The following is a 98,147-nucleotide window of genomic DNA, read 5'->3' on the forward strand; positions in this document are numbered from 1 at the left end:
CAATGTCATTAAGTTAGTAATCTAACTATTTGAATAGGAGATAGGATTGAGATCATCAAAGTGATTCTCTATCCTATCTTCTATTTTTTTTGCATAACAAATAAAGGTTTTTTCACCCTATTTTTTGAGATTTATGTTACTCTATAGATGAAATCAATTACCGATTGGGCCTTTATTTTTCTTGGATATTTTCGATTCGGTCGAATAATAGATAACTGTTTCTTGAGGTAGTTTTTCAACTGGAGAGAAGAAAGGGAACCGTTAAAAAACAAACGGCAGGCATAAGTCGCATCTGAGAAACACACTTTATATCTTTGTTTTTTGTGACTACTGTCGATGGCAACTTGCGAGGTTACCCAACGACAAAAGTTAAAATTTGTAAATCGGGCAAAGATTTCTTGGAGAATCCCTTCCTTCTTTTTGGCATGAAAATTGACCAAGCCAATACTGTATTTCAGGTCACGAAAACTAGTCTCTATGCCCCATCTGCTGGCGTAGAGATTTTTTAATTGTTGGACTGAATAGTCTGTATTTGTCACCAAAGTTTCGTATTTTCCTTCTTCCGCTTCTAAACGCACCAAACGAAAAGGAAGTTGGTATAGTTCAACAGGGTCATGTTTTTGACTTGTTTCTGGAAGAAAATCAAAAGTAGAATTGTGTGGAATAAAATGATAGTCATTGGGGAAATCACGATAAAGTTTTTTGAGCTGATTGGTTTGCTTTCGTGATAATTTTAGAGAAAAGTTTTGATCAAAACACTCTGTATTTGGCAAGTTGAAGGAGGAACGCATGGATTGTTTTCCATCTCGAATTCGGATGATATAAAGCCATCCTTTTTCTTGAAAATGAGCCATGAGATTGTAACTTTCATAGCCTCTATCCATGATAACAAGAGCTTTCTCGAAAGGGAGAAGCCTTCATCATCTGAATCAGAGCTAAGCGCTCATGTTGCGTATGTTTGTCTTGAATAGAAACATCTCTATACACTCCAGTCGTCAAGTCGTATAGGGCATTTATGTGTATGAGATTATAGGATTTAACATCCGTTTGGGTTTGGATAGAGGTTTCTGTATCCATGGGATTTCGAGGAATACAGATATCACTCCCATCTGCAGCGAATATCGGAAGATTGGTGTTAAGTGGAATAGGTGCTGTAAATTCTTTAAATAAGGTATAGAAAGCCTCAGGTTTTATCTGATAGCGTCTTTGAACAAAGGCTGAATTTGAAACTGTCAGTCTAGCATCTAGTAATTCTTTTGACAGTGATTTTCCTCCCATTCCCAGAATGGTACGAATCATGGTTTCTAGTGATAACCTTCTTTTACGAGTAAAGGCCTGTTCATCTTGTTTGACGAGCTCAACTTTTTGACCAAGGATACTCTGAATACTCTTATTCAAGTGGGCTTTTATCTGTTTTATCATAGGAAGTACCTCCTTAACTATCAGTTTAGCACATAAAAAAAGAAACCCAAATACAGAATTGTATTTGAATTTCTTAACTTAATGACATTGGGTAAAGTCCAACTTCTTTTTTCTTTATTCAACAACTGCTTCAGCAATTTCTTCAGCAGTAATTCCTGCGAAGTAACGGCCTAAGTTAATCGTTTGAAGAGCTTTTAGAACATCTTCACGTTCGTATTTAACGCCACGAAGAACATCTTCCACGGCTGCAACATCTTCGATACCAAAGAAGTCACCGTAAATCTTAACGTCTTGAATTTTTGATTCAATAACATTAGCAAAGATTTCAACCTTACCACTTGGGAATTTAGTTCCACGACGGACATTGTATTCTGGTGATTTACCATAGTTCCAGTCCCAAGTTCCAAACTTGGTATCTTTAATACGATTGATTTCAGCCAATTCATCATCTGAAAATACATATTCAGTCATTTCAGGATATTCTTTTTTCATGTATTCCAAAAGTAAGTCACGGAATTCTTCGACAGTGATTTTTTCAGGCAGTTCGTCTACGATATTGGTTACTCGTGCTCGAACTGATTTAACACCTTTTGATTCGAACTTATCTTTAGAAACCTTAAGTGCGTTAGCTAGGACTGACAAATCCACGTCAAATAGAAGACAACCATGGTGCATGATGCGTCCGTTGATATAAGCTTGTGCATTCCCACAGAATTTCTTACCGTCAATCTCAAGGTCATTGCGGCCTGTAAATTCAGCTTTAACACCAAGTTCCGCCAAAGTGTTGATAACTGGAGTAGAGAAGCTCTTGAAGTCAAAGGCCTTGTTTTCATCTTCTTTTGAAATGATTGTATAGTTGAGGTTGTTCAAATCATGATAAACTGCTCCACCACCACTGATACGACGTACTACTTCAATTCCGTGTTCACGAACGTAATCACGGTTGATTTCTTCGATCGTATTTTGGTGACGACCTACAATGATAGATGGTTTGTTAATCCAAAGCAGGAAAATTTGATCCTCGTCCAAAAGGTGTTTAAAAGCATATTCCTCTAAAGCAATATTAAAGGCAGTGTCGTTTGAATGATTGATAATATATTTCATAAGATACCTTCTAATATGATAGAGACTGGAAAAAAATTCCAGTCCAATCTATCTATCTTTATTTTTTCTTAGGTGAATGGATAGCCATTCCAAGAACATCCGCAAATGCTTCGTACATTACTTCAGAGTAAGTTGGGTGTCCGTGGATTGTCTTCAGCATTTCTTCAACAGTGATTTCCATTTCGATGATACTTGACGCTTCATTGATCAACTCTGCAGCAGCAGGACCAATGATATGAACACCAAGGATTTCACCATATTTCTTGTCTGCAATGACTTTAACAAATCCTTGAGCAGCATCAGAAGCAATTGCACGACCGTTTGCTGCAAAGTTGAATTTACCGATCTGGACATCGTATTTCTCACGAGCTTGTTCTTCAGTCAAACCAACTGCTGCTACTTCTGGAAGTGTGTAGATAGCTGCAGGAGTTAAGTTTAATTTGGCAACAGCGTGGTTGCCTTTAAGAGCATTTTCAGCTGCTACTTCACCCATACGGAAGGCAGCGTGAGCCAACATCTTAGTACCGTTGATATCACCTGGTGCATAAATACCAGGAACAGAAGTTTCCATGTACTCGTTAACCTTGATACGACCACGGTCTAACTCAAACTCAACTTCTCCGATACCTTCAAGATCTGGAACACGACCGATTGAAAGAAGGGCTTTATTTGCGATGATATCATCTTTTCCTTCAACCTTGATACGGAGTTTGCCATTTTCTTCAATGATTTCTTGAAGTTTAGTACCTGTCAAGATAGTCATACCTTTACGTTCAAGAATCAAACGAAGGTTTTTAGATACTTCAGCATCCATAGCTGGAACAATGCGATCCATCATTTCGATAACAGTAACTTTTGAACCGAATGTCATGAAGGCTTGACCAAGTTCGATACCAACAACCCCACCACCGATGATAACTAGGCTTTCTGGTACTTCGTTCATTTCAAGGATGTCATCACTAGTCATCACAAGAGATGATTCCATACCAGGAACGTTGATTTTGCTTACTTTTGAACCACCAGCAAGGATGATCTTCTTAGTTTCAAGCAATTCAGAACCATTTACCAAGACATTCTTATCTTTAGTAATAGTACCGATACCTTTATGAACATCAACTCCATAGCTACGAAGTAATCCTGCAACACCACCAACAAGAGTATTAACAACCTTAGATTTAGTTTCTAATAGTTTTTCCATATCAACAGTGAAGTTAGGATTTTCAATCACGATACCACGATTTGCTGCATGACCGATATTCTCGATAATTTCAGCGTTATGGAGGTAAGTCTTAGTTGGAATACATCCGCGGTTCAAGCAAGTACCACCAAGTTCAGATTTCTCAACAAGAGCAACCTTACCACCTAATTGTGCAGCTTTAATTGCAGATACATAACCAGCAGGTCCACCACCGATAACAACGATATCGTAAGCATCATCGCTCTTACCATCATCGTTTGAAGCACTTGCAGCAGGTGCTGGACTAGCTTCAGGTGCTGCTGCGCCAGCTGTTGGGATATTCTCCCCTTCTTCCCCAAGATAACCGATAACTTCAGTAACAGGGACAGTTTCTCCATCACCTTTAAGGATAGCGATCAAGTAACCATCTTCTTCGGCTTCCAATTCCATGCTGACTTTGTCAGTCATGATTTCCAAAAGGATTTCTCCTTCTTTTACAAATTCTCCGACTTTTTTATTCCATTGGACGATTTGTCCTTCTGTCATATCCACGCCGGCTTTTGGCATAATTACTTCTAAGGCCATATCTTACTTCCTTTATCTATATTTCTAATAATAAATACTTTAAACCAACATTGAGATTGGGTTTTCAATCAAAGCTTTCAAGTCTTTCATAAACTTAGCACCAGCCATACCATCTACGACACGGTGGTCAATTGTCAATCCAAGACTCATAATTGGACGAATCACGATTTCACCATTTACTACAACCGGTTTTTCAACTGTTGAGCTAACACCGAGGATGGCTGAGTTCGGTTGGTTGATGATAGGACCAAATGATTGAACACCAAACATTCCCAAGTTACTGATGGTGAAAGTTGAATTTTGCAATTCGCTAGGAGCTAGTTTACCATCCAAAGTACGTCCGATCACATCTTTAAATGCAACTACCAACTCAGACAAGCTCATTTTTTCTGCATTATAGACAACTGGTGTCATCAATCCATTATCCATACCAACTGCCATCGCAAGGTTGACATAATTGTGAGTAATAATTGTCTTACCATCTTCAGTTAATGAAGCGTTGATGTAAGGGTGTTTCATAAGAGTCTTAACAACCGCAAGTGAAAGCAAGTCTGTAACAGTAATTTTCTTACCAGTTGCTTCCATGATTGGATCAAGGACTTTCTTACGAAGGGCCAACATTTGAGACATATCAACATCGTAGTTAAGCGTGAAGGTTGGTGCAGTCAAGTAAGATTCAACCATACGTTGAGCAATAACCTTACGCATCGGTGTCATTGGAATACGCTCGATTTCACCATAAGGAGTTACGTTATCTGGGACTTCTTCCACTTTCTCGATTTGAGAAGGAGACTTAATCGTATCGTTTTCGATATTTTCAGGAAGGAAAGCTAAAACATCCTTCTTCATAATCTTACCACGATGACCAGTTCCTTGGATTTCTTGCCATGCAATGTTATGTTCAAGGGCAATTCGTTTTGCAAGTGGCGAAATGCGAACCACATTAGTGTCTTTAAATGTTTCCACGTCTTCTTTGTGGACACGACCGTTTGCGCCTGAGCCAGAAACATCGTAGAGATTAATTCCTAAATCATCTGCTAATTTTCTAGCCGCAGGAGTCGCTCTTAGCTTATCATCAGCCATGACCTCTCCTATTCTATACTAAGATATCAAGGACGTAGAGGACAAAGAAAAAATAGGAGATTGACGCTGTGTTCGATGAACACGAGGAAATCTATCTTTTTTTCACAGTCCTCCGTCCGGATTCAGTTACAATGATACTAAGGGCGTCAAAAGTCACAGTGAAAATAGGAAACTTGACGAAGAAACTTTAGTTTCTAGGAAAGTTTATCTTTTTCACACAGACTTAGCCCGAATTCAACTCTACAAGCAACTTGGACACGGAACGTGTCTCAAGTTGCTACGGTTGCCGCTATCGAGCGGCCAACCTAGTAGACTTACTAAGTTTTTTGCCAAATATTATCGATTCGTCAAAAAACTGTCGCAACTATACAATCAACTTGGATACAAAATATATCTCAAGTTACAACTGTTGTAGCTATCAAGCGATCAACCTAGTAGTCTTACTAAGTCACTCATCGAATGATAACGATTCGATTCGTTCCTTGTCGCTTTTTATCAATTTAAAACGAAAGATAAAATACTAATGCATATTACATAATTTATGTTATGTATTATTGTTTGTTGTGAGTTTTACGAATGGCATCTTTGATGCTTTCAACTGTCGGAATCATTGCATTTTCAAGATTTTGTGCGTAAGGCATTGGCACATCTTCTCCTGCGCAACGACGAATAGGTGCATCTAAATAATCAAATGCTTCTGATTCCGAAATGATAGCTGAGATTTCACCAATATAGCCGCTTGTTTTGTGGGCATCATTGACAAGAACTACTTTTCCTGTTTTCTTAATTGAGTTAATGATGATTTCTTTATCAAGTGGAACCAAAGTACGTGGGTCTACTACTTCTACAGAGATTCCTTCTTCAGCCAATTCTTCAGCTGCTTGCATGACACGACGAAGCATTTTACCGTAGGTTACTACTGTTACATCAGTACCTTCGCGTTTGATTTCTCCGACACCAAGTGGGATAGTATAGTCTGGATCAACAGGAACTTCACCTTTTTGGTTAAATTCAGATTTGTATTCAAGAATGATAACAGGGTTGTTATCGCGAATAGAAGACTTGAGAAGTCCCTTCATATCAGCTGGTGTACCTGGAGCTACTACTTTCAATCCTGGGATATGCGTAAACCATGTTTCTAATGATTGTGAGTGTTGTGCTGCAGAACCTACACCATTACCAGCTGCACAGCGGATTGTCATTGGTACTTGACCTTTTCCACCAAACATATAACGAGTTTTTGCTGCTTGGTTAACGATAGCATCCATGGCAATTACAGAAAAGTCCATGAAGGTCATATCAACGATTGGACGAAGACCAGTCATAGCTGCACCAGCAGCTGCACCAGAAATAGCAGCTTCTGAAATAGGACAGTCACGTACACGTTCTGGTCCAAATTCTTCAAGCATACCTACAGATGTACCAAAGTCTCCACCAAAGACACCTACATCTTCACCCATCAAGAGTACATTTTTATCGCGACGCATTTCCTCAGACATTGCAAGGATAATGGTATCGCGGAAAGACATTAATTTAGTTTCCATATTTTCTCTACTTCTCCTTAGTCTGCGTAAATATCTTCAAATGCTGATTCTAGTGGAGGGAATGGACTTTCTTCTGCAAATTTAACAGATGCCTCCACTGCTTCCTTAACTTGTGCTTGAATTTCTTCAAGTTCCTCTGCACTAGCAATCTTGTTCTCAACAAGGTACTTGCGAAGATTTTCGATTGGGTCTTTTTGTTTCCACTCTTCTACTTCTTCACGTGTACGATATTTACCTGGGTCTGAAGATGAGTGACCAAGCCAACGGTAGGTTACACTCTCAATCAAGACAGGACCTTTACCAGAGCGAACATGATCGACTGCCTTTTTAAATCCTTCGTAGACATCGATTACATTGTTACCATCTTCGATAAACATACCAGGAATACCGTAAGCTGCGCTACGTTCATGGATATGTTGAACATTGGTCATTTTCTTAATATCTGCTGAAATTCCGTAACCATTATTGATACAGTAGAAAATTACTGGGAGATTCCAGATTGACGCCATATTCACCGCTTCGTGGAATACACCTTCGTTTGTTGCACCGTCACCAAAGAAGCAGACAACGATTTTACCAGTGTTTTTCATTTGTTGAGTAAGGGCAGCACCTACTGCGATTCCCATACCACCACCTACAATACCGTTGGCACCAAGGTTACCTGCATCAAGATCGGCGATGTGCATTGATCCACCTTTACCTTTACAAGTTCCGGTATACTTACCTAGGATTTCAGCCATCATGCCATTAAGGTCAATACCTTTAGCGATGGCTTGACCGTGACCACGGTGATTTGAAGTGATCAGATCATTTGCGTTTAGAGCTAACATAGCTCCGACGTTAGCAGCTTCCTCACCAACAGAAAAGTGCGTCATACCGGGCACTTTTCCTTTTTTTACTAATTGAGCAATTTTTAAGTCCATACGACGAATTTCTTCCATCTTACGGAACATCTCAAGCAAAAGATTTTTATCTAAAGTTGACATAATCTTGCCTTTCTAAGTTTAAATTCTTATAGTTCTATTTTACTTTATAGGTTAATTAGTGTCAAAAAATATGCTTGCAATTTTTCACAATATAAAAAAAGAAAAGTCAGTAAAATCAAGACTTTTCTTTATATAAAATACAAATTTCACAAGCTGTTTTTTCATCATTTTTCAACAAATTATTTGAATCTTTGCATAATAACTTGTAAACGCCACTGATAAAGAATTCCACTTACCATTAAACTAATGATAAGAGCAATCCAATAGGAATACGCACCTAAACTAGTCGAATAATCAAGATATAACCCAAGCGGAATCCCAACACCCCAGTATCCGAGAAGACCAAGACAAAAAGGAACAATCGTATCCTTGTAACCTCTTAAAATACCTTGTAAAGGTGCCGCAAAGGTATCAGCTAACTGGAAGAACAAGCTATAGGTCATAAAAGATGCTGTCAGTTGGATAAATTCTGAATCTTGACCATATAGTCTGGCTACATTTTCACGATAGATGTAGAGAAAACTAAGTGTTAAAACTGCAAACACCATAGCTGTTAAACGACCAATATGGATATACTGTTTTGCATCGTCTAACCGTTTAGCTCCTACCTCATAAGAAATCACAATGGCCATGGCAGTTGAAATACTCATAGGAAAAGCATACATCAGATTTGAAAAGTTCATAGCTGACTGATGACTGGCAATAATAAGTGATGAGAATTTCGCCATAATCAAACCAACAACTGAAAAAATAGCAACTTCTGCAAATACAGTTCCACCAATTGGTAGACCAAGATAAATAGCTTCCTTGATTTTTTTAATTTGTATGGGCATAGGTCTTTGGAGTTGATATTCCTTGAGCTTTTTATGCTTTAACAAGACCAAAACCGAAATCAGCAACAAAGCCCAGTAGGCAAGGGAAGTCCCTAGACCTGCTCCTGCACCTCCTAACTCAGGAAAACCAAAAGCTCCATATATTAGTAAATAGTTAAATCCACTATTTAAAGGAAGTAAAAGAAGCATGAGATACATAGACAATTTTGTCAGTCCTAGCGTATCAAGTAGCGAACGAATAACACTAAAAAGTAAGAGAGGAATAATACCGATGGCTAAGAGCCACAGATAACGTATGGCAACGCTGGATACAGCCACTTCCAGTCCCATGAATTGTAACACAATTGGTGCTAAAAAGAAAACCAAGCCAAAAAGTACGATAGATAAGGCTAAAGCCAAATAAAGAAATTGATAAAAATCCGAAGAAACTTCTTTCTTTTTTCCTTGTCCCAAATGGTGACCAATAATAGGGACCAAGGCTGAGACAATTCCAGTCAAAAAGGTAAAGAAAGGATTCCATAAACTAGTTGCAATTGAAACACCCGCTAGATCGAGAGTATTATATTGGCCCGTCATCGTGGTATCGACAAAAGATGCGGAATAATTAGCGAATTGATAAATTAAAATAGGAAAGAAAATTTTTAAAAATAAGATGATTTTGTCTTTAATAGTTTCTGTTGAATGCATACCTACTCTTTCTACTCCTTTGCATCCAAGCCAAAAAGCTTTAAGCCGTATTTTCTCAAGCTCAAAGGTGGATTACTAGTTTTTGATGTCGTGTGCCAGCAATTACATGAGGCGCAATAATAGCTTCTAACCAAGCCACCATTATCATACTCTACAGCATGATCAGCTTTTTCCTTGGTTTCATACTGAATTTTAGCACGGTTAGCGGCTTGACAATATACTCCATGGCAAGCATTTCGTTTACGATTTCTAAGTTTACGAAAATAATTCATCCTCAAGCTCCTAATCTGCTTGATAAACGATTTGTCCCATACAGATAGTATATTTAACCTGCCCTTTTAATTGTTCACCAATAAATGGAGAATTAGCTGCTTTAGAAGCAAAATGCGTATCAACAATTCGGTCAGCTTTATCATCGAAAATTGTAATATCAGCTGGGCCGTTTTCAGCCAAATATCCTGCTTCAAAATTATACAATTTGGCAGGGTTTACTGTCATTTTTTCTAATAATTCCATCAGGGTTAGCTCACCAGCTTCTACTAAGTAAGTTAAACCGAGTGACAAAGAAGTTTCTAAACCTGTCATACCTGATGGAGCTTTGGTAATATCCTCAACATTTTTTTCGTCAGCATGGTGAGGCGCGTGGTCAGTAGCAATGACAGAAATGACTCCAGATTTAAGCCCTTCAATAACTGCACGACGGTCAGACTCCAGACGAAGAGGTGGATTCATCTTAGCGTTACTTCCTTTAGTCAAAAGAAGAGCTTCAGTCTTAGAAAAATGCTGGGGAGCTACTTCTGCAGTTACGTTTGCTCCCATATTTTGAGCAAATTCCACAACTTTGACACTTTCTTCTTTTGACAAATGCTGGATATGAACATGAGCCTTGGTTGCATAGGCAATCATGACATCACGAGCTATCATAGCGTATTCTGCAACCCCGGTAGCACCGCAGATATGGAAATGTTCTTTAGCGATGTTTTCATTAAAACCTAGCGTACCATTCAGTCCAGGATCTTCTTCGTGCAGACTGATAAAGGTGTTTAACTTTTTAGCCTCTTCCATGGCTTCCTTGACCACTTTACTGCTTTCAAGTGGAATCCCATCATCAGAAAATCCAACAGCTCCAGCTTCTAAAAGCGCCTTAAAGTCTGTCAAATCTTGGCCATTAAAGTTCTTGGTAATTGTTGCTACAGATTTAACGTTGATCTTTTCCTTTGCCGCAGATTGAAGAACTTCTTGCAAAGTCTCAACATCTGAGATGGTTGGATTGGTATTAGCCATCATAACGACAGTTGTAAATCCACCTGCAGCTGCTGCAAGTGCTCCTGTATGAATGTCTTCTTTATGAGTTTGACCAGGTTCACGGAAATGAACATGGATATCCACCAATCCAGGCGCAACTACAAGACCAGTAGCATCTATGATTTCTGCTCCTTCTTCCGTGATCTCAAACGCAATTTTGACAATTTTCCCATCTTGGACCAAGACATCACACACTTGATCCAAACCAGACTTAGGATCCATTACACGGCCGTTTTTGATTACTAACATCGCTTTACTCCTTTATTCGTAGAAATCCACTTGGGTATCCAATAATTTATCACCATCATAGACAAATTTAGCTGAAAAGAATGGTTTATCTTCTAAAAGCCACTCTACAAAGGTATGGTCCCCTTCCCAGGTCGGCTTACTTAAAACCTCATCGTAAGGAACCCATTCTAAGGTCCCTTCATTACAGTCAATCAACTCACCTTCAAACTCAGTTACTTTAAATACATAGGTGTACCAGTCAAGGTCTGGTGTAAACTCTGGAAAGGTGATAACTCCTTTTAATACTGGTTTTGCTTTTAGACCAGTTTCTTCAAGAATTTCACGAGCAGCACATTCTTGTGGAGTTTCCCCCCGTTCTAACTTTCCACCTACACCAATCCATTTTCCTTGATGGACATCATTAGGCTTTTTATTGCGATGAAGCATGAGCAGCTCTTTCCCGTTATCAATGTAGCAAATTGTCGCTAACTGAGGCATATTCTCTCCTTATCTAAGCCAATCTATTGGCTCTTGTCCACTTTCTTTTAAGAATGCATTGGCCTTGGTAAAAGGCTTGGAACCCCAAAATCCTCTGTAAACTGAAAGAGGACTTGGGTGGGCTGATTCGATAATCAAGTGCTGAGGATTTGTAACCAAGGATTTCTTCTTACGTGCATATGCACCCCAAAGTACAAAAACTACGGGTCTATCAATATTATTGACAACCTTGATTACAGCATCTGTAAAAGGTTCCCATATCTGCCCAGCATGACCATTTGCTTGACCAGCAGGAACCGTCAAGCAAGCATTGAGAAGCAAGACTCCCTGCTCGGCCCAAGTAGTTAAATCATGTGAATTCTTAACTCCAATATCATCTGAAAGCTCTTTGAGAATGTTTTGCAAGGAAGGTGGCGCTGGAATAGCATTGGGTACAGAAAAACTCAAGCCCTGAGCTTGACCAGGCCCATGATAGGGATCTTGGCCTAGAATCACTACCTTAACCTCTTCCAGAGGAGTTGTTATAAGAGCCTGAAAAACCTTTTCTTTAGGAGGATATACAGTTCCTTGAGTATAAACCCGCTCCATAAAGTGATTGATTTTCCCAAAATAACCCTCAGGTAATTGCTCTTTAATCAAAGCATGCCAAGATGAGTGTTCCATAGTCAACTCCTTCGTTAATACTGTCTCTATTATAGCAAAAAGTGGCTATCTAAACCACTTTTAAAAGTATCTATTGAGATTTGAGAAGTTTTTTAGAGAATTTATACTAAAGAGCCATTATTCAAGACCTTTTCTCGTATTAGAAAGGATAAATTCTTTGTCGATTTCATCAATAATCAATTTTGTTCGAGTATTAAGTTTTTCATCAAATCTTTTATTCAATTCCTTTACAACGCTTATCTTAAACTCATCACTTGATTTTTGTTTATAGTAATCAAATCCTCCAGAAGCCGCGCTACAGCAACTCCCCCAATCTGAAAGATAGCCTATAATTTCAAAAACACTATCATTGTATTTTTCAAATTTTTTAGTTGCTGTACTTTTTAGATATCCTGAAATACAATTTACAAAAGAGTAGTAATACTTAGAGTCACGAAATGAATTGTATTCTGCACTATGAAAACTTGGATCGAGAATTCGTGCTGATCGCACATCTTCCATAGTGGGTTTTCTGGTCATTTTAACATCAGTCTGCAGATAAGCATAATAGGTTTCCTTATCAAAGAAAGCTCCATCTACTGCTATCAAAGCACCATACATGCCATCTTCATACTGAAACACCATCACAGCACCGTTCCTATATTTGCTTTCTACAGGAACAGGCGGAGCAATTCTCTTTTTGGGATTTTCTTTTTTTACACTAATTTTTTCTAAAAACTTTTCTAGATTTTCACTTCTTTGTTCTAAAAATTCACTATCTGCACCCAATTCTTGGGCAAGTTCTAAATCCTCTTTGTTGAGAATGATTTCTTTAATTTCAAGCAAGAATTCGTCATCTAATTGCCCAACTTCCCATAAACAGTGTGCCAAGGCGAACAAGACATCATACATATCGTCACCGTATAAATCCGACGTCAAGTCATTTTTAATTGTATTTGCATCTTCTCCTTGATTTTATCTCTCGAAGAATTCTTCTTTAATATCTAAGGAGGTGTCATTTCCAAAAATCGTTGCATCCCATGTGCCCATAATTTCAAGACTCCTATCTACTTTTAAAAAGTTCTAAATATTTTACAAGGTTTTGCAAAGAATCTATTGTTCAGAATACTCAGAAAGATAACTGATCATTATAAAAAAAAACTATCATGATATCTTTCAAATCTTTTCCTTGCAGGACTTTTCAAATACCTTCTAAATCTATGCTGACAACAAACTAGATTAAATCTCCCCTTAGCCAGAGATAAGGAGAGATTACTAAAACTATACTTAAGCACATCTTAAAGATTAAATTTCTATTATTTGACTTTCACCCAATAAATAAACTATTTAACAATCAAATAATGTGCATCTTTTATCTTATAATTTTCTAGATTGATAACTGTTTGTTTCTTATCAACAATATCATATTTAACCAGAGAATCATTAAATAAAAAATAATAGATGTTGTCTTTAAATGTAAAATACGGTGCAATATATTGCTCTGTACTAAAGCCTTCCAGATGAATAATATCTTCTTCTAAATTGTCTAGATTGACTGTAGTAAAGGAAAATTCGCCATTATATAATCCCTCATTCTCTATAATCAATTGATTATTTTTAGCATCATAGTGAATATTTGTTGGATACTTATCAGGAATATCGATATAATTCTTGCTCTGACTCTTTAAATCAAAAACCATTATTTTATTTCCCGACTTATATTCTCCATCAGAATTGCGCCCACTAAGTGCTTCCACAATATACAAGACATCATCTACATTAACCATTCTCATATATGCTGATGTTTCGTCAAGATTATATTTTTCCACGATGTTGAACTCTTTATCCATTTTCCAAATTTCCGTATTAGGAACTTGGGTTGATAAATCCAATGTGGTTACAAGTAAGTATAAATAATTATCTACAATAACAAACTGTTGACTGGCATTTAACTGACCATCATTTTTCACGGTAACATTAGTAATAACCTCTAAATTATTATCATATTTATAAAATTCAATTCTATCTGTAAAGACAGCAGTTGCATATAAATAATCCCCATCTGTTATAGATGCGTATGCATCATTTCCTTCTGCTAATTTAAACGTTTCACTTAAATTTTCCTTATTAATTCTAGAGACATATCTTTTTAGACCTGAGGTATCTTTTGTTTTTGCAGTTGAATAGGATCCTGCTTCCGAAAAACTTTCTGCCCAATAGATAAATTTCTCTTTTCTAGATATATTAACCTTGAACTCATTTAAATCATAATCATCAAAGACAGCTATTTTATCGCTATCCCAGATAGCCATTTTATAATCATCTACCGAATTTACCTTATTTGACTGACAGGCACTTAGACAAATAAGGCAGCAACAAGCACTTATTAACATCAACATGAAGTTTATGTTTCTTTTATTACTTTTTAATATCATACTGATTTGCTCCTATATAGCTTTTTTATACCAATTTAAGACGTTCAAACAGATGAATAGATAATTTATTGACTAGTTTAGATGCTTCTTTTTCAATACCTACTTGATTAACTGTACTACCAATTTGATATCCATATACAACTTAACGGTAGATGACAATCACAATATTCTTGTCATTATATCCTAGTATGATTTATTATATCAAAAAAATAAAACGTTTTCAAAAAATACCAAAATTTCTTGCACTCCATGCTCCAGGTTTTCTAGAATCTTTTATATTTTGTGATTTTTAAAGGAGCCCCAAGCAATCAAGCAGAGCCTGATAAGAGTCGACTTCATAAGTTGGCTGAGCTTGTGTCTTATTTTCCAGATGATGAGGATTGTACCAGATGGTATCGATGCCAGCATTATTTCCACCTTGAATATCAGCTGACAAAGAATCACCAATCATAAGGGTCTGATTTTTATCAAAGTTAGGGATTCGAGCTCCAATTTTTTCATAAAATTCAGCATCTGGTTTTTGGGTATGGAGTTTCTCTGAAATGAATATTTCCTTGAAAAATGGTGTAATTCCAGATTGTTCCAAACGACCTGTCTGAATATAGGTGATTCCATTTGTCGCAGCATAGAGTTCATAGCCCTTACTTATCAATTTTTTTAATAAATTTTCGACACCTGGGAAAGTCTGTCCCTGTTTTGATAGGAAAAACTGGTAGCGCTCTGCTAAGTAAGCCCCATCTTTTTCAATGCCAAAGTGAGCAAACAATTTTGCAAAACGTGTGTTAATTAACTCAGCCTTTGTAATTTTTTTCTGTTCCAAATCCTTCCAAAGAGCCTTGTTCATTGGTACATAGTAATCTTTATAGGCTTGTATATCCTCTACTCCTTCTTCTTCTAAGAGTTGCGTCAGAGCTATATCCTCAGCAGCATCAAAATCGAGTAAGGTGTGATCGAGATCGAATAATAGAAATTTGTATTTCAATTTTAAAAACTTCCTTTCTTGGGGGGACAAAGAGTGGGACTAAATGATTCAAAAAAATTTAAAAAATTTTACCTCTACTTATTGAATAACTTAGTCCAATTCTGCTTGGAATTTAAAATTCTGGAGACATAAACCTCATATTTGTCGATATAATAAAAAGCTAAGTAATTTTCAATTGGCATATATCGATAACGTTTTCCGTCATCTGTTAATTCACCATAACCTCGACTTGAAACCAAAGGACATGCTTCTGGAAAGGTTTCTAAAGTTTCTAGTGCCGTTAGAATAAGGTCTAGTTTACTATCGGCAGATTGCTGGCTGTAAAAATTCAGTACAATATAATCATGTATTTCTCTCAAGTCTTTCTTAGCTTGATCCGTAAGAGAAACATGGTAACGCTTATGATTAGTCAAGTCCAAATTCCTTTCTTACATCTGCCAAAGACGTTAGTTTACCTTGCTCAATTTCTTGATGTCCCATCAAGATTTCCTTTTTCAAGTCTTCAAAAGCAACCTGATATTGAGTCTCTTGTAAATCACTAAATACGAACTCTTTGGGATCAACCGCACCTGTCGCAATTTTACGAAGTGCAGCATTAAAAATATCTGATAGGGTTAACTTTTCATCAGCTATGATTTCTTTCGTTTGTTGGTAAAAAGTCGAATCTGCTCTAAAATTAACTGGTTGAGTACTTGCCATGATTAATACCTCTTTGTAAAGATGCTTTGTAAATACATTTTATCATCTTTAGATTTGAAATTCAACGAAAAGCTCCTTTAACAGAAAAGGAGCTATCTTGTATTTTATTGGTGTACAGCTTGTGCTGCTGTGATTAGTGTAAGTTTGAAGACGTCATCTGAGTTACATCCACGAGAAAGGTCATTAACTGGTTTGTTCAAACCTTGCAATACTGGACCAACTGCTGCAAAGCCACCGAGACGTTCTGCCATCTTGTAGCCAATATTTCCTGCTTCGATACCTGGGAAGATAAAGACGTTTGCTTGTCCAGCAACCTTGCTTCCTGGTGCCTTGAGAGCAGCTGTTTCTGGAACGAAGGCAGCATCAAATTGCAATTCCCCATCGATTTCAAGGTCAGGACGAAGATCATGAGCAATCTTAGTTGCTTCAACGACCTTATCAACGCTTTCACCAAAACCAGAACCTTTAGTTGAATAGCTTAGCATAGCAATTTTTGGTTCAATACCGAACATCTTAGCTGTAATTGCAGAGTTAATCGCAATTTCTGCCAAAGCTTCAGCGTCAGGATTGATATTGATGGCACAGTCACCAAAGAGGTAACGTTCAGTACCACGAACCATGAGGAAGGCACCTGAAGTACGGCTAACATTCGGACGAGTTTTAATGATTTGAAGGGCTGGGCGAACAGTTGCCGCAGTAGAGTGAATAGCTCCTGAAACCATTCCATCTACCAAGCCCATGTAAACCAACATAACACCAAAATAGTTCACGTCTTTAACCAAGATTTCACGAGCTTCTTCTTCAGTCATTTTTCCTTTACGACGTTCTACAAGAGATGTTACCATTTCTTCAAATTGAGGATAGTGGGCTGGGTCGATGACTTCATAACCATCCATGATTCCTTCGATTTCAAGATAAATTTTAATTTTGTCAGGATTTCCTAGTAAGACGGGAATAACTTCTGTTTCTTTTACGATGCGTTTTGTAGCTTGAAGAATACGTGGTTCTTCACCTTCTGGCAAGACAATACGTGCATTTTTACCAACTAGGTTGGCTTTTAAACTTTCAAAAACTTCCATGAGTTTTGACTCCTTTTAAGATAAATTATTATTTGATAACTGAGTTATAAGAGTGTTGAAATCATCCGGCAGCGGACTTTCCATCTCCAACTGCTCTTCAAGAAAAGGATGATAAAACGATAAGTAATGGCAATGCAGAGCTTGACGCTCTATGCCATGTTCAAGACTACCACCATAGAGGTCATCGCCAAGCAAAGGGAAACCGATATGGGAGAAATGAACACGAATCTGGTGTGTCCTTCCCGTATGTAGTCGAATATCAACTAGATGAATATTGCCATAAGACTGCACTATGCGATAGGAAGTATGGGCATATTTACCACCTTTTGCCACTCGCCTAGTGATAATGGAATCTTCGTCACGGGCAATCGGGGCAATGATTTCACCTTGAGGTTTCAGAAAACCATCTCCTTTAACGAGTGCAAAATAGCGCTTTTCAATGGCTTTCTTTTGCAACTGCTTGTCTAGTCTAGCATGAGCATAACCATGTTTAGCAAAAAGCATGAGACCCGAAGTATCGCGATCTAGTCTGGTTACAATGTGAACCTGCTGATTTTCATAGTTCTGTTTCACATAGTAGCCCTTGATAAAATTAGCGATGGTATTGGAATGATTGACACTAGGAATCGAGGCCACACCAAAGGGTTTGTTTAGAATTAAGAAATGATCATCTTCAAACAGAATATCCAGTGGATAATCAATTGCTTCCAGTGTCTCAAAACCTTCCTCAGGAGGAATGTCGATGACAACCACATCCCCAATATCTAAGAGATAGGTTGCATTTTGTGGATGACCGTTTACGCGAATATCTCCACCTCGAAACTTGATTTTGGCCAGCAATCCTTTAGAGACTTCATGCTTTTTCAGAAAAGTCTTTACCTTGACGTGTTCGTCAGCAATAAATTCAAACCTCATTCATCCACCTCACCAATAAAGGCATCTTTGACACGATTCCAAAAACTAGTATGGCTTGGTGTTGCTACAAAATGAATCTTATGATGGTCTATCTGGTATTCTATTCTTTCAATATTACGATAAGAATAAATGCTATTGTCAACAGAAAGCGTATGATAGTCATTACGAGTTGGTATCAATTCTATCTTATCCTTCTTAGGCACAATGATAGAAGAACCTAAGGTTCTGTAGACACGATTGTTAAGACTCGCAATTTCTGTCAATTGTAGGGCCTCAATAGTAGGATGTAAAACAGCTCCACCAAGAGATTTGTTATAGGCTGTGCTCCCAGTTGGCGTCGATACCGTTAGGCCATCTCCTCTAAAACGTTCAAATGGCACGTGGTTAATGATAATATCGGCAACCATGGTCCTATCAGATCTCCGAATGCTAGCCTCATTCAAAGCACGGAAAATTTTCACTTCTCCATTTTCCAAAAAAATCTTTACATTTAAAAGCGGGTAAGACACACGAGCCCCAGTATCCAACTGTAAATTAGTAAGCAATTGATCTAGTTCAAAATCACGGTAGTCCGTATAGAAACCCAAATGACCCGTGTGAACACCAACGAAGCGAACCTTATCCAGCTGGTCTTCATACTTGTGAAAAGCAGACAAAAGCATCCCATCCCCACCTATGGAAATCACGATATCGGGATGTTTATCATTTAATATAAAGTTATTCTTTTTTAATCGATCTCTTAATTCATATAAGACTCGTTGACTTTGAGGTTTGCGATTAGCGATTAGATCAATTCGTTTACCTGTATTCTTCATCGGTATCGTCACTATTACCTACCCCGTCATTTAACTTTCTATGCAATGGATCAAAGAGTGCCTGTGCTTCCTGGATATCATCACGAATTTTACTCATTTCTTCATCCAATTGGTGAGATATCCTTGCTGTGATTTCCAGACGTTTCTTAATTTCTTCTGGAAAATCCCCTTGATATTTATAATTGAGAGAATGCTCGATGGTAGCCCAGAAATTCATAGCCAAGGTACGAATCTGAATCTCCACCAGAATCGTTCTTGCCCCATTGATCGTATCAACTGTATACTCAATAATCAAATGGTAAGAACGATAGCCTGAAGCCTTTCGATGAGTAATGTAGTCACGTTCTTGTACCACTCTCATGTCTTGCCTCTTACGAAGGATGGCAACAACCTCGCTCACGTCATCTACAAATTGAACCATGACGCGTAAACCTGCAATATCTTGCAAGTCCTGTTCCAACGTATCGTATCCAATCCCTCGACGAGCCATTTTTTCTTTTATACTTTCGATCGGTTTGACTCGACCAGTTACAAACTCAATTGGAGAATGTTTATTTTGTTTGCGGTATTGTTTTCGAATACCTCGGAGTTTTATCTTCAGCTCTCCGACAGCCTGAATGTAAGGATCTAAAAATTCTTCCCATTCTGTAATCATATATCTTTTTCATCCAATTCTCTATACACTCGATTTATCTAGTTTTTGATTTTCTAGAAAAAATCTTATACAATAAATACAATGCTTATTATACCATACAATCGCTTTCAAAGATAAGGAAAAAGTAAAAAAAATGAAACATTTAGAAATTGAAATGAAAACACTTCTAAACAAGGATGAATATCAAAGATTGCAGGAGCACTTTTCAGGAGTCACACCTATTACACAAAAAAATTACTACCTAGACACGCCTGATTTTTACCTTCGCAAACATAAAATCGCTATGCGCATTCGTACTTTTGAAAATAGTGCTGAATTGACCATAAAAATCCCACAAAAAGTCGGAAATATGGAGTATAATCAAGGTCTCAGCCTTGAGGAAGCAAACCATTGTCTTAAAGAATGTAAACTTCCACAAGGAATGATTCTTGACGAATTGACTAGCCGTGGACTTTCAACCAGTGGCTGGGTAGTTTTAGGTTGCCTAACTACTGTTCGCTACGAAAAGCAAACTCCGATCGGACTCATGGCACTTGATCAAAGCGAATACTTTGATATTGTTGACTATGAGCTTGAATTAGAAGTGGAAGATGGCAACCAAGGTAGTCTTGATTTCCAAGAATTTTTACAAGCCAATGAAATCCATTACAAAAAAGCTCCTTCAAAATTGGTTCGTTTTATAGAAAATATGAAAAAATACTGAAATAATCTTCTTTTTTTGATAAAATAAAAGGGATGAAAAATAATAGAATCTGTTGTAGAGAGCATTTATCACTAAAAGTGTTTCACTACAGCGATTCACTTAGTTTAAAGAGGACGGTTTATCGATGTCAGATACAAAAAACATGAAACTTTTCGCACTATCTTCCAACCAGGAAATTGCTCAAAGAATCGCAGATGCTGCAGGTGTTCCACTTGGAAAAGTATCTTCACGCCAATTTTCAGATGGTGAAATCCAAGTTAACATCGAAGAAAGTGTTCGCGGATATGATGTTTATATCATCCAATCAACTAGTTATCCAGTAAATAACCACTTGATGGAACTCTTGATTATGGTTGATGCTTGTGTTCGCGCTAGTGCTAATACTATTAACGTAGTACTTCCATACTTCGGCTACGCTCGCCAAGATCGTATCGCTTCTTCTCGCGAACCACTTACTGCAAAACTAGTTGCAAATATGTTGGTGAAAGCTGGAGTTAGTCGTGTATTGACTCTTGACCTCCATGCCGTTCAGGTTCAAGGATTCTTTGACATTCCTGTAGATAACCTTTACACAATTCCACTTTTTGCAAAACATTACTGCGATAAAGGTTTAACTGGTTCAGATGTGGTTGTTGTTAGTCCTAAAAACTCTGGTGTAAAACGTGCGCGTAGTCTTGCAGAATACCTTGATGCTCCGATTGCTATCATTGATTATGCACAAGATGATTCTGAACGTAGCCAAGGTTACATTATCGGGGAGGTTGAAGGTAAGAAAGCAATCTTAATCGATGACATTCTGAACACTGGCCGTACCTTCTCTGAAGCTGCTAAAATTTTGGAACGCGATGGTGCTACTGAAATCTACGCTGTATCCAGTCATGGATTGTTCGTTAACGGTGCTGCAGAGTTATTAGATGCAACAAATATTAAGGAAATCTTGGTTACAGATTCTGTTTTGACAGAAAGTAGAAAACCTAAAAACGTACAATATATCACTGCTAGCGAATTGATTGGTGATGCTATGGTTCGAATTCATGAAAGAAAACCAGTTAGTCCACTATTTAAATAGAAATTAGGTGAGTTTTTGATTTATTTGGATAATGCTGCAACGACTCCGATGTCTTCAGTAGCTATCTCAGCAATGACTCAAGTCATGCAAGAAACTTATGGCAACCCTTCTAGTATTCATGGACATGGGCGCCAAGCAGGTAAACTATTACGAGAAGCTCGTCAAGAACTAGCAAGTTTACTAGGAACAAAGCCACAACATATATTCTTTACCACTGGTGGTACTGAAAGCAATAATACTGCTATCATCGGCTACTGCCTTCGCCATCAAAATCGTGGAAAGCACATTATCACTACTGCGATTGAGCACCATGCTGTTCTAGAACCCATCAAATACTTGGTTGAAAATTTCGGTTTTGAAGTGACTATTTTACAGCCTGAAAACCAAGAAATTACTGCAGACCAGGTCAAAAATGCACTGCGTGAAGATACCATTCTTGTTTCTACTATGTTTGCAAACAATGAAACTGGTACACTTTTACCTATTGCTAAAATTGGTGAAGTTCTAAAAAATCATCCAGCCGTCTATCATGTCGATGCGGTTCAGGCAGTTGGTAAATTTGAGATTCTTCCCGAAAAATTGGGAATTGATTTTCTTAGCGCTTCTGCACACAAATTTTATGGTCCAAAAGGAGTTGGTTTTCTCTATGCTGCATCTACAGATTTTGACTCCTACCTTCATGGTGGCGATCAAGAGCAGAAAAAAAGAGCAGGAACAGAAAATCTTCCTGCCATTGTGGGAATGGTAGCAGCTCTAAAGGATGATCTTGAAAACCAAGAACAAAACTTTAAAAAGGTTCAAAAACTAAAAGAAACATTCTTAAAGGAAATGGCTGACACAGACTATTATCTCAATCAAGGGAAAGACCAGCTACCTTATGTCCTTAATATTGGATTCCCAGGTCAACGTAATGATCTACTACTCCTTCGTCTAGATCTTGAAGGTATTTCTATTTCAACTGGCTCTGCTTGTACTGCAGGTGTCGTTCAGGTTAGTCATGTTCTTCAGGCTTTCTACGGTGAAGACTCTCCTCGCTTACACGAATCCGTTCGCGTCAGCATTTCACCTCAAAATACAGAGCAAGAAATAATCACTCTCGCACAAACTCTAAAAGAAATCATTGGAGGTTAACTCAATGGCATTCGAAAAAACCATTAGTCTTAAAAATTGCCGTTATGATTACACACTTAGCCCAACCGTCAAAAAGTTCACTCTAAAAGATAACACTTTTTTTGAAACTAAGGTTGGTAATTATGAACTAACACGTCTTCTTGAAAAAGTTCCAAATAGTGGGGAAGGTTTCCAACTTAAGATTATCATCAACAAAGACTTAACTGGTGCAAAAATCAACATCACTGATAAATTTGGTCTACGTTTGGTTGATATCTTTAAGTCAGAAGAAACTCATATCCACCAAGAGAAATTCTACTTCTTGATGGACAGTCTTGTTGAGCGTGGTGTCTTCACTAAAAGTGAAAGATAGGGGGACCCTATGTTTCGATTAAACTATAAGGATGCCTATCAAGTCGATCGCCTTTTAGAATACGAAGATTACGAAGCACTCATGCTGTCACTTTCAGGATGTGTGACTCTTCCAGATACGACTGTCATTACTTCTCTTACCTATAAGGGAGAAGAAATCTATCAAGGTCTTCTGGGAGATCTCTATCGTTTTCTATTTCACTATGATTTTACAAAGATAAACTAAGATTTTCTTAGTTTTTTCTTGTTTTTGTTGATTTTTTCACAATCTTTCTATAAAATAGTATTTAGAAAGGTTGTGATTTTGTGAAAGAAAAACAGTCTGCTATTCCAAAAGCAACAGCAAAGAGACTTTCTCTTTATTATCGTATCTTTAAAAGATTTCATGCAGAAAAGATTGAAAGAGCCAACTCAAAACAAATTGCCGAGGCCATTGGTATTGATTCTGCTACCGTTAGACGAGATTTTTCCTACTTTGGTGAACTTGGTCGCCGTGGATTTGGCTACGATGTCAAAAAACTAATGACGTTTTTTGCTGATCTTCTAAATGATAATTCTATTACGAATGTTATGTTAGTGGGGATTGGTAATATGGGGCACGCTCTCCTTCACTACCGTTTCCATGAACGAAACAAAATGAAAATTATTATGGCTTTTGATTTGGATGACCATCCTGAAGTTGGGACGAAAACGCCCGATGGAATTCCAATTTATGGTATTTCCCAAATCAAGGATAAAATAAAAAATGCAGATGTAAAAACTGCAATCTTAACTGTTCCGAGTGTCAAATCACAAGAAGTAGCTAATCTCCTTGTCGAAGCAGGTATTAAAGGAATTTTAAGCTTTTCACCCGTTCATCTCCAACTACCAAAAGATGTGGTAGCTCAGTATGTAGATTTAACTAGTGAATTGCAAACTCTCCTCTATTTCATGAGAAAAAAGGATTAGAAAGCGAAAGCATTTATGAAAAAACCAGTTATTGGGATTACAGGAAATGAAAAAACTCATCCTGATGATGAGCTTATGATGAGCTATGCTGCAAAGGGCTTTGTTGAAGGAGTCAAGGAAGCTGGGGGAATTCCCATTATCCTACCAATTGGTGATCAAGAAATGGCCAGTTACTACATTGGCTTGATTGATAAACTTATTCTAACTGGTGGACAAAATGTCGATCCAAAGTTCTACGGTGAACCTAAAATGATCGATAGCGATGACTACCACCTTCAGAGAGATATTTTTGAGCTAGCTCTTATAAAAGAAGCTATCAAACTGAATAAACCCATTTTTTCTGTTTGTCGAGGCACCCAGCTCTTTAATGTGGCTATGGGAGGAACTCTTTATCAAGATATTGAAGATCATTGGCAGGATACTTCAGCCGAGTATACAACTCAACGTTTAGTCACCGAGCCTGATACTATTCTTCGAGAAATCTATGGAGAAATCTCTCATATCAACTCTTTCCACCATCAAAGCATTAAGGAACTAGCTCCGAATCTAAAGGTTGTAGCACATGACCCTAAAGATGGTATTATCGAAGCTGTTACAACTACGGATGGTTTTCCTTATCTCGGTGTTCAATGGCATCCTGAATTTCTCTTTGAAAATCGCCCCAAAGATAAAACACTTTTCGACTATGTTGTCAATGAATTGTAAACCTGTATATGATACAGGTTTTTTTATATCATATCTGTCTTCTCGCGGTAACTAAAATAATCGGAATGTGAAACAATGAGATGGTCCAATAAGACCAAACCCATTAATTCGCAGGCTTCTTTAACAAGTTTTGTAACATGGTCATCATTTCTACTTGGCATAACAGCACCAGATGGATGATTATGAACAAGAATCACGGATGTTGCCATATGCTTTAAGGCATAGTGAAGAATTTCTCTTGGTTCCGCAATACTTCTAGTAGCAGATCCAATAAAAATGGTTTGCTGATGAATAATTTGATTTTGTGTATTCAGATAGAGCGCCACCAGGTGCTCTTGTTTTTTATCTCCCAGTTCTTGTTGCATCTTTTTAGCCAATCTTTGACTACTCAGAATGCTCTCTGCCTCAATGGTTTCATGTTTGTGAATACGACTTCCAAGCTCAATCATTGCTTGCAATTCAATAGCTTTTACTCTCCCAATTCCCGATAAACTCTGCAGTTCTTGCAAGGTCATTTTTTTTAACTCAGTTAAACTGTTCAATTGAGACAATACTTTCTGTGCAATTTCAAAAACAGTAGATTGACGAGTTCCTGTTCGTAATAAAATGGCTAGTAATTCCTGATTGCTCAAACTCTCTACTCCTTCTGTCACCAAGCGTTCCCTTGGCAAGAGCGAATCTTCTTGAAATGAAATACTGTACATAAAAATCCTCCTCACTTTATTATTCGTGAGAAGGATGCTTAATTCGATAAAAACTAGTTATTTTTAGATTTTTTCAAGAGCTAGTCGCAAATCTTCAATCAAATCATCGACATTTTCAAGACCGATTGAGAGACGGATTTGATTTTTAGTTACTCCTGCTGCTTCTAGATCAGAGTCTGACAACTGAGCATGTGTTGTAGTTGCGGGATGAACCACCAATGATTTAGCATCTGCTACATTGGCTAAGTTCGAAAAGATTTCCAAGTTGTCAATCACCTTACGAGCTTCTGCTTCTCCACCTTTAACATGGAAGGTAAAGATTGATCCAACACCTTTTGGTAAGTATTTTTCAGCCAAGACATGGTAAGGACTATCTGGAAGTTTTGGATAGTTGACCTTTTCAACCTTTGGATGGTTTACAAGGAAATCTACGATTTTCTCAGCATTTTGAACATGGCGTTCAACACGAAGAGAAAGAGTTTCAAGACCTTGTAAGAGCAAGAATGAGTTAAATGGTGATAGCGCAGCTCCCATATCGCGAAGCAATTGCACGCGAGCAGCCACGATAAAAGCTGCAGCACCAACATCACGGGTATAACTGATATTATGGTAACTTGGGTCCTCATCGACCAATTGAGGGAATTTCCCTGAAGCAGACCAGTCAAACTTACCACTATCAACGATGACACCACCAATTGTTGTACCGTGACCGCCGATAAACTTAGTTGCTGAGTGAACTGCGATGTCTACACCATGTGAAAAGACATTGATAAGATAAGGTGTAGCAAAAGTATTGTCTGCGACCAAAGGAATCTGATGTTTGTGAGCAATTTCAGCGATTTTTTCGATATCTGGAATGTTGATAACTGGATTACCCAAGGTTTCAATCAAAACAAGTTTGGTATTATCTCCAATAGCTGCTTCTACTTCTTCAAGATTATCAATATCAACAAAAGTTGTGGTGATTCCATAGCGAGGAAGGGTTTCTTTCAAGAGATTAAAAGTACCACCATAAATGGTTGAAGCTGCAACCACGTGGTCTCCTGCGTGAGCCAGTCCTAAAATTGTGTAGGTAAGAGCTGCCATCCCAGAAGCAGTTGCAAGTGCACCAACACCGCCTTCCAGTGCTGCGATACGCTCTTCAAAAGCTGATGTTGTTGGATTGGTAATACGAGTATAGATATTTCCAGCTTTTTGAAGGGCAAAAAGTTCTGCACCTTCTTGTGTATCATCAAATACAAAAGACGTTGTTTGGTAAATTGGAACAGCACGAGACTTAGTAGTAGCATCTACCACTTGACCTGCATGCAATTGCAGAGTTTCAAATTTAAATTCACGAGTCATATTTAGACCTCCAAAGATTTCATTAGGTTCATTGTATCACCTATTGGAATAGGTTACAAATACAACTTTGTTATATCTTGGCATAAGAAATAGCTATGGCTACTTCTATTTACTTTGTCTTAAATTAGAATTGTAGAACTTTTTTCAGATAGTTTAAAAAGTTTGTATTCACTTCTCCTATACTTTATAATGTTTAGAAAGGAGAAAACTATGTCAGAAATTACACATGAAATTGATGCAAACTTTGCTGGCCGTTTAAATATCTTGCGTGCTGGTGTGCTGGGAGCTAATGATGGAATCATCTCTATCGCTGGAGTTGTTATTGGGGTTGCCAGTGCGACTAACAATATCTGGATTATCTTCCTCTCAGGATTGGCTGCTATTCTTGCTGGTGCCTTTTCTATGGCTGGTGGCGAGTATGTATCCGTATCTACTCAAAAAGACACGGAGGAAGCCGCTGTAGCCCGCGAACAACTACTTTTGGATAAAGATATGGAAGCTGCTAAAAAATCACTCTACGCAGCCTATCTTCAAAATGGTGAGTGTGAAACATCAGCCCAACTCTTAACCAACAAGGCATTTCTTAAAAACCCTCTCAAAGCCTTAGTTGAGGAAAAGTACGGAATCGAGTATGAGGAATTCACTAATCCCTGGCATGCTGCTGCATCTAGCTTCATTGCCTTTGTCCTCGGAAGTCTCCCGCCAATGCTTTCAATAACCATCTTCCCAAGTGACTATCGAATCCCTGCTACTGTCTTTATCGTAGCGATTTCTCTATTAGTTACCGGCTACACCAGTGCAAAACTTGGAAAAGCTCCAACAAAAACAGCTATGATTCGTAACCTCTGTATCGGTTTGTTGACCATGGGAGTTACCTATCTATTGGGACAGTTGTTTAGTATTTAATACTCAATGAAAATCAAATTCAAACCACGTCAGCTTCGCCTTGCCTTACTCAAGTACAGCCTGCGGCTCGCTTCCTAGTTTGCTCTTTGATTTTCATTGAGTATAAGTTAAAAATTGATGCTGAGCAACAACTAGCTTTAAAATAAAACCACACAGTGATTTCAAGCTTGAATAGCATCAAGCCGAAAGAAATACTGTGTGGTTTTTGAATAGTAGATCTTTTAGAGTCTAAACTATTGGCCAATTTTGCTAGATTTATAGTCATGAAGGTGAATCCTAACTCTGTTTAAATGGCTTGTTTGCCTCAAATATGAACTCTTCGCAGGAAAAAAACAATCTTTACTCTACATTATCACAGTTAATTTGAACGAATTTACTTACAGAGAACACTTGAAGAACATAAGTCAACAGTGCATCTTCATAAACATAGTTGGATGAAATCTAGGGCAACTAGTATGAGAATTTTTCTATAGAAACATTTGACTTGGGATACTGTCAACAAATAAACAAATCATTTAATATTCATGAGTTGTTAGAATATAACAGAACAGAATTACTTCCAAACTCAACTGATTTATGTTATAACCTGTAAACATTATCAGGATTTTCTAAGTATTTTTGTTACTGTAATTATAAACCATGACATGAGAAAGTGATTCTTTCATAAAATACTGGTACTGAACCTCTGAAATATCAAATGAGGCAACAACTGCTCAATTATTGATAAACATAAATTGATGATGCGATGGACCTAACTTTGTATGCACATGATACATATAAGTAAACTGAATGTCATTGTTTTCTTCAGGACTATTTGTAAGTTTTATCAACTAAAAAGCGCGATTATCAAGATAAGATATTAGAATTAAAAATTGACTTTTTTCTATCAAAACAGGCAAATAAATCGCAATCACTTACTTTTTTCTTTAAAAGATTCATATAATTTTTTATATAACTCCTTTATATCTTTTTTCTGAGAATTCAACTCTTCTTTACCATAGTCAAAATTTGCTACTACAAATCCCTCGTCATCATTAGAAAAAGTAAAAAATTCTATTTCAATGAGTTTATTATGCTTAGAGTCCTCTATAGTGTCTCCTAAATTATTATTAAATTGCTTCACTTCTTCTTCACGAACTCCGAACCCCATAGCAGCTCCATTTGCAATGATGTTTGAAAACACTTCTTCTGAAGACGCTACTTCTTTCACAGTTATGAAGTATGTGGCCTCTTCTGTTTCTACTTGTCTCACTTTATTCCATTTTTCTGTATCACTAGAAGAAACCGTATAAACTGTTAACTCCAGTGTTGGTTTATTGGTATTTTCTTTTATGATCATTTGTTTTCCAAAGAAGAAAATAGCAAGTAGTCCAGCTACAAAGATCAAAGCGATATAAATTATCTTTTTCATACATTATCCCCTATATCTTTCATATCAATGATCACATCAACTTTGTTATAGACAGCTGGATCGTGAGTCGCTATAATAACATATTTTTCTTCATCTCTTTCATTTAATAATAAACGAATGATTTCTTTTCCAATCTCACCATCTAAAGCTCCTGTGGGTTCATCTGCTAAGATAATTTTACGTGGTTTCATTAACATTCTGGCAATAGCTACACGTTGAGCCTGCCCTCCAGACAATTCATATATTTTTTGATGTAAATAGTCGCTTGACAGTCCTACTTTTTCAAGTACATCAGTTATTATTTTTTTGTCTTTAGTGATAAGTTTCAGATTATCATATACTGTTTTGTTTTCGATTAAAGAATAATTCTGAAATACATATCCAACAGTATTTTTAAAGAAGGTTCTTTCTTTTATCTTCCAAATATCCTGTTTATCAACTAAAACGTTCCCACTATCAATTTTTTCTAATCTTCCTATAATATTAAGAAGAGTACTCTTACCAGAGCCAGAACCTCCAATCAATGCATAGCTTTTTCCAGATTCAAATTTTAAATTTAAGTCTGTAAAAATCTTTTTTGATCCAAAACTTTTTGAAACGTTCAAAAGGTCAATTGTCATGTTTCATCTCCTTTTAAAATTTTAGTGTAGCTTTCAGATAATTTTCTAAAACTCATTATGATTGACAACATCAAAACTAGTATAGAAGCAAGACCAATATACAGCAACTCTATTTGACCTGTCATAAGAAATGTAAATAGGATAACCATTGTAATAATAATCATAAAATACTTGAGACTTGAAATTGCTATATATGTTTTTGACAGACCCAAAATGATTTTTTTCACATATTCATTCTGTTTTAGGGCAATATAAAGTTGGACATATTGATAAATGAGTATAAAGACAATACTGTAAATTATCTTCTGCAAGATTTGTGAAAGTAGAATTTGGTGCTCTAAGGACAGGATCTTTAATTTCACAATTTGATAAACATCTACTGGATTCATTGAAACATTCAACTGGGTAGCCATCTCATTTATTTTCTTTACCGCCTCAGGACTAAAAAGAGACTTATTAGTTATATTACTAGCCAAAGTAAACTTGTTGTTTTCGATCATTTTGTCTGTATCTAACACAACAACAATGTTATCTTTACTATCTGCTAGACTTGCCATTGGTAAAATATCTTTATTTTTATGATCGATATCAGCATCCTCATTGAAATAAAAAATTTTATTACCATCAGGAATTATTTGTACTGCAAGCTCTTCTTTTGTATAGTTTGTTCCAATAAATTGTTCTGCTACAACTGTATTCTCAATGGATTTCTGGTTTTCTTTCCATTTTTCAGGAATATAGATGGTTGCTATCTTATTATCTAAAAGATGATAGTTTGTTCCATTCACTTTATTTTGTAGGTTAGCACCTGCTTGATTGATATAAATCAACTCTTTATTTATTTCTGGATTCGTTATTCCGTCATTTTCTAATTGTTTAGAAAAGTCTTCTAAAGCATGAGATGTTTTCATAAAATCTGGAACATAGGCCGAGGATCGTTCTATATATAAATAATCTAAGTTTTTTAAGGAAGCAGCTATCTGTAGATACTGACCATCCGAATCACTTACTTCTCCATTTTTAGCAGAGTTATTTTCAATTCCAAGGAACTCAATCCTTCTCCAGTCTTTTACTGTGTCCCATGGTACTAAATTCTGTATCTGGATGTTGATACTGGATTGACTACTCTTTGTTTCTTGTAAAAAAATTCCTGATACAACGATAATAATCGAAATAATGGCAAGCCATACGACAAAAATAAGCTTGTTTTTCGCCTTGTTTTTGATAATTTCAATGGGCTTTTCAATCTGAATCGTCAACCAAAATAAAACAAAGGTAATGAGATCAATGATTTGAAATAATATAAAATTCGTTAAAAGCAGAGAGAAAAATAACTTAGAACTATAGGTTAAGAAACCATTTCCCAAAAAAGAACTGTAAAAAACCATCAATAAAGCCATCATAATCAGTTCAAAAATAAGAGAAATGCCATACTCTCTTCTTAGATCGTATACAGGCAATCCCAAAGAACGTCGTATCACTCCCTCTTTAATCTGCCTCGTTCTAACTACAAATAACACAACTAATAAAGTTAAGTAAATTGAACTCATTAACAGTATTCTTAAAGTTCCAGTGAATTGTAACATTCCTCCTATATACCAAGGATAAGACATATATACTGTTTGCAGCCCTGTCATCGTAAGTGGTTTCAAAGTGTCTACATCCATTTTCCCAAGGGTGTAATACATCCCTATTATCGGTACTGACTTTAACTGTTCACTGTTTTCATCATCGAAATTTACATACTTAAACTGACCCGAACTCTGAACGATTGGCTTGTAAATGATAACTTTTTCCGTTTTTGATAAGTCACGAAGCATTTCGTATATTTCGTTATTAGAAAGATTGCTTTTCCCTTGAATAGAAAAAGCACCATCAATTGGTAAAGGTATGGGGGTTTCAGTATCACTGATAGTGACCAAACCAATTGCAGCAATCAAACAAAAGAAGAATCCAATGATACATAATTTTAATTTCATAAGCACTTACCATATTACAAAAGACCCCATCTTATAATCGGGTCTCTTGTTTTCATAAATTATTTTTAAAATCTATAATAATCCCAATATGCATTTAATCGAATATCGCTCCAAGATTTTTTTGCACTTGAATATGCCCATCCATAATCTTTTTTATCGTAAGCTTTAACGGTTCCCCAATAATTCGTTACTGAAGATTTTGAACCAATATTATCTGGAGAACTAACAAAGTAATTTGAATAACCATAGCTATTATCTACACCATACTGCCATACATCAATAATCGGATATGGAGCAGGGTGTGCTGTAGTTGCACTAACAACACTAGCTGCAGAAGCAAAGCTAAAACTTAAAACACTTGCAGCTAGAAAAACAAAGATTTTCTTATTAATTCTTTTTTTCATTTTACTTCTCCTTGAATTAAAATATTTTATAAAACTCTGTACTAATCCTCTTTTAGTAACTCCGTATTACTTTAATATGAATTGATAATATTTAGGTTTTTAATCACCGTTATGGTATCTAGAATCGTTATAATATTTCATAACTATCCCTCCTTTTTGAAATTGAACACATTTCGGTGTAAGTGTTTACATTTTTTATTTTAGTACTTTTTTTGAGGTTTGTCAAGTGTTTTTAAATATATTTTTTTGGAAAATAGGGATATCTATAAAGTAAGAATTTGTAAAACAAACTCATAACCCCCATGTTCTTCAGTAAATGAATATGGTTATGGTACAATTAAAAATGAGAATTCAATCGTAATTATTTCTATATTAAGATCCTTAAAATACATCTTATACCTCTTTCTTATTGGAATAAGAGATTGTCTCTAACAGAAAATGTAACTAACAAATGGTATTTTTGAAATACAAAACCTAAGATTCCACAAGGAAAACTTGTTACCTCTTATTTTTTATGGTAGTTGTGTTTATTCCATTTAGAAATAGCTGACATCGAGTTGATTTGTCAAGAATGACAAGAATATTGAGTACTGTTGATTTAGCATAACCAAACTTACCCATGATGGCAAGGTAGTAACCTTTTTCTACAGTCAATAGATGTTTTTCAGAGATTCTACTGGATTGTTTTGAAAACGAGTTTTAGAAATCCTTTGAACGTATTTTAAATTCAAAAGGTCATGATAGACACCTTCTTTATATCCTGTTAATTGATATCGATCCTGCATAATGGTACTATCAAGCTTAAAATGTTCGGTCTCTTTTGAAGTTGGTTTACTGATTTTCTTTATTTACAATTTTTTTAATATTTTTCTCCCTTATCTTACTGTTATAAGTGTACTCTAAAAAATGAGACCATTCCATAACATAACTTTACAAAAGAGACTTTTAATCTTACATTTTTGTAAGATTGACATATTTTTTTAAAATTTTACTACTATTAGTTTGTCATAATTTTTTAAGAAAAACAAAACCCCTTGATACTACAAGGGATTAATTCTCTAATGATCAATAAAATGATTTACCAAAACCAACCTTCGTCATCATTGATAGGCTGGGCTTCTTTGATCTTGCGTGGGCCTGTTCCATACATTTCAGCTTCGATGTCTTCTTTTGTTGGTAGGATCGAAGCTAGGATAATGTAGATAATAATTCCGAGTCCAAAGTTTGCGATTGTAAAGATTGCAAAAAGGAAACGAACTAGTGTTACATCAAGATTCCACTTATCAGATAGACCTGCAAGTACACCTGATACCATACGATTTCTTCTCATTTTATAAAATTTTGTATTCATAATTTATTCCTCTTTCGGATTTCTTAATCTTAGTATAGCACTAAGCTAAATTTACTACATCAGTCCTTAGGCCGATTTAACAAGAGGAGCTTTCCACGACAAAGACCACAACGATAACGCTTGGTATCGATTTTTCGCTTTCTTTGATAGATTTGCTGACAAGTCTGACAAGTATAGACTAAGTTTTGCTTTTGATTGGCACTTGATAAGGGAGGAACAAAGCGAAGTCCGTCTACCTCTTTTAAAAGTTGCTTAAAGGCTAAATCCTTATGCTGATAGCCCTTGCCTTCAAAGTAAAGATGGTAATGGCAGAGCTCATGACGAACAATTTTACGAAAAACCTCTAAACCAAGTTCTTGATATACTTTGGGATTGAAATCCAAATGACCATCTTTTGGGAAAAATCGCCCACCTGTCGACCGTAGACGAGTATTCCACTGAGCTTGATGTTTGAAAGGTTTTCCAAAATCTTCTAAAGAGACCTGTTTAACGTAATCAGTTAGATTCATTTGGAGCTAGGAGCGACAGATTCACTTTTTCGCGGTCAGCATCGATTTTCTTCACCCAAACGGTTACCAAATCACCGACCGATACTACTTGACTTGGATGTTTAATAAATTTCTTGCTCATGTGAGAGATATGAATGAGACCGTCCTCATGGATACCGATATCAACAAAGGCACCGAAGTCAACGACGTTGCGCACAACTCCTTCAAGCTTCTGTCCGACTTTCAAGTCTTTGATATCCAAGACATCCTGACGAAGGACTGGAGCATCAAAAGAATCCCGGAAATCACGACCTGGTCTGAGAAGGTCTGCGATAATATCTTTAAGTGTTTCTTGACCGAGTTCTAGCTCTTGAGCCATTTCTTTGATAGAGACAGATTTGAGTTTTGCTTTCGCTTCTTCATTTAGGTCTTTAATATCCAAGCGTTTTAAGAGTTCCTTGACCGCAGTATAGTTTTCAGGGTGAACTCCTGTATTGTCAAGGATATTAGAACTTTCAGGGATACGGAGGAAGCCAGCAGCTTGCTCAAAGGCCTTAGCACCTAGGCGAGGAACTTTCTTGATTTGGGCGCGTGAAGTGATTTTACCTTCTTCTTCACGATACTTAACGATATTTTCAGAGATGGTTTTGTTTAGTCCTGCGACATGTGAAAGAAGAGCTGGACTCGCTGTGTTGACATTGACACCGACTTGGTTTACTACAATATCTACAACAAAATCCAGACTTTCAGACAGTTTCTTCTGACTAACGTCATGCTGATATTGACCGACACCGATGGATTTAGGATCGATTTTAACCAATTCAGCAAGAGGATCTTGCAAGCGACGAGCGATTGAGATTGCCGAACGTTTTTCAACGGTTAGTTCTGGAAACTCCTGACGGGCAAGTTCACTAGCAGAGTATACAGATGCACCGCTCTCATTAACAATGACATAGCTGACTTCTGGAAAATCCTTGAGCACTTCGGCGACAAAAGCTTCACTTTCACGACTAGCAGTTCCATTTCCGATAGCAATGATTTCAACGCCGTATTGGCCAATTAAATCTGCTAAATCACGTTTAGCTTCTTCAATCTGACGAGCTGAAGCTGGTTTGACTGGATAAATGACTTGCGTTGTCAGCATCTTACTAGTCACATCAACGACCGCAAGCTTAGCCCCTGTACGAAAGGCTGGGTCAAAACCTAGAACCACGCGCCCTTTTAGCGGTGCTACCAGAAGGAGATTACGAAGGTTTTCTGAGAAGAGTTGAATAGCTCCTTCTTCTGCCTTCTCTGTTAACTCTGTACGGATACGGCGCTCAATAGCTGGCAGTACCTTCTTCTTAACAGATTGCTGAATAACTTCTTCAATATAGGCATTTTTAACCTTAAAACGAGCAGCAAAGAAGGATTGAATACGTTCAACTGCATGCTCAAAACCAATCTTCAAGATGCCTAACTTCTCACCACGATTAAGGGCAAGAGTACGATATCCCTGCATGTTAGCAACCGTCTCTGAGAAATCGTAATAAATCTGAAAGACTTGCTTCTCATCCAAACTTTCGTCCTTGACTTGTGAAGTAATCTTAGAATGTCTAAGAACTTCTTGATAAGTCATCGAACGCAAATTGACATCCTCAGAGAGAGCTTCAACCAAAATATCAACTGCCCCAGATAAGGCCTCTTGGGGCGTAGCAAATCCTTCACAGACAAATGCTTCTGCTTCTTTTTCTAGGTCAGAAACATTCTGTAGGATTAGACGAGCAAGTGGGAAGAGTCCCGCCTCACGCGCAATTGTCGCCTTGGTGCGACGTTTTTCTTTATAAGGAAGATAGAGTTCTTCAACATCCGCAAGTTTTTCAGCAGCTAAGATGGCTTCTTCTAACTCTTTGGTCAACTTACCTTGCTCTTTGATTTTTGCTAAAACTGCTTCCTTACGGTCATTGAGGTTGGTAAGACTTTTATCAAGGTCGATAATAGCTTTAATAGCCACCTCATCCAAACTACCAGTCATGTCTTTCCGATAACGAGCGATAAAGGGAATGGTTGCTCCTTCTGCTGTCAAAGACAAGACCGTATCAATTTGCTTTAAGGTTACACCCAAATCTTGGGAAATTTTTTCATATTTTTTATCCATGAAACTATTATACCATAAGGAAGAAAGCTTGTTTTCATTAATGTCACAGTTAGCTTGGTATTTGTTAAAGATTAAAATTCATTGGTCTTGTCAATTTAAAATTAAACCTTTTGGCTGAAATAATAGTATAATAGAGGAAACAATAAGAATCGAGGTATGCCTTATGGCTGTTAAATTTACAAAAACTGATGACTTAGATAAGATGTTCGAAGAGTTCGCTAAACTTCCTGATTTAAAGCAAGTGACATTTCCAGATGACAAAGAAAAGAAAGATAAAGCAGAAAAGAAAAAATAGATGACACTCTTTCAAAGTCTACCTTCTAGTGTGTTACAAGCTGGCGCTATCTTTTTATCAATCATCATTGAAGCCCTACCATTTGTCTTAATTGGTAGTATTATCTCAGGTGCTATTGAAGTCTATGTGACTCCTGAAAAAGTATATAGATTTCTCCCTAAAAATCGTTTGGGGAGGATCTTTTTTGGTACCTTCATAGGGTTTCTCTTTCCCTCTTGTGAGTGTGGAATTGTTCCTATCATTAATCGTTTCTTAGAGAAGAAGGTTCCAAGCTATACAGCTGTTCCCTTTCTAGTAACCGCTCCTATCATCAATCCTATCGTACTCTTTGCGACCTATTCAGCCTTTGGTAATTCATTTAAAATGGTCTTACTCCGCGCTTTAGGTTCGATTCTTGTTGCTACTATATTGGGTATCTTACTTGGATTTTTCTGGGAAGGATCGATTCAAAAGGAAAATAGGCTGGCTTGTCATGAACATGATTTTTCTCACTTGACCAAAGGTCAGAAACTTCTTCAGGTCTTTATCCAAGCTATTGATGAATTCTTTGATATGGGACGTTACTTGGTTTTTGGCTGTATTTTTGCTAGCATAGTCCAAGTCTATGTACCAACTCGGATCCTGACTTCTATCAGCGCAACACCTCTACTTGCAATCGTTCTCTTGATGGTCTTATCCTTCCTTCTATCACTTTGTAGTGAAGCGGATGCCTTTATTGGCTCTTCGTTGCTCTCTAGTTTCGGATTTGCGCCAGTCCTTGCCTTTCTGGTTATTGGACCAATGCTTGATGTCAAAAACCTACTCATGATGAAGAATTATCTTAAAACTCGCTTTATTTGGCAGTTCATGACCATTGTGAATCTTGTTGTTCTTGTCTATTCTTATCTAGTCGGGGTGATGCTATGATACGATTTCTTATTTTGATTAGTTATTTTTTCTTAACCCTTTATCTACACCTATCTGGTAAGCTCAATCAATATCTAAACCTCCACTACTCTTATTTGGCTTATATCACCATGGTTCTATCTTTGTTACTAGCCATTGTACAAGCCTATATTTGCTTCAAGCGTTTGAAAGAACACAGTCACTTACATAAGTTTTCTGCCAAGCTTGCTAGTTTTGTCCTCCTAAGTTTACCTTTGTTAGTTGGATTTACATTTCCAACTGTCGAGCTAGATTCGCAAACAGTATCGGCAAAAGGATATTATTTTCCTCTGTCAGAAGGAACTGACAAGGCAATCCAAGCAAGTGAAGGAACGAGCAGTCAGTATCTTAAACCAGATACGAGTAGGTTTTATTCACACACAGCTTATGTAGACACTGTCCGTAAGAGTGCTGATAAGTACTTAGCTCAATCTAGTATTGTCATCACCGATGAGAATTACTTGGAAGTCATGGAAGCACTTTATGATTATCCAAATGAATTTGAAGGCAAGGAAATCGAGTTCACAGGCTTTGTCTACAATGATCCGAATCACGCTAATAGTCAATTTGTTTTTCGTTTCGGTATTATGCACTGCATCGCTGATTCGGGAGTTTTCGGCCTCTTGACCACAGGAAATACCAATCGTTATGAGAATAACACATGGGTGAGAGTCAAAGGAAAGATTAGCAATCGCTATCACAAGGAACTTAACCAAGTCCTCCCAACCCTCGAGGTACAGTCTTTCATCAAAGTGGACAAACCAGAGAATCCTTATGTTTACAAAGAATTTTAAAAAGTAGCCTAATTGGGCTACTTTTTCTTGTTTAGTAAAGTTGAATGTTTGACGTATTCAAAAGAATTGTTTTCTTCATTACAGAATTCTAATACTGTGTGTCTATTTATTTATTTTTTTAACTTTTAGGATTTAAACATCCAAGCTAAATTTTTGCCATTAGCAATAAATGAATGTTCTGAGATCCATTTGATGTAGCTAGCTAATCTTTCATCTGTTAAGGATTCTACTGCAATAGTTACACACATATCGACCGCTTCTTCAACTATTACAGAAAAACGATAACCATTCAACTGTAGAAATTTCACCAAAACGAAGAAAGCAGTTCGTTTTTTAGCATTGGCAAAAACATGCTTCTTGATCAATTGGACAGATAGTATCGTTGCCTTATCAAAAATTGTTGGATAAATAGGGTTTGCCAAAAACAAATTGTTCTGGTAAATTGACAATCATATTTAAGGCAGAAGGACTAACCGTCTGAATTTTTTCATTAGGTGAATAACGTTGAATTGCTAAAGCATTGATTTTCTCGATTTGCCTTTCTCTAAGATAGACTGTCATTTTTCCACCAAAGCTTTGAAAACATCATCGTATTCATCAAAGATTTTGTCCAAATCTAAGTCAAAAGCATCATCAGATACATAAGAAATCTGATGTCCAGACTCTTCGGGAGTAAAGATAATTTCACCACTTGGTAACAATTTTGCTTCGTATTTAACACCACTTGGAATATTGAATTCGCTTGGGATGGTAATGGTGTTTGAATTTCCTTGTTTTCTTATTTTTACTACCATCTGATTTCCTCCTTTGAAGTATTATAACAAATAATTACCGTAATTACATTGACAGAATATCAGTTAAAATAATTCAGCTTGAGAAATTTCTGCTAAGAACTCATCCGAATAAACCGAATAAGCATTTGGATCAGGCGCTTGGTGGTCGTTCATTGCTTGACCACATCTACATGTCCATTTTCCCATATCTAACCTCAGCCACGACTTAATTCTTCAAGAAAAATTGATTGAGATTTTTCCAGTCTCTTTTATCCTTGTTAACACAAAGTCCATTTTATCATTTACTTTATCAAAAATTACTATAGTATCTACAGAAAAAAGCTAGAGTTCCACAATTGGGAACCTCTAGCTTTTTTGTATCTGAGAACTATTTTGTCTCAGACTTTTTATTAACTATTAAAGCTCTGACTTCATCCGCTCCGATCTCATCTCCCGCCTTGTCGAAGAGTTTAATAGCGTGACTAAAATAATCATAGGATTTACTCGAATCAAGTTTTCGATAAATCTCTCCCAATCCTCTATAAGCGCAGGCCTGAGCGATAAGATCATCTGTCTTTAAGGCTGAGTCTAGCGACTGCTGCATATAAAACTCCGCTTCAACTAGTTGACCTAACTTTAATCGTAAATAACCTTGCTCATAGTCATTAACAGAATTTTTGAGAGAATCCCCTGAAAAATCTTGTTCAATAACTTCTCGCTCTTTTTCGATATGGCTAAGAGCTGTCTGAAAATCATTCATTTCACGATAGACCATGGCCAATTGATGATACGCGATGTGTTCATTTTCACGATCCTTTTCTGTAATAGCCAAGTGGAGATAACGTTGGTAAACCTCTAAACAGTGTTCATACTTTTTTTCGTACAAATAGATATAACCCATCAAGTTTAAAAGACTGTAATCTTTACAAGTTGCTAGGCAAAACTCTGCTTGAACTAATTGCTTAGCTTCATTAATTTTTCCCTCAAATAATAATTCCCAAGCTTGATTCATTAAAAGACTCCTATCTATTCTAGAACGATAATTACCTAAACTAAAAATACAAACAATTATCTCACAATATCTTTATACATGTCTGGTCTTCTGTCTCTAAACAAACCCCAGTTTAGGCGCTCATTTGCTCCTTTGTCGAGATCATAGGTAGTCAACAAAATTGCTTCGCCTTGTCTATCTGCTTGAGTCAAGATAGCTCCTGTTTCATCGGTCATAAAGGATGAACCGTAGAAGTTAAGACTTGAACTTTGCCCTCCATTTTCCTCGCAAGGCTGGACTTCTTCCAAGCCATAACGATTGGCTGCAATAACTGGAACAATATTTGCTGCTGAGTGTCCTTGCATGGTACGTTGCCAATGACCACAACTATCTGTATCCAAAATAGGCTCTGATCCAATAGCTGTTGGATAAAAGAGCAATTCTGCACCATTTAAGGCAAGACAACGGGCGGTTTCAGGAAACCACTGATCCCAACAGATGCCAATACCAATCTTGGCATAGCGAGTATCCCAAACCTTGAAGCCTGTGTTTCCAGGAGTAAAGAAGAATTTTTCTTGATAATAATGGTCATCAGGAATGTGAGTCTTCCGATAAACGCCAAGCACTTCTCCATCTGCATCAATGACAGCAATAGAATTGTACAAGACATTGCCATCCTTTTCGTAGAAACTGATTGGTAAAACGACCTTTAGTTCCTTAGCAATTGATTTAAAATGCTGAATAGCAGTATTTTCTGTCACCGACTGGGCATACTGGTAATAGTCATACTGACGTTCCTGACAGAAATAGGGACGTTCAAATAATTCTGGTAAAAGAATGATCTGGGCTCCTTGCTCCGCAGCTTGACGGACTAAACGTTCAGCTGTTTGGATATTCGTCTCCACATCCTTAGCGCATTGCATTTGAATAGCTGCAACCGTTACATTTCTCATCTTTTTCTCCTATTCTGGAATTTGTTGGGTAATACAGTGGATATTCCCACCCCCTAAAAGAATATCTCTAGCTGGGATTCCTACGACTTCACGGTCTGGGAAACATTGACTAAGGATATCCAAGGCAACTTGATCGTTGACATCCTGAAATTGCGGCACCAAGACAGACTTATTAGCAATATAGAAGTTCACGTAGGATGCCGCTAAACGCTCACCAGCATAGCGTTCTTCTTCACCTTCTTCATAACTATAACCCGGCAAATCTTCTTCCGTCACTACTTGATGAAGAGCTGGGATAGGCAATTTATGAATGGTAAACTTCCGTCCATTTGCATCTGTCTCCTTCTCTAAAAGAGCTAAATCAGCTGCAGACATGGCATACTGGGGATCGTCCTGATCGTCCGTCCAAGCTAAAACAACTTCTGCAGGACCTACAAAAGCTGCAACATTGTCGACGTGTTCATTGGTTTCGTCCTGATAAATACCGTAAGGAAGCCAGATAACTTTTTCAGCACCAAGACTCTCTAATAAGGTCTTTTCTATCTCTTCTTTAGTCATATGAGGATTGCGACCCGGACTGAGAAGGCAACTTTCTGTCACAAGAATAGTTCCTTGGCCATCACTGTGAATAGCTCCACCTTCTAGTACAAAAGGTTTGGCATCGTAAACAGGTATCTCTAAAACTTCTGCAAAACGACTGGCAACTTGGTCATCTGCTTCATAGTCTTGATAGAGTCCATCCACTGCACCACCCCAAGCATTGAAAGACCAATCTACCGCCAACTTTTCCCTTTTATCATTAAGGAGAATGGTCGGACCTGTATCACGAGCCCAGGCATCATTTGTTGGAATATCTAGATAAACAACCTGGTCTTCAAGATAAGATTTGGCTTCAGATAGATAATCCACCTCCACCAAAAGGTAGACTGTTTCCCCCTGAGCAATAGTTTTGATAATCTGGCTAAATGCTTTTTTTGCAGCCTTACCCTGAAATGGCCAAGACCCTGGTCGAGAAGGCCATATCATGAGAGTCCCATGGTGGGGTTCATACTCTGCTGGCATACGATAGTCTAATTTCTTTGGACTGTCCATCATGATAATCTCTCCTTAAAGTCTTGATAGCCAAATGCTTTGACTAGACTGCACTCACCCTCTTTATCCATGAGATACAAACTTGGAAGCCCTATGCCATTAAAGGTATTATTTTTGACAAATGAGTAAATAGCCATGTCTTCAAAATAGAGGCGATCGCCGATTTCAATCGATTTTTCAAAGCTGTAATCCCCAATGATATCCCCTGTCAGGCAAGTATTTGAAGAGAGTCTATAAGTATAAGGTTTTTCTTGGGCTTCAAACCCATCTCTCAATGGGGGACGATAAGGCATCTCAAGAACATCTGGCATATGGCAGCTTGCCGAGGCGTCTAGCACCAAAGTCTCAATCCCGTTTTCAACAATATCCAAGACTTCTGTCGCTAGATAGCCCGCATTAAGTGCAATGGCTTCACCTGGTTCGATATAGACGTCAAGATTATAGGTTTCTCGAATTCGCTTAATCTCAGAAATCAGCAAGTCCACATCATAGTCGGCTCGGGTAATGTGATGTCCACCACCCATATTAAGCCATTTTACCTGATGCAAGTACTGTCCAAACTGCTCTTCTACAGCTTTCAAAGTTGTTTCTAAATCATCTGCCCCTTGCTCACAAAGAGTATGAAAATGAAGCCCGTCCACCAAGTCTAGCAAATCACTCGGTATCTTATCTGAAGTTACTCCAAAACGGGATCCAGGAGCACAAGGGTCATAGAGCGCGTGATCTCCTTGTGTTGAACATTGAGGATTAAGGCGCAAACCTACACTAATCCCAGCTTCACGACAAGGTTGACTATATTTTCGTAATTGTCTCTCTGAGTTAAAGACAATATGATCAGATATTTGAAGCAACTCTTTCATGTCAGCTTCCTTAAAAGCAGGCGCAAATACATGGACTTCCCCTGTGAACTCTTCTCTAGCTAACTTAGCTTCATAGAGACCACTAGCTGTCGTACCTGACAGATACTGGCTAATCAAGGGATAGGTTGTATAGAGGGAATAAGCCTTCTGAGCCAGTAAAACCTTACAGCCTGCCTTTTCTTGAACCTCTTGTAGAATGCGACAATTCTCTTCTAACTTTCCTAAGTCAATGATATAAGAAGGTGTTGGTACTTGTTCTAACTTCATTAGTCCACCATTTGTGGATTTTCAACCACGACCCATGGCAAACCGTATTTATTCAAAGCTTCCATGAATGGATCTGGATCCAACTCTTCAAGATTATACACTCCTGGTTGTTTCCAAGTACCATCCATCACTAATTTTGTCCCAATCATGGCTGGAACTCCTGTTGTGTAAGAAATTGCCTGTGAACCAACTTCTGCGTAGCACTCCTGATGGTCACAAACATTGTAGATGTAGATAGTCTTTTCAACACCATCTTTGACACCTGTAAAGATACATCCGATATTGGTTTTTCCAACGGTACGTGGGCCAAGGCTTGCAGGATCTGGAAGCAAGGCTTTCAAGAATTGGATTGGTACGATTTCTTGACCGTTAAAGTTAATAGCATCTGTACGAAGGAGCCCAACGTTTTCTAAGCATTTCATGTGCGTTAGATAAGATTGACCGAAAGTCATGAAGAAACGAATACGTTTAACTCCTGGGATATTTTTAGCCAGTGATTCAATTTCTTCATGGTGAAGAAGATACATGTCTTTTTGCCCAACCTGAGGGAAATCATACTCACGCTTGATTGACATCGCTTCAACTTCTACCCATTTCCCATCTTCCCAGTAAGAACCTGGTGCAGACACCTCGCGTAGGTTGATTTCTGGATTAAAGTTGGTCGCAAATGGATAACCGTGGTCACCACCATTACAGTCTAAAATGTCGATATAGTGGATTTCATCAAAATAGTGTTTAAGGGCGTATGCTGAAAAGACGCTAGTTACACCTGGGTCAAAACCAGAACCAAGAAGAGCTGTCAATCCTGCTTCTTTGAATTTTTCTTGGTAAGCCCATTGCCATGAGTAATCAAAGTAAGCCGTAAATCCAAGCTCTTTGCAGCGTTTCTCATAAATCGCACGCCATTCAGGGTCTTCTGTATCCTCAGCCTCATAGTTGGCAGTATCGATATAGTGGACACCTGTCGCCAAACATGCATCCATAATAGTCAAGTCTTGATAAGGAAGTGCTACATTCAAAACGGCTTCTGGCTTATAGCTTTCAATCAAGGCAATAACTTCTTCTACCTTGTCAGCATCAAGAGCAGCTGTTTCAATTTTAGTACTTGTTTTGCCCTCTAATTTAGCTTTCAAGTCATCACATTTTGACTTGGTACGGCTGGCAATCATAATCTCTGTAAAAGTTTCGCTATCTTGGCAAATCTTTGAAATAGCAACTTGGGCAACGCCCCCACATCCAATAACTAATAAACGACTCATTTTTTTCCTTCCTCTTCTTCTAAAATGTCTTCTACATACTTAGGCAACATAAAGGCACCCACATGTAAGTTTGCAGTGTAGTATTCTGTGAAAAGCTGACGTTTTTTCCAACCTTCCTTGTCAAAATCTTTGACAGGGTGATATTTTTTCGATGCAAATCCAAATAACCAATAGCCAGCAGGACTGGTTGGGATATGGGCCTGATAGACCCGACTAATTGGAAAGGCTTGATTGACCTTGCGGTGCATGCTTCGGCAAGCTGACTCATCTTCGTCAAAGAAAGGACTACCATGCTGGTAAATCATAATACCGTCTTCTTTCAAGGCTCTATAGCTATTGCCGTAAAATTCCTTGGTAAAGAGACCTTCTGTATGTCCAAATGGATCAGTCGCATCATTGATGATAATGTCGTAATCATCTTCGCAGTTTCGTAAAAAGCGAAGCCCATTTTGGTAGTAAATGGTAACACGAGGGTCATCAAGTCCTGCTGCAAAGTCTGGGAAATACTCACGACAGACCTCTACCAACATCTCATCCGGTTCCACGATATCAATTTGTTCCAATTCTGGATAGAGGGTTAATACCTGGGCAACACCTCCGTCACCACCTCCGATAACCAAGACTTTCTTTGGATTTGGATGGACAGCCATGGGTACGTGAACCGTCATTTCATTGTAGACAAAGTCATCCGCATCTGAGAACAAGACATGCCCATTTAAAATCAAAATCTTACCAAAAGCTGGCGTATCTAATACTTCAATATCCTGCCATTCACTTTTACCAGCGTAAAGTTGTTTGGCTGTTCTCAAGGATAATTTCACATCTGGAGTATGAACTTCAGAAAACCATAAATCCATCTAGTTCTCCTTTCTCTCAATGACATTGATGTGATTGACCTCTGGATCTTCCGTTCCTTGGAGGGAACAACCACGTTCTTTGGCAAATTGAATATAATCGACAATTTCTCGTGTAATGCGTTCACCTGGCGCTAGAATTGGAATACCTGGAGGATAGCACATGACAAATTCCCCGCATACTTGACCAACGGACTCGTCCAAGGTTAAGCTTCTTCTTTCTGAATAAAAGGCTTCCTGAGGAGATAGAACCAACTCGGGCTGGATATATTCTCCAGCTATCAAGTCCTTCCCATCTCTCGAGTAAAGTCTCTTGATATCAGCCAAAGCACCAACCAAACGCTCAATATCTTGGATACGGTCACCAATCGAAATGTAGGCCAAGATATTCCCGATATCACCAAACTCAATCTGAATGTCATATTCATCTCGTAAGAGATCATAAACTTCAATCCCTGTTAGACCAATCCCCTGAGTGTAAACTGACAGCTTGGTTACATCAAAATCACAAACTGATACACCATCTACTAGTTCTTTTGAGTAGGCATAGTAGCCACCGATGGCATTGATTTCACGACGTGCGTACTCAGATAGCTCAATGACTTTCTCAAAGGACTCTTTGCCACGAAGGGCTAGGTTTCTACGAGAAACATCTAGACTAGACATTAGCAAGTAGGATGCTGATGTCGACTGTGTCAGATTAATAATCTGACGTACGTACTCAGGATTCATCTGATTGCCAACTAAAAGAAGCGAACTTTGAGTCAAGCTGCCACCGGACTTATGCATGGATACAGCTGACATATCTGCTCCTGCGTCCATAGCAGAAAGAGGAAGTTTATCTGTAAAGTGCAGATGGGCCCCGTGCGCCTCATCTACTAAGACTTTCATTCCTGCAGCGTGAGCCATCTCTGTTAGCCCCTTAAGGTCTGAACAAATTCCATAGTAGGTAGGATTGTTAATTAGGATAGCCTTGGCATCTGGATGTTCCTGAATAGCTTGTGCTACACGCTCATTTTCAAGCCCCAAAGCAATACCGATTTTGGGATTCACACTCATCTCAATATAGATGGGAATAGCACCACATAAAACGAGTGCATTGATGGCTGATTTATGGACATTTCGAGGAAGGATAATTTTATCTCCCGCTTTACAGGTGGAGAGAATCATAGTTTGAACAGATGAGGTTGTGCCGCCAATCATTAAAAAGGCATGAGCAGCACCAAAAGCCTCAGCCGCTAGTTGCTCTGCTTCTCTGATAATCGAAATGGGATGCCCCAGATTATCCAAGGGCTTCATAGAATTGACATCAATCCCTACACATTTTTCCCCTAAAAGTTCAACTAACTCTGGATTTCCACGGCCACGCTTGTGACCAGGTACGTCAAATGGTACAATTCTTTTCTTTCGTAACTTGACCAACCCCTCATAGATGGGAGCTTGGTTTTGATTTAACATTATAAAGACATACTCCTTTATCATATTTTTTACACCTTAACCATGTAAGGCTCTAAAGGATACTTATGAAAAAAGAGCAGGTCGACACCTGCTCTACAATCTACTGACGTGTTTATGTTTGTTTCTTTTGAGTATGTCTGTTCCTGATGTTTCCTAACTCTCTAGTAGCAAATATTACGTACTTTATTGATCGTTTCACAAGATGACGTGTGCTTTCACCACACTAACAAATCTATACGAATTAGAACTAATGTTCTAACATCAACTTATAAAAGTAGGCTTTTAACCCTATCAATAATGTGGCTTTTCAACCACGCTTCGGCATTCAACCCTGCCTGTCCGTAGGCATTTTTTACTCGGGTTTATATTTGCTAGAAAACATCATCTCATTTTCTAAGCTTCATTACTATATCATGTTTTCGTATTCTTGTAAAGTATTTTTAGAAACTTTTTTTAATAAATTAATTTTTTCGTTCGTGAAATTTATTTAACTTAAAAATGGAAATCGTTTTAAATTTAAATCAAAAAACAAAAAAAGAAACTAAATAGATTAGTTTCTTTAATGAATCGTAAGCATAATCAACTATTCAAAATCCTATCTAGTCATCTCGTGCTACTTGAACAGCTAGCTCAAAATCAGTCATCAAGTAATTTTCATCCAGACGGATGAGACTATAATACTCATTCCAAAATAGAGAGTCACTGTTGCTGGACCACTTTAATCCATACCACAATTGAGTGACATCACTTGTATGTGATGGGGGAATTGACCATAGATGCTTTTTAAAAGTTTCTTGAACAAGAGAAACATCCAGTCGAGTAGTCAAGTCAAGTTCATCTAATTTGAGAGTGATAGAATGTTTTTTAGCTGCCTCAATACTTTCCTTGTTAAATCGAACCTGAATAATCTTAGAATCTTCTAAAGCCACATTCTGGTCCTCAGCACCGTAAAAGGAAATACTCCCCAGTACTATGCCATCTTTTGCTAGGAGATAGGGAGCGTAAGGTACAGCATTGCTATCCAGTCTGAATCCTTTTTCGATAGTGACTGTATTATTGCCTGAATACCTTTGGAAACTGCCATCTGTCAGGAGCTCTTCGTAGTCGCTACCACCATCACACTGTCTTACATAGATGTCAAATCCAGCATCCATCAGCTCACTGGCTTTAGTTTCTGCTAAAATGATTTTACTTTCATTAATTTGCAAAATTGGTGCTTGAGGTGGCACACCAATCGTGAGATTAAACATGACTCCTACCAGAAAGACCATAAAGGTTATAAGGAGGGCAAGTAAAGACTTTCCAGTCCTTTTTCTTGCATTGAAAAGAGCCATTATGGCTGGGAGGAGAATCATTTTGGCTAAAATAGAATTCCCAACACCACCTCTATTTAAGGTCTGAAAAGCAAACATCCCCGCGATTGCAATCAGGGACAGGTAGACCAAAATCTCGCCTAGACCCAGTTTTTCTGTTCGAGTTTGTTGATTTACAGGGCTTTCGTACAATGACTGCCCATTCTCTCTCCTCTTTTTTAGAAAGAGATAAAAGCCCAGACCGAGTAGCAGATTAAAAATTGCAAAAGCAATTAAAGTACCTATAATCACCGTTCTAGCCATGGCTCTCTACTCCTTTATGTTCTCTCTCAAATCTTATCTTTCTCTTTAATGTCCAATTCCCAACTAATAAAACCAGCAAGAAGAAGGGGCCACCTTCTATCAGTACAATCGGTAAAGCCAGTATAGCAATCATCAAAAAACTAGCTTTCTTTTGACGCCAACTACCGCCCCATTCTCCGTTTATCAGTCCACCCAAATAGTCGATGTAGTCAGTATACATCATAAACAAAGGATTTTGGAAATCACTGGTCTTAAGGTAAATGAACAAAGCAGAATTTAGCAAAACATAAAGAATTCCTAAGACTAGAATAATCTTTTGACTAGTTCGAGTAGCCTCTAGAACGATTTTCTCTCTCTTTTCTGGTTTTATTTCCTTGAGACTTGGATTCTTACAAGAGAGTTTTTCAAATCTATAGGCCAGAAATCGGTAGAGATAATACTTTTTTATATCACGCTTCATAAAATCCCCAATCTAAGAAGGACATTCAATTATAAATCATGGTTTAAACATCTAATTTCAAGGAATTGCCTTCCAAGTAGACTGCTTTTGACTCAGTGATTTTTATTTTTTGATCTTCTGAAAAGCCAATGGTTTCACCGTCCTTTAAGGTGACATCACTGCCTAAAACATACTGAAGAATAGACAAGAGGAAATAATATAAGTCATCGCTATTCATAGGAGACTCGATAATTTCAATCTCAGTTTTTCCAAACTCTTTCAAACCATTAGTGTAAATACTAGTTTTATCTCCCTGGTTGATAATTCCCATATAAATCCAGAGTTGAAGGGGAAGCATTTCTTCTTTCAAAAGGTCAGCCAGGTCTAGATAAAGATCTTTGGGTAAGAGCAAGGTGGTAGAACCCTGATAAATACCAATAGATGATTGACTAGTTTTTAGGATAGAGGCATTGACTTTAGTCAATAGGGAATAGGTTTCTACTGGCGAAAGATTGTCAGACAAAATAGAAACAATGGCGTGTTGTGTGTGCTCCTGTGTTTCCTTCTCAACATCCTGCCAGAGATAAGAATAGGCATACAATTCTTCAAATTCTTGACTTGGGATGGGAAGATCCATCAAAGCCAGCGCAACGAGAGCACCATCAATCACAAAGGTTGCACTAGAATCATCCCCAGAAACTTCAGAAATTTCAAGTCCCCAGTGAGATTTCAATTCCTGAACGACCTGGTCTAAAGAATAGGCCTGCTTGCCTTTGAAGAGGGGCATAGACAAGATCAGTTGTTTTTTCTTCTCTGATTTTTCTTTCTTACTAGTAAATAGATTTTTTAAAAAATTCATAGGACTTCTCCTTTATTTCATATCAGTTGGGAAGCAAAGCTATCTTGGTCAAAGTGAGTCGAGATACCAAGTTTCCTCATCCTCAAAACCGTAAAATTTCTCATCAAGTAGCCAATTTCCATCCACCAATCTAAGTACAAACTGATGCTTCATTTCTAAAGCTTCTTGATAATGGGTGATGACTCTTGCTTCTTCAGCTTTTGTCATGATGAAATCTACAGAAAAATCATTCCTTTGAACATAGTTATACTCACTTGGGGAGCCATAAGAATTTCGAACTCCTCCTTCCAAGCATTTTTGAGTCACTCGTCCAGTTAGAAGTTGCATTTGCCTCTGAAAATAGTCATCCATAAGTTCATTCCACAAAGGGTGAAGCTGATTAGATGGGATGCCAAGGGCTTCTTTTTCCTTATCCAGTGCTCTGTTACGCTCAAAAATTTCCTCTTCTAACAAGGTTAAACTTTTGAGTAAATCAAGCAAAGGTGGGATAATTATTTCCACCATAGCTCGATAGTTTTCAGGGGTATTTTTATAGTTCACTCTCATGATTAACTCTCTTAACTCTCCTGGATTAATTGCTTTACTTCTATGTCTGAAAGTTGTCCATCCATGTAGAGTTTTCTAAGTAAATCTTTATCTACGGTAATTTCATAATAGTCAGTCACAAACTCATGAAATCTCTCAAAGCTATCAAAGAGGTAAGATAGCAACCATTCTCCGCCATCCTGATCTTGGTAAGTCTGTTGATGCGCGTGACCATCATACCAGATAAAGAAGGTTGTTTCATCTTTTTGGTCTTCTGAATAAAGTGAGACATACTTTTCATCCAGTCCTTTATAAAAACCATCAATGACGTCTTGATTCCACTCGTCAGCAGCAAACTGGCTTAAACTACTTTCATGATCAAAGCCTTTTATAAGGATCATTTTATCAGTCAAAATCACATCTAAAGAATCACCAGAACCATTGTCAATAAGGTAGCGGAGTCCATAGTCTTCCTCAGTCTTAATCACGAGTCTGAGCCAATCCTCACTCGGATCTGTTAGATACTCATCAATGACCAGCAAGGCATCTAAGCGAGTCTTTATCTTGTCCCAATCAATCTTTCTCATCTCTAAAAACCTCCATCTTATTCTTGCGATTTATCAAGATCACAAGCCCTATAACGAGCTGTTAGATAGCCTGCAAAGCTAATCTGAGGGATATTCCACTCATTAGGCAAATAAATTGAACAATCTACCTGATCACCTAGAGGGGAACTTGCTGAGAAGACATATCTTCCCAAATCTTCATTATTAGAATTTCTTTCAACTTGATTCAACCTGCTAGCATTGAACCAGTCTTTAAACAGTAACCAGATTTGCTCGGCATCTTCGTTTAATAGGGAGACTTTCAAGTTATAGCTGATTCCGACCCTACATCTTTTTTTGAATCCTGACTCATCAGCCATACAAACTTTTATCGATCCCTTATCATACTGCCAGTTATCACTATCTAATAGGGGAAATTGAACAGATAGATTGTCTTTAAATCCCTGCATATTATCTAATAAATCTTTGGAGGCAGCTTCGAATAATCCTAGTTCTTCCATAGTCTTCTCTTTAATTTTCATAGCTAATCACAATCCGATTTAATCTGCATCAACCCAGATCTGGTATTTTTGACAATGGAGACATCTAAACAAATAACCACAGATAGGCCCGTCTTTGAACAAGTAGTCTTCTACCTCTTGATATTCTTCACGCGCTTCATAGTCTGCCAAGACTTGCTCAGCGATTCCCATATCCTTCAATTCTCGAGTTCCAACTGTACCCAAGTAGGCACAATAATCTTGGCAACAAGAAAGCCAATATTCTCCCTGCCAACTAGAGTAGCCTGGGGTCTGACAAAAAAGCAGCTGATTCTTTTCTGGATCCAATTCACCCTGCCACTCGGCATCTTGGATAAATTCTGCATCGAATTTTTTAGCTGCTTGACCGTTTGCAATGCACATTGGACAAAGGTATTCTATATCCTCGATACAATAAGGGATCAAGTCATAATAAATATTGCTTTCTTTCCCACAAGATGGACAAAGCTTGGCTTCTCCTTCAACAAATGAACCTGTAGCCAAGGGATCTGGATGATAGATAAAATGTGGCAAAGACTGTAATAGCTTCTGTCTTTGCTTCTTCTCTTCTTTTCTTAGAGGACGAGGAAGGGCAAAACGATCGCCATGACTCTGACTCATTTCTTGTAAACGGCTCAGTTTCTTTATCTGTTTTCGATCAGGTTTGTCTAAGATTTCGGTAAATAAGCTATAGGCACTAGTGCAGAGACCTAATTGTTCATAGAGGTCAACTAAGACTTTCTTAGCTTCTAAATCATTAGACTTAGCTAATTCATCAGCCAAATCATAGAGTTCCGCAACACTGGAAGAATTTCCATCTTGTTCCAGGTATTGCTTTTTTAAAGTAATATACTTTTCTAGAAATGGATTCATGGGACTACCTTTCTAATGGAATATAAAAACCTTAACAAATAGTCACTAAGACATTCCCCTTGTGATTTAAGATTTCCTTGTAAAAGTCTTTCATTTTGACAAAGCAGGTTAAAATATCATCCTTAATTTCTTCCTCTTCCTCAAGATAATCCCAAATATCAGGATACAAGTCGGCTTTCTTGCATGCTTCCATACTAAAGTCAGCCATAGCTCTGTCCATGTCAAAACTTTCTAGAGCTTCTACGATCTCGGCTATCTTGTTTTTTTCAGTATAGGCTATGTACTCAGACACTTCTTCTAAAGGAGTCACTCCTAAAACCGCTTCTCTCAAGGGATTGTCATCCAAAAATTCTGAACTACTAAATCCTGTCATGACAAAAACCAAGGCATCCCACATTTTGTCGATATCTAGTAAGATATCATGACTATCAGCGGAGTCCTCAGCAAAGTCTAACAAGTCATCTTCTTGGTTAGAAAGAGCTTTTATTTGTTCTAATTCATCGTCTGGTAAATATTGATAATTAGCAATCATTCCCATGATTTTTCTCCTTTGAATCTTGTAGGATAATACTGATGTTTTTAGATCTATTTCTATAGAAAATGCTATAATGGAGCTAAGAAATTGTTTTCTTGAATGTTAAAATAGGGGGAAATAGTCATGTTCACTAGTATTGTTTTAGGATTTTATGCTCTTTTCTTTCTATCCTTATCCTTTACTATCTATCTCTATATTAGACTTGTAGTTGCAGTCAGACAAGGGAAAGATGTCCCAAAATGGATCTATAAACTCGGCCATGCTCTTCAAGGAAGAATTCACGTTGACTATGAAGAAATCACTGATGCCAATGCCCTTAAAGAGATTCATTGGTTCTTGCTGATCTATTTAATCGTAAATCTACTCGTATTGGCTGGCTTCAACTATCATGGCAATAGCTTCCCGCAAGCAGTTTATGAATGTTTGAAAAAACAATTTTTTATCGTACTTGTTAGTATGGTTTTAAAAAGTATTGGTAAATTTGTTGTACTGGCTATAAGAAAAAACTTTCATAACAGTCATGCCTATGCATCAACCAACGCTGTTATCGGGACAGCTTTTTTAACGAGTTATATATTTATGTTTTGCATGATGATGAGTGGTCTTCCAGCTCAACCTGTTCCAGTAACCATTCAAGATACCACTGTCATTATCGGTGAGACCAAGGCTTCCGAGCTTTTGGACAAAGGCTTTAGCTTCGAAGATAAAAGTCCAGAGACTTCCATCACCAATCCCAAAAACGACCACTTCTACTACGGTCAGCTTCTCGAAGTCAAGCGTGATGATCAGTCCTATGGCTTTATGAGCCTTACTCCTACGGGAAGAGATACTGATCAACTCAAAAACTGTGTCGTCACCTACTACAAAACACCTATGGATAACAAACAACTAGAAGAAATTTCCATCAATCATGTCAAGCTAGCCAATCTAAAACTCCAAGACTTTCAAACACGAAAATTAATCGATATCTTTGCAGTCAATCCTGCTGATTATAATGTCTCTGATACCGATGCCAACTTCATTCTGACTATTCAAACAGCAGATTACGACCTCTGGAAAAGATACCGGATTGAAGCCAAGTTTAATAGAGATGGTTCCCTAGATAGCTATGGTGTTAGAGCCCAGCACAGCATGTGGGAATAATTGACCATTTTCCCCTTTATCACATAAGCATTAAACTGGAAAAATATCGTCGACAAGTTTGTAGGTTTCGATGAATCGAAGGCCAGAGGAACCTTTATCTCTAGTGATTTCTTGATAAATATCTTCTAAATTTTGGGCAGGTGCTAGCATCCAAAGACTAAAAGGTCTAAGTTTCACCTGTCCAATTTTTTCAATATTTTCTAATAATTGCCCTAAATCTTTGTGATTGAACCAGCAATCTGTAACCAGAGCAAACTTTGTATTGTCCATCTTACAGGAGATATGACTGGTCAAAAAATCATCGATGGTGGGCTTTTTTGTCTGTAAGAGGCGCGTGCAAGCCAAATGGTACTCAAGCTTTCTAGGACTATGCTCAACCAGAGATACAAAGACAAGACCATACTCATCTTGGATCTTAACAGCAAGGATATCCCCTTCTTCAAAATAAGGTTTGTGTTTAGTTTTGGCTTTAGGTACCTTTAGAGGCCTAGGATTTTCAGTTTGCAACTGAAGTGCAAGTTTTTCCAAGACCTTTTGCCTTTGCTTCAAAACCTTTGGATCTATTTCCAACCAAAATGGATCAGCCCCTTTTTTGATAAGCTCCAAGGTTTTATCTCTGATATCGTCTGTCAGGTGACCAATCTTCCACAACGAGTAGGCAAGAGCAGTCCAATAAATTTCTGTAAAAAAGTCTGTTTGACAGTAATCTTTTTCCGCATCGAGAATATCCTTGATGATATTCGCTACATGTTCACCGTCTCTATAGCGACCAACTACCTCATTGTAAATGTCATAACCTTGATCACTGTCAATGATTTTAACGCCATCAATAGCCATTCTCAACTCCTAATGCTCAATCGACATCTTATTGCTAAATCTCAAAACTTATTTAATCTTATGCTTGTTCATTTTCTCTTGGAAAATATCTGTAAGAATTTTTCGCAATTCTTGAGCTTCCTTTTCAGGAAGTTGGCCTTCTTGTTCAGCTACAGCATACAGTTCTGGATACTCAAGCGAGATTCTCTTAACGGTACGTGTAATGGCATGTTTTCTAACAAAAAATGGAATCCGTTTAATCAAATCTTGAGGAATTAATGCGATAATCTTATCGGCTGTTTCCTTGTCGTTCAGTTTAGAGAAAGTTAGGCCCTTTTTAATCATCTCTTGTTCTTTTTCTGTAAAATCTTTAATATCCATTGTGTCTCCTTATGACTATTTTATTTACTACTATTATACTATTTTTTTAATTGGTCGAATGAAAAATCTCTATAAATCCTCTCTTGCCCAAGAACGGAATCTGTTGTAACAGGTAGTTTTTTCAGCAACTCTTGAATATCAATATCTTTGGGAAGAGGATTAAATTCTCCCAGACTATTTTCCTGAAGGTGTGCTGCAAAGATAAACTCTCCCTTTTCCCAATCCATAGCACAATCATTGATAACATCTACTGGCGACAGATCCAGTAGTTCTTGTTCTTGCGCTATAAAAGTTTCGTAGAGCAGCTCAAAAATGGCTTCTGTATCAATTTTTACAACTCTTAATGTATGTTCATCCATGCTTGCTATCCTCTAATCATATCAATTTAACTATCATTCTGTTAGTAACTTCTTATCCCACTCTTTAGGCAAATCATCCTATTTTTAGAATTGAACCCACTTATCATTATCCATGATAAATGGCTTCGCTAGACCTTCACCTGTATAGTTTTCGTATTTTGTATCTAGATATTTGTAGCAATCTTCCTTGGTCGCAAATTTTATGGCTTGATAAGGCTCCTCAAAGGTTAACTTTTCGACAAAGAGATAACCATCCTCGCTTGGTACAAGTATCCCGACATGGCCGATAAAGAGGGAATGACCATCCAAGTCATCATGAACTACAACAGACAGCATTCGAGCATTTTCATTAAACTTGAATTGAGAAAGGAACTGTTCCATCTTAGCAGCATGCACCTTAACATCTGTCGTTGCTTCGGTCTTGACTCTTGAGAATACAATATCAAAAGCATCCTTGTCTTCCGTACCAAAGACTTTTCCCTTATCAATGGCATCATTATCGACAAACAAGAGGGAATCATCTTTCTCTAACTTAGGGATTTCGATAGAATTTTTCAATAAACAATAACTGTTAATACGACAGTTGGTACCAACAAAATCACCTTTCTTCGGTGCCCAAAGATTGCTTATCTTTTCAACATCATAGTCTGTTTTGGTAAAGGTAGAAAAATCTCCAGTTAATCCAACTGAACCGACAGTATTGTTATAATCGTTGACAAGATTGAAAAATGCATCCACACTGTCTTTATCCAAATGTGCAGCCAAGGCTTTCCGAACTTCTTCTGCACTTGGTTGACTGTTCATATTGGTATAGCTAGCCTTCCAAGAAACTTGAGCAGACTTTGTTTGAGTTACTGAAGTTTCAGTAGTTCCATCACTCGACTTTTGAGCTTGATTACAAGCAACTAAGGTCAAAAGAAACGTTGAGCAAAGACCAATTTTTATCAGTCGATTGTTTTTTTTCATCAATTTATCTTTCTAAATATGTTTGAAGTTGCAAGCACTTTTGGCGAGCAACTATTTTAGCAGATTTTAGATAAAGTTAAGGTCATACAGGCTCTTGCATCAATCTATTTTCACTCATTTCTATGGTCTTCCATATAGTTCTTTTTTGTGGGTTCTAGGTTCTAATACTGTAGCATTAGTTAACATTTCATCTCGCAGGATCTTGGAGTAAACTACCGGATTTTCAGTGATCTTGCGACAGTGGTCATATCCTTGCCAATTGTGAAATGTGGCATGAGGATACTTTTTTGGAAGAACTTTTTTAGCAGCTATCAAGTCGAATTCTTTTGAACCATAAAAGAAAACACAGCTTTTTTGTTCCTCTGGCGTGAGGTTAGGCAAGGCCACAAATGCACAATCATGAGAAATATGTTTGATGCTTTCTTCATCCATAGCAATGAAAGAATCCGCCATCATCTCTCCTTTTTCTCCATAAAGTGAAACCATCTTATGAACAGCTATATCTCTATTTCGCAAAGCTTTTCTATGCTTTATTAACAATAAATACCTAGTAAATATATCTAGCAAAGGCGCATTTGTCCATAAACTAACCCCTTCAAAAACAAGTTTCCCAAACCTGATATCCTTATGATTCAATAATTGCAGTAACACAACTCCACCCAAGGATGCACCAAAGGCTAAACTCAAGTCTTTTATCTGATGGACCTTTAGATAATCATAGATCATCTGACTTTCCTTAAGAGCTGACTCGTAAGTATCCGAAGCTGATTGCCCATGCGCAGACAAATCCGGAATGATATATCTAAACTCTTGCCCCATCTGATCTGCAATGAGAGACTTCATTCCTTGAGCAGATGATAACATCGGGTGGATTAACAATATCGTCTCTTTCTGATTAGAATTAAGATCAAGAATGTTCATTTTCCAACACCAGATTTCTTTCCTTTACTCACCTTCTTAAGTTTCTTCAAGATACATTTTGACTGCTAGGTATTCCTGCTCTTTAGCATAGGCAAATACTTCTGAATTTCTAATGTAGTCAAAAATATTTTCCTCTAAATCCTCATCCCAAGTTGATTCACTAAAGATTTGATTCTCACGACTAGCTTCATAGAAAATATCAAGGTGAACTTGATAAAACTCTTCATCTTCATTTGGAGCTTGTCTTACTAATGAAAGTTGAAACAAGGGTTTATCAGATATACTGGTAAATGTCCCTACTTCAAACAAAATCATTTCATCACCAATAGGCTCACGACACAAGTCTTCAAAGATAGTTACCATATCCTCCAAGGACATCTTATCGGTGATTTTTTCTTTTAAATATTCAAGTGATTGCTTCATGTTTCTCCTCTTTCTAATTGGAGCTTCGTTCTTAGAATAATCCTATTAAAAAATTGAATCCCTACACCTTTTATTATACTACATAAACAGAAAAAAAGACTGAAGCAGTGGGCCTTTACCTTGGTTTCAGTCTAATTTTTTTAATAATCGGAAATGCCTCTGTAAGAACGTCTATTCCAAAATTAATTCCCTGTACTTGGTAGTGATAGATGGGGGCTAAGCAAAATCTAAAACTCACAGATACAACTTTCATCTCACATTTTTAAAAATTTTCATGAGAGACTTCTTCAAAATAGTCATCCATATAATGGTAAATTTGTATATCTTCTTCTGAACTATCTTGTAAAACTGCAAATACCTTCACTTTCTCATCATTGACAAAGACGAAATTATGTTCACCAAAATAAGCCTGATAACCCTTGTCAACTAAGGTCCAAAGTTCATATTTTTTTAAACCAAAAATATCTTTTTTTACAAGATAGGTTTTCCCGATTTCCATTTTCATGATAGACCTTCTTTAAAATACTATAACTACCTTTTCTCTGACAGCAAGGATACTACTACCACATGATAGTATCAATTATTTATTACTTCCCATCCCAGGAAGGATCATCTGATATTTTAATATCACCTATAAACCATCGCTTCATCTTCTTTTTATCTTTAAAGGGATTGGGGTGGACAACGGTAAAAGCATGAATACTTGCATCTGGAAAATACAGTTCGACATTTAAGGACTGCTTGGGATTATCATTGACATAGGCTGAAAAGTAAATATGATAATGACCACCCATATCACCACTATCATCATAGCCTCCTCGAGCAGTATTCGGTAAAATCTTCACAGACTTTACGGATTTTCCGTTATCATTCAAATGTGTCATAATTTCACTCTTGATTGAGTCTTCATGATCAAGAATTAACTTAGAATTGTTGCTATATAGAAGATTACCATTACTTAAATTCCCATTGATAAAAAAGGGCAAACTCACAAGCAGAAAGGGGGACAAAATAGCGATGTATAGCCATTTATTGGATTTTAGCATGGATTTCCCTCTCTAATCATTTAATATTCGTTGAATGAAACTTTAATCAATAAATCATATTCATCATACTTTGATTTTATAGATCCCAATTTGCATGATAAAAACTAGTCAATTTTCTCTATGATGTTTCCAAGTTTATCCAAGATAAGATATGTGTTTATAGCGATTTAGATTCGAAATAAGATTATCAAGTAATCGTAATCTGATTTTTCCAAAATTGATATTCCAACGTTTATATTATTCAGTCTTCTTCTTGTTCAAGTACCAACTAGGAATGATTCGCTTCATATCATCATACCATTCTAAAATTTCCTTAGCTTGATTTTGCATTACTGATATTTCTTCAGGTCCGTAAGGTACAGCCCAAGGAAGTGATCCAACTAAGTTATTTAGAATATAGATAGCGAGAAGTTTCCAAAATAAAACCGGAACCTTATGATCAAAATATCCATCTATCATACCAGACGCAAAAGAGGGAGAGACTTGAGCAGACCATACAATACGATTGAATTCCTCCCAAGGATCTCCAATATCAAATCGATCAAAGTCAATGATATAAATTTTACGATCTTCACCAATCATGAAATTCCCTATATGATAATCTCCATGTTGGAAAACCTGAGGTCTATCTTTCAACAATTCTCGATTTGCATTTAAAAAATCAATAAAGATCTGACCATTTTCATATTGAACGGGACATTCTTTGTATTTGGAGATTTTGTCATCAATTTTTCGATTATAAAAGACCTCCCAATCTTCACGAACTTCTGTTATAGGGAGTGAATGAATTTTTTGAAGGATTCTTCCTGCTTCTAGTCCATAAGTGTATTGTTGTTCTTTCGAATAAGTTAAAATGGTTTCTCTTGCATCTTTCCCGTCTATCCATTCGTGTAAAGAATGTACTTCGTCATCGCGGAGTTCAATGCTAATTGGTTTACACATCGGAACTGCAAGAGAAGCTACTTTCTCAATCATATCAAATTCAAATTTTTTAGAATCTAACTTCTCCTTATCAGAAACACGCAAGAAATATTTTTGCTGATATTGATCTGTCACACAATATTTTTTATCATCTGACCAGCCTTTATATATGGCTATCTTACTACTAAAATCCATTAAACACTCTCCGATTCATTTCACAACTCTTTTTGCAGTTTTCACTAGTAATCTATCCAGTTCGGCTACACTTTAATTTCCTAGAGCAAGATTTAGATAATGAAAACTAGTCAATTTTCTCCATGATATTTCCAAGTTTATCCAATACAAGACAGGAATGATCATTTAGTGGAATTATGGGAATATTAACGAGTTCTTCAGCTCTATCCTTATTAGCTTTATCATTCCAGGAATCATAATGGACACTAATTAAAAACCGACCAAAGAGTCCTAATCCATTTTTTATTTTTATCTGATGATCTGAATTATCATTAGGTGAGACATAGACTTTTTCTCCTAATAATAGGGCTCCTGCAGAAAACCCTATAACTTTTGCCCCTTTATTAAGCATATGAACGATATAATTTTTGAACTCCTGATTTACATAAGTAGCTATATATTTTTCCGTATTCCCACCACCGATAATAATTAGATCAGCATCTAGATAGCTATCAAAATCAATCTGCTCAGTGTCCAAGAGCAAGTAAGCAGTGTTTAGGTTAGGAAAATGACTTTGAAAAACTTCCGTGTACTTTTTCATGTACGGTTCCCAATTTTCTCGAAAAACTGTAAAAATGACAATTCTTCCAATCTTGCTTGATGACACAATTTTATTAACAATCGTATGGTTTTTTATCGGCGGATTTCCACCCATCAAAAAAATTTGTTCATCCAATCTTTCACACCTTCTAAAGATACATAAAGTTAACACAAGTTTATTCACGTTTCTAAATTATAATTTTTTCTTAAAACATATTATTTTATTATTGACTGACTAAGATCGCACAAGTAATATTACACACTAACAAGAAACTTTGATTAACTATTGAATATCATCCACCGCTTCTTTCACATATCCTTCTACATCTTCAATCTCTACAAACGAAGGATCAAGGTGACACAAGAAGTACCAATCTTCGGCACCGCGTTTTCTGTAGAGAATTGCTTCGCCGTCTTCACTTCCGAAAAAGCTTCTGTCGACTTCATACCCATTGCATTTTAAGAAGTCCTTCGCCTTGCGATAGTTTGCTTCTCTGGTTTTGACATAGGCTTTCACTTCATCGTTATTAACGACATAGACATCGATTTTTGAATAGCCTTCGATTACTTGATCGTTTTTAACGGATATATTCGAAATCTCTTTCCAAATAATGTCCACATTTTCCTCAGAATCAAACGAAAATCTAGACAAGGGTACAATATTTCCGTTAAAAAAAATTTCCATATAATCTGGCAAGTGTTTAGGATTTACATACTCCACTTCAAACCCATCTTCTTTTTCGAGAGTGTATCCAGGAATTTGAGCTACAAAAGCTTTACCCTCCTCTAAAGAATCAAAAGCAACCAAATCTTTTGAATAATGATTTTGATACAATTCCAATATAAGCATCTATCATCCTCTAATCTTAACTGTTTCTATTAATTCTCATCATTTTTACGTTATTACTATCTCAGCCTGTGATACTTCTGTTGAAAATTAAAAGTAAGACATTAAATTTTTTTAATCTCCTGCTTAAACTTTAATTCAGTATTTTATAATAACCTTCATAAAACCTTTCCCTCGTTACCACTTCACCAGTATATTTTTCTTCTAGAAGTTCATAAATTTCAATTGGTCTAATCCCTTCTTCCGCCAAATCTTGAAGGAATGGACTGCATAGCCTCATTTCACCTTTACTCGATCGTTTTAATAAAACTCCATATATAGGAATCTTAGTTAATATATTATGGGTACTCTTTTTCATAACATTTATCTCCCCCACAAATTCGGATTAATTAGCAAGCCTACTTGACAAAATGATGCTGCTCATAGCTTGACTTAATTTTAGAAAAGAGGCCAGTAACAAACTTAAGCCCAGCCTCTTAGATAATCATTTTTCTTTGCAGCAAATAATGTATGCTTTGATGAAATCACTACCCACGACAATGGTTAACGGAACACTCAAAACAACTTCATCAGTTTTGTCATTCTCATACTCTTGTCTTTCTTCAGGAGAGTATAGGTGCATAGCTATTGAATAGGTGTTCCCAGCCTCCAAGTCAAGATCCATACTGATATTTTCTGATTTGATATTGATCGTTTTGTTCAATCGAGTCTCAGTCGTTTTATAAACGCCCTCGATTGTATATCTCCCTGGAACTAAAGCAACTACCTTTTCTAGGTTTTCTCCAGTTATTGGATTAAAGTCAGCAAGATTCCGTCCATTAATTTTAGTTTTTGAACAGTATAAATGAACAATAGCTTTATCACTATTATCACTAACAAAGCTAACAGCTTTTTTCTTTCTATTGCTATATACAATCATAAATCCAACAAAAAGCAAGAGCCAAAGGACAAGAAAAAATACAATAATATAAGTTGAGTTCATCATATATCTCCTATATTTTCTTTACTTTTTAACTACATTATAGCACCAATCATTGAACAAAGCAAAAAGATATACTAAATGCAAGTAATTGTTTTGCTTCTTCTCTTTCAACTCCTCTTTGTCACCTTTAAATAGCTGTTTTCACAAGCATTTTTATTTATATTAAGTAAACGAGATCACTAGAATAAATCTTTTATCAATAATCTTTATAAAGCGCTTGCTCATGACCTTACGTCATGATGTATAATATATATTAGGAGGTGAGAATGATGGCAAAATTCAGAGCAATTCCAGAAGGTTTTATGACAGTTGGGGAAGTCGCAAAGAAAATGGGAGTTACAGTCCGTACTCTACAATACTACGATAAAGAAGAATTGCTTTCCCCATCAGCAGAAAGTGAGGGAGGACGTAGACTTTATACTGATAAAGATCTAATCATGCTTCATCAGATTATATCCTTGAAATCACTTGGTTTTTCTCTCAAGGACATAAAGGGGCGTTTGAACTCTTTGAAAACTCCAGCTGAAGTTGCAAATGCTCTTACAGAGCAAGCAGATGATATTCGCCAAAAAATAGCACAACTTCAGACTTCATTATCAGAAATAGAGCAGTTAAAAGTTGAAGTTTTACAAATACAGACGGTTGACTTTAAAAAGTATGCAGATATTATTGTCAATCTACAGATGAAGAATGACTCCTACTCTCTCATTAAAAGCTTTGATGATGATACGCTCGACCAGATACGCAGTCGATTTGACAAGAAAAGTGGACAAGATTTTATGGATAGGTTGAACCGTGTAAGTGATCAAATCGTGGAGCTTCAGAAAGAAAATGTACCAGCTGAAAGCGAACAATGCCAACAGGTTGTACAAGAATACTGGACCTTGATCACGGAGTTTACAAATGGAGATATGACTATGCTTCCGAAGTTGATGGAAGTCGGTAATATTGACACCGCTACTAACGCTTGGGAGGAAAAGCAAAAAATCGTTAACTCATATTTAGAGCCCGCTTTGCAAGTTTATTTTTCAAGACTTGGAACCAATCCCTTTGAGGAGGTGTAGGCATGAAATACGCAATAGAGGTTCGTGGATTAGAGAAAAAATACGGAAGTAAGATGGTCCTAAAAGGTCTTGATCTTCAAATCGAAAAAGGAGAAATATCTGCTCTGCTCGGTGTGAACGGAGCTGGTAAAACAACAACGCTTGAATGTATTGAAGGTCTGAGAAAATATGATGGAGGCACTGTTATTGTAAACGGCAAAATGGGAATTCAACTGCAGTCATCTTCTTTGCCAGCTCATATCAAACCTATGGAGGCGATAAAGCTCTTTGCAAAATGGAATCAGACAAGCATTGATAATGCCATGCTGAAGGCTCTTGGAATAAAAGAAATTGAGAAATCACAATATCTGCAATTATCCACAGGACAAAAAAGAAGACTACATCTCGCCCTTGCTCTTATCGGAAATCCCGATATTATTTTCCTCGATGAACCGACAGCGGGACTTGATGTTGAAGCAAGACTAGCCCTCCACGAACAAATACGGAATCTCAAATCACAAGGGAAAACAATCGTTTTGGCAAGTCATGATATGGCTGAAGTTGAGGCCTTATGTGACCGCATTGCTATCTTGAACAGTGGAAAGATTGTCTTTTATGGCACTCCTTCAGAACTGACAGACAAGGTTGGAAGAAGATATTATATCCATTTGAAGACTCAAGAATCAGAGAAGTATTTTGAAACGACCAATATTGAGGATACCTTAATTTCATTATTGAATGAATGTAAGCAGAAAAAAATTCAGATATTGGATATTAAGGTTGATCGTGGCAGCTTGGAACAGCATTTCATAAAAATGGCAAGGAGGTAATCAGAATGAACTCTTATTTATATAGTCTAGTATTACAGTGGAAATTAGATATACGAAGCAAATCTCTCTTGGTTACTTTCTATATTGTACCGCTTATTTTCTTTCTCATCATGGGTGGTATTTTTACTTCTGTTATGCCTGAAATGGGAAGTACGCTCATACAATCTATGATAGTCATGAGTGTCTCAATGGGAGCCTTTCTTGGCTTGCCATCTTCATTGGTCGAAATTTATGGAAGCGACATTAAAAAGATTTATAATGCTAATGGTGTCCCTATTTATTTAGGATTGGTGAGCATACTTCTCTCTGCCTTTGTTCATCTGATGATGACCTGCATTATAATCCTGCTACTGGCCCCTATTTTATTTGAAGCAAGTCTGCCGACACAACTTCCCTTATTCTTTCTTGCACTGTCCATCTACATGATTGTGTCATTATGTATTGGTAGTTTACTAGGGCTTACTTTAAAAAACCAAGCAAAGCTGACCATGATAGCGCAACTTGTATTTTTACCTTCAATTATGCTTTCGGGGATTATGTTTCCTATTAGCTTACTACCCGATTTTCTCCAAATATTAGGGCGAGTTTTCCCAGCTTATTGGGGATACAGATTGATGCTAGAGAATGATTTTAGTCTTGAAAACCTGTGGTATCTAATTCTTGTATCTTGTATTGCAGTAATGACTTGTATCCTCCTCTTGAATAATAAATACCTGAATAGTTCAACATGAATCCATGGCAACATTAACTTTAAATAAAGAAAAAGCGACGAGATTGTTTCTTATCTCGTCGCTTTGCTATTTTTCAGTGGTCAAGCTCATGTCTTTGTTAAGTTTGTTTCCAACTTTTCTTCTCGTAAGACGATAACTCTTTACCCGAGGATTTGCTCAACTTCCTTAACCTTATCTTTCATAGTTTGATATTGACTGGCTAGTCTCCATTATGATATTGAAACTTCTTTCTCCCACCGTCTAAGCACATCTTTTAAAGGCTCATCTAGATATGTATAGACCTTTTCCTTAATCCAATCAGGAATTCCATAAGCTGCCTCTGCTATACTTCCTGTGATGGCAGCAAGAGTATCGCTATCCCCACCAAGGGAAATCGCATTTCGAATAGCATCTTCAAAATTCGTACTTTCAAGAAAGGCAATGATGGCTTGAGGCACTGTATCCTGACAGGTTTCATTGAACCGATAATTAGGACGGATTTCATCTAGTGATTGAGAAAGGTTATACCCATACTCTTGTTCTATGTGTTCCTTGATGCGTCTCTTGCACTCTATAGGGGTATCATTGATTGGTTGTTCATAATCCCCACAGTAACCTCCAAAGTAATAACGACACATAAATATAGTATCAGACGTCGCCATAGCTCCTTTGATCCCCTCTGGATGGTTATGAGTCACCTCTGCAGAAAGTCGTGCAAGAGCTCTTCTGGACGGCCAGGCTCCTGTTCTGGCACAGAAACTACAATCCATGACCCAAGCACAAGGAGAAACACGCATGGCAGAACCATTTCCAAAGCTATTATATGGTTCTCGATCGTTGCCCTCAACCCAATTACTAAATCTTGCACCGTAACCTGCATCAGGATACATCCTCCCATATTTCTTCATGGCGTCAATAAAGTTATCCTTCTGACCGCCATTCATAATGGCTTCTGCAACAGCACAGGTCATAACTGTATCATCAGTAAAAAAACAATCCTCACGAAATAAAGGAAAATTCTTGGTTTTAATATTGTCCCATTCATAAACAGAACCAACAATGTCTCCAATTATTGCCCCGAGCATAAGATTCCTCCTTTTAAGTTTTTATAATCCACTCTCAACTTCTCTAATATTCTTTTTTCTCCATAATTAAAATAGATATTTTTATAGCCATTCCTATGATAACAATACTGACAAAGACTATTCCAAGAAAGATCATTACCCTCGAATTGTTTAAGAAGAACTCCACAACATTAGTCAGTAAATCTGATTTTGCTTTTAAAAGACTAGATAGAGAAAATACTATAAAGTAGGTTAAAACCATAATCAGCCTACCTTTTTCAGCACCATATTTAAGGATAAACGGTAGTTGAATAGCTGATATCAGAATACTAGCAACTAATGTAATTAGTGAGATAAATATGATATTATCTATCGCCATCTCACTTTTAATCACTAATTGAAGAAATAAACATACTGAACCAAATAATCCAAACACAAATGCAAAAAACAATTTACTCAATACAAAGCTACTCTTTTTAATAGGCATTGAGAAGGCAAATTGTTCAAACTTCGATTTCGTATCATAGCCAAAAGCGATAGCAGTTAAAATTAACGGTATCGTTGTACAAATAAGCGGTATCATAAAAATTTCATTTTCATATACCCCATACACAACGAGTGCGATACAGAGAGTGATCGATAATAGTAGTGTTTTCTTTAAAGTAGCTATATCTTTTAATATCAATGCAGTCATTACCTTTTATCTCCTTTCACAAAATAAATCATAATATCTTCGATAGATGGTTTTTGTAATCTTATTTCATCCGGAACAAGATTTCTTTTAACAAGTAACTCTTGTCCAAATGAGTGTATCCTTCTCCCAATTATGGCTTCCTCATTAAGATCTTTAACCTCTTCATTAGATAAAGTACAGATACCATAGTTTTCCTTGAGTTCATCCTTTGGTTCAACAAAAAGAACTTTACCATCATTGATAAAAGCAATATAATCTGCTACCTTCTCTAAATCTGATAGGATATGTGACGATATTAAAATTGTATGATTTTCATCTTGCATAAAGTCAAGAAGAAAATCTAAAATTTCTTCCCTAACTATCGGATCCAAACCACTCGTAGCTTCATCCAATATAAGAATTTCTGCATTATGAGATAAAGCTACTGCAATCGATAATTTCATTCTCATTCCACGAGAATAACTTTTAATAGCCTGTTTTTCAGATAAATTAAATTTCTTTTTTAGTTGATAAAAAAAATCTCTATCCCACTTTGAATAAACCCTGGAACAAAATTTTTCCAAATCAACAAGTGTCATCTCTTCTGGCACTAATAAATCATCAAACACTACTCCGATTTTATCTTTCAATTCAATATTGTTAGGATTATCATAACCTAAAATTTTAATTTCTCCTGAATCTTTCTTAAGTAATCCTAACAATAATTTTATAGTTGTACTTTTACCAGCTCCATTTTGACCAATGTATCCGACGATAGTCCCTTTAGGAATAGACAAATCTATCGGTCCTAATGTAAAGCTGTCAAACTTTTTAACCAAATTTTTGATTTCAATAGCATAATCACTCATATTTCCCCTCCATGTAACTACTAAACATCTCTACCAACTCATTATCGGATATACCTGCAATTGCTGAAAGCTCAACAATATCTTGCAACTTTGATTCAATTTGTTTCAAATATTCTTCACGAATAAGCTCTTTATTTTGAACTGCAACAAAATTACCTTTACCTTGGACTGAATTAATGAAACCATCAAGTTCCAGTTCATCAAAAGCTCTTTTAGCAGTTATCATACTCACTCGAAGTTCTTTTGCCAAAAATCTGATTGATGGCAATTGCTCGCCAACCTTTAATTCTCCAGAAATAATCTGAGCCTTTATTTGATTTTTTATCTGCAAATAAATCGGATCATCATTTGAGTTATTAATTTGTATATTCACACTCCATATCCTCCTAACTATCCAACTGTTATCTCTGTTTTATCTGTTTATATTATACCATAACAGTTATTCGAGTTCAAGATTTAATAATCTGTATGAACCATATTATCGTTTAAATTAATTACTTTTCGATTGTAATTTTTGGTATAACAAAAAGCCTTGAGAACAAGGCTTTTCTAAATCACTTTCGTTCACAGGTTTATACGTTTTTACCAGCAACAACACAGGTCATAACCGTATCGTCTGTGAAAAAGCAGTTTCCCCTGAATAATGGAAAGATCTTGGTTTTAATGATGTCCCATTCATAAACAGAATCTACAATGTCTCGAACTATTGCTCCTGGCATCCGTTTCCTCCTTATGACATAGCAGATTCATTAAACATTTCCGATGAATCACTCTTTAAAAATGGCACCACCAGGTCAATCCACTCTTGAGGCAGGTATGCTGATAAATAGCCGTGGTTATAACCCTTAGCTTCATACAAAATTGTATTTGGATGTAGCTGCTGAAATAATTTCGCCGAAGCTTTCACACAGTTCAATTCTTTTTCACCATAGATATACAGAACCTGAGCCTTACTAGCAGAAATCGTCTCCTTCAGCTTGTAACGTCCCATATAGGTTTTGTAAATGGTCACCAATGTTTTGGTAGGTATCCTTGGCAAATCCTCCAAATAATAAGCTTTTATTTCCTCTGGATAAGCCAGTTTATGATAGAGTTTGGTCATCATGCTTAATTGAAGTTTACAAGAGAATTTACTGAACATCAGTTTACCAAATAGAGCTACTAGAAAGATGCTGATTTTAGCCAACCTTGGTTGAGGAATACAGAGGCTTCCATCTATGATAGCCTTCTCAGCTATCTCGCTGTCTAATGACAAAAGCTCCATGGCAATTTGACCACCAAGTGAAACGCCACCGATCGCAAACAATTTCCCACCACAATTTACTTTGATATAGTCTAGGATTTCCAAAGCAGAATCTTCAGTGGAAACATAATCAAGTTGATATTCTTCTCCGTGGCCATTCAAAGTGGGTAGAATAACACGGTAGTCTTTTGATAATATCCGTGCTTGACGAAGATAATTCCACCAAGAACTGCCACCGCCATGTATCAGTAAGATAGGAGGCAAATTCTTATCACCAAATTCATGGAATTTCATATATAAACTCCTTACTGTATGACTTTCACTAGATACATCCTTGTTTAATCTATTTAAAGAAGCTGTGATCTAAATACATCAATCGTTACTTTCGATAATAGTTAAACAGATCAAAAATTTAAAAGATTTTTTCCTTACTAATTCTATTACTCGCCAAGATAGTATAGATTAAATAAACAATAAAAATGATAATAAAAATAAGATTAATCTTCAACACAAAATAAAGATTTAACAAATTTGCGAACGCATGAAATAATATACAGTAACCGACAGATTTCGTTTGACGATAAAGAAGCCCTAAAACAAAACTTAAAAATAATGTATATATAAAAAATAAAATAAAAGGAAATCCTTGATGACTTTCTCCTACTATAAACCATAAAGGCAGATGCCAAATCCCCCAAATTGATCCTACAATCAAATTAGATTGCCAATATGTATATTTTTTATCAAGTAAGGGTTGTAATATACCTCTCCATCCTAATTCTTCATGTCCACCACCAAAAAAAATTAATTGAATAAAGAATAGTGGCATTAAATAAATTGATACTCCGTTTAATTCTAAGGAAGATACAGAGAATAGTATCAAAATTGCTAACAAATGAATAATGAAATAAATACTACTATTTTCTTTCTTACTAAATACAAAATGTTGAAATTTTATATTATTCCTTTTCAAATAAAAGCCACTTGCAATAGCTGGTCCAAGTGCACCAACTATATGTAACATTCTACCTATAATCGTTTCTAATCCAAAAATATCAGATTGTGTAAATAAGGCAAGGAGACCCCAAACTATATAAGTAATTCCAAATGTAATATAAAGATAATTTCTTAAATTCCTTTTATCAATTTCTGTCATCTTATCTTCCTTATTTTGATCATTCTATATATAATATTTTTTCTGCTTCTTAGTTGCTCTCGATTATAACTACCTATATTCTATCACAAAAACGCAAAAAGGCCTTACAATCAAGGCTTTTCACTATTCATTTCGTCAATACTTTAGTTTCGTAGATTCAGATTCGCATGATTAAAACTAGTCAATTTTCTCAATAATGTTTCCAAGTCTATCCAATACAAGACAGGAATGATCATTTAGTGGAATTATGGGAACACTGACGAGTTCTTCTGCTCTATCCTTATTAGCTTTATCATTCCAGGAATCATAATGGACACTAATTAAAAACTGACTAAAGAGTCCTAATCCATTTTTTTTCTTTATCTGATGATCTGAATTATCATTAGGTGAGACATAGACTTTTTCTCCTAATAATAGGGCTCCTGCAGAAAACCCTATAACTTTTGCCCCTTTATTAAGCATATGATCGATATAATTTTTGAACTCCTGATTGACATAAGTAGCTAGATACTTTTCCGTATTTCCACCACCAATGATAATTAGATCAGCATCTAGATAGCTATCAAAATCAATCTGCTCAGTGTCCAAGAGTAAATAATCAGTGTTTAGATTAGGAAATTGACTTTGGAAAATTTCCGTGTACTTTTTCATATAGGGTTGCCAATTATCTCGAAAAACTGTAAAAATAACAATTCTTTCAATCTTGCTTGATAATACAATTTTATCAACAATGCTATATTTCGTTATTGGGGGATTCCCACCCATCAAAAAAATTTGTTCTTTCAAGTTAACACACTTTCTAAAGATACATAAAGTTTAACAAGTTTATTCATGTTTCTAAATTATAATTTCTTCTTAAAATGAATAATTCTATTTGCCTCCTGAAATCCAATATTGAGATGAAATCTTATAGAATCCGTATTCGTTAAAGTACAGTCACTTGCAAATTCCTTACATCCTTTATTTTTCGCCCATTCCTCACATTTTGTACAAAGATTTTTAGCAATATCTCTTAAACGATATTCCTCGTCGACAATAATCCCTTCTAAAAATCCAACAGGACTATATTTACAGCCTTCAACATAATCAAATCTGAGTGAACATAGTGCTAGACCTACAATTGTGTCACCTTCAACTTCAGTAAAGATTGCAGTATTTTTGCCATTCGTATATCTTTTTACTTCATCAATAGCTTCTTTATCGGTCAATTGGGGCCATAATTGTTTCATTAGTTTAGCCGTTTTTATAGAATCTTTTGTTATTCCATCCATATTGATGTTCCTCCGCAAATTACAAGCAAATGTTTCGAATCATGCTGTTACTTTGTTACTCATTGATTGATATCAATACCATCCCCTTCTACTTTTCGCTGTCTCAGATCGGAAGAGCAGAGACACGCACTCAGCGGTTCGCTGTTACCGTATCGTTTCGTCGTATACTCCTTACTCTACGACAGCTATCCCATGGGCACCTTCTCGACCTTCAGTCTCACCTTGTCGCATGGGCCGTATCACTGCTTCTACTTCACTGATGACTCAGCACGTACAAGCAGTGATACGGCCTCAACATGTGGTAATATTCTGCTTTTATACTAATAAACAAAAGGCAATGAAAATTATTTTAAAATGATACTGTGGAACGGAAAGATTATCACCACTTCCAAAAGAAACGACATCCATAACTCCACTTAAAATTACAATTGATAATTCTCTAACAGTAATCATCTAATTATAAAATCGTTACTTCCAATAATGGATAAACTGATCTAAAATTTAAAATTCTTTTCTTTACTAATTCTAGTACTCGCAAATATAGTATAAATTAAATGACCAATAAAAATGATGATAAAAATAACATAGTAGCCAGTCTTACAACTTACTACTTTTCATATGATAATTTACAAATGTCTTTCCAGCCACTCGATCTTTTTAAAATCCTTATTGTTATTGTGATCATTTCGATAGGAGTCTTGAGAAGAAGCTTTGTAAATACTTAGATACTGCTCCAGACTTGGAAGACGAAAAGTGATGCCTTCAATGTGAATAAGCTCTATATCCGATTCCGAAACTCCTGCAAAATCAAGTAAGGAATCGATACTTCCAAATTCAACACTCACTCTATCCTTTTGGAATTCATGCTCATGAATATCTATTAAGACGTAACCTAAGTCTTTCATCTCTTTCATTATCTTGTCCCAGTCATAAATTCTGAGATGATCAGGTGCTTCCCAACCTCTAGGGTCACCAGGCACATGAATGTCAATGTCAGACGGCCCCCAATTTTCTTTCGTTCTAAACTCCAATCCCAAAGAACCCATCAGTGTCGGTGTAATTCCGACTCGATTTAAATGGAAACAAATGGTTTTAAATTCTTCAAATAAGAGACTCATGTTTACTCTAAACCTTTCATCTAAATGTTGGTTATTTCTACTTTATTACCTTGAACAAAATCATTTTCATTTTCTAGGGTATATCCAGTTATTTTAGATACAAATTCTTTTCCTTCTTTTAAGGACCCAAATGCGACTAGATCTTTATAAGAAGGATTTTGATACAATTCCAATATATACATCTCTAGTCCTTCTGATTTTTGAACGATTATCCACATTTCACAAACAAGCTTACACATTCAGTGGTTCGCTATTACCGTATCGTTTCGTCGTAATCTCCTGACTCTACGACAGCTATACCTCAGGGCACCTTCTCAACCTTCGGTCTCACCTTGTCGCATGAGCCGAACATCTGCTTCTACTTCACTGATAACTCAGCTCGTACAAGCAGTGATACTGCCTCAACATGTCGTGATAGCAAACTTCTATATTATAGAACGAAAGTGACTGAGTTGTTGCTTAAAATTATACTATAGAATGAAAATATTTTATAGTTACCATTTTTTCAACTTTATAGTTATCATTTAATAAATTTACTTGCTAACTTATAAACTTGTTGAATCTCTTTACTCTTAACATCCCAACTATCAAGTTCTTCTTTAATTAACTCTGGAAATTTTTTGCTAATATCCCTCAAAGAATTGCCAACTGATTTTCTAACGTATTCACTGGAATCTTCTTTTAATGCTGCAATACGTCTAACGGCTTCACTCGGATTATCCTTGAAATATGGTCTATTCGTCCATATTCTCAAGCCTTCTGTAACAGCTCTTCTGACATTTGGATTATTATTTTGTAGCCAGTCGTCAATAATCGGAAGGGATTTTTCATAACCTGTTTGCTTACAAAATTCATCAAAAGCCTTCGCCAATACTTCCTGAACTCTCCAATTATCATCTTTGGAAACTTCATCTCGCATAAATGCTAAAATATCATCTTGTTCTGATAAGTATCCAAAAAGAAATACACCGTACATTCTAACTTGATATACATTGGATTTATAAGCTAAAAATGCTAATTCTTTGATATACGCATTATCGTTTGATTGATAGTCAGCAAGAGCTCTTTTTTCTTCTTCTTTAAATCCATTTTCTATTAAAGAGAATTCTTTTTCCAAACTTAAAACATATTCTTTCATGTAACTTCGGTTCCTCATAGAATTTTAATTAGTTTTCGATTTTTGGTTCAAGTTTATTTAAATAATCTTGGATCTCATGAACTAATCTTTTCTTTGAAAATAAATCCATTCTACCACCTGAAACCATTCCACCAAAGAATACAGGAATTTTCCTATCCCCGAAAACTGTAAATGTCTTTATATCACTATCACACAACCATTGAGAAACTTGTGAATTATTTATGTATACAAATTTTATACTTTTACCAGCTTCTATAAGAGATTCAATGTGAAGTTCCAACATTTCTTTGCAGTATTGAGGGTAAGATACTGATTTTTTAAGTGGAAGTTTTTTAGAACTTGTTTGATGATAGTAGAACATATCTCCAATATAGATTGATACTTTCCTATTTTGGTGGTTTAAATACTCTTCATGTATCACATCTAAAATTTTTTTGTTCTTAAAATATTCAATAGAATGTTCTATTTCTTTTCTTAAAATATCCCATGATTTATTACACCAATGCCATTTAGCTTTATTATCAAAAATATCATTCATTAAATCATAAATAGGTTTATAGTATTTATTATAAACATATTTACTTTTAATAGACTTTTTTAAACTATATAGATATGTCCTGTCATCTTCCTCAATTGTAGCATCTTCTTCATCTCCTGCAGGGTTTAGACCAATCACCAAAACACAATCTTTTTCAGATGTTGAGTTATCAAATTCAAAGCCTCTAATTCCAAGACTTTGATCTTTCTCATTTATATCTAAAGCCTCTATTGTTTTTTCTATAAACTTATTATTTTCTGGATTAGTTGTCATAATTAAAACTCCATAACCTACAACTTTCTTTAATAAATATATGAAAAATAAAGTTACCAGTAGTACCTTTTCTCACTTAGATATTGTTCTTTTTGTTCTCTAGAATTTTCATGATTTCTAATTCCTAGTAATTCGTCTGTTGAAGAAACTATTGGGTCTATCCAGTCAGCTTTGGATCTAATCCAATCAATTTCCTCTTTACTATGTTTCCCTGCTATCTCCAATTTATCAGCCATCAGTCTTAAATCATTTGCTGTTTGAAAGTCTTCCAGCATATTAAGAAGAGACATTGTTCGCTTCTTCTCTTCTTCGATTCTATTTTGTAATTTTCTTTTTCGCTCTTGTTCTTCTTCGTATAGTCTTTCTCTCTCTTCACGTTCAAGTCGTAAGTTCTTAACTTTATAATACTCTTGGTAAATTAAAACAATTATTTCTGGTATTGATTGTTCAAGTGTGAATTCTTTAGTATCTTTAATGTATTTACCATCTATTATCTTAAATCGAAATTTTCCATTTGGAATATAGTCATACTTCTTTATTCTTGGTTTAAAAGCATATCTATTAAACTTAACGCTATCATTGTACTCTGCAAGTTCTTTAGCTTCTTCTTTTGTTAATTCATGAATTACTTTGTCTGTTGATTCTATAACTTCAAAACGAACAATATCCTTTTCAATTTGAATATCCCAATTTGAAGTTACATTATCGCCGATTTTTTCAATTACAGTAACTAGTGTATCTAAAAAGCGATATAAACGCGGAAGAGAATTTAGTGAAATATTTTTTACAAATTTAGGTTCTTTTAAATCATTATATCTGTGCCTAGAATCAAAGTAAGGATAAGAAGCTGCTTTTTCCCTCTTATTCCACTCTGCAATTTTATCTCTTAGATTAGCTACAGATTTATGTAATCTCTTATTTGGAGACTGGTTTAGGTTTGAAACTGCTTCAATAATACGCTCTATTTTATCGTCCTCTATAAATGATAATGAACTTCTTATACTAGTTGTATCAAGTTTAACTGTATCATCGTTTTTATCCTCCGTACTATCTTCTTTATGTTTAGCAACTTTAATTCTACTGTTCTTTAAACTTTTTCTATCAATATGAACCTCATTTACATCATTTTGTGGTAATGGAACGATAAGTTCACTTAAGTCTTGTCCAGTATTCTTACGATACCAATAACTACCCTTTGGAATTGGGATTTCAAATTCTTTACATTTCTTGAGTAAGTCAGAATAACTTAAATCATATTTCAATGAAACTTGTTTCGCACTTATCTCCCAGATTTCTTCATAGAGTTCTTCTCTAGAAAAGGTCTTTATCATCTTCATTTGAAACACCTTTACCCTTATACTTTACATCACTGTTTTTATATTTACCAAGCGAAAACGCAAATTCAAAAACTTCTAATTCTTCACTTCTGCATTTTCGCTTAATATAAAAAGTAAATCTTGTTTTAAACCGTTAAATTCCTCTATAATTTTATCTAAACTGGCTTCAATATTTTCAACACGGATCTCTGATAGCTTACCGTGATTGTATGAAATCATTCTTTCGGCGATAATATGATATGACCAACTCTCTGTGAAACGTCTGTCTCTTTCTTCATTATGAATAGCAAAACCAATTGGAAGAAGATTATTTCTAAGACCTATAGCAACTGCCTGTGAACTTATACCTAAATAATCACCAGCAATTTTTAATGTGATTTTATTTAATTTTCTAATATCTTCGTCGGTATATTTCGGCATGTTTGTACTCCTTTGTTATAATCCAAAATACAATATTATCTAATTTAAAATATCTTGATAGTATGCTATCTAGTTGCTTTCTCTAATAAAATGAATTTGTGGTACATCATACTCTGAAAGTTAATAATCTAAAAGCTATTCAATGAAAAATTATTATTAAGATTTAGAGTTACTATCTTTTCAAAGTAAATCCATTTATAAATTCCAGATACAGAAGTAAATAGTTATTTATTATCTAAGTCAAAACCAATCTGCCAAAATCCCATATCAAGTATTTTCATTTGAGGATACAGCATATCAGCAACAATAAAGTTTTTTTGAACTGAATTTAATTGTTCTAAGTTTCTCTCGTAAAAATCTACTAGTTGTAAAATAGATTTAATGTTATAGGTTCCACTTGCAATCTTTTGCGATCTTATTCCAGCAACAAAATATCTGTCATATGCCGGAACACAACCGAGTGTGCCCATCAGTATCTTTGTGATTAGTGTATCTGATAAGTTGTTTTTTGGCGCTGAACCCCTCACTGCACGCCTGATTTCATCATAATAATTAGCAATAAACTCATTAATTTCTTTTAGCAATTTTTGATTACTTTCATTTCTAAAATTTTTACATTCTATTCCTGCTAGAGAATCATATTTGTTGCTTAAAATCTCACTCACAACAGGGATGTGTACTCTATAATCCTTTTGTAATAGAAATGAAGAACCTCGATACATCCCCCAACTTGCCAAATAAAATGCAAGTTGTAAACTCAGGTAATCAAGATTCACATCATTCTCTTTTCGAGCTATCATAAAATGTGAATAGCAATGTTCCCATGAACGATATCTGTCATGTTCATCAGCTTTTAAATCGTTATAAAATTCAGTTGATGATTTAATTATCATATCGATTGTTTCCATACTTCCTGCTTTCCTAATCAATTTTCAAATATATAGCGTTTTCATTATTTTCTTAACCTATTATATCATTATTCAAAACAAAAAACTGCAACTTACTAGTTGCAGTTAAACACAGATTTACTTCTGTTCCTTTTAGAAACTTATATTTTCATTTTGAGGCATAGTAAAAACATCGTTTTTTTCAAAATAAGGTTTTACCATTTCTTTCCATCTAGCCTTGTTAAATTTGATTGATTTTAAAGGAGATAGGCCATAATTTCTCAATGCATAACCAGCTGTCACTTTCTTAACTTCCGAGACCTGCTTATCAGAGTCAGTCTGTACTTTTGAAAGAGCGACGCTTGTTTCCACAGCTGTTTTTATTGTAGCTAGATTGACTTCCTTATCTGTGATAACTTGAACAGCTTCATGCTTAGCTACTTGGGCTACTTTATCTAATTCCTCGTTCGAAACGGTAAAGGTTAATTCTCCACTTGCCTGACCACTTAATTTGGCTTGGATTATATGTTCAGTACTATCAGCTGGCTTTGCTTGGATAAGATTGGAAGCAGGATTTTCAGTTCTCACAACCTCATCTGCATGAACAAGTTGCCCACCTAGACCAACAACTGCGGTCATCAAATTTTCAATCGCAACCGAACAAAGGAGCGTATTTTTTGCTTTTACGAAAAACATGTTTCTCGCCTTTTTCTTGAATCAACATGTAACTACCTCCTACTATTTAGTTTTCTCTCTAATACTACCAAAACGCCTTGAAATAGTTATCGCATGAAAAAGAACAGCAAAAAACTACCTGAACTAAGTCAAGTGACTTGAACATAAAAAACGGGAGAGCTGACGCATCAGTCCTCCCAGACAAAAACAAGTATGTCACATTCCAATATACCTATGTTACTACAATTATTTTAACTATCTAAAAAATCTTTCAAAATTTCAAAAACTTCATTTCGATTCAATAAAATATCATCATTTTGAGGAATAGTTGATATCACAGACTCAAGTTCTATCACAAAACGGTGCATATCTGCTTTTACCGTGTCACTAGAGGTTATATTTGATAGCTTTTCACTCCCTACTAATAGAGCTGTTAATCGAGTAATATCGTTCAAATGTTTTTTTATGGCTTTACTTAAACCTTGAATACCTGTGGCAGAGCGTTCTCTCATATCCAACCAAGCTTTAGCCTTGAAAATAATTAAACCACGATTACTCAACACCGAGTATCCCTGAATGGATTCTTTTTCATGCACTAATATATTATAATAATCCTTATCCAATAATAAGGCCGACAAACTAGCATCTTCATCAAAATGTAAGGGTGTTTCTCTCCCCTCCTTCTTTAATGGGTATTCTGGTAAAATGCTAAATAGTTCAATCATAGAAGGAAACTCAGGCTTATTGGTTGTAAATCGAAATAGCTGTGCTTTTTCATCCTTCTGACTTCCTTGATATTCTCCCAATTCTAAAAAGTGATTCAAGGTATCATAAAATTCCTTATTTTTTAATTCATCAATGATTACCATATCATAATCTTTTGTTGTCCGACTTTTAAATCCTTGCGAATCCAGTATAATAGAGGTTGCAGTCCCTCCAATCAAAACATAATAGTCTTGAAAATTCGCAAACATTTCTTGAAAAATAGCTTTCGTATTAGCTGACATCATCTTCTCCTAGATACTGTAATATATTATTTTTTAGTGCTTCAATCTCTTCCTCCACACGTGGATCATCATCATCTTTTAAGGTCAAATAAAGAGAAATAGGATCTACAAACTGTCTATCTTGATTTTCTTTAAAATCGTTCCAAAATTCAGATACAAAAGGACTATATCGCCATATCTCTAATACCTTGCCTACTAAAACATGCTGAGGAAGTTGTAAGGATAATTTATTGAATTGTCTCTGTGATATGACATAGCTACTATTTTCATCAGATTCAGCTAAAAAAGTCAAATAGGATAAAGCATAAGTACCACCGTATAGAAGCCTAGAAGCAGATTTTATATTCTCTAGATCTACATTGGGCAATAAGAGACGTTTTTTGATTGGATTAAATAAATAGGACTCTGATTTTAAGAATAATTCTTTCTTTGATGCAGTATAGGTGTAAAGTTTATTTGGCTTATTTAACCAATCTAAAGTTTTAAAAGTCCTCAAACATCTATAAATCGTTGAGTTTGGAAGTCCAGTTACCTGTGAAAGCATATCAACATCTACTACTTTTTGACCTTTTGTCAATAAAAAGGCAATCCAAGTTAATTGTTCGCTAGGTGTTAATTCTTTAGATGTTGCAACATCATCATTAGCATTCAATACTAATCCCAATGGAGGAAAAAAGAGATTTCCCTTGAAATCTGCAAAAGGAACTCTAGCTTGAAGGAGTTGTTTTTTTTCAATGTCAGATAGCTTTGAAAATACCAAAACAACGTCCATGCTAGCTTTTTCACCCATAATACGAGCTTGAGTAACAAATGAGTCTAAACTTCCTCTTCTCTTTTCTTTAATCAATAAAAATGACTCCTTATGAAACTTCATTTGGACATATTGAAATCTTTTTTCAAAACTAATTGGTAAAGTTAAAGCTATTTTTTCAACACTTACATTAATATAAAACGATTGAAAAATAGAAATTATCTTTTGAACATTCATTGTTTTTCCTTTTTATCATTTTGTACGTATTTTATCATTTTAAATGATAAAATGCAAGTTTTTTGATAATAAAAAGTGACTTACAAAAGATAAAAAAAGCGAGAACACTTATCAAAATGTTCTCGCTGGATTCATTTATTACTGACGTATCTATTTTTTGTCTACGCAGTCGACATTCAAACAGACGTTCACATCAATGTATTTTTTTGCACCTTTTTTATGTCAAAATCACTCTTTTCAATAAAGACAAAATGCTTGAAAAAGTGCTTAAAATCAAGAATTTTCACCCTTTTAGTCGTTGTAGCAACACTACACACTCCACATGCTGTATCTGTGGAACCCAAAAGGTTTGGGTGAACCTTTTGAGGATTAACTTCGTTTTACCAACAAGCTCACACACTCGACGTGATGCGTCTGCGGAAATAAATCCACCGGCTGGACTTTCTTCAATTCATAGCCTAGCTCTTGATAGAGTTTGATATCTCGAGCCATGGTTGCTACATTACAAGAGATATAAGCGATGCGATCAGCTCCTGTTTGGGCGCTGGCTTTGATAAAGCTCTCGGACAAGCCCTTGCGTGGTGGATCGACTAGGATAGCAGTTGGTTGGATGCCTACCTTGAGCCAGTTTTTCATGGCATTTTCAGCTGTATCGCAGACATAGTGAGCATTGCTGATACCATTTAAGCTAGCATTTTTCTGGCTGTTTTCTACAGCTTCTGGGATGACCTCTACACCATAAACTTCCTTGACGTGCTTAGCAACAGATAGTCCAATAGTCCCAATTCCTGAGTAGGCGTCGATGACGACATCATCTTGTTTTAACTCCGCAAAGTCAATAGCTGTCTGATAGAGTTTCTCTGCCATTTCTGTATTGACCTGGTAAAAAGCTGGTCCAGAGATTTGGAAATCATTACCCAACATCTGATCTGTAATGTAATCTTGACCATAAAGTGTACGCCATTCTTTACCGAAAATCGCATTGGTGTTTTGATCATTGATATTCTGCATGACAGACACAATTTCTGGAAATTGCTTGACGATTTGTTCAATCACCTGTTCAACTCTGAAAACTTTAGGACGTGTGGTCACCAAAATAATCATGATTTGACCTGAGTGATGTCCACGACGCACAACAAGGTTACGAATCAAGCCTGACTGTTCCTTCTCATCATAAGGCTTCAAGTCATATCGACGGAGCAAATCACGTAAAGCTACAATAACTTGGTCAATGACTGGATCCTGAATGTAAAAATCCTCCAATGGCATAAGGTCGTGAGAATTCTTACGGAAGAAACCAGTCTCCAGAACACCATTAACGCGACGAACAGGAACCTGAGCCTTGTTACGATACTTGATAGGATTTTCCATACCAAGAGTATCAGCAACCTCTACATCCCTGATTCCAGCAATCTTATAGAGACTGTCTTTTACTTGCTTGGTTTTAAACTTGAGTTGCTCTGGATAAGCTAGATGACCTAGGTCGGCGATCCCTGAACGCAAGTAAGCCAAATCTAAGTCTTGGTTGCGATGTGGTGATTGCGTAAGGTATTCCTCGACTTTACCAAAGCCAATCTTCTTGTTGACTTTAAGGACACGCATGAGGATTTTCTCAGTCGGAAGAGCATTCTCAACAAAAAATACCAAGCCATCTACCTTAGCAACACCTGCTCCTTCATGGGTCAAATCGACAATCTCTACTTCTACAATATCATTTTTCTTTAACATAATTTTCACTTTCTATCAGCCGACAAAAAAAGACGGCAACTATTCTGTTACCATCTATTATACCATGAATTAACCTAAGCACCAAAACTCTTGAAAAAGTTTACAATTGCTTGCCAAATAGCACTGATGATATTGCCACCGTCTTGAATAGCTTTATTAGCATCAAAGTTAAGGTCGATATTGCTAAAACTATCTCCTGCTTGCGCAACGATACTTTGTTTCAGATCCTTTAGAGTCTTTGTAAAGTCTTCGTTATTCAAAATATCGCTCTTAGAAAGATTAAAGGCAAAGTTGATGATGACATTGATCTGGTTTCCTGTTATAACCTGATCCAGCTTATAATTTTTCAACGTATCTTCAACGATCTTACGAACATCATCCTCAGTAAGCTCACCCTTGGACTCTTTAGCTTTAGCGATAGCAGATTTGATATCGGCAAGGGCTACATTGAGTTTATTGGCATCATAGCCTGATTTGTCCTTGTTTTCATCGTTGATGTCTGACAAAGCTTTTAGTTCTTCCTGAGCTAGGTCTTTATTTTCTTGAGGAAGTTGAACACCATTAGCTTCTAATGAATAGTAGATACCAGCTAGGGCACTTTCACCTGTTACAGGGATTGGTGCAGCTACGGTTATACGAGCATGTTCAACACCCAAGGTAACTGCCGCATTACGGTACATGTCTTGTGTCACTTTGGTGATGTTTTCAGGTGTTTCAATCTTGACTTCAAGTGGAGATTTTTCACCTAGTTTTTGAATTTTTGCAGACGAATAGAGCTGGAGACTAGAGTCGTTTGCGACATTCATAATTTTTGAGTAGACATCGGGCGTCATGGTCTTCAAGTCTTTAGTATCTTTAGAGGCATCATAGCCTAGTTTTTTTAGTGTTTGATTTTTTTGATCTTCTGTTAGTGAAGAACCCAAGACATACTCAGGTTGAACATAGGTTTCATCAATGACTTTTTGAACATCAGTAGCTGCCTGGGCGCTTTGCAGTGTTGCAACTGCTAAAAGTACTGCAGCACTAGTCAGAAAGAATTTCTTTCTCATTGGACGCTCCTCCTTTTCCATTCTAGCATACCTTACAAAACTTAAAAAAGTCTTATACAGTTACTAAATCATATTGAGTAAAATTATCTCACTGTTCAGAATACAAGAAAAGAGAAGAACAAAATAGTCTTCTCTAATCTTTTATACAAGTGATTTGCTCATGAAAATTTTTTATTTAACTAGATTTTTAATTTAGTCTTCTTTTTTCTTTTGAGCTAACCCTAATAGTGTTGTCGCTATTCCAATGATTCCAAGTCCAGTCACTACTGAGTTTGAATCCGCACCTGTATTTGGCAATTCGTAAACTACTTTTTCAGGATCTAAAAGTTTTGGTTCCGGAGTAACAGGAATTTGAGGTTTTGGTTCTGGAATTGGAACTGTCGGATTCTCCGGTTTTGGTCCAGGAGTTGGAACTGTCGGATTCTCCGGTTTTGGTCCAGGAGTTGGAACTATCGGATTCTCTGGTTTTGGTCCAGGGGTTGGAACTGTCGGATTCTCTGGTTTTGGTCCAGGGGTTGGAACTGTCGGATTCTCTGGTTTAATTGGAACGTAGATGATTGGAGTATCATCACCTGGGTTGGTTGGAAGGTTTGGTAGCTCCTTACCTGGTTCTACTGGTTTATCTGTATCTGGTTTCGTTGGATCGTTTGGATCTGGCAAGTATGGTTTGTAGCCTGGGACATTTGGCACAATTGGTTTACTTGGTTTGGTTGGATCTGTCGGATCATTTGGATACTTCACTTTTGGAGTTGATGGGAATTTTGGATCGTCAGATTTTGGCACCAAGCTTCCAAGTGGTTTGTAGATAACATGGTCTGTTACTTCTGGTTGATCTGGAGTTACAACTTTAGATCCAGCTTCTGCCTTATCTGAATAGAATCCTTCTACAACTGGAACAATAACCTTACCGTATGTATGGCTTGGTTGATCCCATGCGATCGTACCATCTGCCTGTTTTTGCTTACCAGTAAATGTGAAGTCAGTTTGAACATTAGGAGTTGGAGTATCTACACCCGCACCTTCAAAGGTTACCGTTTGTTTGGTTGGTTTTGTCACATCATTTACGATTGGAACGTAGATGATTGGAGTGTCATCACCTGGGTTGGTTGGAAGGTTTGGTAGCTCCTTACCTGGTTCTACTGGTTTATCTGTATCTGGTTTCGTTGGATCGTTTGGATCTGGCAAGTATGGTTTGTAGCCTGGGACATTTGGCACAATTGGTTTACTTGGTTTGGTTGGATCTGTCGGATCATTTGGATACTTCACTTTTGGAGTTGATGGGAATTTTGGATCGTCAGATTTTGGCACCAAGCTTCCAAGTGGTTTGTAGATAACATGGTCTGTTACTTCTGGTTGATCTGGAGTTACAACTTTAGATCCAGCTTCTGCCTTATCTGAATAGAATCCTTCTACAACTGGAACAATAACCTTACCGTATGTATGGCTTGGTTGATCCCATGCGATCGTACCATCTGCCTGTTTTTGCTTACCAGTAAATGTGAAGTCAGTTTGAACATTAGGAGTTGGAGTATCTACACCCGCACCTTCAAAGGTTACCGTTTGTTTGGTTGGTTTTGTCACATCATTTACGATTGGAACGTAGATGATTGGAGTATCTCGTGAAATACGATCTGGATCACTTTCATCATTTGGTTCAATCGTTTTATCAACTATATTGTAACCCCAAGCTTGAGGTTGTTCTTCCTTAATTTTGTATCCAGCTGGAGCATCAGGAATTTTAGTTTCTGCTGCTTGGGTCGGATCAACTGGATTATTTTCATAAGTCTTAGATACTGAACCTGGAATAACATTTCCGGCTTCGTCTACTTGGATAATTTTACCTAACTTTTTATAAGTTACAGTATCAGTTGCATGCGGTTGATCTGGTGTAACAGTCTTTTTACCTGCACTAGTTTTATCTGCGTAGTAACCTGTAACGACTGGAGTTAAAACTTCTCCATAAGTATGAGATGTTTGTTTCCATGTTTTGTCATGTGTTTGACTATTTTCTTCGCCTGTAAAAGTAAAGTCATTTTGAAGATTTTGTGGTGGGTTACTCTCTGCTCCAGTATAGGTTACAGTTTGGCTAGTTGTTTGTTGAATAGCGGTAGAATCTTTTTCAAGAACAAGACGATAGCGTGTTCCTGGTGCAAATTGATTTCCTCCATTACCTGCAATAGTAGGATCAATAGCATAGCTTCCATCAGGTTGACGAATGAGAGTAACTGTTTCTTTTTGGTTCAAAGACCACGTTTCACTACTAATCTTTGGAGCAGGATACTTCTTCAAAGCTTCATCCAATTCATCTGGAGTTAGAGAATCTGGATCAATAACCTCATTGGTGTGAATTTCACTATAATCATAGATAGTGTCACTTGTCTGACGGTCAATATAGGCTTCTACTTTTGTAGGATCACCATCAACAGTTTTAAGACGATAACCTGCTGGAAGTTTTGGAAGTTCAGTAATAGCAGCATCCGATGGATCTGGGACAGGAGTACCATCATCAGAAGTAAGAGTATTATTTGTATTTTTAAAGACTTTACTAGTCGTTACTCCAGAGATTGAATTGCCGTCAGAATCTACAAAACTAATCGTTCCTAGATTCTTGTAATAAATATTTATGATGCGATGTCTCGCTTCTCCACCATTACTACTCTTCGAAACGATGACATAATTGTAGGTCCAAGGAATATCAAACATGTCTGTTTCAATTTTAATTCCATTAATATCATCTCTCGTGACATATTGACCTGAGATTACTGGAATATTCACAGCTTTAAAACTTAAATCTTTTGGATCTATTTCATGTGAAGACCATCCATTTTCCGAGATAGCTCTTCGGCTACGATTTAGACGAGAATCTGATACTTTATTTTCTGTGTAGTCACCTTTAAGCTCAGAGGAGTTATCAGATTTTTTATCGGAGTTTTTAGATTCCTCATTTTGAACACTAGTAGCTGAATCTAAAGTTTCCGTCTTCTGTACATCTACTTTATTTTCAGGAGTAGTTTCTTCATCTACTTTTGAAATTTGATCATTTAATTTGCTATTTTCTGAATTGTTGGTGGTTTTCTGAGATTCTTGAATACCTGCACTTGCTTCAGAAAAAGTGGTCTCTACTGCCTCTTCATCAACCGCTTTTTTAGTGGGAATAGATTGCTTATCACTAGCAACCGTTTGTTGGTCACTGGCTTCAGCAACAGCTACTCTTTCTAAAATAGGTGTTTCATCAGCACTTGCAACCTGCCCACTCAAAAAGAAGGCCGTACCCAATAATACAGAAGCCAAACCAAAACTATACTTCCGTAAGGAAAAACGTTGCCGTTCATTAAAATGAAATTTCATTATTAATCCCCAATCTAATTATTCGTTACATTCATTATATCACTATTACTTTGAATTTCAAGTATTTCTCTCTATTCCAAGATATATTATTCGCTTTTTTTGTATTAAATCAGTGATAACAATCTAAAACCAAATGAAATTCTAATATTTCAAATAAAAATATAATCATTTTGTGAATTAACGTTCGAATAATAGGAATTTTGTAATAAACTGTCAGATTAGTTATTTTTGGATATTTAAACTCATTTCATAATAAAAAGATCTAGTACTTTTTGAGACTAGATCTTGTCGCTTTTCCTATAATTTAATAGTTGGTTTGAGTGCTTAAAATAGATTAAAAAATTTAATAATGTAGAGATTTAGTTGAACCTGTCTAGAGTAATAATAGTTTCCACCATCCACATAGAGTTCTCCTCCTTGAAAGATGGAAATTGGATTGACGTAGCGATAGGTTTTTCCAGTTGTATTTCCTAAAGTTGGCGCAACGGTATCTCTTGAATATTGCTTGGCTAGTGCAAGGGTATTTTCTTTCCCATTTTGGGCGATAAAATCGATATAAGCAGGCCCAAAGTTATAGGCCTGTACAGCAGTCCAAACATCTACACCCTTTTCTTGTGCTAAATAAAGATTTTCAGTCAAGGTTTGAATTCCCTGACGAATACTACTCCTATTGTCAGAAATTGTATTTGTAGTTCCGCTAGCAGACTCACTTGACTGCATCACGTCACTTTCTTTACCTTTGGTTTCGGTATAAATCATAGCCAGGACTAGTTCTTCATTTGCTGGCGTATCTTGCTCACTTAAAACCTCTCGTACCAAGGATTGATAGGTCATGACCTGCTTCACATCCCGATACATATGGAAAAGTTTATAACCAGTAAATAAGATAAGAACAAGTACCAAGACCCTTCTTATAAATTTAAACATTATTTGCTTTGTATATCCTCGATGTTTTTGATTAAGATAGAGTAGGTACCATTGTCATTTTGGATAAATTCGACCGACTCAGCATCTTGGTAAATATTATTGGGTACGATTAACTCAATCCCATTTGACAGAGAAAGCTTTTGGTTTTCAAATTTCTTTAATTGACGACTAGCATCGATTTCATCAAACTGAACTGGCTCTGGCACTGCTTCCTTGACTTGGTCAATAAAGCTAAGACGTGCAGTGAGATTGTTGTCAAAAAGGTCATTTGCCAATTTTTCTGGAGACAATTCATTTCTTTCTTCAAGGTTGTTAAAAATAGCAGACTTGACCTTAGATTGAAATTGAAAATCATCTGTATTAAATGTTTCAGCAATTCTCTGAGCCGTTTTTTCCAGTTCCTTGATTGACTTCTTAGGTGAAATCTTTGGGTGAGCCTGAATCAGATTCTCAGAAAAATAGTTCAAAAAAGTTCCGTTATACTTGATTCGTTTCTCAATCAGGTGATATTTTCGGCTTTGAAGATTGACCACTAAGGCCTCGTCAGCCCCTGTACCAAATCCAGGCAGGTTATTCTGAGTCAGCTTGATTGGATTATCAACCTCTCCACCGAGGTGGGTCAAGGTCTCACGCAGGGCAATACGTAGAAAAGCAAAATGCTCTACTCCTTCTTTAGAAAACTGCACAAAAATCAAGTCGTTGGTCTTGAGATTTTCAGAAATGCTGAATTCCTCTTTCCATAGGTTTGCTAGCGTCACCGATGTCTCCAATAAATCGTCTGTGATGTGATTGAAGAAGGGATTTTCTTCTTCGAAAATCCCAGTCTTGGCTTCATCTGAATACACACGTTCGATTTTCTTACGTAGGTATTCTTCGATTTTTGGAGTGATATTGAGAAATTTATCCGCTAGAAACAACTCTGTGTCATCAGGGCTGAACTGATGGATAATGGCTTTCTTAATATAAATGTCCATAATAGTATTAGTCCTCATACAATGGGAAGGCATCTGTCAAGGCTTTGACCTCGCTTCTCACTTCTTCTAAGACAGCTTCATTTTCTGCATTTTTAAGGGCTTTAATGATAAGCTCAGCCACTTTACGACTTTCTTCTTCACCAAAACCACGTGCAGTTGTTGCTGCTGTTCCGATACGAATACCACTTGTCTTAAATGGTGACAAAGTTTCGTAAGGGATTGAGTTTTTATTTAGGGTAATATTGACTTCATCTAGCAAGTTTTGAGCAACTTTCCCATTTTCTACAACCTTAGTTACATCAACTAGAAAGAGGTGATTTTCAGTACCACCAGAGATAATACGGAAATCAGGGTCTTGCAAGAAGACTTCTGCCATAGCCTTGCTGTTCTTAATAACATTTGCTGCATATTCCTTGAAGGCTGGGTCCAATACCTCTTTGAAGGCAACAGCCTTAGCAGCAACAACGTGCTCTAATGGCCCACCTTGGATACCTGGGAAAATAGCAGAATTAATCTTCTTAGCAAGGTCTTCGTCATTAGTCAAAATCAAACCACCACGTGGTCCACGAAGGGTTTTGTGGGTCGTTGTTGTTGTAATATGTGCATAAGGGACTGGACTTGGATGAAGACCTGCAGCAACCAAACCAGCAATGTGCGCCATATCGACCATGAGTTTAGCACCAACAGCATCAGCAATTTCACGGAATTTTGAAAAATCAATAATTTGAGAATAAGCTGAAGCCCCTGCTACGATTAGTTTGGGTTTCACTTCTTGTGCTTGTTTTAAGATAGCATCAAAGTCCAAGAGTTCAGTCTCAGGATCAACACTATAAGAAACAAAGTTGTAGGTTTGACCAGAGAAGCTTACAGGAGCTCCGTGGGTCAAGTGACCACCTGCTGCCAAATCCATTCCCATTACCGTATCACCTGGCTCAACCAAAGCCATGTACGCTGCACAGTTGGCTTGACTTCCTGAGTGAGGTTGGACATTGGCGAATTTAGCACCGAAAATTTCTTTTGCACGTTCAATAGCCAGACTTTCAACGATATCAACTACATCCGTACCACCGTAATAACGACGTCCTGGGTAACCTTCGGCGTATTTATTGGTCAAGATAGACCCTTGAGCCGCCATAACTGCTTTAGAAACGACATTTTCAGACGCGATTAGCTCAATATTGTTTTGTTGGCGTTCCTCTTCTTTGGCAATAGCATTCCAGAGATCAGCATCGTATGCTTTAAAATCGTCTTTGTCAAAAATCATAGGTCTTCTCCTTTATAGTGTGACTGGTCCTTTAGTTTAAGAAAATATACTAAAAGATGCGAATAAACCGTTTCTGCACTTTATCACAAGTATAACCAACTTTTTCGTAAAATGCATGGGCACCCAGACGATGGTCTGCAGAATTTAAGCGAATGAAGTTATAGCCTCGTTTTTTTGCTTCTTGTTCCAATCCTTGGAGCAAAGTTTTTCCGATACCCTGACCTTGTGTTTGAGGCAAAACAGCTAAAGCTAGAATATTAAAACCTGGTTTTGAATAAAGGGATTCATAAACCTCGGCATGGACATAACCAAGTAAGTCATGGCTGGTCGAATCCTCGAAACCCAGTAGGTAGTGATGTGAGTCTTGAGATAACTTAGCTAGTTGACTAGCCGTTTCCTCTAAACTAAACGAATAGCCTAAAGCTTCTTTATTAATCTCACAAATAGATGCAACATCTGTTGTTTTCAAATCACGTAGCATTTCATACCTCCTCAAAAGGAATTGTTGGTATCTTGGCAAGGATATCTTCTCGTGTAATCGCTCCTTGACGTAGAATCTTCACCTTATCGCCAGATAGGTCTAAAATAGTCGAATCCTGACCTGTTAAAAAAGCATCGTCTTCGAGTCCCAAGACCTCTTGGTCAAAATCATGAAGAATCTTGTGAAAATTTACTCCACTTGATTGACCTGAGATATTGGCAGAAGGTCCGATTAAGGGACCAAACTCACGAATCAAGTCCAGAGTTACAGGATGACTCGGCATGCGAAATCCAACAGTTGTCAAATCTGAATTGACCCAGTAAGGAACCTTGTCATTAGCTTCTAAGATAATGGTCAAAGGTCCTGGCAAAAAACTTTCAACCAGTTTTTGGAGATAAGGTGGCTGATTCTTAGAAAAGTTCAAGATATCGTCTAGACTAGCAACATTGAGATTGAGTGCCTTGTCTCTTGGACGACATTTAAGCTGATAAACATGGTCAACAGCCTTTTTATCCAAAGCTTTTGCAAAGAGACCATAAACAGTCTCTGTTGGCAAAACTACAGCTCCACCTTTTTCAAGCTCTTTCTTAATTTTCTCCATCATCAATGACAACCATCCTATCTTGGCCAAATTGGTCTTTCAGAGTTCGAACTCGCTTCTCGGGAAAATTTTCCTTGAAAAGAGCTGGAACACTTTGACCTTGTTTGTAGCCAATTTCAAGATAAATCTTACCACCATCATTTAGATAGTCCTTTGATTCTTCCGCAATTCTGCGATAGATTGCTAGACCATCCTCATCTGCAAAGAGGGCTAAATGTGGCTCTGAATGGAGAACATTCAAACCTACTTCTGACTCATCTACTCGAGATATGTATGGTGGATTGGATACAATTATATCATATTTTGAAGAAATTTCGGAAAAACAATCAGATTTAATAAATGATAATGATAGACCTTGATTATTAGCGTTTTCCATCGCCAAATCCAAAGCATCCTGAGAAATATCGGCAGCTGTGATTGTCCAATCTAGTCTATTTTTAGCTAAGGCAAGAGCAATGGCTCCGCTTCCTGTTCCGATATCCAGAACTTTGAGGTTTTCCTTTGAATTCTCAGCCAAAACGAGTTCCACCAACTCTTCTGTCTCTGGTCGAGGAATCAAGACCCGCTCATCTACTTTTAACTGCATCTCAAAGAATTCAGCATGACCGATAATGTACTGGGCAGGTATATGATTTGCTAGTTTCGTGTAAATCTCCTCTACAAACTTGCTTTCCTCCTCTGAAGCTTCATGCTGAAGAGCAAAGACGAAGTCTGTAAAAGATAGATTTTTCTGGCTACGATAGACAAAGGAGAGGCTTTCTGCTTCCTCTCCCTGTGCTATCAACTTTTCCTCAAAATCTTTAAAAATTTGAGCTAGTTTCATTATTTGTTTAATTCTTCCAATTTTTGCGTTTGATCGTAAAGAACCAAGGCATCCACAACTTCATCTAGTTTACCAGACAAAATAGTATCTAGTTTTTGAAGGGTTAAGCCGATACGGTGGTCTGTCACACGGTTTTGTGGGAAGTTATAAGTACGGATACGTTCTGAACGGTCACCAGTACCGATAGTAGACTTACGCTCTGCGTCCTGCTCGTCTTGGGCAATCTGTGCAAAGTGGTCAGCAACACGCGCACGAATAATCTTCATAGCCTTCTCACGGTTTTTCTGCTGGGTACGTTCTTCCTGCATCTCAACCTTGATATTGGTTGGCAAGTGAACAATACGAACAGCAGTCGCAACCTTGTTGACGTTCTGTCCACCAGCACCAGATGCGTGGTAGATATCCACACGAAGATCTTTTGGATCAATATCGTATTCTACTTCTTCGACTTCAGGCATGACAAGGACAGTTGCTGTTGAGGTATGAACACGTCCTTGGCTTTCTGTCACAGGGACACGCTGTACACGGTGGGCACCTGATTCGTACTTAAGTTTAGAGTAAACAGACTGGCCTGATACCATGGCAACCACTTCCTTGAAACCACCGACACCATTCATAGATGCTTCCATGACTTCAAAGCGCCAGCCCTGGGCTTCAGCATATTTTTGGTACATAGTTAACAAGTCGCCAGCAAAGAGGGCTGCTTCATCACCACCTGCAGCTCCACGTATTTCAAGGATGATATTTTTGTCATCGTTTGGATCTTTAGGAAGAAGCAAAATCTTCAGTTTTTCTTCGTACTCTTCTTTTTCAGCCTTAGCATCTTTCAATTCTTGCTTGGCCATTTCTTCCAAGTCAGCATCTCCGCCTGATTCTTTAATCATCTCTTCGGCATCAATGATATTTTGAAGGACTTGTTTGTATTCGCGGTAGGCAGTTACAGTATCACGAGTAGAAGCTTCCTCTTTTGAAAGCTCCATGAAACGCTTGGTATCAGAGACCACATCAGGGTCGCTCAGCAATTCTCCCAACTCTTCATAACGGTCTTCTACAGCTTGTAGTTGATCATAGATGTTCATTTTTTCTTATTCTCCTTATTGATTTCAGGGGCAAAATAATGTTTACGGCAAACCGAGATATAGGTTTCATTGCCACCTATCTGGATCTGCTCACCATCATAGACTGGCAATCCGTCCTGCGTACGCAAGACCATGGTCGCTTTTTTCTTGCAATACTGGCAAATGGTCTTGATTTCGTCAATCTTATCTGCTAAGAGCAAAAGATATTTTGAACCTTCGAATAGTTCATTACGAAAGTCATTTTTTAAACCAAATGCCATGACAGGTATATCTAACTCATCGACAACACGAGCTAGGTCGTAAACATGGTGACGCTTTAAAAACTGGGCTTCATCGACAAGTACACAGTAAGGCTTTTCAGGTAAATCTCGGATAAATCCAAAGATATCCGTTGTTTCCTCAATAGCAACTGCTGGTCTTTTCATTCCAATGCGACTTGAAACATAGCCAACACCGTCACGCGTATCCAGAGCCGAAGTCATAATCACAACTCCCTTTCCTTGCTCCTCATAGTTATAGGCTACTTTGAGAATCTCAATCGTTTTTCCTGAGTTCATGGTCCCATAACGATAATACAACTGTGCCATGCTTCTATTTCACGTCCATTTCTAAATTTTTGCTACATTCTAGTATACCATATTTTCTCAAAGCTTTAAACGACAAATTGTGGTAAAATAGAAGAAATCAAATAACTAGTGGAGGACGCAATTATGCCATTTGTACGCATCGATTTATTTGAAGGACGCACGCTAGAGCAAAAGAAAGCCCTAGCCAAGGAAGTTACGGAAGCTGTTGTTCGCAACACTGGTGCACCTCAATCTGCTGTTCATGTCATTATCAACGATATGCCTGAAGGAACCTATTTCCCACAAGGCGAAATGCGCACTAAGTAAAGCTTAAGCAATCTGCTTAGGCTTTTCTTTATAAGTAACATTCATTGAAGAAAATACTAAAATTTGTTACAATTTGAAGAGATATTAGTCTATACAAACAAATAAACTATAAAGGAATTGAAATGATTACACGGGAATTTGATACCATTGCAGCAATCTCCACTCCACTAGGTGAAGGTGCTATTGGGATAGTCCGCCTAAGCGGAACGGATAGTTTTGCCATTGCGCAGAAAATCTTTAAAGGCAAGGACTTGAGCAAGGTTGCTAGCCACACTCTTAACTACGGCCACATTGTTGATCCTCAAACTGGTAAGGTCATGGACGAGGTTATGATTGGGGCTATGAAATCTCCAAAGACATTCACTCGTGAAGATATTATCGAGATTAACACTCACGGTGGAATCGCCGTAACCAATGAAATTCTCCAACTGGCTATCCGTGAAGGAGCTCGCATGGCAGAGCCTGGTGAATTTACCAAACGTGCCTTCCTAAATGGACGTGTGGACTTGACTCAGGCTGAAGCTGTTATGGATATCATCCGCGCCAAGACTGACAAGGCTATGAATATAGCGGTCAAACAATTAGATGGTTCCCTTTCTGACCTTATCAACAATACTCGTCAGGAAATCCTCAATACACTAGCACAAGTAGAGGTTAATATCGACTATCCTGAATACGACGATGTTGAAGAAGCCACTACTGCTGTTGTTCGTGAGAAAACTTTGGAGTTTGAACAACTCTTAACCAATCTCCTTAAAACAGCCCGTCGTGGGAAAATCCTTCGTGAAGGGATTTCAACGGCTATCATTGGTCGTCCAAACGTTGGGAAGTCTAGCCTTCTTAATAACCTCCTGCGCGAAGATAAGGCCATTGTAACTGATATTGCAGGGACTACTCGAGACGTCATCGAAGAATACGTCAATATCAACGGTGTTCCACTGAAGTTGATTGATACTGCAGGTATTCGTGAAACGGATGATGTCGTGGAACAAATTGGTGTTGAACGCTCCAAAAAAGCTCTCAAGGAAGCTGACTTGGTACTACTTGTCTTAAACGCTAGCGAACCTCTAACTGCCCAAGACCGACAACTTCTTGAAATCAGCCAAGATACCAACCGTATCATCCTACTGAACAAAACTGACCTACCTGAGGCTATTGAAACTCAGGAACTTCCTGAAGATGTCATCCGTATTTCAGTTCTCAAAAACCAAAACATTGATAAGATTGAAGAACGGATTAACAACCTCTTCTTTGAAAATGCTGGCTTGGTCGAACAAGATGCTACTTACCTGTCTAATGCCCGTCACATTTCCTTAATTGAAAAGGCAGTAGAAAGCTTACAAGCTGTTAACGAAGGTCTTGAGCTGGGGATGCCAGTTGATTTACTTCAAGTTGATTTAACCCGTACTTGGGAAATCCTTGGGGAAATCACTGGTGATGCTGCTCCAGATGAACTCATTACACAATTGTTCAGCCAATTTTGTTTGGGTAAATAAGAAAAAACTAGGCCCCAAAAATGCTAGTCACCTAAAAAGAGGTTGGGACAAAAAGATCCCGACCTCACTTTTTATTATCAATCATAATTTGACGCGGTAGCTGATTGAACTTTTTGTTCGTCTTTTAGACTCCAAAAAGCTCCTAATCATCCTCGCGGGGCTGGGACTACGAAATCAAGACTTTGTCTATTGATTTCTGTCCCACCGCCTTTTCTTTCACCTTCTAAGTTATATCCTGCCTTAGCGGATATTTGAAACAAAACTTACCAGTTCTTTTCTATTTTCACTTAGTCTTTGGGCAATTTGCCAGCTTTTTCAAGCATTTTTTTGATTAAATAAGGCATCTTGACATTTTCACGACCTTTTTTCTCAATTAATTTTTTAACAAATTCTGGCATTTGTAAGTCTTGTGATTCATCTAAAATATTCTTAGTTTCATCTGAAGGGACTAATTCATCAAAGGTCTCTTCTTCTGGGAGGAATTCTCTAAATTCTTTATGTTCGTTAGCTCGGACAATATTGACCAAGGCAGCAATCAAACGAGAATCTGTATTTGGCATTGGTGGACGATGGTAGTTCACACCCAATTCTTGACACAAGTCATGACATTCCACATCGTTGTCAAACAAAACTTCAATGTGTTCACTAATAAAACTAATAGGTACAAAAATATAATGCTCCGGATGTTCTTTCTGCTCTCTAAGATATTCCAGGACATCTGGCTTAATCCAAGGAATACCAATATCACTTTCGCTCTGCCAAGTGTTGGTATATTGGTCTGGATTTAAGTCTAATTTCTCAGCAATTAGTTTGCTATTTTCGAAAATCTGGTCGATATAAGGATCACCAAAATCCAAGGCAAAAATGGGCACACTGTGGGCAGAAAAGATGACTTTAAAGCTATCCTGTTTCACCTTTTCTTTTAAAATCTTAGCAATTTCATCTGCCCAATAGTTTAAGAGTGCTTCTTCTTGATACCAGTCCTTAATAACTAAAAACTGAATTTGTTTACTTTCCAAAAACTTTTCATAACCCATGACAGAGTAAAAGGAATAGTGTGGCTCCAAAATCAAGCAAATACACTTTTCAATTCCATCTGCTTCCATTTGCCGAATCACATCTGGAATAAAGGGAGTTGAAAATTTATTGGCAAAATAGACACTATATTCATTTCCCAATCTAGCTTCTACTAAGGCAACTTCTTCACGGGTGATTTTTTGAAGTGGGGTTCCTCCAATTCGAACATAATTATCATAAAGTGTTTGAATCTCGTGATCTTGAGGTCGAACTCCACGACGAATGTTGGTAAAAAAGTCGGCTACTCCTTCAAAGGTAATCTCTTCTGGTGAACCAAATGTCATCATTAAAATCGCTTTTTTCATATTTGCATCCTTGTGATATTTTTATCTTTTTTATTGTATCACTAAAACAGCCATAAGTAAACGCTAACATAAGAATGTTACCTCCCTTCTGACTTTTGTTTTTCTCTTCTTTCTATGATACAATGGTTTTAAAAGAAGGAAAAAAGGAGTTATGATGAAATATCCAACATTGTTGGAGCGTTTTTTGACTTATGTCAAAGTCAATACACGTTCTGACGAACATTCAACCACTACACCAAGTACCCAAAGTCAAGTAGACTTCGCAACCAATGTCCTCATCCCTGAGATGAAACGTGTTGGTTTGCAAAATGTTTACTACCTACCAAACGGTTTTGCTATCGGAACCTTACCAGCCAACGACCCAAGTTTGACTCGTAAGATCGGTTTTATCTCCCACATGGATACAGCTGATTTTAATGCTGAAGGTGTCAATCCACAAGTTATTGAAAACTACGACGGTGGAGTTATCGAACTTGGGAATTCAGGTTTCAAACTTGATCCAGCTGATTTTAAGAGTTTAGAGAAATATCCTGGCCAAACTTTGATTACTACAGATGGGACTACATTGCTCGGTGCCGATGACAAATCTGGTATCGCTGAAATCATGACCGCTATCGAACACTTAAACGCTCATCCTGAAATTAAGCACTGTGAAATTCGAGTTGGATTCGGACCAGATGAAGAAATCGGCGTTGGTGCCAATAAATTTGATGCAGAGGACTTCAATGTTGACTTCGCTTATACAGTTGACGGCGGACCTATAGGAGAATTGCAATACGAAACCTTCTCAGCGGCCGGTGCTGAACTTCATTTCCAAGGTCGTAATGTGCACCCAGGTACTGCTAAGGGACAAATGGTTAACGCTCTTCAGTTGGCAATTGACTTCCACAATCAACTTCCAGCTGGTGACCGACCTGAGTTGACTGAGGGTTACCAAGGTTTCTTCCATCTCATGGATATAACTGGTACTGTTGAGGAAGCGCGTGCTAGCTACATCATTCGCGACTTTGAAAAAGAAAGCTTCGAAGCGCGTAAAGCTGCAATGCATGCTATTGCTGACAAGATGAACCAAGAACTTGGCAGCGATCGTGTAGCCTTGACTTTGACAGACCAATACTACAACATGAAAGAAGTTATCGAAAAGGATATGACTCCAATCACTATTGCTAAAGCAGTGATGGAAAGTCTTGATATTACACCAATTATCGAGCCTATCCGTGGTGGAACAGACGGTTCTAAGATTTCCTTCATGGGAATTCCTACTCCAAATATCTTCGCTGGTGGCGAAAATATGCACGGTCGTTTCGAATATGTCAGTCTCCAAACTATGGAGCGTGCAGTTGATACAATCATTGGAATTGTATCTTATAAAGATTAAAAAAGAAGTAGCAAAGCCAATGTCATTAAGTTAAGAAATTCAAATACAATTCTGTATTTGGGTTTCTTTTTTTATGTGCTAAACTGATAGTTAAGGAGGTACTTCCTATGATAAAACAGATAAAAGCCCACTTGAATAAGAGTATTCAGAGTATCCTTGGTCAAAAAGTTGAGCTCGTCAAACAAGATGAACAGGCCTTTACTCGTAAAAGAAGGTTATCACTAGAAACCATGATTCGTACCATTCTGGGAATGGGAGGAAAATCACTGTCAAAAGAATTACTAGATGCTAGACTGACAGTTTCAAATTCAGCCTTTGTTCAAAGACGCTATCAGATAAAACCTGAGGCTTTCTATACCTTATTTAAAGAATTTACAGCACCTATTCCACTTAACACCAATCTTCCGATATTCGCTGCAGATGGGAGTGATATCTGTATTCCTCGAAATCCCATGGATACAGAAACCTCTATCCAAACCCAAACGGATGTTAAATCCTATAATCTCATACACATAAATGCCCTATACGACTTGACGACTGGAGTGTATAGAGATGTTTCTATTCAAGACAAACATACGCAACATGAGCGCTTAGCTCTGATTCAGATGATGAAGGCTTCTCCCTTTCGAGAAAGCTCTTGTTATCATGGATAGAGGCTATGAAAGTTACAATCTCATGGCTCATTTTCAAGAAAAAGGATGGCTTTATATCATCCGAATTCGAGATGGAAAACAATCCATGCGTTCCTCCTTCAACTTGCCAAATACAGAGTGTTTTGATCAAAACTTTTCTCTAAAATTATCACGAAAGCAAACCAATCAGCTCAAAAAACTTTATCGTGATTTCCCCAATGACTATCATTTTATTCCACACAATTCTACTTTTGATTTTCTTCCAGAAACAAGTCAAAAACATGACCCTGTTGAACTATACCAACTTCCTTTTCGTTTGGTGCGTTTAGAAGCGGAAGAAGGAAAATACGAAACTTTGGTGACAAATACAGACTATTCAGTCCAACAATTAAAAAATCTCTACGCCAGCAGATGGGGCATAGAGACTAGTTTTCGTGACCTGAAATACAGTATTGGCTTGGTCAATTTTCATGCCAAAAAGAAGGAAGGGATTCTCCAAGAAATCTTTGCCCGATTTACAAATTTTAACTTTTGTCGTTGGGTAACCTCGCAAGTTGCCATCGACAGTAGTCACAAAAAACAAAGATATAAAGTGTGTTTCTCAGATGCGACTTATGCCTGCCGTTTGTTTTTTAACGGTTCCCTTTCTTCTCTCCAGTTGAAAAACTACCTCAAGAAACAGTTATCTATTATTCGACCGAATCGAAAATATCCAAGAAAAATAAAGGCCCAATCGGTAATTGATTTCATCTATAGAGTAACATAAATCTCAAAAAATAGGGTGAAAAAACCTTTATTTGTTATGCAAAAAAAATAGAAGATAGGATAGAGAATCACTTTGATGATCTCAATCCTATCTCCTATTCAAATAGTTAGATTACTAACTTAATGACATTG

The 98,147-nt window shown here is 36.9% G+C and carries 107 protein-coding genes and 7 pseudogenes; 20 read left to right on the top strand and 94 right to left on the bottom strand.

Features of this window, described 5'->3' with window-relative positions; translation table 11 throughout:
* Positions 1 to 131: 131 nt before the first annotated feature.
* The 13 genes and pseudogenes from TZ96_RS10425 to TZ96_RS03700 form a co-directional block, all read right to left on the bottom strand.
* A pseudogene (locus TZ96_RS10425) lies at positions 132 to 1,422 on the bottom strand (IS4 family transposase).
* A gap of 114 nt (positions 1,423 to 1,536) precedes the next feature.
* Complete coding sequence (locus TZ96_RS03645; protein ID WP_045762930.1) at positions 1,537 to 2,526, bottom strand: lipoate--protein ligase; 990 nt, start codon at positions 2,524 to 2,526, stop codon at positions 1,537 to 1,539.
* Positions 2,527 to 2,584: 58 nt separating this feature from the next.
* Positions 2,585 to 4,288 carry a dihydrolipoyl dehydrogenase gene (lpdA, locus tag TZ96_RS03650; RefSeq protein ID WP_045762931.1) on the bottom strand — a complete coding sequence of 568 codons (1,704 nt, stop codon included), beginning with the start codon at positions 4,286 to 4,288 and terminating at the stop codon, positions 2,585 to 2,587.
* Between the two features lie 39 nt (positions 4,289 to 4,327).
* Positions 4,328 to 5,371 (bottom strand): dihydrolipoamide acetyltransferase, encoded by a 1,044-nt coding sequence (locus TZ96_RS03655; RefSeq protein ID WP_045762932.1) that lies wholly within the window; start codon positions 5,369 to 5,371, stop codon positions 4,328 to 4,330.
* A 551-nt stretch (positions 5,372 to 5,922) separates the two neighbouring features.
* Positions 5,923 to 6,915 carry an alpha-ketoacid dehydrogenase subunit beta gene (locus TZ96_RS03660; RefSeq protein WP_045762933.1) on the bottom strand — a complete coding sequence of 331 codons (993 nt, stop codon included), beginning with the start codon at positions 6,913 to 6,915 and terminating at the stop codon, positions 5,923 to 5,925.
* Positions 6,916 to 6,932: 17 nt separating this feature from the next.
* Entirely contained in the window at positions 6,933 to 7,901 is a 969-nt protein-coding gene (locus tag TZ96_RS03665) for a thiamine pyrophosphate-dependent dehydrogenase E1 component subunit alpha (protein WP_045762934.1), read from the bottom strand.
* 179 nt (positions 7,902 to 8,080) lie between these two features.
* Positions 8,081 to 9,421 (bottom strand): MATE family efflux transporter, encoded by a 1,341-nt coding sequence (locus TZ96_RS03670; protein WP_045762935.1) that lies wholly within the window; start codon positions 9,419 to 9,421, stop codon positions 8,081 to 8,083.
* A gap of 11 nt (positions 9,422 to 9,432) precedes the next feature.
* Positions 9,433 to 9,693 carry a hypothetical protein gene (locus TZ96_RS03675; RefSeq protein WP_045762936.1) on the bottom strand — a complete coding sequence of 87 codons (261 nt, stop codon included), beginning with the start codon at positions 9,691 to 9,693 and terminating at the stop codon, positions 9,433 to 9,435.
* A gap of 10 nt (positions 9,694 to 9,703) precedes the next feature.
* Complete coding sequence (locus TZ96_RS03680; protein WP_045762937.1) at positions 9,704 to 10,975, bottom strand: dihydroorotase; 1,272 nt, start codon at positions 10,973 to 10,975, stop codon at positions 9,704 to 9,706.
* A 12-nt stretch (positions 10,976 to 10,987) separates the two neighbouring features.
* Positions 10,988 to 11,452: an NUDIX hydrolase gene (locus tag TZ96_RS03685; protein ID WP_045762938.1), complete on the bottom strand. Its 465-nt coding sequence runs from the start codon at positions 11,450 to 11,452 to the stop codon at positions 10,988 to 10,990.
* Positions 11,453 to 11,461: 9 nt separating this feature from the next.
* Positions 11,462 to 12,115, bottom strand: a complete 654-nt coding sequence (locus TZ96_RS03690; protein ID WP_045762939.1) for a uracil-DNA glycosylase — start codon at positions 12,113 to 12,115, stop codon at positions 11,462 to 11,464.
* Positions 12,116 to 12,232: 117 nt separating this feature from the next.
* On the bottom strand, positions 12,233 to 13,006 hold the full coding sequence (locus TZ96_RS10935) for a hypothetical protein (protein ID WP_241768482.1): 774 nt from the start codon (positions 13,004 to 13,006) through the stop codon (positions 12,233 to 12,235).
* A gap of 431 nt (positions 13,007 to 13,437) precedes the next feature.
* Positions 13,438 to 14,406 carry a hypothetical protein gene (locus tag TZ96_RS03700; protein WP_049509215.1) on the bottom strand — a complete coding sequence of 323 codons (969 nt, stop codon included), beginning with the start codon at positions 14,404 to 14,406 and terminating at the stop codon, positions 13,438 to 13,440.
* A gap of 247 nt (positions 14,407 to 14,653) precedes the next feature.
* Between TZ96_RS03700 and TZ96_RS11110 the strand changes: the two genes are divergently transcribed.
* Positions 14,654 to 14,716 carry a hypothetical protein gene (locus TZ96_RS11110; RefSeq protein ID WP_398578145.1) on the top strand — a complete coding sequence of 21 codons (63 nt, stop codon included), beginning with the start codon at positions 14,654 to 14,656 and terminating at the stop codon, positions 14,714 to 14,716.
* A 102-nt stretch (positions 14,717 to 14,818) separates the two neighbouring features.
* Here the strand turns inward: TZ96_RS11110 and TZ96_RS03705 are convergent, their stop codons facing one another.
* The 7 genes from TZ96_RS03705 to TZ96_RS03735 all read right to left on the bottom strand — a co-directional run bounded on the left by TZ96_RS03705 (position 14,819) and on the right by TZ96_RS03735 (position 19,674).
* Entirely contained in the window at positions 14,819 to 15,511 is a 693-nt protein-coding gene (locus TZ96_RS03705; RefSeq protein ID WP_045762940.1) for a YjjG family noncanonical pyrimidine nucleotidase, read from the bottom strand.
* 74 nt (positions 15,512 to 15,585) lie between these two features.
* Positions 15,586 to 15,924 (bottom strand): type II toxin-antitoxin system RelE/ParE family toxin, encoded by a 339-nt coding sequence (locus TZ96_RS03710; protein ID WP_045762941.1) that lies wholly within the window; start codon positions 15,922 to 15,924, stop codon positions 15,586 to 15,588.
* Complete coding sequence (locus TZ96_RS03715) at positions 15,917 to 16,210, bottom strand: type II toxin-antitoxin system RelB/ParD family antitoxin (protein ID WP_045762942.1); 294 nt, start codon at positions 16,208 to 16,210, stop codon at positions 15,917 to 15,919. The genes TZ96_RS03710 and TZ96_RS03715 overlap by 8 nt, the downstream gene beginning before the upstream one ends.
* A 104-nt stretch (positions 16,211 to 16,314) precedes the next feature.
* Positions 16,315 to 17,289, bottom strand: coding sequence for a phosphate acetyltransferase (gene pta / locus TZ96_RS03720; RefSeq protein ID WP_045762943.1), 975 nt, complete (start codon positions 17,287 to 17,289; stop codon positions 16,315 to 16,317).
* A gap of 15 nt (positions 17,290 to 17,304) precedes the next feature.
* Positions 17,305 to 18,204, bottom strand: a complete 900-nt coding sequence (locus TZ96_RS03725; protein WP_045762944.1) for an RluA family pseudouridine synthase — start codon at positions 18,202 to 18,204, stop codon at positions 17,305 to 17,307.
* A complete protein-coding gene (locus TZ96_RS03730; protein WP_045762945.1) occupies positions 18,201 to 19,019 on the bottom strand; it encodes an NAD kinase in 819 nt (272 codons plus the stop codon). Before TZ96_RS03730 ends, TZ96_RS03725 begins: the two co-directional genes overlap by 4 nt.
* Positions 19,003 to 19,674 (bottom strand): GTP pyrophosphokinase, encoded by a 672-nt coding sequence (locus tag TZ96_RS03735; RefSeq protein ID WP_000627444.1) that lies wholly within the window; start codon positions 19,672 to 19,674, stop codon positions 19,003 to 19,005. The genes TZ96_RS03730 and TZ96_RS03735 overlap by 17 nt, the downstream gene beginning before the upstream one ends.
* Positions 19,675 to 19,807: 133 nt before the next feature.
* Here TZ96_RS03735 and TZ96_RS03740 point away from each other — a divergent pair, with 133 nt between their 5' ends.
* The 7 genes from TZ96_RS03740 (at position 19,808) to TZ96_RS03770 (ending at position 24,581) form a co-directional block, all read left to right on the top strand.
* Positions 19,808 to 20,377, top strand: a complete 570-nt coding sequence (locus TZ96_RS03740) for a CYTH domain-containing protein (protein WP_045762946.1) — start codon at positions 19,808 to 19,810, stop codon at positions 20,375 to 20,377.
* Positions 20,378 to 20,501: 124 nt separating this feature from the next.
* On the top strand, positions 20,502 to 21,446 hold the full coding sequence (locus TZ96_RS03745; RefSeq protein ID WP_045762947.1) for a ribose-phosphate diphosphokinase: 945 nt from the start codon (positions 20,502 to 20,504) through the stop codon (positions 21,444 to 21,446).
* A gap of 15 nt (positions 21,447 to 21,461) precedes the next feature.
* Positions 21,462 to 22,577, top strand: a complete 1,116-nt coding sequence (locus tag TZ96_RS03750) for a cysteine desulfurase family protein (protein ID WP_045762948.1) — start codon at positions 21,462 to 21,464, stop codon at positions 22,575 to 22,577.
* 4 nt (positions 22,578 to 22,581) lie between these two features.
* Entirely contained in the window at positions 22,582 to 22,929 is a 348-nt protein-coding gene (locus tag TZ96_RS03755) for a DUF1831 domain-containing protein (protein WP_045762949.1), read from the top strand.
* 9 nt (positions 22,930 to 22,938) lie between these two features.
* Positions 22,939 to 23,154 (top strand): DUF4649 family protein, encoded by a 216-nt coding sequence (locus TZ96_RS03760; protein ID WP_045762950.1) that lies wholly within the window; start codon positions 22,939 to 22,941, stop codon positions 23,152 to 23,154.
* Between the two features lie 80 nt (positions 23,155 to 23,234).
* Positions 23,235 to 23,876 (top strand): redox-sensing transcriptional repressor Rex, encoded by a 642-nt coding sequence (locus TZ96_RS03765; protein ID WP_045762951.1) that lies wholly within the window; start codon positions 23,235 to 23,237, stop codon positions 23,874 to 23,876.
* Between the two features lie 15 nt (positions 23,877 to 23,891).
* Complete coding sequence (locus TZ96_RS03770) at positions 23,892 to 24,581, top strand: gamma-glutamyl-gamma-aminobutyrate hydrolase family protein (RefSeq protein ID WP_045762952.1); 690 nt, start codon at positions 23,892 to 23,894, stop codon at positions 24,579 to 24,581.
* A gap of 23 nt (positions 24,582 to 24,604) precedes the next feature.
* On the opposite strand, the gene radC is transcribed toward TZ96_RS03770, so the two are convergent.
* On the bottom strand, positions 24,605 to 25,285 hold the full coding sequence (gene radC / locus TZ96_RS03775; protein WP_045762953.1) for a RadC family protein: 681 nt from the start codon (positions 25,283 to 25,285) through the stop codon (positions 24,605 to 24,607).
* Positions 25,286 to 25,348: 63 nt separating this feature from the next.
* On the bottom strand, positions 25,349 to 26,629 hold the full coding sequence (locus tag TZ96_RS03780; RefSeq protein WP_045762954.1) for an O-acetylhomoserine aminocarboxypropyltransferase/cysteine synthase family protein: 1,281 nt from the start codon (positions 26,627 to 26,629) through the stop codon (positions 25,349 to 25,351).
* 210 nt (positions 26,630 to 26,839) lie between these two features.
* Between TZ96_RS03780 and TZ96_RS03785 the strand changes: the two genes are divergently transcribed.
* The gene (locus tag TZ96_RS03785) at positions 26,840 to 27,535 is read left to right on the top strand and encodes a VIT1/CCC1 transporter family protein (protein ID WP_045762955.1); all 696 of its coding nucleotides are present in this window, start codon (positions 26,840 to 26,842) and stop codon (positions 27,533 to 27,535) included.
* Positions 27,536 to 27,584: 49 nt separating this feature from the next.
* Here TZ96_RS03785 and TZ96_RS10940 read toward each other — a convergent pair.
* The 9 genes and pseudogenes from TZ96_RS10940 to TZ96_RS03820 form a co-directional block, all read right to left on the bottom strand.
* Positions 27,585 to 27,881, bottom strand: a pseudogene (locus tag TZ96_RS10940) (hypothetical protein); the annotation flags it as partial.
* 564 nt (positions 27,882 to 28,445) lie between these two features.
* On the bottom strand, positions 28,446 to 28,946 hold the full coding sequence (locus TZ96_RS03790) for a hypothetical protein (protein ID WP_045762956.1): 501 nt from the start codon (positions 28,944 to 28,946) through the stop codon (positions 28,446 to 28,448).
* On the bottom strand, positions 28,943 to 29,566 hold the full coding sequence (locus TZ96_RS03795) for an ATP-binding cassette domain-containing protein (RefSeq protein WP_045762957.1): 624 nt from the start codon (positions 29,564 to 29,566) through the stop codon (positions 28,943 to 28,945). The genes TZ96_RS03790 and TZ96_RS03795 overlap by 4 nt, the downstream gene beginning before the upstream one ends.
* Positions 29,563 to 31,545: a hypothetical protein gene (locus tag TZ96_RS03800; protein ID WP_045762958.1), complete on the bottom strand. Its 1,983-nt coding sequence runs from the start codon at positions 31,543 to 31,545 to the stop codon at positions 29,563 to 29,565. Before TZ96_RS03800 ends, TZ96_RS03795 begins: the two co-directional genes overlap by 4 nt.
* Positions 31,546 to 31,610: 65 nt before the next feature.
* Positions 31,611 to 31,949, bottom strand: coding sequence for a hypothetical protein (locus TZ96_RS03805; RefSeq protein ID WP_045762959.1), 339 nt, complete (start codon positions 31,947 to 31,949; stop codon positions 31,611 to 31,613).
* 415 nt (positions 31,950 to 32,364) lie between these two features.
* Positions 32,365 to 32,734, bottom strand: a pseudogene (locus tag TZ96_RS10945) (ATP-binding cassette domain-containing protein); the annotation flags it as partial.
* Between the two features lie 293 nt (positions 32,735 to 33,027).
* Positions 33,028 to 33,300 carry a PspC domain-containing protein gene (locus tag TZ96_RS03810; RefSeq protein ID WP_045762960.1) on the bottom strand — a complete coding sequence of 91 codons (273 nt, stop codon included), beginning with the start codon at positions 33,298 to 33,300 and terminating at the stop codon, positions 33,028 to 33,030.
* A gap of 59 nt (positions 33,301 to 33,359) precedes the next feature.
* Positions 33,360 to 33,809, bottom strand: coding sequence for a SprT family protein (locus tag TZ96_RS03815; RefSeq protein ID WP_045762961.1), 450 nt, complete (start codon positions 33,807 to 33,809; stop codon positions 33,360 to 33,362).
* Complete coding sequence (locus TZ96_RS03820) at positions 33,796 to 35,925, bottom strand: Tex family protein (RefSeq protein WP_045762962.1); 2,130 nt, start codon at positions 35,923 to 35,925, stop codon at positions 33,796 to 33,798. The genes TZ96_RS03815 and TZ96_RS03820 overlap by 14 nt, the downstream gene beginning before the upstream one ends.
* A gap of 163 nt (positions 35,926 to 36,088) precedes the next feature.
* Between TZ96_RS03820 and TZ96_RS11040 the strand changes: the two genes are divergently transcribed.
* Genes TZ96_RS11040 through TZ96_RS03835 form a run of 3 tightly spaced genes read left to right on the top strand, consistent with a single transcriptional unit; the run spans position 36,089 to position 37,938 of the window.
* Entirely contained in the window at positions 36,089 to 36,220 is a 132-nt protein-coding gene (locus TZ96_RS11040; RefSeq protein ID WP_000268695.1) for an SPJ_0845 family protein, read from the top strand.
* Positions 36,221 to 37,126 (top strand): permease, encoded by a 906-nt coding sequence (locus tag TZ96_RS03830; protein ID WP_045762963.1) that lies wholly within the window; start codon positions 36,221 to 36,223, stop codon positions 37,124 to 37,126.
* Positions 37,123 to 37,938 (top strand): TIGR03943 family putative permease subunit, encoded by an 816-nt coding sequence (locus TZ96_RS03835; protein ID WP_045762964.1) that lies wholly within the window; start codon positions 37,123 to 37,125, stop codon positions 37,936 to 37,938. The genes TZ96_RS03830 and TZ96_RS03835 overlap by 4 nt, the downstream gene beginning before the upstream one ends.
* Before the next feature lie 125 nt (positions 37,939 to 38,063).
* On the opposite strand, the pseudogene TZ96_RS03840 reads toward TZ96_RS03835, so the two are convergent.
* From TZ96_RS03840 to TZ96_RS03920, 18 genes and pseudogenes are all read right to left on the bottom strand, one after another.
* Positions 38,064 to 38,499 (bottom strand): annotated as a pseudogene (locus TZ96_RS03840) (type II toxin-antitoxin system death-on-curing family toxin).
* Positions 38,496 to 38,732, bottom strand: a complete 237-nt coding sequence (locus TZ96_RS03845; RefSeq protein ID WP_045762965.1) for an AbrB family transcriptional regulator — start codon at positions 38,730 to 38,732, stop codon at positions 38,496 to 38,498. The pseudogene TZ96_RS03840 and the gene TZ96_RS03845 overlap by 4 nt, the downstream one beginning before the upstream one ends.
* Before the next feature lie 63 nt (positions 38,733 to 38,795).
* Positions 38,796 to 38,918 carry a hypothetical protein gene (locus TZ96_RS11045; protein ID WP_275043563.1) on the bottom strand — a complete coding sequence of 41 codons (123 nt, stop codon included), beginning with the start codon at positions 38,916 to 38,918 and terminating at the stop codon, positions 38,796 to 38,798.
* 181 nt (positions 38,919 to 39,099) lie between these two features.
* Positions 39,100 to 39,723 (bottom strand): tetratricopeptide repeat protein, encoded by a 624-nt coding sequence (locus TZ96_RS03850; protein WP_045762966.1) that lies wholly within the window; start codon positions 39,721 to 39,723, stop codon positions 39,100 to 39,102.
* Between the two features lie 56 nt (positions 39,724 to 39,779).
* Entirely contained in the window at positions 39,780 to 40,655 is an 876-nt protein-coding gene (gene aguB / locus TZ96_RS03855) for an N-carbamoylputrescine amidase (RefSeq protein WP_045762967.1), read from the bottom strand.
* Between the two features lie 9 nt (positions 40,656 to 40,664).
* On the bottom strand, positions 40,665 to 41,750 hold the full coding sequence (gene aguA / locus TZ96_RS03860; protein ID WP_045762968.1) for an agmatine deiminase: 1,086 nt from the start codon (positions 41,748 to 41,750) through the stop codon (positions 40,665 to 40,667).
* Positions 41,747 to 42,874 (bottom strand): carboxynorspermidine decarboxylase, encoded by a 1,128-nt coding sequence (nspC, locus tag TZ96_RS03865; RefSeq protein WP_045762969.1) that lies wholly within the window; start codon positions 42,872 to 42,874, stop codon positions 41,747 to 41,749. Before nspC ends, aguA begins: the two co-directional genes overlap by 4 nt.
* Positions 42,874 to 44,133 (bottom strand): saccharopine dehydrogenase family protein, encoded by a 1,260-nt coding sequence (locus tag TZ96_RS03870; protein ID WP_045762970.1) that lies wholly within the window; start codon positions 44,131 to 44,133, stop codon positions 42,874 to 42,876. The genes nspC and TZ96_RS03870 overlap by 1 nt, the downstream gene beginning before the upstream one ends.
* Complete coding sequence (gene speE / locus TZ96_RS03875) at positions 44,130 to 44,990, bottom strand: polyamine aminopropyltransferase (RefSeq protein WP_000366713.1); 861 nt, start codon at positions 44,988 to 44,990, stop codon at positions 44,130 to 44,132. The genes TZ96_RS03870 and speE overlap by 4 nt, the downstream gene beginning before the upstream one ends.
* Positions 44,991 to 46,445 carry an aminotransferase class I/II-fold pyridoxal phosphate-dependent enzyme gene (locus TZ96_RS03880; protein WP_045762971.1) on the bottom strand — a complete coding sequence of 485 codons (1,455 nt, stop codon included), beginning with the start codon at positions 46,443 to 46,445 and terminating at the stop codon, positions 44,991 to 44,993.
* 599 nt (positions 46,446 to 47,044) lie between these two features.
* Positions 47,045 to 48,061 carry a hypothetical protein gene (locus tag TZ96_RS03885; protein WP_045762972.1) on the bottom strand — a complete coding sequence of 339 codons (1,017 nt, stop codon included), beginning with the start codon at positions 48,059 to 48,061 and terminating at the stop codon, positions 47,045 to 47,047.
* Positions 48,054 to 48,521: a hypothetical protein gene (locus TZ96_RS03890; protein ID WP_045762973.1), complete on the bottom strand. Its 468-nt coding sequence runs from the start codon at positions 48,519 to 48,521 to the stop codon at positions 48,054 to 48,056. Before TZ96_RS03890 ends, TZ96_RS03885 begins: the two co-directional genes overlap by 8 nt.
* A 43-nt stretch (positions 48,522 to 48,564) precedes the next feature.
* Positions 48,565 to 49,359, bottom strand: coding sequence for a DUF4261 domain-containing protein (locus tag TZ96_RS03895; protein WP_045762974.1), 795 nt, complete (start codon positions 49,357 to 49,359; stop codon positions 48,565 to 48,567).
* A gap of 48 nt (positions 49,360 to 49,407) precedes the next feature.
* Positions 49,408 to 49,905, bottom strand: a complete 498-nt coding sequence (locus TZ96_RS03900; RefSeq protein ID WP_045762975.1) for a hypothetical protein — start codon at positions 49,903 to 49,905, stop codon at positions 49,408 to 49,410.
* A gap of 11 nt (positions 49,906 to 49,916) precedes the next feature.
* Positions 49,917 to 50,471, bottom strand: a complete 555-nt coding sequence (locus TZ96_RS03905; RefSeq protein WP_045762976.1) for a hypothetical protein — start codon at positions 50,469 to 50,471, stop codon at positions 49,917 to 49,919.
* Positions 50,472 to 50,488: 17 nt separating this feature from the next.
* Complete coding sequence (locus TZ96_RS03910) at positions 50,489 to 50,971, bottom strand: hypothetical protein (protein WP_198921490.1); 483 nt, start codon at positions 50,969 to 50,971, stop codon at positions 50,489 to 50,491.
* 18 nt (positions 50,972 to 50,989) lie between these two features.
* Positions 50,990 to 51,841 carry a CbrC family protein gene (locus TZ96_RS03915; RefSeq protein WP_045762978.1) on the bottom strand — a complete coding sequence of 284 codons (852 nt, stop codon included), beginning with the start codon at positions 51,839 to 51,841 and terminating at the stop codon, positions 50,990 to 50,992.
* A 31-nt stretch (positions 51,842 to 51,872) separates the two neighbouring features.
* Positions 51,873 to 52,379 carry a YfbM family protein gene (locus tag TZ96_RS03920; protein ID WP_045762979.1) on the bottom strand — a complete coding sequence of 169 codons (507 nt, stop codon included), beginning with the start codon at positions 52,377 to 52,379 and terminating at the stop codon, positions 51,873 to 51,875.
* A gap of 120 nt (positions 52,380 to 52,499) precedes the next feature.
* On the opposite strand from TZ96_RS03920, the gene TZ96_RS03925 reads away from it, so the two are divergent.
* Complete coding sequence (locus TZ96_RS03925) at positions 52,500 to 53,519, top strand: hypothetical protein (RefSeq protein WP_045762980.1); 1,020 nt, start codon at positions 52,500 to 52,502, stop codon at positions 53,517 to 53,519.
* A gap of 30 nt (positions 53,520 to 53,549) precedes the next feature.
* Here the strand turns inward: TZ96_RS03925 and TZ96_RS03930 are convergent, their stop codons facing one another.
* The 13 genes from TZ96_RS03930 to TZ96_RS03990 all read right to left on the bottom strand — a co-directional run bounded on the left by TZ96_RS03930 (position 53,550) and on the right by TZ96_RS03990 (position 61,955).
* A complete protein-coding gene (locus TZ96_RS03930; protein ID WP_045762981.1) occupies positions 53,550 to 54,356 on the bottom strand; it encodes a hypothetical protein in 807 nt (268 codons plus the stop codon).
* 48 nt (positions 54,357 to 54,404) lie between these two features.
* Positions 54,405 to 54,716: a hypothetical protein gene (locus TZ96_RS03935; RefSeq protein ID WP_045762982.1), complete on the bottom strand. Its 312-nt coding sequence runs from the start codon at positions 54,714 to 54,716 to the stop codon at positions 54,405 to 54,407.
* A gap of 38 nt (positions 54,717 to 54,754) precedes the next feature.
* Complete coding sequence (locus TZ96_RS03940) at positions 54,755 to 55,075, bottom strand: hypothetical protein (protein WP_045762983.1); 321 nt, start codon at positions 55,073 to 55,075, stop codon at positions 54,755 to 54,757.
* Between the two features lie 84 nt (positions 55,076 to 55,159).
* Positions 55,160 to 56,041, bottom strand: coding sequence for a DUF4300 family protein (locus tag TZ96_RS03945; RefSeq protein ID WP_045762984.1), 882 nt, complete (start codon positions 56,039 to 56,041; stop codon positions 55,160 to 55,162).
* Between the two features lie 120 nt (positions 56,042 to 56,161).
* Positions 56,162 to 56,962: an alpha/beta hydrolase gene (locus tag TZ96_RS03950; RefSeq protein ID WP_045762985.1), complete on the bottom strand. Its 801-nt coding sequence runs from the start codon at positions 56,960 to 56,962 to the stop codon at positions 56,162 to 56,164.
* Between the two features lie 36 nt (positions 56,963 to 56,998).
* A complete protein-coding gene (locus tag TZ96_RS03955; protein WP_045762986.1) occupies positions 56,999 to 57,385 on the bottom strand; it encodes a hypothetical protein in 387 nt (128 codons plus the stop codon).
* A gap of 262 nt (positions 57,386 to 57,647) precedes the next feature.
* Complete coding sequence (locus tag TZ96_RS03960; protein ID WP_045762987.1) at positions 57,648 to 57,890, bottom strand: hypothetical protein; 243 nt, start codon at positions 57,888 to 57,890, stop codon at positions 57,648 to 57,650.
* Positions 57,891 to 57,972: 82 nt separating this feature from the next.
* Complete coding sequence (locus TZ96_RS03965; protein ID WP_045762988.1) at positions 57,973 to 58,431, bottom strand: hypothetical protein; 459 nt, start codon at positions 58,429 to 58,431, stop codon at positions 57,973 to 57,975.
* A gap of 237 nt (positions 58,432 to 58,668) precedes the next feature.
* Positions 58,669 to 59,547, bottom strand: coding sequence for an aminoglycoside phosphotransferase family protein (locus TZ96_RS03970; protein ID WP_045762989.1), 879 nt, complete (start codon positions 59,545 to 59,547; stop codon positions 58,669 to 58,671).
* 106 nt (positions 59,548 to 59,653) lie between these two features.
* Positions 59,654 to 60,262, bottom strand: coding sequence for a Type 1 glutamine amidotransferase-like domain-containing protein (locus TZ96_RS03975; RefSeq protein WP_045762990.1), 609 nt, complete (start codon positions 60,260 to 60,262; stop codon positions 59,654 to 59,656).
* Positions 60,263 to 60,409: 147 nt separating this feature from the next.
* Positions 60,410 to 60,976: a hypothetical protein gene (locus TZ96_RS03980; RefSeq protein WP_045762991.1), complete on the bottom strand. Its 567-nt coding sequence runs from the start codon at positions 60,974 to 60,976 to the stop codon at positions 60,410 to 60,412.
* A 130-nt stretch (positions 60,977 to 61,106) separates the two neighbouring features.
* Complete coding sequence (locus TZ96_RS03985) at positions 61,107 to 61,331, bottom strand: hypothetical protein (RefSeq protein WP_045762992.1); 225 nt, start codon at positions 61,329 to 61,331, stop codon at positions 61,107 to 61,109.
* A gap of 126 nt (positions 61,332 to 61,457) precedes the next feature.
* Entirely contained in the window at positions 61,458 to 61,955 is a 498-nt protein-coding gene (locus TZ96_RS03990; protein WP_045762993.1) for a hypothetical protein, read from the bottom strand.
* Positions 61,956 to 62,224: 269 nt separating this feature from the next.
* Between TZ96_RS03990 and TZ96_RS03995 the strand changes: the two genes are divergently transcribed.
* The 3 genes from TZ96_RS03995 to TZ96_RS04005 are packed head-to-tail and all read left to right on the top strand — an operon-like array spanning position 62,225 to position 64,559.
* Positions 62,225 to 63,019 (top strand): MerR family transcriptional regulator, encoded by a 795-nt coding sequence (locus TZ96_RS03995; protein ID WP_431305818.1) that lies wholly within the window; start codon positions 62,225 to 62,227, stop codon positions 63,017 to 63,019.
* Between the two features lie 2 nt (positions 63,020 to 63,021).
* On the top strand, positions 63,022 to 63,828 hold the full coding sequence (locus TZ96_RS04000; RefSeq protein ID WP_045762995.1) for an ABC transporter ATP-binding protein: 807 nt from the start codon (positions 63,022 to 63,024) through the stop codon (positions 63,826 to 63,828).
* Between the two features lie 5 nt (positions 63,829 to 63,833).
* Positions 63,834 to 64,559, top strand: a complete 726-nt coding sequence (locus TZ96_RS04005; RefSeq protein ID WP_045762996.1) for an ABC transporter permease — start codon at positions 63,834 to 63,836, stop codon at positions 64,557 to 64,559.
* A 209-nt stretch (positions 64,560 to 64,768) separates the two neighbouring features.
* Here TZ96_RS04005 and TZ96_RS04010 read toward each other — a convergent pair whose 3' ends face one another.
* From TZ96_RS04010 to TZ96_RS04155, 31 genes and pseudogenes are all read right to left on the bottom strand, one after another.
* Positions 64,769 to 65,623: an ADP-ribosylglycohydrolase family protein gene (locus TZ96_RS04010; protein ID WP_045762997.1), complete on the bottom strand. Its 855-nt coding sequence runs from the start codon at positions 65,621 to 65,623 to the stop codon at positions 64,769 to 64,771.
* A 43-nt stretch (positions 65,624 to 65,666) separates the two neighbouring features.
* Positions 65,667 to 66,296, bottom strand: coding sequence for an ABC-2 transporter permease (locus TZ96_RS04015; protein WP_045762998.1), 630 nt, complete (start codon positions 66,294 to 66,296; stop codon positions 65,667 to 65,669).
* Complete coding sequence (locus TZ96_RS04020; RefSeq protein ID WP_045762999.1) at positions 66,296 to 67,144, bottom strand: ABC transporter ATP-binding protein; 849 nt, start codon at positions 67,142 to 67,144, stop codon at positions 66,296 to 66,298. The genes TZ96_RS04015 and TZ96_RS04020 overlap by 1 nt, the downstream gene beginning before the upstream one ends.
* Positions 67,137 to 67,517 (bottom strand): GntR family transcriptional regulator, encoded by a 381-nt coding sequence (locus TZ96_RS04025; protein ID WP_045763000.1) that lies wholly within the window; start codon positions 67,515 to 67,517, stop codon positions 67,137 to 67,139. Before TZ96_RS04025 ends, TZ96_RS04020 begins: the two co-directional genes overlap by 8 nt.
* 214 nt (positions 67,518 to 67,731) lie before the next feature.
* Positions 67,732 to 67,863: pseudogene (locus tag TZ96_RS10430) on the bottom strand (ADP-ribosylglycohydrolase family protein); the annotation flags it as partial.
* Between the two features lie 11 nt (positions 67,864 to 67,874).
* Positions 67,875 to 68,681, bottom strand: a complete 807-nt coding sequence (locus TZ96_RS04030; RefSeq protein WP_045763001.1) for an alpha/beta fold hydrolase — start codon at positions 68,679 to 68,681, stop codon at positions 67,875 to 67,877.
* A gap of 118 nt (positions 68,682 to 68,799) precedes the next feature.
* Positions 68,800 to 69,543, bottom strand: a complete 744-nt coding sequence (locus TZ96_RS04035; RefSeq protein WP_045763002.1) for a CPBP family intramembrane glutamic endopeptidase — start codon at positions 69,541 to 69,543, stop codon at positions 68,800 to 68,802.
* A gap of 177 nt (positions 69,544 to 69,720) precedes the next feature.
* Positions 69,721 to 70,329 carry a Type 1 glutamine amidotransferase-like domain-containing protein gene (locus TZ96_RS04040; RefSeq protein ID WP_045763003.1) on the bottom strand — a complete coding sequence of 203 codons (609 nt, stop codon included), beginning with the start codon at positions 70,327 to 70,329 and terminating at the stop codon, positions 69,721 to 69,723.
* A gap of 56 nt (positions 70,330 to 70,385) precedes the next feature.
* Positions 70,386 to 70,814, bottom strand: a complete 429-nt coding sequence (gene aac(6') / locus TZ96_RS04045; protein ID WP_045763004.1) for an aminoglycoside 6'-N-acetyltransferase — start codon at positions 70,812 to 70,814, stop codon at positions 70,386 to 70,388.
* Between the two features lie 626 nt (positions 70,815 to 71,440).
* Entirely contained in the window at positions 71,441 to 71,932 is a 492-nt protein-coding gene (locus TZ96_RS04050; protein WP_045763005.1) for a nucleotidyltransferase, read from the bottom strand.
* A 20-nt stretch (positions 71,933 to 71,952) separates the two neighbouring features.
* Positions 71,953 to 72,150 (bottom strand): hypothetical protein, encoded by a 198-nt coding sequence (locus TZ96_RS10770; protein WP_045763006.1) that lies wholly within the window; start codon positions 72,148 to 72,150, stop codon positions 71,953 to 71,955.
* Between the two features lie 302 nt (positions 72,151 to 72,452).
* Positions 72,453 to 73,070: a DNA alkylation repair protein gene (locus tag TZ96_RS04060; RefSeq protein ID WP_045763007.1), complete on the bottom strand. Its 618-nt coding sequence runs from the start codon at positions 73,068 to 73,070 to the stop codon at positions 72,453 to 72,455.
* Positions 73,071 to 73,098: 28 nt separating this feature from the next.
* Positions 73,099 to 73,881 carry a hypothetical protein gene (locus tag TZ96_RS04065; protein WP_045763008.1) on the bottom strand — a complete coding sequence of 261 codons (783 nt, stop codon included), beginning with the start codon at positions 73,879 to 73,881 and terminating at the stop codon, positions 73,099 to 73,101.
* Positions 73,882 to 73,934: 53 nt separating this feature from the next.
* Positions 73,935 to 75,218: a hypothetical protein gene (locus TZ96_RS04070; protein WP_045763009.1), complete on the bottom strand. Its 1,284-nt coding sequence runs from the start codon at positions 75,216 to 75,218 to the stop codon at positions 73,935 to 73,937.
* A 75-nt stretch (positions 75,219 to 75,293) separates the two neighbouring features.
* Positions 75,294 to 75,638 carry a hypothetical protein gene (locus TZ96_RS04075; RefSeq protein WP_045606823.1) on the bottom strand — a complete coding sequence of 115 codons (345 nt, stop codon included), beginning with the start codon at positions 75,636 to 75,638 and terminating at the stop codon, positions 75,294 to 75,296.
* Between the two features lie 224 nt (positions 75,639 to 75,862).
* On the bottom strand, positions 75,863 to 76,546 hold the full coding sequence (locus TZ96_RS04080) for a hypothetical protein (RefSeq protein ID WP_045763010.1): 684 nt from the start codon (positions 76,544 to 76,546) through the stop codon (positions 75,863 to 75,865).
* A gap of 132 nt (positions 76,547 to 76,678) precedes the next feature.
* On the bottom strand, positions 76,679 to 77,221 hold the full coding sequence (locus tag TZ96_RS11050) for a hypothetical protein (RefSeq protein WP_045763011.1): 543 nt from the start codon (positions 77,219 to 77,221) through the stop codon (positions 76,679 to 76,681).
* A 230-nt stretch (positions 77,222 to 77,451) separates the two neighbouring features.
* On the bottom strand, positions 77,452 to 77,712 hold the full coding sequence (locus tag TZ96_RS10960) for a hypothetical protein (RefSeq protein ID WP_045763026.1): 261 nt from the start codon (positions 77,710 to 77,712) through the stop codon (positions 77,452 to 77,454).
* A 30-nt stretch (positions 77,713 to 77,742) separates the two neighbouring features.
* Positions 77,743 to 78,207: pseudogene (locus tag TZ96_RS10965) on the bottom strand (hypothetical protein); the annotation flags it as partial.
* Positions 78,197 to 79,195: a hypothetical protein gene (locus TZ96_RS04100; protein WP_045763012.1), complete on the bottom strand. Its 999-nt coding sequence runs from the start codon at positions 79,193 to 79,195 to the stop codon at positions 78,197 to 78,199. The gene TZ96_RS04100 and the pseudogene TZ96_RS10965, both read right to left, overlap by 11 nt.
* A 369-nt stretch (positions 79,196 to 79,564) precedes the next feature.
* Positions 79,565 to 80,923, bottom strand: a complete 1,359-nt coding sequence (rlmD, locus tag TZ96_RS04105; protein WP_045763013.1) for a 23S rRNA (uracil(1939)-C(5))-methyltransferase RlmD — start codon at positions 80,921 to 80,923, stop codon at positions 79,565 to 79,567.
* Between the two features lie 74 nt (positions 80,924 to 80,997).
* On the bottom strand, positions 80,998 to 81,972 hold the full coding sequence (locus TZ96_RS04110; protein WP_045763014.1) for a DUF1002 domain-containing protein: 975 nt from the start codon (positions 81,970 to 81,972) through the stop codon (positions 80,998 to 81,000).
* Positions 81,973 to 82,164: 192 nt separating this feature from the next.
* On the bottom strand, positions 82,165 to 85,320 hold the full coding sequence (locus TZ96_RS09935; protein ID WP_052696551.1) for a YSIRK signal domain/LPXTG anchor domain surface protein: 3,156 nt from the start codon (positions 85,318 to 85,320) through the stop codon (positions 82,165 to 82,167).
* A 324-nt stretch (positions 85,321 to 85,644) separates the two neighbouring features.
* Positions 85,645 to 86,247 (bottom strand): lysozyme family protein, encoded by a 603-nt coding sequence (locus TZ96_RS04120; protein ID WP_045763015.1) that lies wholly within the window; start codon positions 86,245 to 86,247, stop codon positions 85,645 to 85,647.
* On the bottom strand, positions 86,247 to 87,221 hold the full coding sequence (locus TZ96_RS04125) for a nucleoid-associated protein (protein WP_045763016.1): 975 nt from the start codon (positions 87,219 to 87,221) through the stop codon (positions 86,247 to 86,249). Before TZ96_RS04125 ends, TZ96_RS04120 begins: the two co-directional genes overlap by 1 nt.
* Positions 87,222 to 87,228: 7 nt before the next feature.
* Positions 87,229 to 88,485 (bottom strand): serine hydroxymethyltransferase, encoded by a 1,257-nt coding sequence (gene glyA, locus TZ96_RS04130; RefSeq protein WP_045763017.1) that lies wholly within the window; start codon positions 88,483 to 88,485, stop codon positions 87,229 to 87,231.
* A gap of 49 nt (positions 88,486 to 88,534) precedes the next feature.
* The gene (locus TZ96_RS04135; protein WP_045763018.1) at positions 88,535 to 88,966 is read right to left on the bottom strand and encodes a GNAT family N-acetyltransferase; all 432 of its coding nucleotides are present in this window, start codon (positions 88,964 to 88,966) and stop codon (positions 88,535 to 88,537) included.
* Position 88,967: 1 nt separating this feature from the next.
* Positions 88,968 to 89,570: an L-threonylcarbamoyladenylate synthase gene (locus tag TZ96_RS04140; RefSeq protein ID WP_045763019.1), complete on the bottom strand. Its 603-nt coding sequence runs from the start codon at positions 89,568 to 89,570 to the stop codon at positions 88,968 to 88,970.
* Complete coding sequence (gene prmC, locus TZ96_RS04145; RefSeq protein WP_045763020.1) at positions 89,554 to 90,390, bottom strand: peptide chain release factor N(5)-glutamine methyltransferase; 837 nt, start codon at positions 90,388 to 90,390, stop codon at positions 89,554 to 89,556. Before prmC ends, TZ96_RS04140 begins: the two co-directional genes overlap by 17 nt.
* Positions 90,390 to 91,469 carry a peptide chain release factor 1 gene (gene prfA, locus TZ96_RS04150; protein WP_001028810.1) on the bottom strand — a complete coding sequence of 360 codons (1,080 nt, stop codon included), beginning with the start codon at positions 91,467 to 91,469 and terminating at the stop codon, positions 90,390 to 90,392. Before prfA ends, prmC begins: the two co-directional genes overlap by 1 nt.
* Entirely contained in the window at positions 91,466 to 92,056 is a 591-nt protein-coding gene (locus TZ96_RS04155; protein WP_045763021.1) for a thymidine kinase, read from the bottom strand. The genes prfA and TZ96_RS04155 overlap by 4 nt, the downstream gene beginning before the upstream one ends.
* Positions 92,057 to 92,179: 123 nt before the next feature.
* Here TZ96_RS04155 and TZ96_RS04160 point away from each other — a divergent pair, with 123 nt between their 5' ends.
* Positions 92,180 to 92,362: a 4-oxalocrotonate tautomerase gene (locus TZ96_RS04160; RefSeq protein ID WP_001117401.1), complete on the top strand. Its 183-nt coding sequence runs from the start codon at positions 92,180 to 92,182 to the stop codon at positions 92,360 to 92,362.
* A 122-nt stretch (positions 92,363 to 92,484) separates the two neighbouring features.
* Positions 92,485 to 93,858, top strand: a complete 1,374-nt coding sequence (gene mnmE / locus TZ96_RS04165; RefSeq protein ID WP_045763022.1) for a tRNA uridine-5-carboxymethylaminomethyl(34) synthesis GTPase MnmE — start codon at positions 92,485 to 92,487, stop codon at positions 93,856 to 93,858.
* A gap of 287 nt (positions 93,859 to 94,145) precedes the next feature.
* Here mnmE and hemH read toward each other — a convergent pair whose 3' ends face one another.
* A complete protein-coding gene (hemH, locus tag TZ96_RS04170) occupies positions 94,146 to 95,240 on the bottom strand; it encodes a ferrochelatase (protein ID WP_045763023.1) in 1,095 nt (364 codons plus the stop codon).
* A 154-nt stretch (positions 95,241 to 95,394) separates the two neighbouring features.
* On the opposite strand from hemH, the gene pepT reads away from it, so the two are divergent.
* On the top strand, positions 95,395 to 96,618 hold the full coding sequence (gene pepT / locus TZ96_RS04175) for a peptidase T (RefSeq protein ID WP_045763024.1): 1,224 nt from the start codon (positions 95,395 to 95,397) through the stop codon (positions 96,616 to 96,618).
* Between the two features lie 107 nt (positions 96,619 to 96,725).
* Positions 96,726 to 98,016 (top strand): annotated as a pseudogene (locus TZ96_RS10445) (IS4 family transposase).
* The last annotated feature ends 131 nt before the right edge of the window (positions 98,017 to 98,147 follow it).

The organism is Streptococcus infantis (assembly GCF_000963255.1).
Taxonomy (GTDB): Bacteria; Bacillota; Bacilli; order Lactobacillales; family Streptococcaceae; genus Streptococcus; species Streptococcus nidrosiense.

Excerpts from the sequence above, each read along its gene's own strand:
- TZ96_RS11040 (WP_000268695.1), top strand. The coding sequence starts at position 36,089 with ATGGCTGTTAAATTTACAAAAACTGATGACTTAGATAAGATGTTCGAA.
- TZ96_RS03745 (WP_045762947.1), top strand. The coding sequence starts at position 20,502 with ATGTCAGATACAAAAAACATGAAACTTTTCGCACTATCTTCCAACCAG.
- TZ96_RS03870 (WP_045762970.1), bottom strand. The coding sequence starts at position 44,133 with ATGAGTCGTTTATTAGTTATTGGATGTGGGGGCGTTGCCCAAGTTGCT.
- TZ96_RS03740 (WP_045762946.1), top strand. The coding sequence starts at position 19,808 with ATGAAACATTTAGAAATTGAAATGAAAACACTTCTAAACAAGGATGAA.
- TZ96_RS03980 (WP_045762991.1), bottom strand. The coding sequence starts at position 60,976 with ATGCTTATATTGGAATTGTATCAAAATCATTATTCAAAAGATTTGGTT.
- TZ96_RS04120 (WP_045763015.1), bottom strand. The coding sequence starts at position 86,247 with ATGTTTAAATTTATAAGAAGGGTCTTGGTACTTGTTCTTATCTTATTT.
- TZ96_RS03645 (WP_045762930.1), bottom strand. The coding sequence starts at position 2,526 with ATGAAATATATTATCAATCATTCAAACGACACTGCCTTTAATATTGCT.
- TZ96_RS03995 (WP_431305818.1), top strand. The coding sequence starts at position 62,225 with ATGGCAAAATTCAGAGCAATTCCAGAAGGTTTTATGACAGTTGGGGAA.
- TZ96_RS03790 (WP_045762956.1), bottom strand. The coding sequence starts at position 28,946 with ATGAAAAAGATAATTTATATCGCTTTGATCTTTGTAGCTGGACTACTT.
- TZ96_RS04160 (WP_001117401.1), top strand. The coding sequence starts at position 92,180 with ATGCCATTTGTACGCATCGATTTATTTGAAGGACGCACGCTAGAGCAA.
- TZ96_RS03970 (WP_045762989.1), bottom strand. The coding sequence starts at position 59,547 with ATGGATTTTAGTAGTAAGATAGCCATATATAAAGGCTGGTCAGATGAT.
- TZ96_RS03770 (WP_045762952.1), top strand. The coding sequence starts at position 23,892 with ATGAAAAAACCAGTTATTGGGATTACAGGAAATGAAAAAACTCATCCT.
- TZ96_RS03680 (WP_045762937.1), bottom strand. The coding sequence starts at position 10,975 with ATGTTAGTAATCAAAAACGGCCGTGTAATGGATCCTAAGTCTGGTTTG.
- TZ96_RS11045 (WP_275043563.1), bottom strand. The coding sequence starts at position 38,918 with ATGGGAAAATGGACATGTAGATGTGGTCAAGCAATGAACGACCACCAA.
- TZ96_RS04000 (WP_045762995.1), top strand. The coding sequence starts at position 63,022 with ATGAAATACGCAATAGAGGTTCGTGGATTAGAGAAAAAATACGGAAGT.
- TZ96_RS03665 (WP_045762934.1), bottom strand. The coding sequence starts at position 7,901 with ATGTCAACTTTAGATAAAAATCTTTTGCTTGAGATGTTCCGTAAGATG.
- TZ96_RS03960 (WP_045762987.1), bottom strand. The coding sequence starts at position 57,890 with ATGAAAATGGAAATCGGGAAAACCTATCTTGTAAAAAAAGATATTTTT.
- speE (WP_000366713.1), bottom strand. The coding sequence starts at position 44,990 with ATGGATTTATGGTTTTCTGAAGTTCATACTCCAGATGTGAAATTATCC.
- TZ96_RS03940 (WP_045762983.1), bottom strand. The coding sequence starts at position 55,075 with ATGGATGAACATACATTAAGAGTTGTAAAAATTGATACAGAAGCCATT.
- TZ96_RS03675 (WP_045762936.1), bottom strand. The coding sequence starts at position 9,693 with ATGAATTATTTTCGTAAACTTAGAAATCGTAAACGAAATGCTTGCCAT.
- TZ96_RS03985 (WP_045762992.1), bottom strand. The coding sequence starts at position 61,331 with ATGAAAAAGAGTACCCATAATATATTAACTAAGATTCCTATATATGGA.
- TZ96_RS03905 (WP_045762976.1), bottom strand. The coding sequence starts at position 50,471 with ATGAGAAAGATTGATTGGGACAAGATAAAGACTCGCTTAGATGCCTTG.
- TZ96_RS03990 (WP_045762993.1), bottom strand. The coding sequence starts at position 61,955 with ATGAACTCAACTTATATTATTGTATTTTTTCTTGTCCTTTGGCTCTTG.
- mnmE (WP_045763022.1), top strand. The coding sequence starts at position 92,485 with ATGATTACACGGGAATTTGATACCATTGCAGCAATCTCCACTCCACTA.
- TZ96_RS03930 (WP_045762981.1), bottom strand. The coding sequence starts at position 54,356 with ATGGCTATTGATGGCGTTAAAATCATTGACAGTGATCAAGGTTATGAC.
- TZ96_RS03660 (WP_045762933.1), bottom strand. The coding sequence starts at position 6,915 with ATGGAAACTAAATTAATGTCTTTCCGCGATACCATTATCCTTGCAATG.
- TZ96_RS03890 (WP_045762973.1), bottom strand. The coding sequence starts at position 48,521 with ATGAAGCGTGATATAAAAAAGTATTATCTCTACCGATTTCTGGCCTAT.
- TZ96_RS10770 (WP_045763006.1), bottom strand. The coding sequence starts at position 72,150 with ATGTGGATAATCGTTCAAAAATCAGAAGGACTAGAGATGTATATATTG.
- TZ96_RS03835 (WP_045762964.1), top strand. The coding sequence starts at position 37,123 with ATGATACGATTTCTTATTTTGATTAGTTATTTTTTCTTAACCCTTTAT.
- TZ96_RS11050 (WP_045763011.1), bottom strand. The coding sequence starts at position 77,221 with ATGTTTTTCGTAAAAGCAAAAAATACGCTCCTTTGTTCGGTTGCGATT.
- TZ96_RS03785 (WP_045762955.1), top strand. The coding sequence starts at position 26,840 with ATGTCAGAAATTACACATGAAATTGATGCAAACTTTGCTGGCCGTTTA.
- TZ96_RS03655 (WP_045762932.1), bottom strand. The coding sequence starts at position 5,371 with ATGGCTGATGATAAGCTAAGAGCGACTCCTGCGGCTAGAAAATTAGCA.
- TZ96_RS03920 (WP_045762979.1), bottom strand. The coding sequence starts at position 52,379 with ATGGGAATGATTGCTAATTATCAATATTTACCAGACGATGAATTAGAA.
- TZ96_RS03810 (WP_045762960.1), bottom strand. The coding sequence starts at position 33,300 with ATGAATACAAAATTTTATAAAATGAGAAGAAATCGTATGGTATCAGGT.
- TZ96_RS04070 (WP_045763009.1), bottom strand. The coding sequence starts at position 75,218 with ATGAAGATGATAAAGACCTTTTCTAGAGAAGAACTCTATGAAGAAATC.
- hemH (WP_045763023.1), bottom strand. The coding sequence starts at position 95,240 with ATGAAAAAAGCGATTTTAATGATGACATTTGGTTCACCAGAAGAGATT.
- TZ96_RS04100 (WP_045763012.1), bottom strand. The coding sequence starts at position 79,195 with ATGAATGTTCAAAAGATAATTTCTATTTTTCAATCGTTTTATATTAAT.
- TZ96_RS04110 (WP_045763014.1), bottom strand. The coding sequence starts at position 81,972 with ATGAGAAAGAAATTCTTTCTGACTAGTGCTGCAGTACTTTTAGCAGTT.
- TZ96_RS04155 (WP_045763021.1), bottom strand. The coding sequence starts at position 92,056 with ATGGCACAGTTGTATTATCGTTATGGGACCATGAACTCAGGAAAAACG.
- nspC (WP_045762969.1), bottom strand. The coding sequence starts at position 42,874 with ATGAAGTTAGAACAAGTACCAACACCTTCTTATATCATTGACTTAGGA.
- TZ96_RS03910 (WP_198921490.1), bottom strand. The coding sequence starts at position 50,971 with ATGAAAATTAAAGAGAAGACTATGGAAGAACTAGGATTATTCGAAGCT.
- TZ96_RS03670 (WP_045762935.1), bottom strand. The coding sequence starts at position 9,421 with ATGCATTCAACAGAAACTATTAAAGACAAAATCATCTTATTTTTAAAA.
- TZ96_RS03700 (WP_049509215.1), bottom strand. The coding sequence starts at position 14,406 with ATGGCTATCTGGGATAGCGATAAAATAGCTGTCTTTGATGATTATGAT.
- TZ96_RS03880 (WP_045762971.1), bottom strand. The coding sequence starts at position 46,445 with ATGTTAAATCAAAACCAAGCTCCCATCTATGAGGGGTTGGTCAAGTTA.
- TZ96_RS03685 (WP_045762938.1), bottom strand. The coding sequence starts at position 11,452 with ATGCCTCAGTTAGCGACAATTTGCTACATTGATAACGGGAAAGAGCTG.
- TZ96_RS09935 (WP_052696551.1), bottom strand. The coding sequence starts at position 85,320 with ATGAAATTTCATTTTAATGAACGGCAACGTTTTTCCTTACGGAAGTAT.
- TZ96_RS03850 (WP_045762966.1), bottom strand. The coding sequence starts at position 39,723 with ATGAATCAAGCTTGGGAATTATTATTTGAGGGAAAAATTAATGAAGCT.
- TZ96_RS04005 (WP_045762996.1), top strand. The coding sequence starts at position 63,834 with ATGAACTCTTATTTATATAGTCTAGTATTACAGTGGAAATTAGATATA.
- glyA (WP_045763017.1), bottom strand. The coding sequence starts at position 88,485 with ATGATTTTTGACAAAGACGATTTTAAAGCATACGATGCTGATCTCTGG.
- TZ96_RS04030 (WP_045763001.1), bottom strand. The coding sequence starts at position 68,681 with ATGAAATTCCATGAATTTGGTGATAAGAATTTGCCTCCTATCTTACTG.
- TZ96_RS04035 (WP_045763002.1), bottom strand. The coding sequence starts at position 69,543 with ATGACAGAAATTGATAAAAGGAATTTAAGAAATTATCTTTATATTACA.
- TZ96_RS03900 (WP_045762975.1), bottom strand. The coding sequence starts at position 49,905 with ATGAGAGTGAACTATAAAAATACCCCTGAAAACTATCGAGCTATGGTG.
- TZ96_RS03895 (WP_045762974.1), bottom strand. The coding sequence starts at position 49,359 with ATGAATTTTTTAAAAAATCTATTTACTAGTAAGAAAGAAAAATCAGAG.
- TZ96_RS03730 (WP_045762945.1), bottom strand. The coding sequence starts at position 19,019 with ATGAAGAATACAGGTAAACGAATTGATCTAATCGCTAATCGCAAACCT.
- TZ96_RS03820 (WP_045762962.1), bottom strand. The coding sequence starts at position 35,925 with ATGGATAAAAAATATGAAAAAATTTCCCAAGATTTGGGTGTAACCTTA.
- TZ96_RS03955 (WP_045762986.1), bottom strand. The coding sequence starts at position 57,385 with ATGAAGCAATCACTTGAATATTTAAAAGAAAAAATCACCGATAAGATG.
- pepT (WP_045763024.1), top strand. The coding sequence starts at position 95,395 with ATGAAATATCCAACATTGTTGGAGCGTTTTTTGACTTATGTCAAAGTC.
- TZ96_RS04135 (WP_045763018.1), bottom strand. The coding sequence starts at position 88,966 with ATGCTACGTGATTTGAAAACAACAGATGTTGCATCTATTTGTGAGATT.
- TZ96_RS03760 (WP_045762950.1), top strand. The coding sequence starts at position 22,939 with ATGTTTCGATTAAACTATAAGGATGCCTATCAAGTCGATCGCCTTTTA.
- TZ96_RS04010 (WP_045762997.1), bottom strand. The coding sequence starts at position 65,623 with ATGCTCGGGGCAATAATTGGAGACATTGTTGGTTCTGTTTATGAATGG.
- TZ96_RS03805 (WP_045762959.1), bottom strand. The coding sequence starts at position 31,949 with ATGAAAAAAAGAATTAATAAGAAAATCTTTGTTTTTCTAGCTGCAAGT.
- TZ96_RS04125 (WP_045763016.1), bottom strand. The coding sequence starts at position 87,221 with ATGGACATTTATATTAAGAAAGCCATTATCCATCAGTTCAGCCCTGAT.
- TZ96_RS10960 (WP_045763026.1), bottom strand. The coding sequence starts at position 77,712 with ATGAGAGAACGCTCTGCCACAGGTATTCAAGGTTTAAGTAAAGCCATA.
- TZ96_RS04015 (WP_045762998.1), bottom strand. The coding sequence starts at position 66,296 with ATGACTGCATTGATATTAAAAGATATAGCTACTTTAAAGAAAACACTA.
- TZ96_RS03845 (WP_045762965.1), bottom strand. The coding sequence starts at position 38,732 with ATGGTAGTAAAAATAAGAAAACAAGGAAATTCAAACACCATTACCATC.
- radC (WP_045762953.1), bottom strand. The coding sequence starts at position 25,285 with ATGTACAGTATTTCATTTCAAGAAGATTCGCTCTTGCCAAGGGAACGC.
- TZ96_RS10935 (WP_241768482.1), bottom strand. The coding sequence starts at position 13,006 with ATGTATGATGTCTTGTTCGCCTTGGCACACTGTTTATGGGAAGTTGGG.
- prfA (WP_001028810.1), bottom strand. The coding sequence starts at position 91,469 with ATGAACATCTATGATCAACTACAAGCTGTAGAAGACCGTTATGAAGAG.
- TZ96_RS03925 (WP_045762980.1), top strand. The coding sequence starts at position 52,500 with ATGTTCACTAGTATTGTTTTAGGATTTTATGCTCTTTTCTTTCTATCC.
- TZ96_RS04080 (WP_045763010.1), bottom strand. The coding sequence starts at position 76,546 with ATGGAAACAATCGATATGATAATTAAATCATCAACTGAATTTTATAAC.
- TZ96_RS03715 (WP_045762942.1), bottom strand. The coding sequence starts at position 16,210 with ATGGCAAGTACTCAACCAGTTAATTTTAGAGCAGATTCGACTTTTTAC.
- TZ96_RS04020 (WP_045762999.1), bottom strand. The coding sequence starts at position 67,144 with ATGAGTGATTATGCTATTGAAATCAAAAATTTGGTTAAAAAGTTTGAC.
- TZ96_RS03885 (WP_045762972.1), bottom strand. The coding sequence starts at position 48,061 with ATGGCTAGAACGGTGATTATAGGTACTTTAATTGCTTTTGCAATTTTT.
- TZ96_RS04065 (WP_045763008.1), bottom strand. The coding sequence starts at position 73,881 with ATGACAACTAATCCAGAAAATAATAAGTTTATAGAAAAAACAATAGAG.
- aguA (WP_045762968.1), bottom strand. The coding sequence starts at position 41,750 with ATGATGGACAGTCCAAAGAAATTAGACTATCGTATGCCAGCAGAGTAT.
- TZ96_RS03935 (WP_045762982.1), bottom strand. The coding sequence starts at position 54,716 with ATGGATATTAAAGATTTTACAGAAAAAGAACAAGAGATGATTAAAAAG.
- TZ96_RS04060 (WP_045763007.1), bottom strand. The coding sequence starts at position 73,070 with ATGAAAGAATATGTTTTAAGTTTGGAAAAAGAATTCTCTTTAATAGAA.
- TZ96_RS03795 (WP_045762957.1), bottom strand. The coding sequence starts at position 29,566 with ATGACAATTGACCTTTTGAACGTTTCAAAAAGTTTTGGATCAAAAAAG.
- TZ96_RS03815 (WP_045762961.1), bottom strand. The coding sequence starts at position 33,809 with ATGAATCTAACTGATTACGTTAAACAGGTCTCTTTAGAAGATTTTGGA.
- TZ96_RS03735 (WP_000627444.1), bottom strand. The coding sequence starts at position 19,674 with ATGATTACAGAATGGGAAGAATTTTTAGATCCTTACATTCAGGCTGTC.
- TZ96_RS03950 (WP_045762985.1), bottom strand. The coding sequence starts at position 56,962 with ATGAACATTCTTGATCTTAATTCTAATCAGAAAGAGACGATATTGTTA.
- TZ96_RS04050 (WP_045763005.1), bottom strand. The coding sequence starts at position 71,932 with ATGAGTCTCTTATTTGAAGAATTTAAAACCATTTGTTTCCATTTAAAT.
- TZ96_RS03755 (WP_045762949.1), top strand. The coding sequence starts at position 22,582 with ATGGCATTCGAAAAAACCATTAGTCTTAAAAATTGCCGTTATGATTAC.
- TZ96_RS03965 (WP_045762988.1), bottom strand. The coding sequence starts at position 58,431 with ATGCTAAAATCCAATAAATGGCTATACATCGCTATTTTGTCCCCCTTT.
- lpdA (WP_045762931.1), bottom strand. The coding sequence starts at position 4,288 with ATGGCCTTAGAAGTAATTATGCCAAAAGCCGGCGTGGATATGACAGAA.
- aguB (WP_045762967.1), bottom strand. The coding sequence starts at position 40,655 with ATGAGAAATGTAACGGTTGCAGCTATTCAAATGCAATGCGCTAAGGAT.
- TZ96_RS03830 (WP_045762963.1), top strand. The coding sequence starts at position 36,221 with ATGACACTCTTTCAAAGTCTACCTTCTAGTGTGTTACAAGCTGGCGCT.
- prmC (WP_045763020.1), bottom strand. The coding sequence starts at position 90,390 with ATGAAACTAGCTCAAATTTTTAAAGATTTTGAGGAAAAGTTGATAGCA.
- TZ96_RS03725 (WP_045762944.1), bottom strand. The coding sequence starts at position 18,204 with ATGAGGTTTGAATTTATTGCTGACGAACACGTCAAGGTAAAGACTTTT.
- TZ96_RS03780 (WP_045762954.1), bottom strand. The coding sequence starts at position 26,629 with ATGACTCGTGAATTTAAATTTGAAACTCTGCAATTGCATGCAGGTCAA.
- pta (WP_045762943.1), bottom strand. The coding sequence starts at position 17,289 with ATGGAAGTTTTTGAAAGTTTAAAAGCCAACCTAGTTGGTAAAAATGCA.
- TZ96_RS04075 (WP_045606823.1), bottom strand. The coding sequence starts at position 75,638 with ATGCCGAAATATACCGACGAAGATATTAGAAAATTAAATAAAATCACA.
- TZ96_RS03690 (WP_045762939.1), bottom strand. The coding sequence starts at position 12,115 with ATGGAACACTCATCTTGGCATGCTTTGATTAAAGAGCAATTACCTGAG.
- TZ96_RS04140 (WP_045763019.1), bottom strand. The coding sequence starts at position 89,570 with ATGATGGAGAAAATTAAGAAAGAGCTTGAAAAAGGTGGAGCTGTAGTT.
- rlmD (WP_045763013.1), bottom strand. The coding sequence starts at position 80,923 with ATGTTAAAGAAAAATGATATTGTAGAAGTAGAGATTGTCGATTTGACC.
- TZ96_RS03945 (WP_045762984.1), bottom strand. The coding sequence starts at position 56,041 with ATGAAAAAAAACAATCGACTGATAAAAATTGGTCTTTGCTCAACGTTT.
- TZ96_RS03800 (WP_045762958.1), bottom strand. The coding sequence starts at position 31,545 with ATGAAATTAAAATTATGTATCATTGGATTCTTCTTTTGTTTGATTGCT.
- TZ96_RS03915 (WP_045762978.1), bottom strand. The coding sequence starts at position 51,841 with ATGAATCCATTTCTAGAAAAGTATATTACTTTAAAAAAGCAATACCTG.